A 115343-nucleotide genomic window follows, 5' to 3' on the forward strand; every position below is an offset into this window, starting at 1 on the left:
AAATGATCTTTTCTCCTTCTTCTATTTGAGAAATTTCTTGTATTTGCTTGATCTATTCACCTAATTCAGGCGTTTTTCGTAAGTCCTGTAATTTATTTTTTGGGGAAGTAGCTGCATTCGTAAGGATGTCATCCAGAGTCATGCCAATGACTATTGATTGCCCAAATATACGTTTAAACTCACGTTGATACGCTTCATTAAACATCATATAACGATAATCATTATCCAACGCAGCAATCATATCCGTGGCGCTTTCTAAAATACTTCTTAATTGGTTCTCAATATTTTTCCGGTTATGCTCGGCTTTGAGACTTCTTGATAATTCTTTATTTGCCAACACAAATGCGAGGATTAAACCGAAAAGACTAATTGTTTTCCCTATGATAATGGCAATATTGGTCGTTTCTGCACTATTGAGTACGGTTTTATTCCGTTCCTTTAATAAGACGAGCTCAACGGATTTTATTTCTTGAGCAACGTTCTTAATTTGATTCGAAGTATCTTGTTTTTGCAGAAAAAAATCTTTTTCCTCTGGAGTATTGAGTTTGTTATTTATTTTTAATTGAATGGCTTGATTTAATTGTTTGAGTCTTTGATTTGTTATGTCAAAAAAACGAGAGACTCGTTCCTTTTGCGATGAATTATCTTGAATTAAATGAAATAAATTATCAAAATCTTGTTTTAAGCTAAATTTCATTTTATCAATATTCATCAAAAACTGTTCATCATCGGAGAGAAGATAGGCTTCTAGCTCAGAATCAATATCGATAATTGTGATTAGTATATTATCAGTAGCTTGAATGACTTGATACGTATGAGCAACCCATTTGTTGGCATCCAACATTTTATTTACCTCATAATGAGATAAAATCCCAATGCCTGATACAAGCACAAGCGCTGGAATAAAAATAATATAAAGTAAAAACTTGTTAAATTTAGAAGATGAGATGCTATTGTTGTCCATAACAATTCGCTGAATCAGTTTTCCATTATATAGATTATACATCACTATGTAATAGAATCATCGAACAATGATGCTTTTATAGTAATTTTTGCGCTATTTACAATAACTTAGCCATTTTATTCTATGATAATACACAAAGTTATCCACAGAGCAATAATGCCTTAAAAAAAGACAAAATTAAAAATCACTTTTTTTTTCAAATAGTTATATGTGATATTGTGATCGCCATTGCAGGACCATACAAAGTTATTCACAATTAATAAAAGTGAGTTATCTAACATAATCAATCCTGTGTTAAAATCACTTTGCAATATAACATTGCGATGGTTAAATAGTGATATTAAATATAATGAACGCAAAAACAATGAATGATGTATCTGAACGAAAACTACTAGCCGAATTTACCGAAAAAGCTTATCTGGATTACTCCATGTACGTTATCTTAGATAGAGCTTTGCCCCATATTGCGGATGGATTAAAACCAGTGCAAAGACGTATTGTTTATGCAATGTCTGAATTAGGGCTAAAAGCTACAGCCAAATATAAAAAATCAGCGCGCACTGTTGGGGATGTGTTAGGTAAATTTCATCCACATGGAGATAGTGCATGTTATGAGGCCATGGTGCTTATGGCGCAGCCATTTTCCTATCGTTATCCTTTTGTGGATGGACAGGGAAATTGGGGTTCTCCAGATGATCCTAAGTCTTTTGCAGCAATGCGTTATACAGAAGCTCGACTATCGCGCTATGCTGAAGTTTTATTAGCAGAACTTTTGCAAGGAACTGTGGATTGGGTTGACAATTTTGATGGCACATTACAAGAGCCCTCGTTGTTGCCAGCACGGCTACCTAATATTTTATTAAATGGTGCAACAGGTATCGCCGTGGGTATGGCTGCCGATATTTTGCCTCATAATTTAACAGAGGTTGCCAATGCTTGCGTGCACTTATTAGACGATCCCCAGGCAGATTTAGCCGCGATTACTCAATATGTTAAAGGGCCGGATTTTCCTACTGAAGCTGAAATAATCACACCGCCTGAAGCAATTAGCGCCATGTATGAAACAGGAAATGGTTCTATAAAAATGAGGGCAGTATATAACCAGGAAAAACAAAATATAGTAATTACTGCATTGCCTTATCAGGTCTCAGGAGCCAAAGTATTAGAACAAATCGCGCTGCAGATGCAACAAAAAAAATTGCCCATGGTTGAGGATTTACGTGATGAATCAGATCATGAGCATCCAACACGCTTGGTCATTGTTCCTCGTTCCAATCGTGTTGATATTGAAGGGTTAATGTCTCATTTATTTGCTACTACCGACTTAGAACGAAGTTACCGTGTTAATTTCAATATGATAGGACTCGATGGTAAGCCAAGAGTAAAAGGGTTAGTTGAGATTTTATCTGAATGGTTAGTATATCGGATATCTGTAGTAAAAAGACGCTTGGAATATCGGTTGGCAAAAGTTTTAGATCGTATCCATGTGCTCGAAGGACTACTTATTGCTTATCTGAATATCGATGAAGTTATTGCCATTATTCGTGAGCATGAACAGCCCAAACAAGGATTAATAGCTCGCTTTAATATTAGTGATCGTCAGGCAGAAGCTATTTTAGAAATGAAGTTGCGTCATTTAGCAAAATTAGAAGAAATAAAATTACGGGGAGAGCTGGATGAGCTTTGTACTGAACGCGATAATTTGCAGGATACTTTAGCGTCAGAGCAACGGCTAAAAAAATTAGTGAAAGAAGAAATTATTAATGACAGAGATGAGTTTGGTGATGCTCGTCGCTCCCCCATTATTGTTCGCCAAGAATCTCAAGCATTAAAAGAAGAAGATATTTTACCTAATGAGCCTATTACAGTAGTACTTTCAAAAAAAGGATGGGTTAGAGCTGCAAAGGGGCATGATGTCAATGGGTGTGAATTAAGTTATAAAGCAGGCGATGATTTTAAAGCGCAAGCAATGGCGCGTTCAAATCAACAAATCCTCTTTTTTGATAGTGAAGGAAAAGTTTATTCTTTGCCTGGACATGTGTTGCCTTCGGCACGTGGACAAGGAGAGCCTTTAACCGGTAAACTTAATCCAGCTGAAGGAGTCTTGTTTGAGGCTGTAGTAGGTGGTGAAGCAGAACAATCCGTGCTATTAGCGAGTGATGCTGGGTATGGTTTTATTGCGAAAATCGGTGATCTGTACGTAAAAAATCGCAACGGCAAGGCCTGTATTAAGCTTCCTGGATCGAGTCATATTTTACTCCCTCGGATACTCCCTAAACATGAGGAGCTTTTCATTGCTTGTGCCACTAGTGTAGGTCGACTACTTATTTGTTCTACGAAAGAAATTCCAGAGTTATCGCGTGGAAAAGGAAATAAATTAATCAGTATTCCTACTGCTAAAGTAGCGTCACGTGAAGAATATGTGATTGACGTACAAGTTTTAACTGCTGGCGATACACTTACCGTTCATGCGGGTAAACGCCATTTTACCTTAAAGGGGGCTGATCTTGAGCATTATAGAGGTGAACGGGGACGTAGAGGGAATAGATTGCCGCGTGGCTTGCAAAATGTAACTCAATTACAAGTTATTACTTCTGATTCTAATTCTTAGAAAGGTGATTTTTTGATGGCTATATGGACGATTCAGCCGTTTGTTTAGCCCTATAGATTTAACTAACCTCGGTTTTGTGCGAAACAACGATCTTGGCAACAAATCCGGGGCTGAATTAGCCTCAAATCCTGTGCGGTTTTTTTTGCGAAATATGATAAGGATCTCAGCAAAAATAAAGAGTTACTTCCTAAAGGAGCTCCAATTTTTTACGCACAATTTTTGATTTTCCATCCTTTTTTTAATGTGATGCAATACGTATTAAAATATTGTCAAGATTTGGTCTATTAAATAGTTCTTAGTAATGATACAGTACGAAGACCTAATAACAGCTAATACCATTCCATGATGGGGAGCCGATTTCAGAGGGAAATATTAGCACACATGTTAAAGATTTTTACTCTTGCCGTTAGCCTGATGCTTAGTGCTTGTATGGTTGGTCCTAATTATAAAGAACCGATAAAGCCTGTCGCAGCGCATTGGCCGAAAAAAAATGCATCGGTTAAAGAAACTCCATATAAAGATACCCAATGGTGGCAAGTATTCCATGATCCGGTTCTTACTTCTTTAATTTATCAAGGTTATCATAACAATTTAACACTGCAGTCTGCTGGAGTGCGGGTTTTGCAAACGAGAGCATTATTAGCTCAATCCGTTGGCGGGCTTTATCCACAGCAACAAGCAGTGGTTAGCAATTTTACTTACTACCAAATTGGCGGTAGTGAATTGCAATCTCTTTTGCCTTCCTCTTTAGAGACATTATCATTGGGCTTTTCTGCGAATTGGGAAATTGATTTTTGGGGTAAATATCGACGAGCCATTCAGGCTAATGATGCTGTATTTTTATCCTCTCTTGCTGCTTATGATAATGCTTTAGTCACTCTTACTGCTGATGTGGCCACTACCTACATCCAAATTCGTATGTATGAAACAAAAATTAAGGTAACAAGGCAAAATATCGTAGTCCAAAGAGAGGGGTTAAATATAGCTCGTGCTCGTTATAATGCAGGACAAACCAATCTTATTGATGTAGAGCAAGCTCAGACGGAACTTTCACAAACACAGGCTTCACTTCCACCTTTAGAAAGCAGCCTTGAACAACAAAAAAATGCGCTTGCCCTTCTATTAGGCACTGTACCTAATGGGGTTGATAATCAGCTTAAGAAAAGTCGCGGAATTCCCATCGCTCCTTCAAGTGTGGCCGTAGGTATTCCTAAAGAAACATTAGCAAGGCGACCTGATATTTATCAAGCACGTTTAGAGGCAGTCTCTCAATCTGCCAAGATTGGTGAAATAAAAGCTAATCTTTTCCCAGCGCTTGCATTGAATGGGACCTTTTCTTTTTCTTCCAATAATATTGGTTCAAATTCTCTTTCTGATCTTTTTCAACCATCTAATCGGAACATAACTGCGGGTCCTAGTCTGACTTGGCCAATTTTGAACTATGGACAAATTACCAATGCTGTACGCGCACAGGATGCTGCCTACCAACAGGCTTTATTAAGTTATGTCAATTTGGTTTTAAAAGCCCAACAGGAAGTACAAAATAGTATTACCGCCTATATCGAGGCTAAAAAAGCTGAGCGTGCGCTAACCGTAGCAAATACTGCTGCAATTAAAACCTTAAAATTAGCAATAATACGGTATATGGAAGGGGAAACAGACTTTACTCCAGTACTAAATGCAGAGCAACAACAATTGAGTGTACAGACATCACTAGTTAGTGCTCAAGCAAACATTCCCGCAGCATTAGTATCTCTTTATCGTGCACTTGGTGGTGGTTGGGAAATTCGAGGTTGTAACGATGTTGTGCCGCAACAAATAAAGGCTGAAATGGCCGCACGAACTAATTGGGGTTCTTTACTCAAAGAGAAAAATCATATGGCCCCCCGAACTAAAAAAGAAAAAATAAAAGAACTTTATTTACCTAATTGGTAGATGCCACCAAAATGAAGACTAGCTTCTAGGTGTACGGATAAAAAACGATGACTTCCGGGGTATGCTTACCCAGGCTACATTAGAAAAATTAAACAAAAATGGTATTGAGCATGAACTTTAAAAAAGATTCAACATCAGTCAAAGTTGTAGCAATAATTGCGATTTTATTTTTTATTTATTTATTAGTGCATTTTTTTAGCAAAAGCAATGTGCCGGCTATCCCTTTACCAACGGTTGTTGTACAAAAACCAAAACTTGAAGAAATGGTTGAATATGTGACGCAAACAGGGACTATGGTAGCTTATAATTCAGTCAACTTGGTTGCGCGGGTCGAGGGTTATCTTGATTCAATTGAGTTTGTAGATGGAACATTCGTCAAAAAAGGAAAGGAATTATTTGTCATTCAGCCAGAACCTTATTTTGAACAATTAAGAGCAGCTAAAGCTACAGTCGCTGCGCAAAAAGCCGCACTTGCTTATGATAAATCAGAATATGCCCGACAGCAAAGAATGTATAAACAGCATGCTACCTCCTTAAATGAAGTAGAGAAGTGGTATGCTAAAACGTTGGAACTGACTGCAGAAGTTGATAAAGCAGAAGCTGATGAAATAAATGCAGCAATCACCTACAGCTATACGCATATTTTTGCACCATTTAATGGACGAATTGGCCGTCATTTGGTTGATGTTGGTAATTTGGTTGGGCATGGAGAAGCAACAAACCTTGCAACCATCGAGCAGATTGATCCCATCTATGTGTATTTTAATTTAAACGAGCTTGATTTAATTAAATTAAGAGCTGCAGCACGAGCTCGAGGATTTAAACCTAAAGATATTCATAAAGTTCCGGTTGAAGTGAGCTTGCAAAATGAAACAACCTTTAAATATAAAGCTACCTTGGATTTTGTGAATACGGGGCTTAATGCTTCTACTGGAACTATGGAGCTACGAGCCCTTTTGCAAAACAAAAATTATGTTTTTGTTCCTGGCCTCTTTGTAAAAGTAAGAGTGGCAATCTCAGAGCCTAAAAAACAATTAACTGTGCCTGATACAGCAGTACTTTATGACCAAATTGGCCCGTACTTATTGACAGTGGATAACAATAATGTAGTGGTATTAAAACATGTAACCTTGGGCAGTCAAGAAGCAGGAATGCGTGCTGTGATCAAGGGCCTGGACTCACAAGACAATGTTATTGTTGATGGTCTGCAAAACGCAACCCCTGAAAATAAAGTTCAGATACAACAACCAGCATCAAAGAATGTTAGTAGTGAAGCAAGCAATAATGCAGGCAAGTAAGAAAAATTTTGTTCAGTTAATTGATACAAAACGTGAGAAGAACGCAGAATGATTTCTAAATTTTTTATTGAGCGGCCTATTTTGGCAAACGTTATTGCACTACTTCTGGTTTTACTAGGATTGGTTGCTATAATTGTCTTACCCGTATCTCAATATCCAGCTATTGTTCCACCCACCATTCAGGTAACCACTACATATCCAGGTGCCGATGCAGAAACTTTAATTAAAACCGTAGCATTGCCTATTGAGCAGCAAGTCAACGGAGTGGAAAACATGCTCTACATGCAATCCACAAGTACCAATAATGGCACCTATACTTTAATTGTTACCTTTGCTATTGGAACAGATCTGAACTTTGCGCAAGTATTGGTACAAAACCGAGTGCAATCTGCAATGGCTCAATTGCCACAATCGGTGCAAAAACAAGGGGTTCTTGTACAGCAAAAGTCGACCAACATTTTACAGTTTATTACTTTAACATCTAAAAACAATGAATATGATGGTTTATTTTTGGATAATTATGCAGCAATTAACATGCAAGATGAGTTATCACGTTTACCTGGAGTGGGGAACGTAGTTATTTTTGGAACGGGTACCTATGCTATGCGTGTTTGGCTTGATCCCCAAAAAATGTTGGCTTATTCCTTAAACCCAAGTGATGTTCTTGAAGCCATCAGCCATCAAAACCAAGAGATTGCATCAGGACAAATTGGAGCCCCACCATCAGCAGGGAAACCCGCTTATCAATTTACAGTGAATGTTCCAGGGCAACTTGCTGATGTAGATCAATTCGCCAATATTATTGTTAAGACTATAGCTCAAAAGCCTAATCAATCTGCAACCAGTAACATGATCAATAATAGTGCTCAAATCGTACGTATACGTGATGTAGGTCGTGTTGAATTAGGTTCTAATAGTTATAACCAGCTTGCGAAATTAAACAATAAACCGGCAGCCGCTATTGGTATTTTCCAACTTCCTGGTGCTAATGCGTTAGAGGTTGCCTCTGAAGTGCGAAAAGCAGTGGAAAAAATGTCTAAAAAATTCCCCCCAGGGATGCAGTACACTGTGCCTTTTGACACCACTATTTTCGTAAAAGCCTCAATTGATGAAGTATATAAAACTTTATTTGAAGCAGGTATTCTCGTTTTAATCGTTATCCTTGTTTTTCTCCAAAACGCACGTGCGACTCTTGTTCCTACCACCACAGTGCCAGTAACCATTATTGGTGCTTTTTTTGCGATGCTTGCATTAAGTTATTCCATTAATTTATTAACCTTATTTGCTCTAGTATTGGCAATAGGTATTGTAGTAGATGATGCGATCGTAATCGTTGAAGGAGTGACCCAACATATCGAACGAGGAACACCTCCAAAGGAATCTGCTATTCATGCTATGGCTGAATTAATGGGCCCTGTAATTGGTATTACACTAGTTCTTATGGCTGTATTTGTACCGGCGGGTTTTATGCCTGGTTTAACGGGCGCTATGTATGCTCAATTCGCATTAGTTATTGCAGCTACAGCATTTATTAGTGCAATCAATGCGATGACGTTGAAACCAACTCAATGCGCTTTATGGCTTAAACCTATTGATCCACAAAAGAAGAAAAATGCTGCATTTCGTTTTTTCGATAGGATTTATTTGCCTATAGAAAATGCCTACATAGAATTCATTGATAAACTGGTTCATAGAAATAAAACAGTTTGTCTTATAGGCCTTGCATTAGTAGTAATCGCTATCCTAGGTTTAAGTCGTATTCCTACCGGCTTTATTCCCATTGAAGATCAAGGCTACGCCATGTTAAACGTGCAATTACCTGATGGTTCGAGTTTGGAGCGCACAGAGGCTTTGATGCATGATTTAAGTGAACAAGTATCTAAAATTGATGGGGTTGAAAACGTGATCACCATCGATGGTATTTCACTTCTGGATAATAGTGCTAGCCTTCCTAATGGTGCTGCACTGTATGTAATGTTTAAAGATTGGAGTGTGCGTGGTAAAAAAGAAGATTTACTGGAAATGTATAAAAAACTAAATGCCGTCGCACAGAAAAACTTAGGTGCTAAAATTTTAGTGATGATCCCGCCAGCTATTCAGGGTTTAGGAAATGCTGGGGGCTTCCAAATGCAAGTAGAATTGCAAGATGGTTCTTTTGATTATCGAAAATTACAAACAGCTACCGATGAGCTAATTCGTTATGCGATGCAGCAGCCCGAGCTACAGAGAATGATGACTTCATTCCGAGCTTCTGTGCCACAGCTTGCAGCGCCAATCAATAGAGTTAAGGCAGAATCTTTAGGTGTTTCTATAGGCGATGCATCCGATGCCTTACAAACTTATCTTGGTTCATCTTTTGTGAATCTCTTTACAAAATTTGGACAGGTATTTCAAGTCTATGTACAAGCGGATGCTCCTTGGCGAACGTCTATTGAAGATGTGCGCAATTATTATGTTAAAAATAAATCAGGTGAGATGGTTCCATTAGGAACACTAACGGATATGAGCTCTACGACAGGGCCTTCTATTATTTCTCTTTATAACCTTTATCCCTCAAGTAATATTTATGGCATGTCTGCACCAGGGTATAGTTCAGGTCAAGCAATGGAAGCTCTAGAAAGAGTAGCTCATCAGGTATTACCCGCGGGGATTTCTTTTGAATGGACGAGTACCGCTTATCAAGAAAAAATCGCTGGAAACCTGAGTTATTATATTTTTATGTTGTCGCTTGTATTAGTGTATCTCATTTTAGCAGGTCAGTATGAAAATTGGATTGCTCCGGCAGCAATCTTATTAAGCGTTCCATTAGCTTTGGTGGGTACCGTGTTGGCTTTATCCGCTTTAGGAATAGCCAACAATATGTACACGCAAATTGGGGTTTTATTGCTTATTGCTTTGGCAGCGAAAAATGCTATTTTGATTGTTGAAGTAGCACGAGAACAACATGAATTGCATAACAAATCCATAATGGAAGCCGCGGTGATTGGTGCAAAAACACGTTTTCGGCCCATTTTAATGACTTCTTTTGCCTTTATTCTTGGTGTGATGCCTTTAGTATTTGCTACGGGTGCTGGAGCTAATGCTCGCAAATCTATTGGCATTGCTGTTTGTAGTGGGATGTTGGCCTCGACATGCCTTGCAGTAGTTTTTGTGCCTGCCTTTTATGTGATGCTACAAAGCTGGCAGGAACGTAGAAAAGCGAAAAAGAATGCAAAATAGGGCGTGTTTCCAATTCACCCTAAGGCTAAGGAAGGAAAATAAAGCAGCCTATTCTCTACAATAACTCACGGTGTTACTGTTATTCTGCCCTGATGATTTGATTTTTTTGTTGTCACTTTGCTCGCTAATATATCATGCGGGCATTCATTATGTTAAACTTGTAAATGTTACTTTGTGTGAGAGTTTTATAATGACGACATTAAAACAACAGCAAGCTCAAAGAGAATATCTTGAAAAAATTACAGTCCTGGCGATTCAGCAAGCGACGCGAAAAAAACCATCCTCTTTGCTTTTTGATCCTCAAGGGCGAGTGTTGATTGATGTTAAAATATCTGAAGAGGCGCAGGGTTTATTCAAACAATGTTTCGGCAAAACTAGAAATCCTTCCCCAATAACCACGGTGAGTTTGGATATTACACAAATCAAAGAACTTAATGAAGAATACGAGCGTCGCTATGGTCTTGATAAGTTAAATAAAGAACAGTTAGATAAACTATCAACTGTTAGAGGCAGTATTATTCCCCTTCAACAAGAATTTCATTTTCATTTGGCACTTGCTGTACGTACTTACACAAAAGTTGACGATAGACGATTTCCTAAGGAACAAATGGAAATTGCACATCAAAAGGCGATGAGGCGCATACAACCATTAATTGAACAGGCATTTGCTGATGCATTAGAAAAAGCTAAGGAAGAAGGTGCGCTAAATGACGTTAAGCTTATTCAAGAATTAGATAAAGCACGGAAAAAGATTTCTGCAGAAGCACATAGTATTTTAATGGAAGAAGTGCTCAAAGAAACAGGACAACGTTTATCAACAGAAGATCTAAAAAAAATAGAGAAAAAGCATTTAGCTGAAAAAACAGCAGCCTCTCCTAATGACTTATTGCATATCGATCAATCATTAGAGCAAACAATCTGGATTTCTGGTTCCGAAAATACTGCTCATGAGCGTCTACCTCACCTGCCAGGAGCATATGCCCTTGCCGATAGACAAATTGTGACTCTTGCACTTAAAGAAGAAAATCAAAGGCAGGCGCGTTTACAAATTAGAATACCTTCGCTTGATGTGAAAAAAAATCTTTCTATGGACAGTGCGATTGATGATGTCAGTGTGAAACTCTTAAAACTTGCTGATAAATATTCAATCCAGGATTCTATCTCTGCAAATCCATTAGGACGCAAAGCATTTACTTATAATCTTCATACCGCAATTAATCATACATTAGATGATTGGTTTAAAGATAATAAACAATCATGGGGTGCACGGGCCATTTTAAATGGTGCTCACTTATATAATAAAGCGCAACTTAAAGCAAAAACCCCACAACCTTTTTGTTTGGTGCAAAATTTATCAGTTAATGGTTTTGGCGATAGTTTAGGATATGGATGGAATATTGGTTGGAATAAGCTGAGAAATGAAGCTACTTTAATGGCTGAAATGGCCATGCTGCAAAATCTGGTGGGACCAAAGGACTGCCTTGCTGAAATTCAGAAGGTATTTGAATATTATGAACAGTTTTTGACAGAGTGTAACGGTCATGGTGAGAACTATTTTTCTCGATCAGAACATGGTCAACTAGCTATTGAGCAAATTAAAAAAATAAAAGCGGGATGGACACAACAAAACGCAAGAATACACGACAAAGATGCTACTCCAGTTGAAAAAGCAAAAGATGCTTTAAAAACAATCATGGCAAATGATCTACATCATACACATGAATATGCCAAACTCGTTCAATCACTTTCTATATTTATTGAAGAAGCTTCCATCGCTGGATGTAAAAGTGGAAATGAACGTGCGCAAGCAATTAATGGCAGGGTAGCGATTTTAGATCATGAAGCCAGTAAACCCGACAGCACTATTTTTAAAGCCATGGATACTCTGGCTAGGGCAAGACCAAGCGATGTTAAAAGGCTTGCGTCTGACTTAAAACACAATTTAGATGATAAATATAATAATCACTTACAAACAGGCTTATCATTAATTAGCGATGTCGATCAAGGTGCCTCTGCTAAAGTTAATGCCAAGGCCCCATGGTATAAATTTTGGACGCGACTTAATCCAAATTACGCCGAGGAGTCTTCATTGACCCATCTATCGCAAAAAAAATCTGGAAACATGCAGGCACACAAAGGACTTACGGAAGCGATGGCTGCTGCTTCAGGGCATCCTAAGAGTTTTAGTTCATATCTCGGACTTGGCAAGTTGGGGATGGCATTGAGTATTATTGCCTTACCGATTAGCTTGCTGGTAGTTGCTGGGATTTATCAGTTCTCTTATAAACCTTATAAAGAGAAACTGATCGCTAAAGCTGAACCAAGAATAAAAGAATGTGAAAAAATTTATGCAAAACATATAGAACAGAACTCCCAAAAAATAGTTGCCAGCTATGAAAAGGCTAATCGTCAATTGCATGAGTCTAAAGTGGAAGGGGGCTTGTTTGTAAAGGAACAACCTTTAATGGAGTATGAGCAAGAAGGTGAGCATCATCATACTAAACTCTTCGCTACTCTTAATGAATCAACCGTTAAAGCAGAAGATGTTCATCAGCATATGGGCCAATTTCAAGGTGTTTTAACGCAAATAAAAACACGACAACAAAAAGAAGATTCAGAGGTTGATTATGAAGAGCCGCCACTTATTGTCAAACATTAATCCTAAGAGATTGAAAATTTTTGTACTTGGCTATGTACTTCAATGATGCTAAAGCTGTGAAATCTCATTTTAACTATTGAAAAAAAATTGACTAAACCACATGATACAAAATGAGGTTTTTTTTCTTAAAGCCCATTAAATACTCGATGTAGCATGTTTTTTAGCTAGAATGACTTTTAGTTCTTCTTTTATTTGTTCCGATAGTTGTGTTAAGGGAAGTGTATTTAATCCTGCTTCTTGATATAAATTCCTTATTTTATCGTTTTGTATTGTTTTTAAATGAAGTGAAATTGTTTCAATATCTCCTCTTGCCAAAGGTCCTGTGAGTGCTTCAGTGATATATTCTGTACGTTGTAAATTATCCAAATTTCCTTGCATTAATTTTACTATCATTTGTCGACTTTGTTGGGCGTTAATTCCAGCTTTAAGAAATAATTCCTCACTACATGCAGCCAATGTAATTAGATAATTTGAAGCCATGCAGGCCGCGGCATGGTATGTTGCTTTTGCTTCAGGCTTAATGGCAATAAGGTTGGCACCCAATTGAGTGAAAGAGCTTTTTAGCCACTCACAAACTTCATCATCCCCTTCTAAAACACAATCAACTTGTTCAAAGGCATTGGCCTCCAGGTAGTTTATTTTGAATGCTTTTAAAGGATGAAAACTGGCAATAAAACAACCTTTTTTTCTTAATGGAGCAAGTACGGCAGAGCTAAATACCCCACTACAATGAATAACAAAATTATTTGGTTTTAAGACAGTGCTTTGGGTTAACGTTTCTACAACAGATTGAATGGCATCATCATTACAACAAATCCAGGTGATTTCAGCTTCTGGTAATAGTTCAATTTTATCAATTGCCCTACCAGAACCGATTTCATGGCATGCGTTTTGAGTGCTAGCTAAGTTACGATTGCATATGGAAAACGATGAGACAAGCTGTGCTGTCGATAAAGCTAAGGCAATATTTTTGCCTAAGCGACCTGCACCTATGATATTGCATTTCATATTTTTTCCGTCCAAAAAAAGACATTATAAATGATGCTCTTATAAAAGGCACAAAAAATACATTTTTTGTAAAAATTTATCACCATTAGCACGAATTATTGGTTATAATACTCTCAATTTGCTATGTCGAGAAATGAATTATGCCTTATTTGGTAACAGGAAACGCACAACAAATTTTCCATGCCTTTGGACAAGATTGGGCCGTTGCTGAAGGAAAAGATGATATTGGAACAATTCACTTAGATTTTCCACGAACTCATTTTCTAGGTACCTCAGAAGATGCCATAAAACATTTTGACATATGGAATACTAAAGCTTCGGGGCGATATTATTTGCAAGGTAATATGTCTGCAGGGAATTTGCACTATTTACTCGGTCCTAATCCTCTTATGAAAGAAGAGGAAGATCCAGAGTCTTACAAAGCAAATGTGGTTCGTCAACATTTTGCATATGTGAATGATAAAGGAGAACCCTGTGGGCTTATGATGATGTATCGAAAAGATAACCCAAAACAATGGATTATGGGATTAGTAAAAAATGGTTATGCTGAGCCTAAAGATAGGGAGCTTATTTTTTTATCAAGCTTTGATCTGGCTCCATTTATTTCTGTACCTGATCAAAAAGAACCTACTTCTTCTGCTGCTACGCCTAAGCCAACAGTTACTGTTGCTCATGTCAATTTTTTGGACAATCCATTAATAGAGCAAATTGGCGCCGATTTACCACGTAGTTTATTAAAAAATAGTGTTAATGACGAAAATGGTGAAATAAATTTACGCGTACAACGTGTTGAATTAATGACACGTAAATTACGAGTGGAACAGGAAACAGCACGATTATCCGATCCTATTCTATATTCCGAACTCAACTTAGCTGCATTGTTTGCAGACAATCGTGCTCTGGATTTAATTATCCATTATAACTTTGCCAACTTATTTCCTTTATCCTCTACTTTACTGCATGATCTTTTGAAAGAACCTAGCTTATTGCGTCAAGAAATCGAGGCAATTAAATTAACTCAAGACGAAAATCGGAATAAAAATTTATTAAAAATGGTTCTTGTATTTTATAAGCATGGATTACTGGAAAAAAATCGGCATCTACTTAATGATCCGGTATTTGTGCAAACATTTGGCAGTTTCATGGGGGATGAAGCACAAATTAAACTAATTCCATTTTTAAAACAACGAAAATATCCTGATGGCTTAATTCGCCATATTTTATCTGAACCGGCCTATTTTAAAGCCATAGGGATGTTAGTGGATTTGGAACCGGCACTCACCCAAGATGTCCCACAATTTTTTAAAGACTCAAAAAAATTGGAGGATTTGAAATTTATTCACTCTTTATCTAATGATGATACTAAGAGGCTTTGCCTCCTTTTTTGGGTTTATAAAAACTTATCCGAAGATGGTTATCAACAAATTATTACGGCAACAAATCGTTATCCATTATTAGCCTCCACATTAGTTGCTTTAGAGCAAACAAAAACTGAAACAATTCATCAATTACAAGAGCTGGTTTTAAATCCCAAACAACATTTACGAGAATCAATTCTTCACCATTTTCGAGAAGAATTAAATACATTCCATGGTGTCTCAACAAATTTGCGCGAGCTTCCCCTTCCGGCTTTAGATGCAGCAAGTGAGTCCTTAATCTTGTTAAAAAAATCAAAAGTTACTGATCCTCAATCTTATCGTTTGGTATTAGATAAAGAAAGTAGGGGACATGCTTTGCGACTCCTTTTACCGCAATTAACAAAAATAAAGAATGAAGAGCATCGAAAATTATTAATTGAAATTCTTTTGGTTAGGGCAAAATTTAATGTTGAATCTCAAGACAAGAGATTGGCTGAGATAAAGGGGCCTGAAGAATTAAAAGATTTGGCTATCGACTACCTTGAATGTTTTAAGTGTATTACGCAATTACATGATTTTATGTGTGAAAAAGACGTCATTGAATTTGTGGCCCAAAAAGACTCTGAAGAAGCGAGACGTTTCCGTCAAGTCATTTTGTGTATTTTGGAGCAATGTAAAGTAGTTGATGCACGATTATCCGGATCACAATCTCATAGGAATATGTTTCTGCAATGGGAAGCAGAGCAAAAAAAATACCGAAAAGCATTATATCAAATCGCTTACGAGGGACTAACAAATCCTAACGCAAATATACGCCCTCAATTACAGGAGGTTGAAGATAAGATTTTGGCAATTGTCGATCCTGAAATTGAATCAGATTTTTATAAGGCACTCATTGTTTTCGCAAATATAATTATTACTGCTTTATCATTTGGTTTTGCAAATGCCATAAAATATAAAACTACCGGCAATTTTTGGTTTTTTAATCAAACTCGTTCAGGAGAGGAGCTACGCGCTCTTGATAGAGAGGTTTTTGAGCTTATTACGCCAGAAAAAAATGATGAGGTTAAAACCTGTGGGATACTCTCCCCATGTTGAAAATAATATGAGTTTGATATAACAACAAAAGGTTGACTTTTTTCTATGTTAACTCGATTATCTGAGCTATTCTTGAAATTTGTGAAAATCCCTCTCGAAGAAAAGAGCTTTATTGTTCAGGCAATAATCAAATAGTGGTTCACCATCAAAAAGATCAATAAATAATCTAATGGGTTAAATTTTAATCCGCTGTTTAGTTTCCTTGTTCTTTGTATGAAAATTATTCTTGAACTTCTTAAAAATTTCTGCTTAATATGAACTATTCTATATGGACGACTGTGAATTAACGGAATAAAAAATGGCAATACCAAAAAAAGCACTGAGGCATAGTCAATTCATCACGAAAACCCCTATTTCTGATGGCTCTCATAAAGTTTATTCTGTCTCCTTTGAAGAAGAAGGTATTACTAAAAAAGCCTTTTTTAAAGAACTGGAATCTCAAAGACATTACCCAGAATTATTAGCTAAAATTAGTGTAGCTACCTCTTCATTCAAAAGATCATTCCAGGGAAAAAGATCGGCTGAGGAACGCTTAGTCTTTGATGATGAAGATCGATTAATAGGGACTTTGTCTATTTGTGTTGATAATTTTAAACCTTTTCATTATGCGGAAGATGGCATTCCAGTAAATAGCACTTTAAGAGAGCAAGTTGCTCCAAGTGTGAAAACTTTAGTTGAAAAAAACTTTATAGAGCTGTTGTTTGGGAGATGGTTTCTGGATGATGACGATAGTCATCCACATAACTTGAGTTTGGATGCTGATATTGATTTTGATATGTTTTTTTATTGGTTTACTATTCATATGAAAGAACCAAGATCAGTCATAGGTATTCCTAAAAAGCACGTTTTTCTTTCAGTGCCAGATTATGAGGCATTTCCTAATGTCCAAGATTCTAAGCCTTATCATTGGGCGCCATACACGCATCCAGGCAAAGTGACTATTCCCGTGCTCTTGCCAGGGCAAGAACAGGTTTTACCTAAATTATTACCTAAAGCCTATGCCGATCCGGTACAATTTGCGCGTTTGGCTCAAGATTCTGTTGCGCAAGAACAAAAACTTGCAGCGGCTTTGAAAGTATTATTAACGTATCAACCTGAAGTACAACGTAAACGTTTAACTGAGCTTTTTGGTGATTTAACATTAAACTACACTTCTTTAGACGAAACCAATAAAGAGCTGCGTGCAAAATATGAAGAGCTTTACCCCGATCTTTGCAATGAAAAGACAAATGCAGAGCCTTTTGTTGATTTTATGATGAAGCTCTATCAGGAACATTATGATAACTTATATCGAGTTGTCGTCTTTTACATGGGGTGTGTTAATAATGGTTATGGTATCCCTTTGCCACCAACATGTTTGGCTCTTTATCAAAAACCTTCTTTTTATCGTAATATCGAAGAATGGGTCAAGAATGAAAATGATACAGCTTACGCGAAAGACGATGAACTTAAATACGATCTTGCTGAGTTACAAAAACGTTATCATCAAGTTTGGCGTGATGCGTTTGCTCCAACGTTAAAAGAACTTCTTCATAGTTCATACCGACTCACTAATACATTACTCCAGAAGACTACTAATCCACCCCATGTTCAGATCTCTGAGATTATCAGCAAAAAGGTTACCGATGATAGTTTAACCAACGCCTGGGAACTCTTTGGGAATATGCCTGAGCTCGCTGTTGAAGCCATTGAAGAAAAAATTAGTGTCGATAAAGACAGTAATCTGCGTGATGCTTTACTGGCGTTAGTTGCATTTACTAACGAGTTTCGCGCCATTACGAAAGAGTATTATATCCAAGAACGAAAAGACCTTACTGAAGAACATAACCTAGAGTTCTCAACCAAGCTTACTTTACTGCATCAGAAATACAACTTAGATATTCGCAAAGCCTTAGCGAATACAACACCTTGCGCCGTTGAGTTTCATAATCTTTCATCAAGTCTTAAATTAATTGCCGAACAGGTTAATTTCCCACTGCATTTAACTACTACAGATGAATTGATGGAAGAAGCATTACTTTCTGTTAAAAAAGACGTATTGCCTTTCACTCATGATGATGTGAAAAAACAATATCATGACTCTTTGTTTATTTGGGCAAAAAATTTGAGGCCAGAAGAGTTGGAGCGATATGTTACAGAGATTATCGATAAAAAATATGCTCCTTTATTGTCTACTTTTTCATTTCGCCAACGAACAGAACCGGTGAAAGAATATTTAAGAGATAGCATGAATGAGAGTGGTGATAATCGATTAGCTTATATTTTATGCGAAAAGCCCAATCAAGATGGAGCCTTAAATAAGCTCCTCATAGAAGGGCTAACTCCTTTAATGCTGCAAGAACATCCTATCCCCAGTATTGATGTTGCCATTAGGGATAAAAGCTTTGAACGAGGTATAGCCGATTTTACTCGTGATGTAGTATTTTTTGCAAAAAGGGATAAACGATTTACTCATCCCTTTAGTGATATGGGTATTTCATTAATCTATAAAGCTGTCTATGATTGGGTAGATAGTTTAACGGAAAAATCATTTCAAAGTCTCATTAAGTCTTCATTAAAACAATATGAATCAAAAACATGGGGGAGTTATTGGGGCTCCTCAAGACGCTCAGAGGTTGAGGGGTATCTTAAAGGGAATTGTAATGCAAGAGCATTGGCTATGATTTTTATGAATGGCTTCGATTCTTCAACATTAAACGAGTGTTTATTTACTAAAATAATCGACACAATTAAAAAGGAACTTGCAAGCGGAGAGTTCCCTGCAATGCAGCAAGATCCAAAATATCAATTAATTGCAAATTTTAATTTGGAAAAACATAAAGTATTTTATCTTGCGAACCTAAAACATCATAGTGAGACTATTGCCGCATCACATCGCCAACTCCAAATTACTTATAGTTTAACGCATTAGAAAAGATAGGCTATATTTATAAAGAACATAATGCGACAGGTAATGTTGTATTTGTTGTTTGCGCTTTTTGAGTTCACAAATCATAGTTTGTGACTCTTAAGCGTATAGGTTATGATTTCCTTTTTATAAGCAGTGAGAATTTTGCATGTCTTTAGATTTATTAAAAACATTGTCGCAATATATTATTCCAAAACAAAGTCTAACCTTGCTTGCTGGTTATTTAGCAGATGTGGAAAATATCAAAGTTAAGGATTACCTTATTCAACGCTTTATTCATGAATATCAAGTGAATATGAGCGAAGCTTTAATTGAAAATCCTGCGGTATATCGGTGTTTTAACGACTTTTTTATCCGTCGCTTAAAACCTGGGTGTAGACCTTTGGCACATGCAGGCATTATTTCTCCGGTAGATGGTTGTATTAGTGAAATAGGTTCAATAGAAGAAGACAAGCTGATTCAGGCAAAGGGACATTATTATACTGTCTCTGAGCTTCTTGCGTGCAATAAAGAAATCGCGTCTCGATTTATTAATGGGCGTTTTGCAACATTGTATTTATCGCCTAAAGATTATCATCGTGTACATATGCCTATAGATGCTGAAATTACTTCGATGACTTATATCCCTGGAGCCTTATTTTCAGTGCAACCGTCAACGGTTCGAGTGGTGCCCAAGTTATTTGCGCGTAATGAGCGTCTGGCCATCTTTTTTTCTACTTCAGTTGGCCCTATGGCTATAGTAATGGTTGGTGCAACTATAGTTGGTGCGATAGGAACAAGTTGGCATGGAGATATTAAACGAAGTAAAAATCGCGTTGATTTTGAATATCCGCAGACTAATAAAAGAATGGCCCAAGGCGATGAAATGGGTTACTTTAAGTTAGGCTCCACTGTTGTGCTGTTGTTTGCAGATGAGAGTAAAGTCCATTGGAACAAAGAATTAAAAGCAGGAAGTATGCTTCGTTTTGGCGAAGCTATGGGTGAAATTGAGTAGCCTAATACTTAAAAGGCTACCTGCATCGATTATAAAATAGATTTTGTGCAGTTATATCACCCAGAAGATAATGTTCATTGCTAAGTCAACTTTACTGCTTAGGTGCTAGCGATGAAGCAGGTGCTTCAGTATTTTGGGTTTGGGAAATATAGGCTGCGAAGAATCCTTGCGGATTGAGGGTAGTTCTTTCTCCTTGTTCTTCTGATGTTTGGAGTTTAGAGAAAAACTCTACCATTAAGCTTCCATGTTTAAATAAATGAGAAGTTATGGTTGACGTTAATAAAAAAGCATTATTAACTTGGCGAGTGAAGCTCAAATTGGTTGCAAAAGATGGACCGTATTTGCTCGATAAGTATTTTTTAAATGCTTGTTGTTGTTCCAGACTAATGTTTAAACTTTGTATGAGCTTAGTATCTTCCTCACTTAAATCTTCTCCTTCAATCCCTTTATCCCAGGCTTTTTTCAAGGCAAAGCGATTGCCAGGATTAATGGCTTTTTTGAAATTTTTGAAAAGAAACTCATTGATTTCGATTTGAATGACATCTACAGTGAGCACCTTTAGTAAGGGATGGCCGAGAACAGACTGAAAAAGCCGGCGTTTTACTCCTGAAAAGCAGCTGGGACGGTCTCCTTCGAGATCATCGTATTGTTCTTGTTGCCCATTGTTTTTGAGTCTACTTTTATCCCAGTTATGAGCTCGTCCTATATAAGCGAGTTCATCGATAAAATGCTCCAGGCGGGTTTCAAAGGTATGCTCATCGGCACACGGAGTTTTCTTATCAATAGCAGCCAGATAAAAAAGACTGATCAGTGATTGATATTCTTCAAATGTAGACCAACGCTCTGTACGCGCTTCATTGATGTTTACATAACTGGCATCTTGATGCATCCAAGGGTTAGGTTTAGAGAGATAGCGCCATGCGGTATGCGCTTTATTTTGATAATAGGCTTTAAATGCTTGTGCTTTTTGCCTTGGAAATAAATGGAGATTTTTGAAACTCTTCCATTCCAAGGGTAAAATTAGCTTTTTGTTGTGACCCTTTTTTTGAATAGAGATGGTAGCAGGATGCGCCTCATAGTGCACTTGTAGGGTGTTGCGTAAGTGGCTCATCACCTCATCAACTCCTGCTTGTTTTAAGAGTGGTTGATAACGCTTGGCCATTGCTTGCAACTGCTGTTGCTCACCCTGGGTTAAAGCTGTCATAGCTGATTCACGATCTGCTGCTAAAGTTCTTAAATTAAATCTTCCTTGTAGTTCTTGACGGTAATAATTAGATTGTTCTGCCAGATGTTGTACTGCAGGAATATTTAGCAGCACAGTTGTTGCCTCCTGATTGCCAACAGATAAAGCAAGGCGCAGTAGTTCGTTGGGCTGCTGATGGAGTGTCACTGCAGTATGAGCGAGTGCTTTGACAGCAGGAATGCCCAGCAAAAAGTGCAGATCATCGATTAAAATTGTATCATTTCTACGGATAAGATTTCGTGCTATATAAAACAACAGTTTGGCTTCTTCATCTGAGGCGACATCAAAAACTGTATCCAAGTTAGTTGCTTCTGCTTCCTGTTGTTGGGTGCGAAGGGTGCTTAGTTTTCGCATCATAAAATCCCAGACAGAACCATTGTATTCCCGTGTGTGGCTTTCCGCATAGGCAAAGGTGCTAGGATAACTCAATAAATATTGAATCACCTCTTCGCCATTATTGGCTGCGGCATATCGAAGCGCGTAGAACTCAGATGCTGCAAGCATTTCGTTTAATTTGTGAGGTATTTTTTCTGCTAGGAATTTCACTACTTGAAGTTTTTTTTGGGATGCTGCCTCTCGAAATGCACTAAAATTACTTGCTGTAGCCATTACTTCCAATTTTTCAGGTGCCTTCTCAGTCAGGTGTATAAGAATATCAAGATGACCATGATAAGCTGCCCAAAAAAAGCCATCGAAGTATTTATTTGCTTCAATCATTTGCTCTAGCTTTTTTGGTGCTTTTTGTTCCAAATATTTAAGAATATCGAGTTGGTTAGATTGTGCAGCTTGATTATAGTAATAAGAAAAGTGTGTTTCAATTATAGATTGTAGTTTATTCGGTACTTGTTTTTCTAGATATTGAAAAACATCAAGTGCTCCAAACCACGCTGCTTTTGAAACGATGTCATGTAGATCATCATTAGCAAGAGTTTCTAAATAATAGTTTAAAGAGTTAAGATGACTAAATTGAAGGGCGGTTTCCATTCGGTCAAAATGCGTATCGTCTTTCGCTGATGATCTTTTTTCAATAAGTCCATTAGTTCTAAAATTTTGGGGCTATCCCCTAACATGAATGTCAGGTCCAACATGGTCTCTGTGTGCACCCCCAATTGCCCACCTGCTTCAATAAGCTGCTGATTTTCCAAAGTAGGATGACTAAATGCGATAGCCAACCATGCTTTTTTTCGTTCAACATCTTCTTTATGTGTTAGCCAGTTACTCCCTATAAAAAATAGTTTTTCTTTTAATTCTTCATTGGGAATACTCATCCACGAGAGAATATAATCAGGAACTTCTTTATCTTTGAATAGCTTAGACCACACAAGTTCTGGAATGAATCGGGCTTGGAAGTGATTACGTCTATCTTCTTCGTTTGAAAACTTCATGAAACTATCTCTCTTATTGGTTGGCTATTGCTAAAAATTTGAGGTTTAATGAGGTAAAACCTAAATTTTTCTTCGGAATATTCACCCCTACATCGTTGTAATTTAATATTCTCTGCGGTTGATAGCTTATTATTTAGCCAAAATGGATTTTATTGGTCAAATTAATTGTAGTTATATGTGATATCAAATAATTTGATAAATTATTATTTTTAATAAGATAGGAAGTGATTAGTTAATGATATGGGGCGTTTTCTGCAGCTTGTGTGGAACTTCAGGGACAAGCTGCAGAACGTTGATAATTTTTACCTAGCTGATTTACTTGCAAAAATAGATGAGTATCAGGTAAGCTCAAAAAATGTACCTAGTTTTTTAGTGACTGCATTGTGGTAAACCACCGAAGCGACACTTAAATCTTGTATGGAAAGCCCTACTGATTTGAAAGCGGTGAGTTGGTTTTTGTAGTCTTGATTTTTATGAAGCAGCCAATCACCTATTTCAATAATTGACTCTTGCTTTAAATAATTTTGCTGTAACGCACTTATAATCTCGCCAGCTTCAGTTAATACTGCATGCAATTGATCGACAATCACTATCGCACGGCTTAGCAAGTCATTGTCGAGTTCTTTCATCTGCGCCGTATGAGAGCCTATGGCATTAATATGCGCATGGGGTTGTATGTCCTTAAAATGAAGTAGTGGCGCGGTACTTCCAGTTGCAGTACAAATAATGTCTGCATTTTTAACTGCTGCTGGAATATGATCATATACATTAATGGCATATTGATCCGCAAATTTTTCAGCAAATTGTTCGGCATTGCTTATATTTCTGGACCATACAGAGACTTGTTTGATAGCACGTACAGTTGCTACTGCTTGTAATTGCGTTTCTGCCTGAACTCCTGAGCCAATGATTGCAACATGAGTTGCATTATCTACCGCAAAATAGTTACTCGCTAAGCCTGAAACAGCGCCAGTTCTTAGTGCCGTTAGATACCCTCCGTCCATTAATGCTTGAGGCTCTCCAGTATTGGCATCAAGTAACAAAATACAACCGGTAATGGACGGTTTGTTTTTTGCATTATTTCTAGGAAAAATAGATACTACTTTTAATCCCAAGGCTTTATCTTGAGCAAGATAAGCGGGCATTGTTAAGGTCAAAGCATCCTCTTCCTTAATAGGTATTCCAGTTCTTAATGGTAATTGAACTTGTTGTTTTGCTAATTGAACAAATGCGTTTTCCATAGCGGTAATCGCTTGATCCATAGTAATGCATTGTTTGACTTCATCTCGAGATAATAAGCGAAGACCCATGATGACTTTCAACCTCCAAATTCCTTAGTTAAAGCAGCTAATAAAGTTGGGTATTTGAATTTAAATTGGTATTCAGCTAAACGCTGAGGCGCTACTGTTTGTCCTGATAATAACAACTCTTCGCCCATTTGGCCAAATAAAAGTCGAATACTCCAAGCAGGTAACCACAGAAATACTGGTTTTTTTAAAACTTGAGCTAATGTTTTAATGAATTTTTTTTGTGAGACGCATTCTGGTGCTACTAAATTTATAGGCCCTGTAATCTCTGGATGTGCTAACAAAAATAAAATGGCATGAACAAGATCGGTGCTATCAATCCAGGCTAAGGGTTGTTCTCCGTTGCCGATCACCGCCCCCATTCCATACTGAGTAGGAGTCTGCAATTTTTTTAACATCCCTTTCCCACGTTTTAAGACGACACCAAAGCGTATTAAGGTAATTGGCATACCCATTGTAAACCCTTTTTTCGCTGCCTCTTCCCATTGTGTAACCAGCTGTGTTGCAAAACTCTTTTCAGGAAAATGAATAGGCTCAGACGTTTCGGTAAATATAATGTTGTCTTGTGCTTGTTTTTTTTGTAATCCATAAATGCCAATGGCGCTTGCATTATATAAATGTGGTTTTTTATTCTTTGCAGTGATTCCCCATTCTACGAGTTGGTTTGTTGTTTTAAGACGACTGGAAAGCAGTTGCTCTTGAACTCGTGTATTCCAGCGATGGGCAGTAATGTCTTCTCCTGCTAAATTAATTATTGCAGCAAACTCGTCCGGATCTAAGGTATTAAGTCTATCCCAAGTTGTTGCATGGACTGTTTTTGAGAATATTTCTCTCACTTTTCCTTCATCTCGTCCTAGCACATGAATTTCATGTCCACATTGAAGGAGTTCGGGTATCAACGTTTGACCAACGAAGCCTGATCCTCCACTGACAATGATCTTCATACGAATCTCCTGGTTGTACTAAAAACTCAAAGCATGGCACCGTGAACAAAATTTATTAAAGTAATAACATTAACCTACGGTAAAAAGAGCAACTTATTGACAACAATGATTCTTAATGACATCGATAATCCACCGCAATCGCTTATCATTCTCTAGTCGTTTATGGTAATGGAGCATAATTCGGTATTCTTTGATAGGAAAGGGGAAGGGTTTAATTTCAAATTGGTACTTGCTTTGTAATGAAACAGCCAGTGAACGAGGCATCATTGCAATACAATTTGTTTGACCTATTACTTCGCAGACATTAATTAGGTTTGGTACAATTATTTTTGTCTTTCTCTTACCAAGCCCGGCCAATATTTTGAATAGCATATTGTCTTTACGTAGGTAACTGAATTGTACTTCAACATGATCGGCATTGAAGAAATCTTCGGTGGTGAGTTCCTGATTAACAAGAGGATTTGATGAGCCCATCACGCATACGACCTCATCAAAAAATAAGAGTTCGGCATTAGCGTTATTTCCAGTTTCAAGAAACGCAGGTCCCACTACAAAGTCAATTTCCGTCGCTAATAGATGTTCTAGGTTGACGTATTCTGACAATGACAGTGTTTTTAACGTAAAATTTGGGGCATTAGTGGATAAATAAGCACATAGCTTTGATAAAATAAGAAACTCTCCGTGAACTGATAAAATAGCTTTAAACGATAACTCTTCAGTAAATGGATCAAAAATTGTTTCTTGAAAAATATTTTTAGAGCTATCTAAAAACGCTTTAATTTTTGGTGCTAAATCTAAGGCTTTTTGGGTAGGTTGAAGTCCGTGTGCTTTCCTGATAAATAAAGGATCATCAAATAATTCACGTAATTCTTTTAAAATATAACTCATGGCTGTTTGTGTTAAAAACGTTTTCTCAGCAGCCTTTGAAACAGAGAGTTCGGTTATCAAAGTGTCAAAATGAATTAATAAATTTAAATTAATTCTTCTTATATCCATAAAATATATCCCGTAACAATCAGTTTTAATTAATAATTAGCTATAAGTATAGTTGAAAATGCAGAACACATTTAATTTTTTAATATCAATATATATTGAAATTAAAAAAATTAAAATGATTCAATAGATTTATATTTTGAAGAATCAACCAGGCAATTAAGAGACAGATTCTTCCTATTTTTCTGGGATAATGAGTCATGATAAATATCTTTTAAATACGTTATCTTTATATTAAAATCATGCAGGTAAGTATTAGTGAAGTTTCGAGGACATATTTATTAATTTTTAATGATAAATCAACAAGGCCTAATAGAAAGAACCTTGTTGAATCAGTTACTTAAATCCTCTCATAAAAATCCCTAATTTAACGTTTTGCAAAAGAAACATGTATCTCGTGCTAGGATGAATCCAGAACATTCAAATGAGGAATTATAATTTCTATTAATTAACGAGTAATTTTAAAGCTTTATCCGCATTCGATCATTAGCACAGACATCATCTGCCGCATAGCGAGTCTTAACCGAGCGAAAAAAAACATGAGTTCTTTTTAACTCTTGAGTTGATTGAAATTGAAGATCATCGACGGAGGTTTTAACATTATTATGCAGTGACTCTTTAAACCAGGGTGCTTTAAATGCAAATTTTGCCATTTTTTTGTGTTTAACTCTTAGCTCTTCAAAGTCAATTTGGTCAATAGAGTTATTATTTACTGCTACCGATGTAATCCCATTTATTTTAGTTTGTTCCGGGGGAACGGACACGGTATACAGATGAATATTATCTACTTGAACCCCAGATAAAAGTAAAAATTCCCATACTTTTTCCGGAGTATTTAAGGCATTATCGACTCTATAAATTCCCTCCGGATCGTATTCACTTTTATCTGGATTACGCGTTAGTGCCTCACATATTTTATAGAATCTTCCGTGATAGGCTTCGGCATCGGGAACCAACAAGCCAATATAAATTTTTGATTGAATCCCTTGTTGGCGCACTGCTTTTTGCCAAGTTACAAACTTATGCGGATTGGCAATGACCTGAGTAATAATATACATAGACATACCTCGCTGAGTAATAATTTTCTCTTTTTCTAAAAGAGAGTTCATACATTCCGCTTGGTTCATAAATTTACTGTACTCAGGATGACCGGCAATGCCTATTTCTTTTATCCCATATTCATTTAAATTGATGCATTTTAGGAATTCAGACGTATTATTAAAACGTTTATCTTCTAAGATACCTGTGCTAGATATACCTAACCAATGGGGTAACTCTCCTGTATCTGAACGAATGGCTTCGCCTTCTGTTGTTACTTTCATCCATTCAGGATAAGCATCGTTTATTTTTAGCTCTTCCAGCCATTGAGGGAATTTGCCTGTTTGATTATTAACAACTAACATTTCACCCGCACCAGGAAAATTGCCACCAGCTAAGATAACAACTTCATCAATATTTTGTGTTTTAAAGTAATTTAACAAGGATCGTGCTTCATTTTCAGTGTATTTTCTTACCGGTAAATAGGGGACTGGTTTTTTACCTCGCTCTTTCGCATTAACGATGGCTTTTTTAACATCTTTATCGAGTGACTTTTCAAAATTAGCAATATAAATTTTTGCTACATTATCAGGAGGTGTTTTATATTTTTCAAATTGTCTCAAAGAAAAAATCTCTAAAGAGCTAATATGGTCTGCAAGAGCAGGTGAATAATTAATGTGTTGTATTTCATAAGTTGATTTTAACCCTAAATATTCATTGGGGACCTTAACGGCAGAATATCCTTTTTCTTTAAATTTAAGGGATTGATCAGATTCATCTGTCGATTTAATTAAAATACATTCATTACCAAAATATAAGGGATCCATTTGATGAATGTCATCTATTTTTTTTACAATTACTTTGAAGTTTTTATCAAATAAATTTTTAACAAAATCAGTTGTTAATGAGATTTTATCACCTAAAAGATAAACAGGAATCGTTTTCCTGTATTCAAAATATTTATTCGATTTTTTCCACATAGGTACACCTTTTATAACTAAATTATGACGATATAGAAGCTATTAGCTTCGAGAATTAATGTTAACTTTTATATGATATTATCTACAATATAGATAAACCTTAACTAACTGTTTACCTCTAGGAAACAACGAATGAAAAAAGAGTATTCTCAGCTCATCATTTTTTATTATGTTGCTTTACTTAAGAGCTTCACTAAAGCTGCAGAACAGTTAAATTATTCAAAGGCCTATGTAAGCAAACAAGTGGCTGAATTGGAAGCACATATAGCCTTTCCACTGTTCCACCGAAGTACTCGATCTATTCAGTTGACTCCAGCTGGGGAGTCAATATTTGAGCATGCAGCTTTGATTGTTCAAGAATATCAAAATATTGAACATACTATTGCTGGGATTCGAAATAAGGCAGAGGGTTTATTACGCATTACTGCACCTCCGACTTATACGGATAATCTTCTAGCACCTAATATTTCGCATTTTATGAAGGAATATCCACAGATAAAACTTGAAATGAATATTTCAGGACAGCTACTAAATTTGGTCGATCAAAAAATAGATATAGCGATTCGTCTGACTCATGAGCCACCACTTGACCGAGTGGCAAAAAAAATGGGAATTTACCAAGAAATAATCTGTGCTTCTCCTGATTATTTACAACTAAATACAGAACCGCTTCATCCAAAAAATTTATTAAATCACGATTGCTTAACCTATGCCTATGCGGGCAATCCCACGAGCTGGCCTTTTTTAATTGAATCAGAAGTAAAGTCATTTAATATTAAATCGAAATTGGCAGTTAATAGTAGTAAAGTATTATTAGAATCAACTTTAAATGGATTGGGTATTGCTCGATTACCAAGCTACGCCGTCCATGAAGCAATTAAACAAAAGCGTTTGAAAAGTATTTTAGTAAGTTATTATCCTATCCCCATTCCCGTATATGCAATTTATGTTCAGAGCAGAGTTATACCTCAAAAAATACGCGCTTTTCTAAATTTCATACAGAAAATACACGAGAAATTACAAGAGGACTAAGATTTATGAAAATTCTATTCATACCAAATCAATAAAATCTTTTTTAAATAGTCCCCTCATAGAGGCTATAGGCTAAACAACGGAGGTGTCTTTAGTTACGCACACTTGCCGAAAGCAAGCAATTCTTTGAAATCTGAAGTGTCAATGTTCTGTACTTTTATATTATTTTTTGTTATTAAGATGGTGTAGGGAAGAACAATTTAATTATTTTTTATATTATCAAATTCGCAGTATTGAATGAGGTGGATTTATGTCTGTGGCTTCAATAAGAAAAGTTTATAATATCTATGCTTCTTTCTACGATTTTTTATTTGGATCTATTTTTAACCCTGGTCGTTCATTATGCACCAGTATTATTAATAAAGTCGCAAGACAAAATGCTTCCATTCTTGAAATTGGCATTGGCACTGGATTGTCATTACCTCTTTATCGTTCAGATTTACGGATTACGGGGATAGATATCTCAGAAAAAATGCTGGAAAAAGCACAAGAGCAGGTTGAAAAAAATCAGTTAGAAGATAGGGTACAATTAAAAGTTATGGATGCGGCTTATTTAGAGTTTCCTGATAATAGCTTTGATTTTATCGTTGCTATGTATGTTGCTTCAGTTGTTCCAGATGTTAATGCCTTTTTACAGGAGATCACTCGTGTTGCTAAACCTACAGCCGAAATTATATTTGTAAATCATTTTGCTTCAGAACACGCAGTAGTTCGTTTTTTTGAGAAAAAATTTGCTCTTGTGAATAAACTAGTAGGTTTTAAGTCGGATTTTTCAGTCCACTCTATCCTGGATTACAAGCAATTAAAGCTCTTGGACTCCCAAAAGATTAATTTATTTGGTTATTGGAAATTATTGCATTGTAAAATCAAAAAGAACGACGTTTCTTCATAATTGATATTAGAAATGGCTCTCCTATATAAAAGAGTATGGGAGAGATACTTTTTATGTGTCAATCCTCATACTCGTTTAAATCAAAAGCCTCTTGTAAATTCTCTAATTGTTCTGCAACTACATCCAATTTTTCAAAACTCGCAATATGGAACAATGCTTGTCCTGAGTGTACAAGGGGTAGTTTGCTTTCACCAATGATAATACCCGATATTGGAGATTTTAATTTATATTCTTCTGTACTTGTAGGGTTTGCTATAATTGCGATAACTTGACCTTTTGTGACTTTATTCCCAGATTTTTTGATGTGCCTCAAAATTCCACTGATAGGTGCTCTTAGCCAATAGCTGTTTCTTGAAACAGTAGGCGTACATTTTTTAACCCCATATCTACTGAGTTTAATCATTCCAAGTGCACCCATAACACTTAAAATTCCATTGATACCTGTTCTAATAGATAACTCATCAAATCTTAGCGATTCTCCTCCTTCATAGACTAGAATATGAATTCCCTGTTCATTTGCATACTCTCTCATTGAACCATCTCTAAAGGTTGAATGTAATATCACTGGAACGTTAAAAGCACGAGCTAAGTCTTCAACTCCTTGCATATCAAGATTTGCCCGGATCTGTGGTAAATTAAATCTATGGTTTGACCCAGTATGTAAGTCAATTGCATGTGTCGATTGGGATAAAATTTGCTTGCTAATGATTTCTGCAAGCATTGAGGCAAGTGAGCCTTTAGAGCTACCAGGGAAGGAGCGATTTAAGTCCCTTCTATCCATTAAGTAACGTTCTTGATATAAAAAACCATAGACGTTAACAATAGGAATCGCGATGACGTTCCCATTGATATGTTTTAATCCTTTTTTTTTCAACAGTCGTCGTATGATTTCAACGCCATTGATCTCATCGCCATGAATAGCTGCAGTAATACAGAGTGTGGGGCCTTCTTCTGGACCATTAATCACATGTATGGGCAGGCAGATAGGAGTCCAGTCATATAATTTTGGCATAGGCAATAAAATTGTTTTACGTTGTCCCGGTTTGATTTTTTCATCACCAATTATAATGGATGCTTTACTCATTTTTATCCTTAATTAATGACTCTATAAAAAAGTGTAGTCTGCATTTATGAGTATAGGTAAACTCATGCAGAATTGGCAAAGGAAGAACTGGGGTGGAATTTTTAGACGGAAAAATCTGTGTTGCGGTGTCTTGCCAACTTTCTTTAGCTTTTTGAAATAGAGTTCGATATCTGTTCGGCTTCTTTGTTAGTATCTTTACTCTCCGAGTAAATTAAATTCAGTGTAGCTCAAAGTTAAGTTGACGGTGCCCCCCATTTCTTGTCTCTCTCTTTTGGCAACAGGCAATTTGAGGCAGTTCAGGATTCGAAAAAATGAAGGTCCTTTTAATACATCGTTAATATTATTCCAGTATAATGTCTGTAAATTAGTCAATATGGACAGGTTGTGATTATTTTGTACGTTCCTTTTGAGGCGCATGAGCAAGGTGATTTAGTAATAGGTACTGAATTGTGGAGACAAGCTCACCAGTCGTCTTCCACCGAAGAAATCTATATTCATTATCATAAGCAACCGTTGGACAAATATACCTCTGGCATAAGTCGCGTTTATATTTGTGCGCATGGTTCTGAAAATGGAAATGATCTCTATAACAGAGCTGATGACAATACGCAAATAAAAAAAATTTCTATACCGGTTTTAGCGGAACGCTTTAATCATGATTTTCTTTTTTTGGCTCCAAAAATTCAACAAATTCATCTTTATTGTTGTGGTAATGAAGATAAGAACGAACGAATTGCAACACTTTTCCAATCTTACTTATTGCGCACGGAGTACAGTAGCATTCATTTTTACAAAGGTACCCTCGGGATCCCTAAGTCTCAGCCATCTTACCTCCATGAGTCTTCTAAAAAAATTAAGCCGGAATTTGTGATGATTGAAGAAGAGCAAAAATACTGTAAACAAGACACGGACCTTAGCTTTTTAAAAAAAGAAAGAGCTGCCGCTCAGATTTTACAGTACAAATATAGACGCGAAGAAATGATTAGTGCGAGGCGACTAAATTTTTTTAGCACTTCTATGGAAATAGCCAATGATCCTATGGAAATAACCAATGATCCCATGGAGCATCGTCAATATAACTTTTAGTGAAGTAAGGAGGAACTGAGGTGAAGTTTTAGACGGAATGAGGCATTTTTCTTTGCTTCGTGTGGGTTGATGGGCGTTTTCTACTCGGTTATTTAATTATAAATGCAAGACAAACTTAATTATCTGGCAATGAGCAAAGCTTATCATAAAGTATTGACTATATTATTTTCGTCTAGATGATATCATTAGGTTCTGTTGACAATTGGTTCCCACTCGCTATGCCAAGATAATACTTTTATTTTATTATTTAAATACGTTATTTTTTGATATTTTTGGTATTGATGAAGGAAGCCAAATGAAACGACTCTCGACTCTATTTTTTTCTCAAAAAGAAGAATCACTAAATCCTCATATAAAAAACGAAGGTAATGCACCAATTTATAAGAAATCTGTGGAAAAGACCGCACCTCGGCGAATTGTTGAAGAAGTTTATTTTCCGAGAATTTCATTTTTAGGTTGTCCCTTCATTTGGTATTATTATCCGATGCATGATTTGGCCATTTGGACAGGACATTTATATGGTACACCCGAAGAGAACCACAACTTAAAAACATTACTTACAAAACTACAAACTATCCCAGGAGTGCGTATTGAGGATGACGAGGCTGTAATCAGAAAGGCGGGTGATTTTTGTTTACAACATCAAATGAAATATATCTCATATGAAGAGCCTAATAACGTAGACTTTGCGTTAAAAAAAATATAAAAAAGATCCTTCCATTTCCTGCATAATTATCTTGTCATTCCTGAATTTAATTGAGCCATAAATTCATAAGGACTTACTTGGTGTGAGAAATAAAATCCTTGTCCATACTTACAACCATATTGTTGGAGTTGTTCTCTAATTTCTTGGTTTTCTACCCCATTGGCAAAAACATCTAATTCTAAAGTTTGTGCCATCTTAATAATGGCTTCAACAATTTTAGATTTTTTCTTATCTTTAATCATATTTAAAATAAGCGATTTTTCAATTTTTATTGTTTTGATAGGAAAATTAACTAGATAAATAAAAGAAGAATAACCACTGCAAAAATCATGTATTGCTATATTAACACCGAGATTGCTTAATTCATTTAACACGCTAATTGATTTTTCTTGATCAGATAAACACGCGCGTTCATCGAATTCTAATATTAAGTATTTAGGCGCAATTTTATTTTCGTTAAGTAAACTTTCTATAAAGACGGGTAGCTTTTTATCAATAGCATCTTGAATAGATAAGTTAACCGAAGCAAAAATTTTATGTCCTGCTTGATGCCAAAGTACTAATTGTTGGGTGACACTGGTTAACATAAATGAGGTTAATTGCTGGATTAAATTTGATCCTTCAATAAGCGAAATAAATTTTTCTGTGCCGATTAATCCATATTTTTCATGTACAAAACTACCTGTAGCCTCAGTTCCGATTATTTTACCTGTTGCTAGCTCAACTGTGGGTTGATAATAGATCTTAATGTCTTGGTTTTCTATGGATTTCTTTAGTCCATTCATCACAATTCGATTTGTCGTAAAATCTTCTTCCATATCTGAATTGTAAATTGCAAAGGGCTTGTCTTTCTTCCTTGCATGAAAAACGGCTGTGCGTGCATGATTTATTAATGAGACATCATCCTCTCCTGCATAAGGATAGACAGCGGCGCCTGCAGTAGTACTAATGGTTATATGAATTCCATCGACTATAAAATTAAGATTGGTCACATCTACAATAGCATTTAATAGCGCATTGAAATTAATATTTTTATTCAGCCTCGGTAGTAATAAAGCAAATTCATCACCCTCTACTCGGGCAATACTATTGATTCCCATGGTCGCCTGTAGCATAAAAGAGCTAATTAACATTTCTTTTAATTTTTTAACAAATTCAATCAAAACGCTATTGGAATTAAAATTACCAAAATTGCTATGAATAGCTTTGAAATCATTCAATTTTAATAGAATTACAGCCAATTCATTTGATTTTTCAATCTTATTAATGGCCTGTGTGATGTGTTCACCAAACAGAAGTGCATTAGGCAACTGAGTAAAAAAATCATGTTCACTTTCATATTTTAGTTTTGATTCGAGATCACCACTTTTATATCGTAGCTCCTCCGTTTTATTCGCAACAAATGATTCTGCCGTATTGACTAACCCATGACAAAACGACTGCCCCCAATAGGCAAAGAGAAAGGGAGTGAGATCAAGCATCCAAATAGCTGGATTGGTTGTTTGCGCTTTAATAAAGCCATCAAGATTAATAAAGCCTGTTATTTGATAGGACACAATAAGTGAAGCGATTAATATACTACTAATAGCAATGCTTAATCCTATATAAGCATACTTATTCACATATTCCTTTAAAATAATTGAACTTTTTGCAAGTTTGTAATTTATATCCATATGCCAATTGGAGTCACTTTAAACTATATCGATCTAATCGGCAGAAGAGATAATTACTTTAAAAAATTTTTATACCATTTAGTATCTTCTGAAAAATTATCTAAACTTGGTTTAGATAAAGAAAAAAACAAGGGTTATAAGGAGATAACAATGAAAAGAATCTTTTTGCTTTTAATGGGAATGAGCGTTTTTTATTATGTGTATGCAGCAGAGAATGACCTAGGTAATAGCACTAGCAATTCTAATATTAATACTACTCCCAGCTCAGGAATTAATTCTAATATGGATGCTAATCCTTCTTCAGGAGTTAATTCTAATATGGATGCTAATCCTTCCTCAGGAGTTAATCCAGGTCCAGGTATTAATCCTAATCCAGGCGCCACTCCTAGCCCAGGAACTAATTCTACTCCAGGAACTAATCCTACTCCGGGGACTAATCCTACTCCAGGAATTAATCCTTCCCCAGGGATTAATCCTACTCCAGGGACTAATCCTACTCCAGGGACTAATCCTGCTCCAGGGACTAATCCTGCTCCAGGGACTAATCCTGCTCCAGGGACTAATCCTGCTCCAGGGACTAATCCTACTCCAGGAGCCAATTCTAACCCAGGAACTACCCCTATTTTAAAAACTAATTCTAGCACGGGAACAAGTTATTAATAGATCTTACATGTAAGTTAGAATTTGGGGGATATAAGATGGCGAGTCATTACTCTGACATGTTAAATCCCCCCTCACCATCATTGAATCCTACGGACAAGACGTGCAAGTAATTACTTTTTAAATACGAATAGATTTGTTTTTATTTATACCATTCGCTCTTTATTTGATCTGATTTTGTCATAAAAAAATATCTTTACACTCAGATTTGTTTCTGTTAACAATAAATTGCTGCCTTTTAGCAAAGAGTTGTAATGGATTTACATTGTCTTTACTAAGGAGTTAAAATTATGCCCAAAGATAGAATGGATATCGATGAAAGTTCTATGGAAAAAGACCTCAAAAAGGAAAAAAAAGGTCAACAAGATACCGGTATTTCACCCTCCCACAATTCTGAAACTGACAAAAACAACAAAAAATTTACTGCGAATGATTTTTCTCATCTCACAAAAAATGAGCATTTTCGTTATGCACCAAATAGCAAAAAAATAGGACATGCAGTGATCACTAAAGAGGATGATCAAACTGTTGCACTACAATATGAACTTCCTTCTGTCAATGATGAAGAAACACCTACAGTTCGTCCTTTGGTTAATATTGAAGCGATTGAACCTTTCCGTGGGATGCATCGATTTCGAGCTCAAACACCTGATGGTCATACACCGATGTATGCAAAACGCTTTATTAATGGAAAAGTAGGGGAGAACGACGATGAAGAGCCCATTCAAATAGCTTGTTTTTCTCCCTCTCCTGAAGAAGGTAAGCAACCTTTTTGGGGGTCGATTAAAGAAACACCTTTATTTCGAGAGGATCTTCCTAAATCAGTGAAAAAAGATTTAAAGAAAGATTTGGCAGAAATGGAACGCGTCACTAAGGGCGGGGATGTTTTAACGGTTGAGCATGATTCTGTTCCGCAACGTGATCTTATTAAAACAAGAACTCCTGATCAAAATACAGTGATGGGAGAATCAGCTCGAGATGCCTATGAACATTTTTTTGATAAAATGACCGATGAACTTCATCCAGAGATGAAAAAACGGTTACAACGCGCCTTTAAAGCAGATATTAAAGATAATTTTTATAAAAATAGCTTTCGCCCCGAATGGTTGCATCTTAAAGGTTGGTCATTAATGCCAATGAGTATGAACCCACAAACTAAAGATAACCTAGGTTCTGCGCCAAAATGGGCCAATACCCAGATGATGATTTTAGAACGAATTATCAAATGGTTCGCCATAAATGCTCCAGACTCCTTATTAACAATTAAACCCAAATTTGAAATGTTGCTTGATTCTGAAGTGGTGAAGCATATTGATTTTGATGTGAAAATTAAAATAAAAGAACGATATGTAGAATTGATGCAATCCATAGATCCTTTTCTGGCTTATCCTTTATTTCCTAAAGCATCTGATTTAGCTCAGGGTGCTGGAGTAACTTATAATATTTTAAATAAGATCGATCCGGTGAGTAAACAAATAGTTAAAGGTGCCAAATCAAAAGGTGATGAACATGGTTCATCTAAAAAAGGTACATCTATTTTAACAAAAACCCAAGTAAACAAGACCGATGCAATAAAAACCTCAGTATCTCATCAAGAGGCTTCTTTAGACGAGATTCCCCTAAGTAGAAAAAGAAAGCGTGATAGGGATGTTGAAGAGGATTTTGAACGGAGTGCACCAAAATCCAAACGAGTTGCTCTAGAAAACCAAGTAGCGAGATCGCCACATGAGTCAACGAGTGATAAACCAAGCTCACTGAATCGAAAAAGAAGGCGAACAGAAGAAAGTGACGAAGAAGAGTTTTTCGAGCCGCCAGTTAGAAAACGAGTCAAGTTTCCTACTCAGAATCAACATGAGCGCTCAGTAGTACAAATTTATTCTGATTTTTTTGTTGCCGATTATGATAATCCCTGGCGAGGCCCAGAATCTTCTGCTTGTTCAGGTTCTGGTTTTATTGTGCAAGATCCTTCGGGAAAAAAATACGTTATGACTAATGCTCATGTAGCGGAAAACTCAACCTTTCTGCAAGTGCGATTAGCGAATAATCGCATTAAAAAATATGAAGCAAAGGTTAAATGTGTTTCATATCAATGTGATTTAGCTTTATTAGAGGTTGATGATCCTGAATTTGCTGAACTTATAGACCCAGTAGAAATGGGTGAGATGGTGAGTTTACGCGATAGAATCATGGTTGTTGGTTTCCCTATGGGCGGTACAGAAATATCTCTTTCAAAAGGTATTGTTTCACGTATTCAAGTAGATAGTTACTCCATGAGCGGCCAAAATTTGTTACAAGCTCAAGTTGATGCTGCAATTAATCCTGGGAATAGTGGTGGACCAGTATTTATAGGAAACAAAGTAGTTGGCGTTGCTTTTCAAGGATACGGTGGACATCAAGGATTAAACTATATTATCCCGGTTCCTATCATGGAGCATTTCTTAAGAGAAGCATTTAATGGCAAGAAATATCGTGGATTCCCAACCCTTCCTATTGTTACCGAACAAATCGAAAACTTTCATGAGCGTGAATTTTATAAGATGGGCAAACGCTCGGGAATTCGCATTTTAAAAGTAGATAATTTATCCGATGCATTTAATAAGTTAAACCCCGATGACATCATACTTGCTATTGATGGATTACCGATTTCAAACGAAGGTACAGTCGATATTCCAGAAATCGGCAATTGTATCGATTATTTTCATGTGACACAGTCTAAATTCATCGGTGATAAAGTCAGACTCAACATTTTACGCAAGAAAGTAAATGAAGAGGCAGTTGAGGAGTTAGAGATTGATGTTGTTTTGGATACGATCTTGGGAGATACCGAGAAAGTATCAGTCTCAGAGCACGATAAAATGCCAACTTATTACATCAACTCTGGAATTTGTTTTGTTCCGTTGACACGTAATTATATGGAAGGAAATGGCTGTGAATTTGAAGAGATGCATTTGGTTGAAGAGAACTGCTCCTTACCTGATGCCCCTAAAAAAAATCCTACTGATCAAGTTATTGTGATCAATACAATTCTTAATTGTAAGGAAACACAAGGTTACGAAAAGCACATTCGTAGCATTGTTAAAGAAATAAATGGTAAACCGATTAACAATATTCATGATGTTATTCGTGCCATGGAAGAGAATAAAGAGAAAAGACATCTAATTTCACTGGCTTCAAAATCAAAAATTGTTATTCCTAATATGCCTGCTGAAGAACACGCTAAGTTATTAAAACGTAATCATATAACTCAAGATAGATCTTCAGATTTAGATTTGATGCTTGTTGACTCCAGAGATTCTTCACCTATAAATGGTTCCAAAAGATCAGAATTGTATGTAGAAGAAATGGAATTAACCCAATCAGGAATGCATGCTCTTTTTACCCGCATGGGGTATCCAGAAATAATTAGTGGCTCTATCTATAATGGTAATCCAACACTTAATTTAGATGCACTGAATCGCCAAGGATTCATGCCTATATTAACTGATGTTGGTCAAAGAAATGTTTCTGGCCATTGGATTATGTTAATGCACGGCCATGGTAATCGATACTTCATTTTTGATCCTTTAGGGCCGACATCAGGTAAAAATTATGTAGATTGTCTAGTAAACCAATTACCTAAGGGAGCCAAACTTTCTGTTATTCCGAATGCCGAAGGATTAAACAGAGGATTATGTGGGTATTGGGTTGCATCAACAGGTTTGAGGACTTATGCTGCATTAAAACAAACTAACTCACCCAATTTAGAGAGAATGGGTCAAACGGTTACTGCGGAGATGCAGGCTGAGCTAGCCAATAATGGATTTATGAAAATTATCACTTGGTTGCAGTCTGTGGCTGAAAAATTTACAGGTACTCCAGCAGTAAATCCCATAGATGCGCGAGAATTAAGACAAACCAGCGAAGCAGAGCTACAGCGTCCTAAAATTATAAGCCCTATTCCTATAAAACCGCTCTCTATGGGGCTGTTTGGCCAACTTTCTGCAAATAGCGAACAGAAAGAGGCTAAGCCTAAACGAAGACGAATTATTGAATCAGATGAAGAGGAAATCGAGGAAGTTAAAAGTCCATCATCAGGTAAAGAAGGAGGAGAGTTAACAAGGGATATGTTGCCTGGTTTAAAACGCTGGCAACAAAAAATTGAAGAGATGGAGGAGCGTTATAAAGATCTTCCAGAGAATGAAGAAGATGATGAAGATTATGTTAATTCCTCTGAAGATTCAGAATATTCCGATGAGGAAGAAAGTGTATCTGATGGGAACAGTATGGATATAGAAGATTCAGAGTCAGAAGAGATAGTCGAGGTACAAGCAAAAAATAAATCCTCTAAAAATGCACGTCTTCATGGTCATGGATTTTTCAAACCAGCCTCTATGGATATTGACACTAATCCTGAACAGAATCAGAAACGATTCCAATACAAATAATCCATTTCTTTATTGCGCTGGGTGAGTCAGGCCCAGCGTTTTTTTATTGAATGATGTAGGGGATAACGATGTTTCAAAAAATTATGGAAATAAAAAATTTTCGAGAAGCCTTAAAAGACATTCATTTTAATACTTGGTTAGTGTTAGATCTCGATAATACGGTCATGACTCCTAGAATTGCGTTTGGAGGAGATGCATGGTTTGAAGGCTTATTTTCTCATGTCTCGCAGAAAAAAATTGAAAAGGCTATTGCTCAGCCTTCACTGATGTCGGTTTATAATTCAGCACAACATTTTGTGCGCACTTCTGCAGTAGAACCAAAGATAGTGAATATCATTAGAGCGTTGCAAGATATTGGTATTCCCGTCATTGGATTAACTGCACGCGGGTATTCGATTCGACATCAGACATTGAGGCAGCTCGCTGATATGGGTGTTGATTTTTCACGCAACAGTATTGTGCCTGATGATGACTTCTCGTGTGAGGGAGGTGTTATTTTTTGTGCAGGCGGTGATAAAGGAGAAAATTTAAATTCGTTTTTATCGCGATTAGGGCGTACTCCTCGCCATATTGTGATGCTTGATGATAAGAAAAAACACCTGGAACGAGTGATGATTGTTTTAAAACCGCTAGGAATTCATTTTAGTGGATTTCGTTATGGCTATCTTGATGAAGAAGTGCAACAGTTTAGTATGGAAACAGCGAACATTCAGTTGGCCCATTTATGGAAATGGTTATCAGCTACGGTACAGGAAGATGTAAAAAAATTAAAACTTATTTCTGAGGAGCTTATGGATACTCTAAGTCCATTGGTTTATTCAGAAAGTTTTTTTCATCCCGAACATCCCCTGCATCCCGTTTCATCACAAGCTCATGTGGATGAGCCTCCACAAGAAAAGCACTCCAAATTATTGAAGCGCTCGCTAAGTGCTTCTTCATTTTTTTCTAAGGGAAATCAATCTGAACTATTATCTACACAAGGGATGAAAATCGAGAGAGATGAATCAATCGATAAAAATCTAAACTTATTTACCTGAACGAGTAGAATAATCATGTTGACTGGATGATATTCATACCATCCAATCAACTTTTTATTAATTGAAAATCAAATGCTTAATGATTTTATTTGATTTTTAATTTGGCATGTAGGATCAATAACATCTTTAATTTGGTGTGTAAATTGTTTGACTACAGTCAATTCTTTACTGCTAATTGGTCTGCCGGTGTCAAAAGCTTAGCTGCTTCCGAAACGATAGCTTGACGTGCTTTATGAAATTGCCTCTGGTCCCAGACATTTTCTTGCTGAAACACATGATTATTCAACGCTTCATTATAGGCCACTAGTCCAATTAATAGATGAGGAAATTGGGCGATACTCTCAAGCAAAAGTAGCCCTATCTTGATTTGTACCGCATTGTCCGCAAGTTTTTATTTTCTTGACTTTAGGTATTTAATCTAGTTAATCTGTGGTTGATTTCTTATCATTTAAGAGTATCCATTATGCTAAAGGACTGGCAATTAAAATTTCCATACAGTTTTGCACAATTTCCAAATCTTCTTACTGAATTAGATGCTGAACAACAAGAGACTCTATCTCAATTATTGCATTTAATCGATCAAGCAGGTGTAGGATTGCTTGATGGCGATACCGTTTTTCATATACTAAACTATTCTTCTTATTTATCTGAATTAACCTATCTCATTATTTTAATTAATGATCTTAAATGCTTGAATAAATCCATGCTGAATCATTTATTCACAAATCACTATCTACCAGACTTGCAAGAGAGTATTGATGTTCTTTCTAATCACACGATGCTCTCCTCTGATGTAGTAACATTTTTATTTTCCATCAAAAATCCGCAGGATTGTGTGGGTTTTATGATGCGCGCTCTCTCAACAGGAGTAGAGTTAACCGTCATTCTGAATTACTTATCACAAAATGTCACACTGGAAGGGGTAAGTCGTGCGTTAACCCTTTTTGATCTTAGTAGTTATAGCTATAAGGCAGAACATTTTCCAAAATTTAGTGTCCTTGCTAAGGTCCTTGCAAATCCTTTATGCCAAACTATTTTTGATTCTCGGTGGCGTAGTTTTTCAGATTACTCAGTGATTTCAGAGCCCTTAAATTCTACTGATGCGGATGAAATTATGAAACAACTTCTTGGTTTGGTTGATGAAGAAACTAAAATACGCACCTTTTTTGATTTTTTTGTATCATTTCGCCCTTTTCCACCAAGTCAAAGATACATTGTGGATGTAAATATTGGTGATAAGGTTACGGCAGCATTGACGAACTATTGTAAATCAAAAATTGCAAGTGATGAAAATGCCTTACAGGTTCGAAAAATGATAGCAACCTTACGGAAGAAAGGTGGCAATAAGATTATTTTTGATACCATCAAATATGAAGTAGCAAGTGATATAGAATCAGAAGATTTATGCTCTATGCGCAAATATGAGGACCTCATGGATGAGATTTGGTCGACACTTAATCAACCTCAACTTCACTTAGAGACTTTTGAGGATAAATTTTATAAGAATAGGGAGTACCCAAGTTTTTTTGCCCAAGCATTAAGATATCAAACGGGTACATTCTCCCATGATATGATGGATATCGAACAAAAAGATAAAAAGGGTGATTTTTCAATATAATGTGTTAAAACTATGCTTCGATGTGCCCCTTTGGAGCATCGGTCTTGAAGAAACACGAAATGTTGTCTCGAAGCACAGATAAAATCTTTGAGACAGGGCATTTGCCTTGGGTATTGTGCTTTATCAATATGGGTCCTCGCTTGCGCGAGGACGACTACAAGGCCCTTACGTCTATGGCCATATTTCTCTGGCGAGCGGTTCTAAGTCGCGACTTACTTTTTTGATTTGCTAAAGAACTTGCGGATTTCATCCATGAAATCGTTATAATCTTGTTTTTTCTCCACTCTATTTTGCCATCGTTGGTTATTTCCTTCTGCAACTATTTTGGCGAGTTTAACCATTTGATTATTTTGAGTATCCAAAATGTATTCTTTGATTTTTTCTTTTAATACCTCTTCCCATGCTTCGTCGGCAAGCTCTAAAAAATAGTTTGCCTTGATTTCTTCTCCATGATGATGATCACAATGATCATGATGATGGCATTCTTCATGTTTAAAATGACATGGACAAGAACATTTTTCATCAGCACATCCATAGCTTCCCATATTTTCTCCTTGATTTTTCAAAATTTTGTCTCTTGAGCTTATATAGAATTACAAAAAATTACCTATAAATCAATTCATGAAGTCCTTAAAGATTGCATGCAATCGGTCTTTAAAAACTACTCACAGTAATCTACTTGCACCTATATTCTAACTTACTCTCAATGTAGGGTAGATCATCAATAATATAATTCGAATGAAAAAATGCGGAGTATTGTTTCGTAAGCATTTCTTGCTGATGCAATAATGACTGAGTGGATCTCTCATTATTTTTTAGCCTAAGTTTTTCTGGAAGGTACTCCATATGTTGGCGTTCTATTTGTGCGAATGCATTTAGAAAGTACTGTATGATTGATTTCATGTCTTTTTTAATAGAATTTATGAGCTGTTTGTCTTTCTTTTCCAAATAGCTCATTCCGCCTTTTTCTTCTTTTAGCACAGAAAATTTAATAATAGCCTCAATGATACTTTCTTCTCGTTTTATTGTATTTTTTGTTAAACATTTATAATATTTAAAAGTAATGGTCAATGCTTCTCTTAAATCATCTGGATCTGGTGCATTGGGTGACATAAAATCATTATTTAACATATAACTTACATAATTTATTGTTTCCCGTAATGCGGCAAATAAATTGATTCCTGCGTCTTCTTGATTATTTATATTGAAATAATCCCGAATAATTTTATTTCGATCCGGCAGTATATAAACTTGATGAAGATTATATCCTTTTCCACCTTTCTTGGTCGTATCTCCAGATTGTTTTGAGACTGTGAACAGTTGTCTCATTCCACCTACAGGTGTTGGCACTAACCAAACATTCAAACCCTGTTCTTCTTTTTGAGTTTCCAGAGCAATTTGTCTCATTATTGGTTTCGTAAAATCAATATTAGCACCGGTGTTTTCGGCTTCTTTTTCTAAATAAATTGGATTTTTAAGTCCATTCTTGCCATAGAGCAATCTTTTTTTTAAATAATAATGCATGGCTTCTGCTTCTGTAGTGGCAAAAATAGGCCCTGCTGTTACACCATGCCCTCCCTTTCCTGAAATGACAATGGGTATTGCAGCAATTATTTCTTCAGCGTTTTCTATATTATTTTTTATGAGCTTTTTCTTTAAAAGAAATAGTGTATAAACTAAATCATCAAGTTGAGATAAATCATTATTTCCGGGAATAAAGATGACATCTGGAGTATTTTTTGGATAATCATTAACAATGAAATCAATTGTATTTTCTATCACTAACTTTTTATAGTGATTCCCCTCTTCATTTTTAACCATTGCTAGAGATGGTGAAAGAAATTTTATTAATGTACTGGCATCTTTTAGAAATTCCTCTTCATTTATTTTGTTATTGAGTAGCGTAATAAAGCTCATTGCTTCTGGATATTTCTTGATGGGATAATATTTATTAAAGTTTCGCCAATCACTTATTGATTTATTTTCTAAAGAACATTTTTTAAAAAACATGACATCTCTTTATTTAGGTCTACCTGCAAATAACATTCATTCGGGAATACGATTCTACATTAAAGGTGTTTCATTATAGAAGTGCTCATTGTAAAAGCAGGTTACTTCATCGAACCCTTCTTTTTTTGAAGCAAATAAGCCTGTTTGTCCCAAGTTTGCGCTGTTTGTATTTTCTTTAATTGTCCATTCCTTGTTTTTTGTTCTGCAATAGCTTGTGTCCTAATCAACTTTATTTGTTCGTCAATCGAAGAAAGATTCTGTCTATAATCTTTGTTATTGTCCGTCATTGCGGCAACAAGTCTAGTTCGCAGATCATTTGCAATGAGTAATGTAAGTGTTTGTGAAGAAAGTAAGGTAGTTAGCGCATACAAGTGGCGTGGTCTATAATTAAACATTATAAGCTTTCTTAGGAGTGCTTTATGTTAAGCCCATCACTTAGAAAATATATAGATACTCATCATATTTCCTACAAAACCATCAGTCATCCTAGAGCTTATACGGCATTACAATGTGCCCAAGCAGCACATATTAAAGGAAACTATTTTGCTAAATCTTTGGTAGTCAAATTAGATGGAAAATTTGTACTTGTAGCAATTCCTGCCAACATGCGACTGGATTTAATGTCATTTAAAAATGAGACTCATGCAAAACAGGCAGAAATCGCTCATGAATTTGAGTTTCAAGATAAATTTAAAGACTGTGAAATTGGCGCAATTCCACTTTTTGGTGAACTTTATGGTATGGACGTTTATCTTGCAGAAAGCCTGGCACATCAAGAGTGGTTGGCCTTTAATGCAGGAAATCATAATGAAGTGCTGCAAATGAAAAGCAAGGACTTTTTAAACTTAGTGCATCCAAAAACGTTATCACAATGTTAAAGAACTATTTGATTGAAACAAAGTTGAGCCTATAACCGTGGTTTAGGCTCATTTTTTTTGTTGATGCACTACGCAGCCCCAAGTCGGCTCTTGTTTTAGTTTCAGTTAAAACTTATCTTATAGCCCAGCGAGAGTGCTTTAAGCACTACGACTTGAAGTAAATGCTAACAAGAGAAACATTTTAATAAAAACTAAAGGGATCAAATCATTATGTCTTGGAAACAAACAATTTCCCTCGATCAGCTGCAACAAAAAGGACGTCACTGTGAAACCATTGATGGTCATAAAATTTTGTTAATTTGGCACAATGACACAGTACATGCTGTTGCTTCTCAATGCCCACATTTTAAATTACCTTTGACTAAGGGTGTGATTACTGATGAAAACACCATCGTTTGTCCTTTTCACAAAAGTGCCTTTGATCTTACAACGGGACAATCTGAATGCTGGTCACCCTGGCCACCTGTTCTTGGTACGGTACTCGGTAAGCTGAGTAAACCTAAGAATTTGAAAATATATCCTGTCCGTATTGATAATGATAAGATTATTGTTGATGTTGCTTAATTAATTCATATTACCTCATATGAGCATGACTGACGAATAGATAAGCACTAAGAATGATCTTAAATGGCTTATTTTATAATGTTTCGTGTATTTGAGTTTAAAGCAATTGAATAACTGCATAGTACAGAAAAGGACTTCTTATGCAAACAATCATTGAACCATTTCGTATTAAGATGACGGAGGCAATGGTAATCACTGAGCATGATTATCGCATCAAGCAACTTGAAGCAGCACATTATAATATGTTTCTTCTTAACGCTCAGGATGTCACTATTGATCTCCTCACTGATAGTGGCACCGGAGCAATGTCAACACAGCAATGGGCTGCAATGATGCTTGGTGATGAGAGTTATGCTGGTAGTACCTCCTGGCAGCATTTTCAAAGCACGGTGCGTGAAATTACTGGATTCAAGCATATTTTTCCGACCCATCAGGGACGTGCTGCAGAGCGTATACTTTCCGTCACTCGTCTTAAGCCAGGTGATATTGTTCCAAGCAACAGTCATTTTGATACGACTCGTGCGAACATCGAATATGTTGGTGCAGTCACACAAGATCTACTCACTTCAGATGGAGAAAATTTATTTCTTGAAAAAAAGTTTAAGGGGAATATGGATCTTAATAAACTTGAGCAAGTCATTAAAGTAAATCAAGCAAAACGGGTCCCATTTTGTATGCTGACCATTACAAATAATGCAGGCGGAGGGCAACCCGTGTCGATGGAAAACATCGTAGAAGTGAAAAGTCTCCTACAGCGGTATAATATCCCTCTTATTCTTGACAGTTCTCGCTTTGCTGAAAATGCTTACTTTATTAAAGAATATGAACCAGAGTATAAAAATAAGACATTAATAGAAATTGCCAATATAATGTTTCAGCATGCGGATGCTACTACTATGAGTGCCAAAAAGGATGGTATGGCAAATATTGGTGGTTTTTTTGCTTGCAATAATGATGAGTGGGCCAATGATTTTCGTAATATGCTTATTCTTACGGAAGGCTTTCCTACATATGGAGGGTTGGCAGGTCGAGATCTGGATGCAATCGCTGTAGGCTTAAAGGAAGCGCTTGAATATGATTACCAACGTTATCGCCATGCAACGATTGAATATATGGCTACACGTTTAATCGATAGAGACATCCCTATAGTACGTCCTGCAGGTGGTCATGCAATTTTTCTTGATGCCGCAAGCTTTTGCCCTCATATACCCTTTTCTGGCTACCCAGGGATTGGGCTGGTAAATGAGATTTTTATTGAGGGCGGAATTCGTGGTGTGGAATTAGGCACAGTAATGTTTGGACGGATAAAAAACGAGGTAGAATATCCTGCTTTGCATGAATTGGTGCGTCTTGCGTTCCCGCGCAGAGTTTATACACAAAGCCATTTTGATTATATTATTGAAGTCATAGAACATGTTTGGAAAAACCGAAAGAACATTCCTGCCTATACCATAACCAAGCAGGCCCCATTCTTGCGCCATTTTACAGCACATTTTAAACCTATGGATTAAGACGCATAAAGCGTGACACGTACACAGTGGGAATCAATTGTCAACAGCTCCTAATCATTCCCCCAACATCGGGGAATGATTATTCGACCATTCGGGTATTGCTAGAATAGAAATAAAATCTAAGAGAGCACAGGATAAATGAGGGGCGTTTTGAGGTTTTCCTCGTCATTATTTTGCATCACGTTTCGTTCTTCTTTTATCTTTTGTATATTTTGGCTTGGTACTTGGGATGAGCTTAATACGGTTGCATTGTTTTGTGAAAACATTCCAAGCGAGAAGACCGATCCTCTTCTTTTATTGGAGATTGGTTTTTGCTCCTCTTGTTGTGATGGATTTGTTTCTATTTGTTTCTTTGAACCAAGGAGTTTATTAATGCCTGCCTCTAGTTGCTTATTTTTCTGTGGGTCACTTTCATAGAGATAATTTTGTAAATGAGATTGAACAAATTTGGGTAATTTATCCAATCGATTTTTTGCATTCTTTAGTTCTTGCTCGATGTAGTCTCCTTTCCCCTCACCAACAGATATTAATAAATTTTGAATAGCTATTACATTATCATGAGATTGTTTATCTAATGCATCCATTCTTACCTTAACTTGTTCTTTTTTTGGCATATGAGTGCTTATCTTCTCTTCAGCATCCCTTATTCTGACTAGCTCCTCAAATAATCTAGTGCCATTTTCTAATTTAGCGATGTGCTCCATTTTATCCTTAATGGCGTTATTAGTTTTTAAAGCTTCTTTCTCAGAGTGTCCTAATAATTCTTTTTTATGAGTCACTGAATTATCCAAAAAATTAATTAATTTTTGCATGGATGAAGCTTCTTTTAGAAAAGATCTTGCACGTGTAGAGGTAGCTAAAACCGCTGTTGTTATTGCTAATCCCAGCAGTGATATACCTACAATTGCTGGTAATGAAAAGGGCGCAGTCAATAGAATAGCTGCTATAGCGGCTCCTCCAGTAAGGACCGCTATAGCACCCACAGCAATATTGATTTTTGCATTTCTTGTTGTATGATTTTTTACTCCCGTTAAATGAGATTGGTAGCTTTCTTTAAAGGAGTTTAGCTCCCTTATTATGTTTTCTTTTGCTTGGTTGTAGTCTTTAGATTCATTTGCAAATTTTTTTTCACCTCTTTTTCTTCTTTCTGAATGTTTATCTAAAGCGAGTTCTTCTATCCTTAATGGGGGCGTCAATGATGTTTTTAATGATTGAAGAAAATGTATTGCTCCATTTAAGTGATTGTTTCTTGTCTCTTCTGGATAATCCACGTAAATATTGGCAAATAACTGTTTGTCTTTATCTGCAAGTTTTTTATCATTGATATTTTTATAAATATAATCCAGTTTCTGTTGAGAAGTGTATTTATTTAAATCACCAAAATTGGTGATTCCGACTTTATAAGCCGCATAATTTAGGATAGCGCTTATCGACGGTGCAGTGGGAAATAGGGTATCTGGATTATTTCCCCATGCTGTTCCAATATTAAAATTTTTGGCGGTTGACGCTTTAAGAAAAACATCTTGTTCGATATCTGCTGTGTTTACTTCTAAAGTTTCTTTTAATAAATCAGGATAAGATTCTAACCATTCTTTGATAGTTACTCTTAATTGTTCTTTATCTCCCTCATCCACTAAGTTAATGAGTTCAGAGCGCATTGAATATTTTAGATGTTCACGTTTTTCGATTTTTAATTGAGTAATTTCTTCATTAGGATAAACATTGTATTTAAAACCATTACTGGTTTTAATTTTTTCCACGTAGTTAAAAACTTCTTCCAGTTGTAGGGAAATATCTTCTTTTGATGTTATTTTTACACGACAGACATTATAGTCATTTTTTTCATAGATAATGCCACAACCTTGAATGTTTAATCGATTAAATCTTTGCTGAAACTTATCTAAGTTATATTGGCTTGCAAATGGAAATTCTTGAAAATGATTATTTTTAAGGGCGAGATGTGCAGGAACTTTTATATTCTCTATAGGAGTTCCTTGAGCTCCAATAATTTCCGGGTTGACTATTTGCGGTGCTGTGTCTATTCGTTTGCCATTTTTATAGGTGGTAAAAAATGCCCCATCCGTATAGTCTACTCGATATACGTCATCAAAATATGTTGCATTTTGAGGAGGCACAGTTGCGGTGTTTACACCTATGTATTTAAATTCATCGTCCGTAGGTGGGTGGCAACAATTAGTGTCACCGGTAAGGCATACGTCATAATCGGGTAAAGTATGGTTATTCTCTTTTTTAATAATATCTTCAATATTGCTTTTTATAGGCTCAGGCAGTTCTAAAAGCTTTTTAAGCGTGTTTTCTCCATCTTGAGCCTTATCAAAATGATATCCATGGATGTTTTGCATGACAAGATATTGAACCTTGCCGGTGGCAGGGTCTATTTTTTTGAATGCCTGCCCAATTATTCTTGTATTCTCCTCTCTATAAAATGGAGCACCGATAGGAGTAAGTTCTTGGCTGTTGTAAATAATAGCTAAATTATGTTGAAGTCGATCCGGGCTATTATTAAATGAGAAAGAAAGTGCTTTATAGTGTCCTGAATTTACTCGATTTAATTTATCTAATGTTTCCTGAACAAATACCGCGGAGGTTTCTTGGAGATTGAAAAGAGATATTCCATTATTGGCTGCGGCGATAATTTTTGCTTGTTCGCGTTTTATTCTTTGTTGATGCCATTTTCCCGCATCTTTTATGCCTAAAACTTCTGTTAATCTTGAATTAAAATCACTATGATGATCATAAGGGTCTGAATTTTGCATGCAAAAAGGACCAGTAATGGCGACATTATAGCTAGCATGTCTGATTGGACCATTAAAGGCTTGAAACTCATGATCACTGGTAAGTGTATTTTGTTCTGCTTCTTGACGCACATCTACAAAGACATTCATCTGTTTAGCGATTTCTTTTTCTAATTGATATTCTTTGAAGGCAGCTAAAAAAGTATTATTAAGTTCATTACCAGAAAAATAGCCATATTTTGCATTGCTCGCGACGCGATTCACTTCTTCCAACGCTTTTTTAGGATTATTAAAAATTTGTCTTGGAGTAGAAAAACCGGTTTTTGAGGGGTGAACTTCTTCGCGTTTACTTGCAATTTGATTGGCTATGATTAGCATCGCTGTAGATGTCTTAGAATAGTCACTATCTAAATGACCAGTCCCCTTAATAGCGGGTAAAGAATCTGCTTTTCCTCCTATAGTTGCATTCCAGGCATCTAACTCGCTAAATTTATCTTCATTAATCTTTATTTCAATAGCATTTTTCACTTCATTTGAAATTTTTTGTTCAAGTTTCAAAGTAATATTTCTAGGAATTAAGTTTTGATTTTGACTGTAGAATTGATGTAATAGTTCTAATATTATTTTTTGATCATCTTTAAAAACGAACTCAATTTCTTCATTTGGATGTAAGAATGCAAAATGATGCATTTGTGCATATAAGGTTGATATTTTTGACTCATCTGTTTTATTTTCAGGTAGATTTTTAATATCTTTTATATCATCTAGAGTCGGGATCCTTTTGTCTGTTATATAGGATATCTTTTGATATTTATTAAAATTAGTGCCCGGAACTTCGCCTTGCTGAGCATCTATTGTTAAAAAGCCATCAAATTTAATATTGTTTTTATTTGCATTATCTTCAATTTTTGTTTTAATTTTTTCTACTAGAGCTGGATAAGCAGTAAAAACAGAAACACAGCCAGATTTTCTAGAGTTATAATGATCCTTATGAATCCCTTGTCTATTAGAGCCAACACAAATAGTAACTTCATTTCCTGCATTAATACGATCAGTAATTTCCTCTATTAACTCAGCGTTTGCCTCGATCATCTCTTTGAGAGTCTTTTCTGCCATGCACCCATCATAATCAAGTGAATAAACATATAACTTGGTCATTTTAATCCTCTTTATAGATTATTGTTTATAGAAGTATTTAATCACTGTGTTCATATTTAATCCAATTGATTGTATTTATAAGTGATATCAATTCGGCAAATATATTGAGAGTTCACAAGAGGGTACGTCGTTATAAAATAGGCTTACAGATGCAAAGGTCTGGAGTGAGGATCACTGCCATTAGTGATAGATAAGCGAGCGGTTCATTATCTCGAAATCGTAGGTTGGCTTTCGGTCCAACCTACGAACTCTAGGTCATAATGTCATGCAATGCAGCAATGATTGTTAAGAGAAATAGTTTAATTAAACCTTATTAATCACTACTCTTAATGCCTGTAACTTTAAAGTGGCGCTATGCATCAACTGCTCACTCTCTACGAGTTGATTTTTTAAATAAGTAATTTCTTCATCGCGTATAGAGGGGGTTATCTTTTTTAGTGCCTCAAGCCGATTTACCTCATGATTAATGCAATGCTTCATCTGCACAACCGCTTGCTCAAGAATTTCTTGAAGCTGAATTTCAGCAACTTTTTTACTTTGGGTTAATATCGTTTCCAGATCTTGGTGAACCTGCTGAATAATGGGATAACATAAGTGACGTTTAACAGGCTCACACAATTGATTTAATTGATTATAACCCAATACCTTAGAAAGATTTTTTCCTGAAGCATCCATGAACACACGAATCGGTTCTAGGGATAAAAAGCGATCCAGTTGTAGGCTTTTTGGCGCTGCACAATTTACCGTATAAAAGGATTCCAAAAATAAAGTTCCAGGTTTAATGCTTTTAATGGATATTGTCGCTAAAGTTGCGTTTCCTAACTCAGATTCTAAAGTCATTTCCATACATTCACTGACCATAGGGTGTTCCCAGCTTAGAAATTCAACATCCTCGCGTATCAGGGCTTTAGGTCGTGAATAAGTTACAGTAACACCATCTTCTTTTAAACCTGGAAAATGGCTTGTTTTCATATGATCCGTGGGGCGTAGGATTTCAGTATTTTCTGAATGATATTCATGATCAATACCGTACTCTTGAAATACTTGAGCCATGTAATTTTCCAATTCCAAACAATTTTCTTCTGCTTCGATTGCAGTAATTAATTCCTGGGCTTGTAAGGCGTTACACGAATTTAGTTCCAGCAAACGATCACGCCCATCATGTAATGCTTGATTGATTTCTTCTGCACGTATTTTGGTATGGTCAATTAATGTTTGGAGCTCTTCTTCACCTGTTTCTACTCGATCTAGAATAGGCAAAAGCTCATTTTCAAATTCTTCATAAAGAGAAAAACCAACAGAACAGCTTTGGGTAAATAAGTTAATTCCTTCATGATACCAACGAAATAATTTTTCTTGCACTGAATTCAATAGGTACGGAACATGAATTTCAATCGTATGTCGTTGTCCTATACGATCGAGGCGTCCAATACGTTGTTCCACCAAATCAGGATTTAAAGGTAAATCAAACAAAACAAGATGATGTGCAAATTGAAAGTTCCGACCTTCACTTCCTATTTCAGAGCAAATAAGTGCCTGTGCTCCATTTTCTTGTTCTGCAAAATAAGCTGCAGCACGATCACGTTCAATAATAGACAATCCTTCATGGAAAGAAGTGCAGCGAATTCCCATTTTTAATTTTAAATACTGATCCAAAGCAATAGCAGTATTCGCTTTAGCACAAATAATCAGTACTTTCTTGGGGTAAAGTTCTTTAATCTTATCGGTTAACCATTTCACGCGGGGATCATTTTCAAGCCAAATTTCTTTACCTACAAGTTGTTCTGGATAAAGTTTTCTTTGGCCTTTTTGCTCCTCTAATGATGAATAAATGACAGGGCACTCTAATGAGTAAGCATGCACTTGTCGTTCAGGAAATCCTTGAATGGCTGCACGAGTATTGCGAAATAAAACTCGCCCTGTGCCATGTCTGTCTAACAAATCCTTAATCACTTGATCAATGCTAGCTCCTATTGCTTCTCCCAAATAAACTTCAAGTTGTGATCTTAATTCCATGCTTAAATCATCAAGAGATGCTTCTTCACCATAAGCCATAAGTGTTTGCACGAGTTTATTGATTTCTTGATATCCTTCTTCTTCTTTTTTAAATGCAGAAAAATCATAAAATCGTGAAGAGTCAAGTAATCGTAATCGTGCAAAATGACTGGCGATTCCTGCTTGCTCAGGAGTTGCCGTCAACAACAGCAAGCCTTTACTGTGTGCGGACAATTCTTCAATACATTCATATTCAGGACTCTTCTCTTCTTCAGACCAATGTAAATGATGGGCTTCATCGACGACAAGTAAGTCCCATTTGCTTGCTAGTGCTTGTTGACGTGCTTTTTCATTGTCCATCAGAAAATCCAAGCTGCATAAAATCAATTGTTCATTTTCAAAAAGATTTTCTTGCGTTGTTCCGATTTGAATTCCTTCTTCTTCGTCGAGCTCGTAGACCAGTTCATAGCGATTGGCATCAATGATTGAAAAGTTCAAGTTAAAACGGCGGATCATTTCTACCAGCCATTGATGAATCAATGTTTGCGGGACCACGATTAACACCCGATTGGCACGTCCCGTATAGAGTTGATAATGCAAAATCATGCCCGCTTCAATGGTTTTCCCAAGGCCTACCTCATCGGCAAGTAGGACGCGTGGGGCATAACGTTGAGCAACTTCATGAGCGATATAAACCTGATGTTTTAGATGACTGGTTCGTGAGCCTAATAATCCTCTGACTTGAGATTGTTGTAATCTGCTCGCATGATTTAGAGTATCTATTCTTAATTTGAAAGTACTTAATTTATCCAATAATCCACTAAACAATCGTTGCTCAGGGGTATTTAAGTTGATAAAACAATCTAAATTAAGTTCACTGATATGAAGCTCATTACCTGCATCATCCTCGCCAATATAAAAATACAGCCCTTGTCGCTCCTCAACATGAGTAATACTCATTTTTTGGTGGTTGGAAGTCATTACTTCTTCACCTTCTTTATAAATGATGCGACTCAGCGGCGCATTATCCGTAGAGTAAATGCGCTCTTCTCCAGCAGCAGGAAAACTCAAACTTACCTGTCTGCCACTTACATCAACAATAATACCCAGACCGAGTTTTGATTCGGTATTGCTTATCCAGCGTTGTCCAATAGTGAATGTCATAAGAAACCATGTTTTTTTAAGTATGATTAAAATAATAAAAAACTTAAAGAAACTCAACTTGACACGTAGCTTTTTTTTGAAATAGAATGGCGCAATTTTAATCAAAAGAGGACGTTAGACTATGCAAGCGAAAAGAGAGACCTTTCCTGAGTTGAGTTTTAAGGAACTAATCGCGTTAAGTGGCGTTGCTGCATTTTCAGAAAATGAGATCGAGAAAAAGGACGCACAAAGACTTTTAGCTGCATATGCTGCTGAGAAGAAAAAAGATGCTCCAGGATTTTTTACTCCTTATAGAAGCTTAAAAGATTTTGGTGGTAATTTAGTTGCTCCCATTGTTACTCCTGTAGCTTTAGGTCTTATTGCTGGTGTTACAGCAATTGGTGCGGCATTAGCAACGATTACTATTGCTGGAAGCTTATTATTTGCAGCTGGGGCTGGCGTCGCTGGTCTTTTCAATAGAAATGCAAAAGAAACTGCAAAAGATGCACTTATGGTCGCTGCTTTGTCAGGTGTTGTCGCTGTTGCTTGTACTGTTATTACTGCTGCATTGGCTGTAATTGCTGCTGTTTCAACGCCATTATTAATTGCTAGTATTTTTACTCGCGGCGGTGCTAGCATTGTTTCTGCTGTTTCTGATTGCTTCTCTCGTTGCTTCCCTAAATCAGAAGCTCCAAAACACGATGAAGTTGATGAGATACTTGTTGAAGATCAACCTGTTTTTAACATGAATTAATAAACAGTATTTCAGCTAGGCTTTATAGCCTAGCTTTTCCTCCGATTTAATAGTGTAGCAATCCTTTTATCTGCCTTTAAAAAGAACATCCTTTGTTAAATTAAAACTACACTAACGCTAAAAATTAATTTTTACTTGTTTTTTTCAGCTATCCTGGTTAAAAATAGTTGGCACAGGATGAATATTTAACAGAAAGGGAACTTCACATGGCTACCAACACAGTAGAGCTTCAGGCTCTTGTCACTATAGATACAGAAAATGACCTCAAAGAAGTAACAGAAACTACGCCACTCCAAACAAACTTAGAGGAAGAAATCCAAGCTAAGTTAAAAACTCTTAGTGATACTGAAGAAAATAAATTCAAAAAAATGACAATTACTAAAGAGATATTTGAACAAATTAGAAAAAGTTTGGAAGATACTGTTAAAAGCTTGGAGAAAAACCCAAGCCTTTTCTCTCGTGCTGCAGATTTTTGGGGTGAATTACCCCTGTGGCAAAAGATTCTGGGAGGAGTTGCGCTTACCTTACCTACTTTAATTATTGGCATTGCTGCCAATGTTGGTTTTCTTTTGGCAATCTGTGGCGTAACAGCGGTTACCTATACTGCAGGTGGACTTATTCTTGATGATCATCACAAATGCAGCACAAGTGTGGTGGAAAGTTTGCAAAAAGGGATTTTAGGTTTGGCAGATTTACTTGAATTAACGATTAATGCCTTAAATGTAATTCGCGAACAATTAGAGATCGAAGTTTCAAAGTTCGTACAAGAGAATCAAAGGCTTGCAGAAAATATTAATCTTTTAAGTCATCAAATCGACGCGGTTGATAAACAAGTACGAGCCACCTCTAAAATAAATGAAACACTTACTATCACCAAAGAAGGGTTACAAAGTGTCGCCAACACGTTAACCGAGGGTGTAAACCAACAAACAGATTTATTGCAACGAGCTCAAGAAAAGTTGCACTATATTAATGAAGCTTATGGTACTAGCCAGAAAGAGTTGGGAGAGAAAATTTTAGAGATTGAAAAGGTAAGAACAGAATTAGGGGAAGATCTAAATAAAGCCAAATTAATGATAGATAGTTTGGGGGCAGCAATTTTTGAATTTTCATCCACAATCGGCAATGAAGAAAAGCAACGAGTTTTTCAAGAGAAATTGGATGATTTTCTTAAAAATAAAGAAGCGAGCTTTCTGCAAATAGCTGAGCGCGTTTGCGAGGCGGAAAAAAAGCTCGTACTCGTACAAAAAGAATTAGAAAATACTAATGCTGCTTATCGGGAGCTCCTTGAAAGACAAGGAAAACAAGTGGATAGACTTGAAGGCTTGGATTTCAAGGGCTTGTCTAAAAAATTGTCTAAAGCACAAAGCACCAAAGAGGCCTTCCTTGGAGAGTCTCTAAGCAAAAATGGGCTTTATGCCACATCTAAGAAGGACAAAGAGTCTACAGAAACACACGAATCTCAATTGACTCAGACCACTCTTCAATGTAATTAAATTTACCGGCGATTACCTCTTTTTCCTCTCTCTCATATTCTCCCTAACCGAGAGAGGGGATATGCTCCGTTGTTTCCTCAGTATCATTTTCGCCTAATCTGCATTCAAATCCAGCCTTTCACCAAGAGGCATATATACCTTTTCTGCGGCTGTACTTTCGCTAAGGCTGAGATCTAGTTTATGTAAGCGGCATTCGTTCAGCTAAATCTTACCTTTTAAGGATAACTTATAGGCCTTTAATGCAGCTTGCACTGCAGTACGTTCACCTAGACGTTGATACCATGCAAGCAGATGAGCAAATCTTTGCATATCTATAGTTTGTTCGTAAATTACTTGGAAACAATAAATCCAGGGCCAAATAGCCATATCTGCAATTGTATAGTCATCTCCACCAATAAACGAGCAATTGGTTAATTGTTTCTCCATAACACACAATAAACGATCGCATTCATCTGCATAACGTTTTAGCGCATACGGAATCTGTTCGGGAGCTGCGCGATGAAAGTGACCCAATTGACCAAACATTGGGCCAATATGTGCTGCTTGAAAATAACACCACTGCAAAATTGTGTATTTAGCTTGTGGAGTACTAGGTAAAAATTTTTCATGCTTTTCTGCAAGATATTGCAAAATTGCAACACTCTCAAACAAATAAAAATCTTCTTGAGAATCATACAAAACTGGGATCTTATTATTCGGTGAAATTTTTAAAAATTCTGGATTAAATTGCTCGCCTTTGGAAATATCAATTAATTTGATCGTATACGGTTGAGATAGCTCTTCCAGCATAAGGGTTGGTTTAATACCATTGGGAGTACCAAATGAGTAAAGTGTATACATGTGAACCTCCTTGTTTTCATTTCTAAAAATAAAAAATAGAGTCTGGATCTTTCAGTAAAATCGGACTCATGCCAAGATAAGCTATAATTGAAAAGTTATTCAACCATATCAAAAGATTATATAATGTCAAAACATAAAATACCTCCCGCCTATCCTATTTCGAATCATTACAATGGAACTCATTTTTTTAACCCAGGAATACGTGTTAAAAAAAGAATGAAAGACGTATTCCAAATGCTCAAAGAGAGAAAAGATAAAAATGCTTGGCCTGATTTTATTGAAAACAAAGCAACACCGGTACTTGCCCCCAAACATACCACTGATCGCGCATACATTACGTATGTTAATCATGCAAGCCATCTAATTCAGTTACAAAACATCAATGTTTTGACCGATCCTATTTTTTCAACACGAGCAGGACCTTTTTCATTATTAGGACCAAAACGTGTTCGTAAGCCTGGAATTGCATTAAAAGAATTACCTCACATTGATATCGTTTTGATCAGTCATAATCATTACGATCATATGGATTTGCCTTCACTTAAAAAATTAGAGCGTCGATTTAATCCCTTATTTATTGTTCCATTAGGTAATCAAAAATATTTAAAGGTTAAAAAAATTATTGAATTAGATTGGTGGCAAACTCATTTGTTCCACCCGGAGCAAACCATTACTTTAGTTCCTGCACAACATTGGTCTAAACGTACGTTAAATGATACCAATACTGCACTTTGGGGGGGATTTTGGATTCAGTTTGGGACAATTAAAATTTATTTTTCTGGTGATTCTGGTTATGGCGATCATTTCAAATTAATTTATGAAAAATTAGGAGCTCCTAATATCAGTATTTTACCTATAGGCGCTTATGAGCCGCGTTGGTTCATGAAAGAGCAGCATATGAATCCTAAAGAGGCTGTTTTAGCAAGCATTGATCTCAACAGCCAGTTTAGTTTAGCTAATCATCATCAGACTTTTCGTCTTTCTTTAGAGCACATCGATGATCCGTTCATAGATTTGCAACACAGTATTTTAACACACGGTCTCAAAGAGAAGGCGTTTATTGCCCCAGAAACAGGCGAAACTGTTATTTTTTGTGAATCCAATCAAACTTTAACGCGCTCTTATTAAAAATAGTTTCTTACAGGACCGCCCAGCATCAAGCTATAGCACATAGGAAGAAGTTTCATTATACTGGGTACAAAAATTTATGACACGGAAACACGTTATGTATGTGCTCATTGCTGCACTTTTTAATCTCTTTTGCTTATTTTTTCTCCTTAGAACATTTTTCTTAATGAAATACACTATAAATTTGCAGAAAGAGTAACTCTATGGATATACGCTCTTTATTTTCAACTTTTCATGATCCTGATAAAAAGCAGTTTCCTCGTACCAAAATATTGCGAATTATTATTCTTCTACTAATGCTTTTGGTTATTATTCTTCTGATTAAGAGCTGCTTGATGCTTATGATCAGCAAGCCTAAAAAAGCAGTTACTCCAATGCTTATTCGCAAAGATCATCATATTTTTGTCCCAGAAAACTCCCCTTTGCGTGCTCAACTCATTGTACGTCCCGTTAAAACATCGAAAGAACCTCATCGCGTTTTTTTACCTGGAGTAGTTGAAGCGGATCCAGTGCGTACCGTGAATATTCTTCCTCCGCTGACAGGACATTTAACTGAACTGAATATCAAGCTCGGTGATGAAGTCAAACGCAATCAAATTTTAGCAACGTTACAATCAGCGGGTTTAGCACAAGCATATTCTGATATGACTCAGGCAATGAGTATATTGAAGCAGGCTCAAGAAACATTAAATCGTACCCAAAAAGTCAATCGCGCGGGCGCCAACTCTGTCAAAGATATTGAACAAGCACAAAGTAACTACACCCAAGCTCTTGCCGAAGTACAACGTGCTCAAGCGGCATTAAAATCATTAGGCAATAATGAACCTGGTAAGTTACGAATTCAAGCGCCTATCGAGGGCAAAGTAATTGCAATCAATTATGGTATAGGCTCATATATTAATGATCCAACAATACCTATGTTGACGTTATCTAATATTCAGTCAGTATGGATTGCTGCTTGTGTACCAGAACATTTAATTGCTTTAGTCGAGAAAGGACTTAAAACGTCAATTTCATTAATTGCTTACCCTCATCAAGTTTGGGAGGGCAAAGTGGCATTTGTTAATAATTTAATTGATCCTGATACCCGATGTAATAAAACGCGCATTGCTTTTACCAATTCAAATCACAAACTACAACCTAATATGTTTGCGACAGTACAAATGGAATTGCCACAAGACGAACAAGTCATTGTGCCGCTATCTGCAATTCTCATGAATGATGACACCACCTCCGTTTATGTTGAAACAGCCCCATGGACTTTTGAATCACGTGCCGTAGTGCTTGGTCCTGAAGATAAAAATGTTGTACGGATTAGCTCCGGATTAAAACATGGTGATCGTGTTGTTGTTTCCGGAGGAATACTGGTCAATGATTGATAAACTAATCGCTGCATGTTTTCGTCGTCGCCATATTGCATGGGGAGCCGCTATTCTGATTGGCATTTATGGCTATATTTCAAGCACCCAAATGATGGTTGAGGCTTATCCTGAACTTAATGATGTAAGTGTTTCTGTGACCACCCAGGTACCTGGATTAGCTGCAGAAGAAATAGAACAACAAATTACTATCCCCTTAGAGCGGGCGCTGGTGGGTGTACCCAACATATCTGTTCTACGTTCCAGTAGCACTTTTGCCTTATCATTAATTACGTTGGTTTTTAAGGATGGAACAGACGAATACTTTCCCCGAGCGCGTGTTCAAGAAATTTTAAGCCAAACTTCATTACCACAGGGCATTTTTCCTTCTTTGGATCCTCTAGTTGGATCAAGCAGTGAAATCTATCGCTACACACTTACATCCAATACTAAAACTCTAATGGAATTATCAGAAATTCAACGTTGGTTGATTATTCCCAAACTCAAACAAGTCCCAGGGATTTCGGATGTGGTTAATTTTGGAGGGCTGACCAAAGAGTTTCAACTTACCCTCGATCCACTTAAAATGCGAATTTATAACCTTTCTTTAAATGACATTAGTAATGCAATAAACAATAATACTACCTTCGCTGGTGGAGGTCGTGTCACTCGAGGTGAACAAAGTTACATTATTCGCGGCAAAGGCCAGGTACATACCTTAGACGAGTTGGGCGCTATAGTTGTCAAACAACAAAATGGAGTCCCCGTGCTTATCCGTGATCTTGGCAAACTTGAGTTTGGCCATAAAGAGCGTGAAGGGATATTAGGGAAAAATCATAATTCCGATACCATTGAAGGAATCGTTCTTATGCGTAAGGGTGAAAATGCGGGAAAAATATTAGACGGAGTACATGCCAAATTAGATGTATTGCAGGAGCAACTTAAGACCATGGGGGTGACTATTGTTCCTTGTCTTGATCGTGATAAATTGGTAAACCTTACCCTAGACAAAATAAAGCATACTGTAATTGAAGGAATCGTCTTTGTTTCACTTGTATTGATGCTCTTTCTTGGGAGTTGGCGTAGTGCGTTGGTCGTCACTGTTGCGATCCCTGCAGCGTTAGTAACTGTATTTATTTTCATGAACTTAACTCAAATGCCTGCGAATCTTTTTTCCTTAGGCTCTATTGATTTTGGCGTTATTGTTGATGGGGCAATCGTTGTAATGGAAGCAATTTTACGTCAGAGGGAAGAAAATCCTGGAGCAATGTTGACCGTAGAAGACGCATTAAAAGTAACCAACTATGTTGCTCGACCTATATTTTTCGCAACCTTAATTATCATTTCTGCGTATTTACCCTTATTTGCGTTTGAACATGCTGAAGGTAAATTGTTTACGCCAATGGCCTATACAGTAAGTTATGCCCTTTTAGGTGCTTTAATCTGCTCTTTGGTACTTATTCCGGGATTAGCCTATACAGCATTACGTAAACCCCAAAAAATATTTCATAATTATCCTCTGATTTGGTTAACCAAACGCTATCAATCGGTTCTCCGTCAATTACTGAAACGTTCTTATATTGCTTATATATTAGGAATAATTACATTAATCTTAGTGTTATTTTTAGGAGTTACAGCAGGGCGTGAGTTTTTACCGGAACTGGATGAAGGCTCACTTTGGTTACAAGTCGATTTGCCACCAGGTTTGTCCTTGGAAAAAGCCAATCAAATGGCAGGTTCCTTACGTGATACACTCCTCGAATATCCTGAGGTCTCTTATGTGATCACGCAAGTAGGGCGCAATGATGAAGGAACTGATCCGTGGACTCCTTCTCATATGGAGGTTCCTGTCGGTTTAACGCCTTATGCACAATGGCCAAATCATGAAACCAAAGCCCAGTTTATTGCCAAACTAACACAACGGTTTGCCAGGATGCCGGGATATACCATAGGAATAAGTCAACCTATTATTGACAATGTGAATGATATGATAGCAGGGGCCCATAGTCCGCTTGCTTTACGAATTTATGGTGATGATTTACGCGAATGCCGTCGTATAGCTAATCAAATTGTTGCCATATTAAAAACTATTCCTGGCACTGCCTCTGCGTCCGTATTCCAAGAGCCCCCCATTCCTCAAATAACAATTCAAGCCGATAGAGAAAAAATAGCTCGCTATGGTATTAATGTTGCTGATATTACTAATTTAATTCAAACGGGTCTTAGTGGCTCCCCAATAGCTTCCATCTATGTTGGCAGTCGCATTTACAATGCTACTGTACGCTTTCCTAAAACAGATAAAAACAGCATTGAATCCTTAGGGAATTTATTTTTAACCAGTTCAGATGGCGCTAAAATACCTTTATCCGAATTAGCTCGCATCAAATATAAAACTGGTGAAAGCACTATTGCTCATGAAATGGGGGAGCGAGAAGTTACGGTACGGATGGATAATCGTGGTCGAGATCTTACTTCTTATCTCAATGAAGCCAAACGTCGCATCGCCCATGAAGTAAAATTTGATGCACAACAAATTCGTCTGGAATGGGCTGGTCAATTTGAAAGTCAGGAGCGTGCAGAAAAACGATTAATCTATATCTTAGGTCTGATGTTTGTCCTTATGGGACTTATCTTATTCTTTGAGTTCCAAAAATTACACCTCGTTTTTCTCATTTTGGGTGTAGTTCCAATGGCAACTCTAGGTGGGCTGATCACACTTCATGTGACAGGAGAAACATTCAATGTTGCTACCGCCGTTGGTTTTATAGCCCTCTTTGGAGTTTCCATCCAAAACGCGATTATTATGATTGCAAACATTAGAAGGGTGCGTAAAACGAATAAATCCTTAAGTCGTGCTGTAGTATGTGGCGCAGCCGAACGTTTGCGCCCTATACTCATGACAGCAACAGTTGCTTCATTTGGTATGCTTCCTGCTGCATTAGCAACTGGGGTAGGAACAGATGTACAACGCGGTTTAGCTACAGTAATTGTTGGTGGTCTGGCGGTATCCACCTTATTGACTTTATTTATTCTCCCTACCTATTACTATACTTTGGAACACTTCATTGAGCACGGCAGAGGCAGCATGCGTCGATGGAGGTGGAGGCGGTGAGTGAGCATAAAAAAGATAATTGGCATTTTGGACTTTATAATAAGCTTTTTAACCCATGCTTTAAACGAGTTTCGAGTATGGGGGCTTTGCTTGTATTTCTTTTCTTAAGCAATTGCACGGTTGGTCCCGATTATAAAAGGCCAACACAAATGCTACCTCAGTCCTATACGAAAAAATCATTAGGAAAAAAAACACCTGCAACTGCTACAACAATGGGAGGAACTCAATATTTTGCCCCAAACAAAGAGCTTCCGAAACAATGGTGGCAATTATTTCATTCCAAAGATCTCGATGATGTGGTTTTGGCGAGTTTACAACATAATCCCACAGTAACTGCAGCTCAAGAATCATTATCCACTGCTCTTGAAAACGCCTATGCTGGAAAAGGCGCGCTACTTCCTTTTGTAGGTAGTTCTTTTTCACCTACATACCAACAAACGGCAAAAATTCTTACAAGTGTTTTGGCAAGCAATCAATATTTATATTCCTTATTCACCGGTCAGCTTTATGTTTCTTATACACCTGATATTTTTGGAGGTACAAGACGTCAGATAGAATCATTAGTTGCCCAAGTAGAGGTTCAACACTTTCGGTTAGAGGCAACGTATTTGACCCTAACCACAAATGTGGTTAATGCCGTTATCCAAGAAGCTGCCTTGCGCGAACAAATTACGGTAACCCAGCACATGATTGCCAATCAAAAAAAACTTTTGGCAATTATGACGCAACAGTTAAAATTGGGTGATACCGCGTTATCCAATGTTGCTACTCAACAAGCAACATTAGCAGCGTCAGAAGCAATGCTTCCTCCGCTGGAAAAGCAACTTGCGATTCAGCGTGATTTGCTTAATGCTTTAACTGGACGATTTCCAGATGATCAGCATACGCCTCAATTTCGCTTAAGTTCCTTACATCTTCCAAGAGAGCTTCCTCTTTCTGTGCCTGCAAAACTACTCGAAAATCGACCTGATATCCGGGCTGCTGAGGCACAAATGCATGCAGCAAATGCATTGATTGGTGTTGCTATTGCAAATCGATTGCCGAATGTGACTATTAATAGTAGTGGTACTAATCTAGGAAGCGCAGCAACTACTATAGGCACTTTATTGCAATCTAATACCCAATTCTGGGCAATGGCGGGAATTATCACTCAGCCCATTTTTGATGCAGGGACTTTGCGCCATAAACAACGTGCTGCGGAAGCCAGCTACAGGCAAGCTGCAGCAGAATATCGTGCGACAGTCGTTAATGCGTTCCAAAATGTGGCTGATACCCTAAAAGCGATTAAATCGGATGTTCTTTCCCTACAAACGGCAAGCAACGCAGAACGCGCAGCCTTAACAAGCCTGAACATTGCGCAACGCCAATTTACATTGGGTGATAGCAGTACTGTAGGATTAATTCTCAATGAGTTAACTTATCAACAAGCCAAATTAAATTTAATTCAAGCACAAGCCAATCGGTTATCAGATACTGTCGCTCTTTTTCAAGCGCTAGGAGGAGGATGGCAGGCCTCTGCAGATAGCAAAAATTTTAATGCATCAAAATAATAAAGCAGGAGTGATGTACTATGCCGCAATTTGAAGTGGGTGGCAAAGAATGGCTTATTGCCCACCCATATTTAGATAATGCCAGTTTGAAACAAACGAAAGCTGGGCATGCTTTTGTAAAAAAAGTGGTTCAGAGTAAATCGTCAATACATCCTATAGTTTATTTTTCATTATTTTGTAAGGACTGTAAATAGATGCTTATTTCAGCAGCACGATCAGTAAAAATCCAATTGAGTCTTCGATTTAATTCTCTATATAAGCTGTACTTAGAATCGATCAAACCAACACCCACAATTTTTTGGGTGGTCCTTAATTGATTGATTGCTTTTTGATGAATCAAAAGATAATGACCTAATACCCCCCCATAATTTTCTTTAATGCATAAATTACAAAATTCTTGCACATTATTATGTGCAGCTACTAATAATAAAGATTTTTTTGGGATTTGTGTTAATGAAGAAAAAATTGATGAGTTTAGAGTTAATAGATGGTAGTTCTCTCCAGCGGATAATTCTTGTAACTGATTTACTAAGATTTCTTCGTCATGAATAGGTGTTTTTAATTCAATAAATAAATGCATGCTTTTGCCATATGTAGCAATTACTTCTGCAAGCGTAGGGATGTTAGGAGCAAGCGCACGCAATTCATTAAAGTTAATTTTAGCGATTTCTTGATTATGCCCCCAAAGACGTTTCAGCGTCGCATCATGGTTAACCACCAAAATATTATCTGCTGTACTGCGTACATCAAACTCGATTCCCCAACATCCTAAATCCTTGGCTAAGGCGAAAGCGGAAAGTGTATTTTCAATAAGTCCTTGGGCATAATTATGTGCTCCTCTATGCGCAATTAAACGAACTGGCTGCATTAGCTCAAGCGAAGGTTTATTTCTAGGGATAAACGAAAAATAGCCATCTACAGTTTTTCCTAATAAACTAAGTAACACGACATGATTCCTCAACACTATTTATATTTAATTCTATGCGGGTACTATTGAAAAGGCAAAAGTAGCTGCTTTCTCCTGCAAATTGTGTAAAAATAACAAATTTTCAATTCATGCTTTGTATATGCCTTTAATCACTACCAATATTGATCGAGCAATTCACGATTTGCAACACGGAAAACCTGTTGCTATACCTACAGAAACTGTCTATGGCCTAGCAGCTCCTATCAATAATGAGAAGGCAATTAAAGCGGTTTTTGCAATAAAAAACAGACCATTAAATCATCCTTTAATTATACATGTGGCTCAAAATTGGGCGCTTGATCTGTTGGTTAAAGACATTCCAATTTACGCGCAACAATTAATTAAAAAATTCTGGCCGGGCCCTTTAACGCTTGTTTTTCATTGCAAACAGAATCAAATTACCCCTTTAATAACTGGTGGTCAAACGACAGTAGCAATCAGATGTCCTGCTCATCCCATTGCTCAGGAGTTATTAACAAAATTGGGCGTTCCGCTCGTTGCTCCCTCAGCAAATCCATTTGGGAAAGTCAGTCCTACTACAGCAGAGCATGTAAGTGAGTCATTTCCTAATCAAGAATTAACTATTTTAGATGGTGGCCGTTGTACTGTAGGGATAGAATCAACCATCATTGATGCAACTGATGCTAAGAATTATCAAATTTTACGACATGGAATTATTGATGAAAAAGCCATAGCAGAAGTAACCGCGCTTCCATCTTTGCGGGGCGAAAATACCTTGCGTGTTCCAGGGAAATTAGACAGTCATTATCAACCCCAAAAAAAGCTATATTATTTTGACAGCTATGACATGCTGACCCATTTTTGTAAAACACATGGAGATAACATTTACGTCATAGCAAGCAAACAACCAATTGGTATTAGTGAAGGACATTTTCATCTGCTTGAAGATAACCCTGGAAAAGTAGCGTTTGATTTATACTATCAATTAAGAAAGGCGGATGCGTCTAATGCCGATGTTATTGTCATAGAACTTCCTCCTGCCACAGGGGCATGGCAAGGAGTAAGGGAGCGTATACTTAAAGCAGGCGCTCCTTACACTGATTAAAATAGTGTTAATCATTAATTATTGTAGGTGTGCCGATAAACGTTCCTTTACATTTAGGTGTGCTCCATACCACCCAAGTTTTACCTTGATCCTGCTCACTTAACGTTTGTTGATACATCTTGATAGGCGTAGACCATTCTCCATTTGAGTCTTTTCCGCTGATTGTCGCATTAACTATGTTAAATAATAGCCCATCTCTTTTGGTACTCTTGTAACTGTTATAGTTTACACGCAATCCGTTTAAAGCCTTTATCCCTTCTTTACTCAAGACTTGATCTACTGTAGTGACCATTACCGTTGGTGTATGCTCCATACAATATTGTAATGTAACATCTTCTGACCTAGGAGTTATATTATCAAATACCGCCGTCCAAATGATGGACTTGGACGCACTTACAATAGAGCTATAAAATAGGATACTTGCAGCAATAAACATTTTTTTCATGATTAATGAGCCAATTTGAAAATGTATTCGTAAATGACATAAATCTTTATTTATCACATCATTGTGCTGCAGTACAAGGAATCCGTGCATTCTTCATTGATTAAAAGAAGCGGTGCAGAATCAAAAATAACACCGCAATTAAGTAAAAGATGTCGGTTATCCTATTGACAGATCTATAAAATATGAGTACTTTAGCCTCAGAATGCCGAGGTGGTGAAATTGGTAGACACGCTAGCTTCAGGTGCTAGTGGGGGTAACTCCGTGGAGGTTCGAGTCCTCTTCTCGGCACCATTGCGGGATTTTAAAACAATTCATAATAGTTCATAAGCGTGCATAATTCATTGAGTATTAATGAGATAATGCTGATTTTAGTCCAACTCAGGGCAACGATTTTTTCAGATAGGTTCTTAATTTTCACTAAGGTAAAACTGCATTACTAATAATGCAGTCGAGTGAGCAGACAAGGTTTTTATCTAGTACAACATGTCCGGCCTGAGTGACTTTCACAAAAAGTAACATAATGGGTTTTATGTTTCCCATAATAGGTATTCCATACCTCTTACCATTATTCCAAATCTACCTGATATAAGTCTGAATGGTACCACCAGTGATTTTCTTCTACGCCATGAGCAAAAAAACTAGAAAAATAGACTTGTTTGAAAGTGATTGAGTCAAAAAATTATCCCGTTGCATTTGATTACAGATATTGGCAGTGTTAAGAGAAAGCGATGTTTCAAAGATTTTAACAAGATCTTAGGTAAGTTTCATAAATCGCTACTTTTTGTAAATTACGAATTCTGGTATCGAGGATTTATTTTAGTTTGGCTAGTTTACTCTCTATTTGTTCTATATTTTTTAAAATATTCTGAATTCTTTCTTCAAGAGTTTCCTGAGAATTGCTTTTTAAGTGCTCTTCGTTTGGTTTTCTATCATGGTTTAGGTGTTGTTTTAAATAAGGAATCTCGTTACCTAAAAATTTGTTTAATTGTTCCTTAACTTTTTCTAGTTGATTTTTTTGACTTACTTCTTCCCTTACAACGCCATTAAAATTTTTTAAAGCAGACATCATTTACTACCAAGTTGGATTGCCTATAATTTAATCATATACGATCCATATTAAGACAGGATGATATTTTAATTCCATTTTTTTATGAGGTATTCTTTTTGGTGGCAAGAATTGTTTTAAAGTGACAATTAAAACGTTAAACGAGGGGATTATAAGGTGAAGATAGCGACGAGCTAATCACTATTAATCATTTATTAAATGTTAATATCAATTCCCCCAGTAATTCCGTATTGATTTTTCACTTGCGTTCCATAGAGATTTTGTACTATTGGGATATTAACACCAAGGTAACCGGAATAATTGGTATGAATATTGACTCTAATACCAGGCAAGAAAGAAATAAAATTCCCACCGCTATTTGGGTCAAGCGTTCCTGCGATATTGTCCTTTGTAGCATATTCACCATTGAGTTCTATAATGCCATCAATGTCCAATTTTAATTGTTCATTCCTATAAAGCTCTAAAACAGTTGCAAAATTATAGTCAAATACAGATCCTAGAGTCGTATGTTGCACCCCCTCCATTCCTTGGGTATAAATTAAATTTGAACTTAATGAAAAATTGTTAAATTGTTTCGAAATAAGAATCCCTGCAAATGGAGTCCATGCTCCACTCCCTGGCTGATCAGAGGCGGAAAATACAGTACCGGTATTATCTCTAGCTGTTGTTTTACCTGTTGGAGCATTAACACCAGAAATTAAACTTAGTGAGATGACGTACTTATCTTCTTCGAGAAATTGCGATAAAGCAAAGATATTGGTATCACCTATCCCATAGGCGCTCCCTAAATTCAGAGTGCTTTCAACATGTGTTATTTCATTAAAGCCAGCAGCAGCAAAGGAAATATTATCAACATATGGAAGGCTTGCACCAATGGATAAATTATCTAGCAACCCATAAGAAATCAGCAAATAGCCGTATAAACTCGCATTTAGGTTTTCGGCTAAGGGATGTTGCAATAGTACTGCATCAGAAAGGGGGATATTAGAATAATATTCTACTCGTTGGCTAATACCTATTTTGCCTTTCTCTAAAGCATCGGCAGTTGAGGTCACAATTGGCTGACCTATTCCTACAGAATAATTAATTGTTTTTTGGTGAAACGTAGCTGCATAAAGATTGAAGAAAAAACAGCAATAGAAACATATTACGATTAATAGCCATTTACGCATGGTATTCGCTAAGAAATATTGAATTGAGTAGAAGTATATTATGCCAATATACTTCGAATTTCATCAGAGCAGTTTAAAGTTAGTGGTTCATTGGTTTTCTGAGCCTCTTTTTTAATCCCAGTGAATAGGGGTTCTTCATATCCTCCTGGAACTCCATGTTTTGAAAAAACAATTTGCCACAATTGCGTGTCACGCGAACGAAAAGTACCGGCACATGCCAATAAATAATAACGCCACATACGATAAAAACGATGATCATATCGTTCTTGTAACTGCGCCCAGTTTTTTTCAAAACGCTCATGCCATGCCATTAATGTATGATCATAATATGCACCAAAATTAACCCAATTTTCCATAATAAATAATCCCTCTGAAGCTTTACTAAGTTGCTCCATGGAGGGAAGCATGCCATTAGGGAAAATATATTTGTTAATCCAAGGATCTCCTGCAGTTTGAGTGAGGGTGCTGCCAATAGTATGTAATAAAAAAAGACCATTACCTTTGAGGCATTCTCTAACTTTTTGCATATAAGTACGATAATTTTTATAACCTACATGCTCAAACATCCCTAATGAAACCACACGATCAAATTTTTCATGAATATCACGGTAATCTTGGAAACGAATTTCAATGGGTAAACCAGAGCAATTTTGTTTTGCGTAATTACACTGTTCTTTGGAGATCGTAATTCCCACAACACTGACTCCATAATTCTCTGCAGCATATTTTGCAAAAGCACCAAATCCACATCCTATATCTAACACATGCATGCCTGGTTCAAGTTTCAGTTTTTGACAACTTAATTCCAATTTATTGATTTGTGCTGTATCTAAATCACTGGCATTTTTCCAATAACCGCAAGTATAATTCATCCGGGTATCTAACATCGATTCAAATAATTCATTACCAAGATCGTAATGTAATCTTCCTACCTCTAAGGCACGTTTTTTAGATTGATAGTTAATCAGTTTGAGGAGAAGCAATTTAGGCCATAGCCATTTGTTGGCGCGAATTTTTTGGTCAAGATGGGCCTGGAGAATTTGAGTAAAAAATTGATCGAGACTTTTACAATCCCACCATCCTTCCATATAGGTTTCACCAAGTCCTAAAGCACCATGATGAAAAACGCGTTGATAAAATTCTTCATTATGGATTTGAATATCCCAAGGATTAGGTCCATTGGGTGAAATTCCTGCTGAATGCAAAAGGTCTAATGCAATTTTTTTAATCATTCCCTGATTCATAAGTAAACTCATCCTTGTGTGTGGCAAAATTCAAGAACGATTAAGCGATACTCAGCTTATCCTGTAAAAAATAAATAGTACAATTGAAGTACCAATACACTATATTTTCCATAAGTTACAATCTGATGCAATAAAAATTTGTTTTTATGTTTGGCATGAATTAAACAAAAAAGCAAGTGGAGGATAGCCATGATATTATAAGCCAGCCCCAGAAGTTTCTGAGTTAAATCTAAAAATATTTTTCTTGCTGTTGTTCAAATGCAAGATTTCACGAGTATATTCGGTAAAGTTATTCTCACTATACTGTTTAATAGTCGACCGCCAGAAACGATAAGCGCCTTCGTTGCCAGGCAGGACCATCACCTCCCATTCACCAGGAAATTTTTTAAAACATTGCTCTGCAACATAACGACCAATACCTTTATTTTTGAATTTTCGTGCAATAAAAAATTGTGCCATATTAAACTCAACGTCAGCGTCACTTCCCTTTTTATCCACTATAGCAAAGCCAGCCAGTTCATTTTTATAACGAATAACAAATGGAAAAGAGTTTTGATCTTCCCAATATTTTTTAAAATCAATACACTCATACAAGCCATCTTCTGGAATTTCCCATCCTTTCTCCCCTCCGATGTATTCACTCATATCGTAAACATAAAATCGGCCTAAATTTTGAATGGCCGGATAATCTTCCAAGGTAGCGGGGAGGAGCTCAATTTTATCGTAAGCTATGGATAAATTAGAAATAGAATACCAGGCTACCTCATTATTTCCATATCTTCCTATCCCGGCATAGCTCATGCCGGCTTTTTCCAATACGCGACGCGAACGTTCATTTTTCAAATGAATAACGGCGATTAGTTTATCTATGGATAGGTTTTGAAATCCCCAGGTAATAAGCGCTTTTGCGAGTTCAAGACCATATCCTTTATTCCAAGCCGTTTTATGCAATGCATATGCAACTTCAATATCAGGTTGACTGTCATTGTAAGCGACATAGATTAATCCAGCGCGACCCACAAATTGGGCACTTTCTTTTTCAAAGACGCAACCAAGACTAAAGCCATATTTTTCATAGTGGGCAATGGCTTTTTCTAATCCAGCCATTATTTCAGCTTCAGTACGAATTCCTTGGCCAATATATTTCATGACATCACTATCAGTTTGTAAGGCATATAAGTTATCAAAATCCGCCAATACAGGTGCTGTAATAATTAAATTTTTAGTTTCTAAGAAAAGACTCATAATGCTTGCTCAGTAAAAAAGTTATTCATGGTTATAATTAACGCTCTGTTAACATGTTTACTGAAGATAATAGTTCATTCCATAGAAGACAAGCTTTGTGTTCTTGACTAGTACAGCGGCTTGTCCCTGCTTTAATCCAATTTTTATGAACTCATTGAACGATATGATACAAGATACAATAGCACCACATGCATGTTTGGCTTTGCACTTGCTTGCTCTCAGCCCAGATCGTTAACCAAAAATTTGCTCCTGAGTTGTGATTAAAACTTATATTTTTTGATTACTTCTTTTTCTTTTGTTTCTTTTTTGGTACAATAGCATCCATGAGAATTAAGGTATGCGAAAAAAAAGGGAGAAGATAGACTCCGGGATTTACTCAAACATATTAAAAAGTTTTTATGAATGATTAAAAAACAATATTTTCTTTTTATTGAGATACTCAGTGCTGTAAATCAGCTTGTAAAAATATCAAATTAGAAAACAATTAAATCCTAATTTATGGTCTGCTTCATCTGATGTGCTGGAAAAAAGTCATATCTATATTCTGCAAATGTTAAATTATTGGAGAAAATATAATGGCAGTTCTATTGCGAGAAGAAGTAGATATTTATGTTAAACCGGAAATTCATGACACTGAATTAGATGGAACATTAGCAGAAGTTACTGTCGGTGATCTCCATGGAAATATGATAAAGCTATTACATTTTTTAGTTAGGTATGGTATCGCAGATATCAGTCCAGATGACTATGAGAAGTTGGTGAAAATTTATCAAACGCCTCTTGAGAATATAGATAAAGAGTGCCTTGTTCAATTTAATACAATTTTAGAGAATATTACTTTCCAACGAGGAAGGATGATAAGACTTCTCGGAGATGAGTTAGCTGATCGAGGAGCGAACGATTACTTCACATTAAAGTTGTTAGAAAAACTGCAACTTAATAAAGTCCCAGTCGAAATATTACTGTCAAATCATAGTGTTGAATTTATTGAATCTTATGAAAAAGAAGATCGTTTTCATACAACGATGGTACCCTATGAGGGAATTTGTCATTCAATAGAAAGTTTACAAAGATTGGTTGATAAAGGAGTTATATCAAGGGAGGAGGTCCTTGAATTAGCAAATGTGGGTTATAAGCCAGCACTACGAGCGATCTCATACTCGCTTAATGAAGATCTGTCTGAAATTACGATCTACAGCCATGCCGGCATTGGGTTAGAAACTATTGAAAGCCTTGCCAAAAAATTAGATGTACCTTATTTAGATAGTTCTGCTAAAGAGTTAGCTAAAACCATCGATAATATTAATCGGGTATTTCAAGGTTACGTGGGTACAAATACAGTAAACACACTATATTCACGTGAGACAATGACGGCTGCCTATAAGTGTAATAATGAATTTGTTATTGAGTCACCGATTGAGTTTATAATGATGAACCGAAACTATGGTGCTCTGAATAGACCCGTTACTCATTCTGGCTATCGCATTAACTTTGTTCATGGGCATGAGATAAGTGATCTGACGAAAGAAAATATTTATAATCTTGATGATGATCTTGGTAAAAGTTCCGATCCGATTTATGCACCTAAAAATCGTGGGGTATATTCGGCGGTTATGCATGTTGTTCTACCCTCTATGGCACCCACAAAATTATTGTTTGATGTACGCCAATCGCTACAAGAAAAATCCTTTGAGGATGTAGATAAACTTTATGAACCTACTTTTAACCCTAGACTTTCTCTATTTAAGCCTAAACCAATTCTGGTAGCAAAAGAGGGGGAGTTGCTTTCTTTGGAAAGACCCTTTGATAATGTAGATAAACTGTATGAGCCTATTTTAAATCCTGGACATTCTCTATTTAAGCCTAAATCAATTCTGGCAGCAGAGGAAGAGTTACCTACTTGGGAAAAACTTTTCTCCAATTGAACAAGGGTACATTTCACATACTGAGATTAAGTAAACGTAGGTTGGGGCCTTGGCCCGACCTACGTTAGTATTATTAAGTAATACTCGCATAGTTAAGATTAGCGTTAAAATTTAATGATGAGCTATCCAAGAATGTAAATAAGCCATTGCCGGTGTTATGGTAGCAGCAGAGTGTCCAGATCTGTCTTTATAGAGACATACCCAACTGTCTTGACCTTCAATATCAATACCTATTGGGCCTCTTTCAAAAATTAAAGAATCTACAGCATGCAATGCTTGTTGTTTTGCATCATTTTCATTAGTTGCTCTGAAAGCTCCGATAGCAAAAGTCCATTGATCATTAGTATCATAACTGTTGGATCTCACGGCTCCATACCAAAGACCGTTTTCTTTTATGACCTCAGAAATACCTACGGCTTGCAATCCAGATACTGACGGACAACTATTGGGTTTCTCGGGGGGCGTAGCAAAACTAAATTGGGATAGTGATAAGAATAAAATTGTATTTATAACTTTTAATTTCATGATTTTCCTTTGAAAAATTTTAAAAAATATTTCCATAATTACTCAGTTCGCATCGAAAATTTTTCCGATGGGCGCTAAGTAAGTAGAGAATATACCTTAATCCGATCATTTAAATCCAACAGTAAATATATAATTTTTTGTAAATTTCTGATGCGATTATAGAGTAAAATGTATTCAGATTTTGCACTCATCCGTAAGAAATGAAAAAACACTTGACCTTGCCGTTGCGTCAACCTTTATCGTGTACTTTGTCGGTTAGAGGAGTGCAATAGTGGTATACACGATAAACCAATTAGCGAAGCTTTCAGGTGTCAGTACACGCACATTGCGATTTTATGACGAAATTGGTTTGCTAGCGCCTGCTTTTTATGGCGAGAATCAGTATCGTTATTATAAAGAAGAGCAGTTACTTCTGCTTCAGCAAATTCTATTTTTTCGTGAGCTTGGGCTCTCTCTAAATGACATTCAACGGATTTTAAGCAGTAATGATTTCGATAAAATTAAATCATTAAACGCTCATAAATCCATGTTGCGATCAGGGCTTAAGCGAACAGCAACGCTAATAAAGACTATTGATAAAACCATTTCACATTTAAGAGGCAAAATAATCATGCGTGATGCAGAAATGTATGATGGATTTGATCCAATCAAACAACAAGAGCACGAAAAATATATGCTCGATACAGGTATCATGTCACAAAAACAGATTGATGATAGTTGGCAGCGTGTTTCTCATTGGAGGAAACATGATTGGGAACAATTTAAAGAAGCAGGTGAAAAACTTCATGTGGCAATTGTGGATGCACTCGAACAAGGTCAGAAGGTAGAGTCAGATAGTGTTCAAAAACTTATTCAACAGCATTACGATTGGGTTAATAATTTTTGGACACCAAACAAAGAAACTTATTTAGGGCTTGGACAAATGTACCTTGACCATCCTGATTTTCATTCATTTTACACTCAGTTGCACCCAGATTTGGTAGAGTATTTAGTTGCCGCTATGAAAGTGTTTGCAGAGTGTGCATTATCTTAACGCCGGCAAGCTATCAAACTGAGCGTGTGGCTTTGTTTGCTGGAGCACAGCGTAATCAAGGATTTATTCCAAACCCAATAGAGGGAATTGCAGGAGTTAGCACTTTCCCTCTGTTACCTATGATATCATTTGTGAAAATAAATAATCACTCTATTCTGGTCAAGCCATAGAAGGCTTATTTGCATGAAAAATAATGTATCTCCACTACTCAAATTAATATTCCCTCTTGTGCTGACAGGTTTGGTGCAATCTGCTGTTTGGTTTTTCGAAACACTTTTTCTTTCGCATTTAAGCCCAGAGATTTTAGCTGCCGGCTCATTAGTTAGTTGGTCATTTGGTACTGTTGTTGTGATACTTTTTGGAACCTTAAGCTCTATCAATATATTAGTAGCACATAAATATGGTGCTCAAGATGAGCATGGCATTTTACTTGTAGTGCGTGATGGATTTTGGCTTGCTATTTTATTTGCTATACCCATTTTTTTATTATTTTGGAATATGTCTCCACTCTTTTTGCTATTGGGACAAAGCCCTGCTATTGTGCTGCTTGCCAAAACCTATTTACATGCTATGGCGTGGGGTATTTTGCCCAACGTGATTATGATAGCTTTGCTCGAGGTATTTATGGGGTTGGGGCATGCGCGCCTTATTTTAATATTCAATATATTTTCTGTTTCATTAACTATTTTTTTTAGTTTTTCTCTTATTTTCGGTAAATTTGGGCTGCCTATGCTCGGTATTGCTGGCGCTGGTTGGGGGCTTACTATTAGCAATTGGATTGTAGGTCTTTCCATAGGAGGATATGCTTTAACGAATAGAAACTATAAACACTATTTTAGCTTTATATTCGATTTCACCAGACCTTCTCATTTAATTGAACTGTTGCATGTTGGTGCTCCCATGGGGCTAATGTATTGTGTTGAAGTTGCTTTTTTCTTTGCATTGACTTTAGTAATGGGTTCATTTGGTAGTTTAGTTATGGCTGCAAATCAAGTTGCTTTACAATATCTTGGAACATTGATGTCTGTAATTTTTTCTACTGCACAAGCTGTAACGGTGCGTATGGGGCATTTATTAGGCGCGGGCAATAAAGTTGCAGCAGAAAAGTCCGCCTATATCGGTGTGTTTATTTCAATGCTATTTATGCTGCTTGTTGCTATTTGTTATTGGTGTTTTCCCTCTCAGTTAATTTCAATCGATTTTAATGTTAATAAACCTGAAAATATAGAAATAGTCCATTTTGCAACTCAGTTCTTAATGGTGAGCGCCTTCTTTCAGATTTTTGACGCCATCAGGATTTCTTTATTTGGTGCATTACGCGCTTTAAAAGATACGCATTTCACCTTATTCATTTCCACCTTTAGCTTTTGGGGCATTGCATTACCTATAGGCTATTTTATGGCGACTCGCTTAGCATTGGACGGCGTTGGTCTTTGGTGGGGAATGGTTTTAGCTGCCAGCTTTAGTGTTCTATTATTGCTTTGGCGCTTTAAATCTAAAATTAAGTATTATTAAATTTAATAATAAGTGGCGTGTATTAGCACAAGTATAATACGGGATTTTTGCCACATCCCATTTCTCATCAATTATTCCCTGTTTAATAAATCGATGAATACTCGAATTTCTGTTTGCCTCGTTGTTATGCTACAAATAAACAATAGAAATAGGTAAAAAATTCAATTACGAATTTTTAATTCGATAGAGTACTTGTTTTGATAAATGATGCTCTATAACAAAAGAAGATTTCACCAACATTTAATAGCTCACTCCTAATTTTTGACTTAAATTGAATTACTGATGGCTTAATCAAGAACTTTGCTAAAGCTTCCTGGGGAAGCTCTTTATATGGTCGCATTAGTGGCTAAAAGATACAACAAAGGCCTAACTACTTTTGTTACCAGGATTGAGAACAATGAAAAAACTCTGTGATGCCCAAATTAGCTCATATCATCTTTGGAGTTTTAAAAAGAGAACTGCCTTTTAATGAAAATTTATCTTGCATTTAAAGACAGTATCTACGCAGGCAATGACTACTTACGAAATAATTTACCTATTAATTTCAGGTTTAACAACGAGTAGGTTGGGTCAAGACCCAACTTAGAATCTCACTTAAAAGCAAATACTTATGTTGGGTCGCGACCCAACCTACTTGCTGTTAGATTTCTACGTTATTTTATTAACTTCTGTAATTGTAGCTTCCTACTGAGGGATTAATCTCATTATATCTACTTCGTAAACGCTCTAAAGTAATAGAGCATGGGGTTAAATCTGAACGAAAATTCCTATCAAAAAATATTTCCATAAAAGGTGCTATTCTTTCAGCTATAGCGGAGTTTCCAGTAGTAAAATGAGCAAGTACAAATTGATCTATAACGCGATCCTCCAACTCCGGAAATTCCCCTAAGTTACCTCTAATCTTGCCCAAATCGTTAACAAAACCTTTATAACTCGCATTTGAACCATCAGGCTCTCCCGATCGGTAATTTGGATTTGAGCCAAAACTCCTACATAATTCTCTAAAAAATAATTTGCGTATTTCTATACAATCGTCTTTAAGAGGTAAAAGTCCTTTTGTATTTAAAATTAAATTTTCATTAGGAAAAGCACCAATCAAATTCCTTAGTTCCCATACTTGGCTGTTTCCCTCTAGAATTCTCTTTATTACTGCTTTTAATATTGCGCTTATTTCATTTTTATCATTCCGTTGAAACAGCAAAGCTTTTAATTCAGGTATTGATTTCTTATGCAAGGTATTAGGATCCATTTTAACTTCTCTCTTGAAAATGGTTGATTATATTATCAAAAAAATAAAAAGCCTCCGGATTTGGGAGGACACTCAGTATATAAGTACGCGATCATGTCACAGATAGTGAAATATGCTAACTGTTATTAAATTACAGGTGGTTTGAAAATTACAGATTGTATTAGAGTTCTCTGCTGGTGATTAAATCTGCTCTCGTAATTGGGCTCTCACTCAATATGACTATACCTACCTTCCTTAATTTTTTTCTAGCAAGAGATTGAAAGGAACGTTTAGAGGAACATTTTTTTAAATTGATATGGATTGGTTATCGAATTAAGATGCCAAAACCCAGGCTGGGATTGGCTACAATAATTACAAAATGAGGTTTTACGAGATTACCTTTAACGGGATTACGCCGTCAGGAAGCAGCCACGTTACGCTGGGATCAAGTTGATTTAAACGCCAAAACATTAACCGTACTTGATACTAAATCATGAATCTCATACCCTGCCCCTTTCTACCTACCTCTATGAACTGTTATTATCACGCAGCCAAAAGAGGATTAATGATTATGTTTTTCTCGGTACGAGAGCAGCAGGTCATATTATTGAGCCGCGTAAGCAAATGACCAAGGTGACCAAGCTCTCAGGTATTCATTTTATGGTTCATCTAAGACGAACGTTTATTACTATTGCCGAGGGTCTGGATATCTCGGCTTATGCTTTAAAGCGTTTGATGAATCATAAAATGAACGGTGATATCGCTGCCTGGTATATCGTGACCGATGTTGAACGGCTTAGAAAGCCAATGCAGCAGATAACTGATTTTTTTTGAAGTGTATGGGTATTTACCCCTTCTGCAACGCTGTTAGAAAGACAACTGCAACAAGATGTAGTGTATGAAAATTCATGATGATTCATTGCGTCTTAATTAAGAAGAGTTGGGGCGGATATTATTCGCTCCTTAAAATCCTTCATGCCTGTGAAGATTGGCTGGGCAATCTTTTCTGGGAAGTAGTTTGGTAATTGTGTTGATACCTCATCGATAGCAGAATCAATACGGTCAATCACTTGTTCAAAAATCTGAGCTGCTTTAATTTTAGAATATTGAACGTATTTTGCTGTTTCAATAAAGTGTCTTTTTTGAATACCGTCAATCTTATAATGACTATTTTTACCATATAAAGCCATTGCCATTTTCAATTTCTTAAACTGTAACTGTTTTTGTTCGACTAAAGGATAGGCTGAAATGATGTCGTATAAGGGGGTGAGCTGGTAACCGCCTTGTGGTTGTATACTTATACTGAAATTTTTGGCATGCGCATCAATAGCGCCAAGGCACCAGTAAACAACCTGAGCTCTAAAAAAATCATCTCTGTCTTTTTGAGGCTGTTGCGAACCATTAAGCAGCTGCATAACGTCTTTAATACCCGGCCCACCATCTGACTGATATTTTAAATTTGGTGAATAACCCAATGCTTGGCATAGGTCTTCTTGCGGTAACCTGAGTATGTAACGGCTATCGCGACTCCATTTTCTATCAAATCTTTCGACAACCAGCACTTTTTCATCTTCGAATTGTAAGATTTTTGATTTTGCAACATCTAAACCAAATTTGCTGGCTAGTAGTAAACAGAGATGTTCATTTTCACAACTCTCACTTAAATCAATTCCTTGATGTGGTAAATATCCAATAGGTAATTTGAATATGTGAGTTGTTGGTGTAGGTCCAAATGGTTTATGCCATTCATTTTGGTAATATAGAAAAGCTGTTTTTTCCTGAGCACCGGCTATTGAGATTCTAAATTCATCATCCTCTTTATCCATTCCTAGTGGTGAGGTTTGGTAAGAACGTAAAGTACGAGCTATCTCAGCCTCACTGACAACGTGACTGTCAATGCTTAGACGCTGTGTTTGAGGAATACGATCAACAATTTGTATTGCACCAACACAATCACTGCCAATTAACGCCAATAAATCAAACGGTCGCGATGATTTTGGCTCTACCCCAAATGTCTGTCTCTTGATCACATCTCCATCAATTTGGTAGCTATCCTAAGTCCTTCAACTCGCTCTTGTAAACGGAACCATCCTTTCCAGATAGTAGACCAAGCTGCTTTTCCAGTTCTTTTGGAATCAGTCCAACCACCCAACTGGGCTATTGCTTTATAAGCCCAAGCAGCAGTAGGTATTTTTTCAGGTAATGATTTTCTTTCAACACTATTCCATAAGACTTTCCATTCAGCGTCAGTGAGTAACTCATCACAAGAAGTACTGTTATCGTTGATATCTAATGTTGGGTATTCAAAATACTCTTTTAATTGAAGTAATCGAATGGCTACAAATGAGAGGATTACAATCATTTTTTCTAAATTATCAATTGATTGCATACGCTGCTCTTCAGCACCGACACCCGATTTCCACGCTTTGTGGAAATCCTCAATGCGCCATCTCATCTCATAATATCGAGTTATTTTTCGAGTGCACTCTAAGGTTGTTGTGGCTTCTGTGGTTAATAGAATCCATTCAAGACTCTCACTTTCAGATGGATTTTTCTCTTTTGCGATGACTACATTTAAAGTGATTGGTTTTAACTCACGTTCTTTGGCTCTTCGTTCAGATGGTGAGAAAGTAACAGATGTAGTTTTTAACTCAAGAGTCACTTGGCGTTTCTTTCTATTTGCTTTTTGAGCTATTTCAATTGTATAAGTACCTAAGATTGTTGCAGAAGGTAACATTTGAAATAAATAACAGTTACTTCCTTCCAGTTTTCGATTATGGCTCGCTCTAACAATAAAACGTTGATGATGATCTAACTTATACTGAATGTATTCAAAAATATCTGCTTCCCTATCGCAAACAGAAATCACATCAGACATTTTAGAACCCAGGCGGTTCTCTAACTCTCGGGTGTTCTTTTCCCATTTATAACTTTCTTTCTCTGTATATAACCTGACTCGTCGATGATTTTTTTTGCCTCGTTCTTTGATATCTCGACACCAACGTTCTTGCGCGATTAATCCTAGGGTTTTCTCTTGTTCTGCATCCATGAGCATAGTGGTGTGAACATGAAAACCTCGATTGCTTTTTTCTTTAGGGCCGCCTAAATCACCTAATGATTCTTTTACTTGATGGGTATAGGATAGCGTTGTTGTGTCTTCAATGGCTAAAAGCGTTGGGATTGACTGAGATAACCAACTGGTTACTTGATAACCCCCCTCCGCAATTTGATTCGCAGTGACTCGTTTGTTTCGTAAAAAACGATAACTACCTTCTATGAGCGCATCCTGACCTTCACAACTTTCTGCAAGAGAACCACCAGGTATGGATGATAATTGTTTACCTATTTTAATTAATCGACGAGTGAGTCGTTTGTCCCCTAAAGCAACTGAACCAAAAATAGCTTCCGACCATGCTGTAGTATCTTCAATTGCTAAATCCATACATCACCTTAAAAGAGGTGATTTGATCATGTTTCTTTGGGATAAACAAGATGTGTAGAAGATTCAGCCTATTTAAGGGGGCGGCTATGATCACCCGCAGAGCCAATTATTTACGATTTGGGAGCAATAAATCCAATGTATCTAACAAAGTTAGAAAAGCTTTACAGTCAAAATTTCGTAAAATCCAAAATGGCTTTTTAATAATCACTTAATATACTGATGATACAATTTATATATTAAGATTAAAAACCGAGGGTTACCATGAGAGATTTAACTTATTCTGAACGTGTTAAATTGACTAAGCTCATTCAAGAAATAGCGTCAAAAAAATACGAAGGGGAAGCGCTAGATAAACTACATGTTGAAGCGATTAAGCTTGTTCATGGTAATTCCGGCGAAATTGACCTTTGGTATAAAGAGAAAACGTATGAAAATATCAGAAAACTTAATAGGGTTGTGGATGATTTAAATCGATACGTTAATAATCAACTTAAAGCAGAGAAAATGATTATCTCTGCAGCAAGTAAATTACTTTCTGATTTTGAAGGCGCTGAAGCGGATGCCAAACAAGCAATTCGCCTTGCCAGTGGCGATCCTAAAAAGTACGACACTTATGAAAAAGAAGTAAAGGAGTACTTTGAGTCCGAACTAAGCAAAGAGATTAATCTGCGTAAAAAATCCGGTGAAAAAGTCGATCATCCTAAAGAAATTTTAGACAAACAACAATTTATCAAGGACGCAAAAAATATTGTAAATACAATAGCGAATACCTTAATGGTGACATCACCAGAATTTAGAGAAAACCGTGTTGCTTATATTAAACATAGTCTAGAAAATTCAAAGTATAATGCCAAATTTATTGACCGTGATGGTCAAATGCAATTTAGAACCATTCGTCCAGAGGGTGATTATGGAAAACCAGAAGTGGCTTTTAAAGAAGGATTAGCTCCTCAATTTGTCAGCATGTGGGCTTTCCAGTCAGGCGTCATTAGTAAACCTTATGTCAATGACGTATTTGAAACAGAAGGCGAAAAAATTGGTTGGTCTGGTGGTATCACGTCAACTTCTGCCAACTTAAAATTTTGTGCCGCGTTCGATTTTGCTGCTAGTTATGGTATGCAGGATGGCTATATCTACGTATATGCCTGTGATGAAGCAGCATCAGTGGGCCGTCATATTAGCTTTGGTGTAGGCTATGATGGAAAAGTTGATAAAGGAATGGGCATAGAACGAAGTAATGCTGAGGCTGCAATGGAATATATGCTACCTTTTTTATCCCCTGAGCGAATAATAGGTGCTAGAGAAATTAAAAAAGATGGTTCGCTGGGCGAATTTTTCCCAAATCCAAATGTGAAACAAAGTGCCTATGGTGATACTGAATTTCTAAAATTGGTACTTTGTGAAAATGTTAATGAAATTAAGCTCATCGAATATTTAGAAAGACGAAGCGTCGAAATTTTACATAAAGATAATGATCTAGAGTATACCAATAAAATGGTTAAGCTCTTTAGCGAACTTGCTCCTGAACGACAAGCGGTCGTATTAAAAATAGCTCACGCTTCTCATATAGCATTAACGCATCAACTTACAGAAAATTTAGACCCAACACTTAAAGAAACGGATCCATTGAAATGGGATATGTTACATGGATTAAAATTAAGCAAAGATCCTGAACACCCTATTGAAGTATTGCCTGAAGTGATGAAGCTAGCGTTATCTCACGAACAACAATCAACATTAGATACGCATTTGGAAAAACATTCTAAATTACAAGTAAAATCACACTTTGGATTTGAATTTGAAAGGGACAAACGTACAACGAAAGACAAATCATCTACAGAGAAGGTTCATTATCCTCAACCACGGTTCTTTAGACAACAACAAGAGCAACCTACAACTCAAGATACTTTGGAAGAGATAAGTAAAATTACGCCACAAAATCCTCATGGCTCTAAATAATATGTTGGGTTCGATATAAAAAGCATGGTGCTTTTTATATCGACAGAATTAAGAGAGGATTATCATTTTATTGGTATTTAAGATTATATTCGTTTACAATTGCTTCAAGTTTTATCAATTTTTGGTATCTTTATGCAAAGGAAAGTAGAATTAACAAATAACATTTTCTCAAGATTATTTCAGCCTTACGACAAGTATTATGACCAAAAAATATTTTCTCCTGCTTTTGAATCGATCATCCTTAATCTCCAAACCATTTGCACCGTCTACGGGAATATTCCAAAAACGTGTATTCAATTGTTAAATCAGCTTAAATTACCTTTTGATGATCGTGAATATCTGCAAAAAGTCTCAAATCCTATTCGATTTTTTGGTGTAAGAGACCGAAATGAGTCCTTTTTCACTCTAGCCCAAAGTCTGGAAAACTTAAGAACATTACTCAGTCAAGATGAACAAAAACTCAAAGATCTGTTCGCAAAAGATATCGAACTAATGCCTGGCGATGATAAAATTAAAACCTTCGCGCGGATCGTAAGTGAAGCATGTACTAAGGCAATTGATATGACTATTGCGGATATACAAGTCCAAATGAGTTGCTCATTTGAAGAACATAATTCTACTTCATCAACGATAGGGATGCGTGTCTAAGTACTCAATACTAAGATAGAAATAAAAGCAAAAATACAAGAATCATGCTCCCTGTAAGGGGGCAGTTTTTTCACATAACTTTAATAACACAGATCAAAAACCTATTATATCTGCTACTTATATCATTTATATTAGGGTGTTTTGACAATTCATCCCCTCTGTCCTATTTTCGAGTCAAATGCTCCCCAAAAAAATTCTTATTCGGTTAAAAAAATCTTGTACAAGATGATAGTCCGTTCCCTCTTTAAAAAGAGCAATATAGCGGTCAGGCCTAATTAAACATAAACAAGGTTTAGTTACATTATAGCGATGATGAATATCAAGCGTATAATCATCAATTGCACAAGAAAAATCAGATTTTTGGGCAGCAATTATATGAGGCTTAATAAGCTCTTTAGCATGCGCATTAATCCACTGATAAGTCAAATTAATATTATTTAATGTTGCAGCGTTTGGTGATAATCCAGTAAATATCAATAAATTATGTTGCGTATTACGCAACGAATCAAATAAAGTAGTATCCGTTTGTAATTGTACATTTGGTGCTAAATCACCAGGTTTGGGTAAACATGAACGACCTTTTGTGTCTTTATCAACAATTGGGCTATTACGAAAATTCCAAGCCAGCTGAACTACGTATTTCGTTAACTTATCTTGAAATATCTTTGATCTACCACCAACATTTTTCATCATGAAATCACGAATAGCAATCACAAATCGATTAGTTGTCAATGCTAAAAAAGAGAGTTTATGCGTAACACCTACAACATATTTCATGATGCGATAACGCTCATCTTGATAACTGTCCAATAGACTTGGATCCGCCTTCTTTTGAATAACCAATGCTAATTTCCATGCTAGATTATAAATATCTTGCAGCCCAGTATTCATGCCTTGCGCACCAGCTGGTGAATGTACATGAGCCGCATCTCCCGCAATAAAAGCGCGTCCTTGATGCAATCGTTCCGCTATTTTGCTGTGAATCCAAAATGGAGAAGACCAAAGAACCTCAGTTACAGTACATTGCTTTGCCGTATGATTGTAAACTAATTCTTTAATTTCCTGATCATTAAATAATTTCTTTATCCCGGGTAGGTTTGTATTAGCGACAATACGGTATTTATCATTTCCTTTTTCATCACCGGCAAGCGGAAAAAGTCCTAAAACCGTACCTTTAGTAAAATACATTATGACAGCATTAGGTATAGCATTGGTTTGCACTCGAACATCTGCCACAAAAAATTCTTTATCGATATCTGCGCCCGCCATTGGAATTTGAGACTGCTCACGAACAATACTGTGATAACCATCACAACCGATAATCCAATCACTCTCAATGGTTTCTATGCTCCCATCGCTATGCTTTATAGTAGAAATAATACCGTTATTTTCTTGTTTTATCCCTATAACTTCGCGTTCACGTTCCACATGATGTCCTAACTCTTCTAAACGTTCATTCAGAAATAGTTCCGTGAACGATTGAGGTAACATCAATATATATTTAAATAAAGAACTGTCTGTTTGTAGCGATATTTGTGCTAATTTATTTTGCCCTGAATAAAGAACCATGAGATCACTTTTTAAACCTGCTGCGACAAATTTATCTACAAGCCCAATATGATCCAATAATTCAAGAGTTCGAGTGTGAATCCCTGCGGCATTAGTTGTTTTGGTCGGCTCAGACTTTTTTTCAACAATTCGAAAGGAAATTCCGTATCTTGCCATTTCACAAGCAGCCATTAAACCAGTTGGACCTGCCCCCACAATTAAAACGCTACATTTATCCATAACTTATAGCCCTCGCTACCATTAAATCATTAGATCTAATTTTTGGAATAAGCCCTGTGCATAAGAAAAGTGTTCATCCTTTAATCTAACGAATTAGGTTTGCATGATCTTCATAAATAAAGATAGTATGTTCTTTCACTATTCTCGAATACTTAAATGAAGCTGGTATAAAAATTTTCCCCAGCTTCATTTAATAATAATTACTCTTGTATTTCACAAGTAATTTTAGTGCAATCACGACAATTTTTGGCAGCAAAGGCGAAAGATTGGGCCGCTGAACCTTGCGTATTTGCCATCTTGTCATCTGCAGCTTTATCTCCTGCTACATCACTGCTACTTGCATTAGTAGTGCAAATCCATTTAGCGTTTAAATCTGTGTTTGTTGCAGAAAAGCCTACAGAAGAAGCTATAATAAAAAAACCTATAATTAACTTTTTCATAACGTCTCCTTGTTCAAATATCCATTTAATTTGGTTTCCTCTAGGAGGTCCTTGACGACTTTTTCAGTCTCATCTGAGTAATCGGATTGTTAATAGTGAAAACTCTCAATGACTTTAAAGTCATCATTAGTAACTTACCCAAATTTTTGCTGTTCTTTTATGGGTTAACTATTAAACTATAGGATATTGTGCAAAAAAACACCAATTTAAAATGACCTATAAGAAAGATGCCTAGCCATGTTGTTTTATTATTCATATTACAACACTTAGCTGGATAACTTTTTTTGAACTCCTTTTCCACACGCTTTTTTATGCATTTTATTTTTCTTGTTTATTTCTCCGTAAATTTATCTCCCTGAATCATTTAGGTCCTCTACCATGATCTCAGATTAAATAAGGCGACTCTTATCAACATTATCCCGCGGGATTAAAATTACCTTCCTTCTCTATAGAAACTGCTTCTTGCCTATTTTCTTTTGTTTGTTCTTTGATTTTGATTAAAAAGGGGATAAAAAGCAAAGCAAATACAACAGAAAGTTGGTATAAGCCAATCCACCCAATATTCATTTGAATCGCAGCTGCCACTGGACCCGAGATAATGCGAGGTAATGTAGATAATGCCACAAGTAACGAAAATTGGGTTCCGGTATACTGTTTATCTACCAGACGCATAAATAAAGCAACTAACGCTGTAGAACCCATACCCGCTGCAAAATTATCAAAGAATACTGCTATTGCTAGTAAAACGACATTTTTTCCTGTTATTGCTAAAATAACAAATAAAATATTAGTTAATGCTTGCAGCAAACCAAAAAAAAGAAGCGAACGGTATAATGAATAATACACCAGCAAAAATCCAGCACATAATCCACCTAGCAATATAGAGCCAACACCGAGTATTTTATTGATATATCCAATAGTATCTAAAGAAAAACCAAGCCCTTGAATAAGAAAAGGCATCACGATACCACTAGTAGTTGTTGTAAAAGCCTCACCTAATTTATAACAAAAAATAAAACATAAAAGAGGAATTACTCCTTGGCGTGATAAAAATTCTTTAATAGGTGCTATAAATGATAATGCAAAACTACTTTTTTCTTTGACGACTGCACTGGGCTCTTGGCTACCAAAGACTGCAAACATCCCTACAATCATGAGACAACCCATAAAGCGATAAGTAAAAGCCCAGCCTAATTTCTGTGCCATAACCAAGGCAAAACCACCAGACAATAACAGAGCAATGCGATAACCTAATACTGCTAAAGAAGCACCTAAAGCATGCTCATTCATGGGTAAATACTCGGCTCGATGCGCATCAATTGCAATGTCTTGTGTTGCAGAAAAACAAGCTAAGGCTAATGCGAGTAAGGCTATTAACTTAGGGTGTTGTTCTGGGATAAACCACGCCATCAAGTTAAATCCTAAAAGCAATAAACATTGCATTGCCAAGATCCAACTTCGTCTCTTACCCAGGTTAAATAATGAGTAACGATCAAGAATTGGTCCCCAAAAAATACGATAAGCATAAGGTAAACTGATTAAACTTAACGTTCCTGTAACAAAAACAGACATCCCGCTGTAAGCAAACCATGCTTGCAAGGTACTACTGATTAATGCCATAGGCAAGCCAGAAGAAAAACCTAAAATGAAAACAATAAAGAGGCGCTTGTTCATCATTAAGATCACTCAAAACGGTGAGGATTTACAACTTAAGAAGAGCTCGCTCCCAAAAATGGGAGCGAGTATGATGAGAAAGAAAATCTTCTCACGAGATTAGGCTGCTTTTTTTACAGAAATCAAATGAATTTTGAAAATCAAAGTTTCATTTGGACCTATAGGACCACCTACACTACGTGAACCATAGGCTAAATCTGCAGGAACATAAACTTCCCATGTAGAACCAGAAGGCATTAATTGTAATGCTTCTGTCCAACCAGGGATTACTTGTGATACTTGAAATGTAGCTGGCTTGCCTGCTTTTTCAGTGCTATCAAAGACAGTACCATCAATTAAAGTACCAGTATATTCAACAGTTACAGTATCTGATTTACCTGGTTTTGAACCAGTACCGGCATCAATAATTTTATACTGCAAACCACTTGGTAACACCACTATTCCAGGCTTTGACTTATTAGCAGATAAGAAAGCATCACCTTTTGCTTTGTTTTCTTCTGCTTTTTTATTAAATTCAGCACTACGCTTAGCCATCAGATCTTTTTGAAATTTACTCAGAACGTCTTTCATTTGCTCTTCAGTCAAAATCAATTGAGCGCCAGACATACCATCTTGCATTCCTTTAGCTAATGCTTCTGGATTAATGTCAATACCTTGATTTTTGAAATTTTTTCCTAAATCAGCACCAATACTATAAGATAATTTATCTTTGTCCGTAGTAAGCGATGTAGCATCAGTTGCAGCCATTGCCGTAGACATTGCTAGCCCCATAATGGCCGCAGTGACCAATTTCATCTTCATAAAGAATCCCCTTGTAGTCTTCTATTGTGCCTATCATCCTATTTTTTGAATAGTAAATAGGAAATTATAAAAATATCCCTATAATTCTGCCTAAATTCGCATGAAATTACTAGACCTTAAATCAGATTAATTGTAATTATATTATAAAGAGTCTCAAATTTAAGTCTAGAATCTGCTTTTTATCTCTATTCTGAAGATATCTGCAACATCATAATACCCACGAAGTTCGCTATAATTAAAATAGACAAATAAAGAAGATCGCTCTACACTTTGCACTAATTATAATTAGAGATTTAAACCCCATGAACATCAGTGTATTTGATTTATTTTCGATTGGAATTGGTCCTTCAAGCTCTCATACTGTGGGCCCTATGCTTGCTGCTAATGCCTTCTTGAGATTGCTTGAAGACAAACAACTTATGAGCCAATCCCAACGAATTAAAATTGAACTTTATGGTTCCCTTGCTTTAACAGGTAAAGGTCATGGCACTGACAAAGCTATTGTAAATGGATTAGAAAATAAAACTCCTGAAACAGTAGCTCCGGAATCCATGATACCGCGCATGCATGAAATTCTTAATTCACATACACTTCATTTGGCAGGTAAAAAAAACATTCCCTTTAATGAAAAAACCGACTTTCTTTTTTTGCAAAAAGAACTGTTACCAAAGCATACTAATGGTATGCGCTTTTCTGCTTTTGATGAACTAGATAACTTATTAATAGCACAAGTTTATTATTCTATTGGTGGTGGCTTTATTACTACAGAAGAAGAGTTTTCTAAATCTACGGAAGATACAAATCCCCCTCCATACCCATTTTCAACAGCATCTCAACTCCTACAGCTTTGTCATGAACATAATTTGACTATAGCTGAATTAATGATGGTTAACGAAAAAACTTGGCGTAGTACTGAAGAGATTCACCAAAGTATTTTAGACATTGCTAAAGTAATGGATGATTGCATTAGCAACGGATGTAAACATGATGGTATCTTACCTGGTGGTTTAAATTTAAAAAGACGTGCTCCAGATTTATATAATAAGTTGATGAACCAAAAAGGAGTAAAGAGTGTCTTCGAGCAATCAGACATTATGAATTGGTTAAATCTTTACGCTATGGCAGTTAATGAAGAAAATGCTGCTGGAGGACGTATTGTTACTGCTCCAACGAATGGAGCTGCAGGAATTATTCCTGCTGTACTTAAATATTGTCAACAAGCACATGATAAGATGAGCAGTAAAGACATTTATACTTATTTTCTCACCGCAGCTGCTATTGGTATCCTCTATAAAAAAGGGGCTTCTATTTCTGGTGCCGAGGTAGGCTGCCAAGGCGAAGTTGGTGTCGCCTCTTCTATGGCGGCAGCAGGGCTTACCGCAGTTCTTGGAGGAACTGTAGCCCAAGTTGAAAATGCAGCTGAAATCGCAATGGAACATCATTTAGGAATGACTTGTGATCCAGTTTTAGGTTTAGTACAAATACCCTGCATTGAACGGAATGCAATGGGGGCTGTAAAAGCAGTAAATGCAACGCGAATGGCGCTCATAGGGGATGGCCAACACAAAATTTCCTTGGATAAAGTAATTAAAACCATGAAACAAACAGGAATGGACATGCAGAGTATTTATAAAGAAACCTCCATGGGAGGTTTGGCTGTTAATTTACCCGAGTGTTGAAAAAGTATAATCATCATGTTTAGAATGTTTTTCCACTAATGCCACTAGTCCCGACAGTCGATGTTTCTCTACCGCTTCATTAAATGGTTTAATATCCTTTTCAGAATTGAGAGAAGAGGATATTGCGTTTATTTTTTCGCCTAACTTTTCCATTTTTTTATTCACTCTCATATTCCTGTGCTGTAGAAGTCCTGTTCGGTCCTCAACAAAAAACAAGTGTTTTTCAATGGATTTCCATGCTCGCTCTCCTTTACTATTTACAACTTCAGCACTAAGCTCCGTTGAATCACGTACTTCTTTTTCTAAAGAAGAGACAGCTTGTTTGGTGCGTAAAAGTCTAACGGGTAATGCGCTTACTACCAGATTAAAATCATACATGTTTTCAAGATCTTCCTTGGTGTAACACATAGCCACGGCATCGCGATAGGTTTCTAAAGTATATTTTGCTTCGCTTTGTTTTTCTTTCTGCTGATGAGCGCACATATAATCATAAACTGGGCAGTATTTATCTTGATTTGATAACATCGCGATACTATCAGTCGTAAAATAAGCACACCCACGACCAGCATTTTGTAAAATATCTGTAGGTACATAAACGCGGAGATTACATATTTTACTTAAACGACCAAACTCCATCTGATTGGTTAATAAATTGGTTAATACTAACGATTGTACAAAGCCCAATGGATCACAGATTAAAACATCCAACGAAGAGAACTCTTTTGCTTTGAAATTAAACTCTAAAAAGGACCAGTGATTTAAATGAGCACTCCCATCCCATTTTGAAATAGCAATTTGAAACCGTAAATCCTCAGCGCAATTTTCTATCATTTGCTCAATGATATAAGCTAACTCATCAAGTTCATCACTACTCATTGCAAACGCATTAAAGCCATCTCCTCCTTTTGCAAAGCGTATGCTTTGTTTCATATGTAAAAAAAATGCCATAAGGTCTTCTGAAATAGTACCTGGTTTATCAACCTGAGCTAAAAGCTCTTTAATCTCTGCAATATTTTTCATAATAAAAATTAATTAGCATATAAATTGGGTTTATTATAAAAAACTAAATAAATTTAATCAAAATAAATACGATTAGATGTATAGAAATCAACTTTGAGTAATTTTGTTGGCGCGAACAGTGGAATAAATTTCTATGTTGGCAGTTGTTTAAAAATCCAAGCATTAGATGAATCTTGAGTAAAAAATAAATCACTCATTGCATAACCTACAATCACAGCCAAAGTATTATCAAAATAAACGAGAGGGACTCTCTCTCTTAACCAGGGAGGTATCCCCCATTCCTGAAAGAGTTTTTTTAAACGTTTAGTCTGGCCGTGCCAAAAAAAATCTTCTCCCCCCTGCCTAAATCGAATAAATATTGCCGCATTTTGCGGAATGATTAAACCTTGACTAGCCTTTTGGGCCATTAATTTAATTTCCGAATGACCTAAATTTAATGGCAACGGAAACTCAGTCCATTCAACACAAGAGGGTAAACCACACCTACTTTTCTTATCCAAATAAAGATGATTTTGATAACGGCGAACCGAAATATTTCCCCAACTTACTACGGGAACAGCATCTTGACTGGAAAAAACTACTTCATGAATCAAACGATGAAATGTAATCGTTGAAGGTAATTGAATTTGATTTTTTTTTAACCATACCCTTAGAATATTCGCTATTCGATCGAAATTTAAACTCTTAAGTGACTCAATAGTTAGCGCTTTACCTGTTAAGGTATTTTGACTCTTATCTCGCTCATTACTATTAGACTCTATTCCAATGCCTATTGAGAGACCGTATTCAGAAAAAGGTCTATTTTTTATTTCTTGCAAAGATAGATCACTTATTGCCAACGCATCTAAATTTCTTTTGGCTTGCTGACAATGACTTGCTGTTCGTGCGATATTTCCCACTACTCTAGGCCATTTATTCTTCAACAACGGTATAATTTCTTGACGCAAATAATTACGAGAATAAGTAATGTCACAATTACTTTCATCCTCAACCCAATTTAATTGATGCAACAATGCGTAATGCTCTAATTGCTCACGATAATAGTGTAAAAAAGGTCTCACAAGCTGTCCAAATCCAAATTGGGTAAACTCAGACATAGCTGCCAAACCATCAACGCCCGCTCCTCTAAATAATTGCAAAAGAAAGGTCTCAGCTTGATCATCCAAATGATGACCTAAAATCAAGCAGTCTTGTTCTTTGACTAAAGAGGAAAAAACGGCGTACCGTGCAATTCGAGCACCTTCTTCAATATTAGCTGAGCGATCGAATTGTACGGATTGAGTCCTAAAAAAAACACCCAATTTCTGGCAAAACTGTTCGCAGTGCTCTTGCCAAAAATGAGCATTTGCATTGATACCATGATTTACATGTACTGCAACTAACTTTTTTAATAAGAGCGGCTGGGCAGCAAGGGCATGCAAAAGCACAGTCGAATCGAGCCCCCCGCTAAACCCTACAATTAATTGATTAAACTGGCTGAGGCGCAAAATCCATTCTGAGCTTAATAATGCTTTAATCACATGCCCCCATAGTCATAAATTTTTGATATCTACTTTCAACTAGTTGATCTAAAGGCATTTTTCTTAAGGTATGTAACTCATTAACCAAAATATTTTTCAACCGAGTAGCCATTTCATCAACATTGCGATGAGCACCCCCTAATGGTTCAGGCACTACTATATCAATTAACTTATTTTCTAAAATTTTATCTGCAGTAATTCTCATTGCACGGGCAGCTTCACTGGCTTTAGATGCATCTTTCCATAGAATCGAAGCGCAACCCTCAGGCGAAATTACTGAATAGATTCCAAATTGCAGCATTAATATCCGATCACCAACACCAATTGCTAATGCACCTCCAGAACCAGCCTCTCCAGTTACCACGCAGATAATGGGTGTTTTAAGTCGTGACATTACAAAAAGATTACGAGCGATTGCTTCAGACTGATTTCGCTCTTCAGCACCTATTCCAGGATAGGCACCAGCTGTATCAATAAAAGTAAAAATAGGCAATTTAAATTTCTCAGCCATATTCATCAAGCGCAAAGCTTTTCGATATTCTTCTGGGCGGGCCATTCCAAAATTACGATATACTTTTTCTTTGGTGCGTTTCCCTTTTTGATGGCCAAGCACCATTACTGGCTCACCATTTAAACGTGCTAAGCCTCCAATAATTGCTGGAGCTGAAGAGCAGCTTCTATCACCATGTAACTCTTGAAAATCAGTAAAAATACGTTCGATATAATCGGTAGTCTGTGGCCTAAGTGGATGTCTTGCCATTTGAGCAACTTGCCATGGTTCTAAATTAGAGAAAACTTGCGCAGTTAGCTCAGAGCATTTTGTTTGAAGTCGAACTATTTCATCACTTAAATTTACTTCGTTATCATTACCAACCATTCGAAGTGCTTCAATTTTCTGATTTAACTCTTCAATGGGTTGCTCAAAATCCAAAAATTGTCGGCTCATTCAATACCTTTTGGTGAATTAAATATCATGGTATATGATAACCCTAACCGTTAATTGATGCCAGATTTTAACAAAATATGATCATCACAGAATTTAATCCTTTAAACACAGAAAATTGTATTTTAAATGAAGCTCGTATTGATCTTTGGCAATTTTCATTAGCAAATGAATTAAAAAATACATATCAACTGCTCAACTCCGAGGAGCAAGCCCGTGCTGATCGATTTTACTTCAGCAGGCACAAACGACGTTTCTCTACAGCTCGAGCAGTAATGAGAATCATTTTAGCGCGATACATAAATGTTTATCCAGAACACATTGAGTTTACTTATAATGCACATGGAAAACCAGAGGTTATCAATTCAGCAAAGCTGCAATTTAATCTTAGTCATAGTGGAGATCTGGCTCTTTTAGCTGTAGGAAAAGGCTTTCCCATGGGAGTGGACATAGAAAAATACTCTGCTCGACCTTATAAGGGTATAGCAAAAAGTTTATTTTCCGAACAAGAGTATGAGGAGTTCATTAAAGTGCCTCAAGCTTTAAAACCTGCTGTTTTTTTTCATGTTTGGTCACAAAAAGAGGCTTTCATTAAAGCATGTGGATTAGGGCTTTCATACCCCACAAAGGAGTTTAGTGTCCCTACTTCAATGCCTACAAAACAATTAGTCGATGACCCATTGCATCATGTAACTTGGCAATTACGCTCTTTTATGCCTGAAATAGCATGCAGTGGCGCCTTATGCCACCATCCTACAGTACGGGAAATCAGACATGGATTTATTCAGTTGCAACAAAATGATTCCTTGATATTTTAGGTATAGAATCTTATGCATTTTACTTCATCACAACTTACTTTATTACAGTTACTTGGAGATGGTTCCTGTCATAGCGGCTCGGAGTTAGGAACTGTTTTGGGTATTACCCGATCAGCCATATGGAAACAAATAAATCAGTTAATCGAATCAGGGATCCCTATAAAACGACTTCCCAATCAAGGTTATCAACTGCTTAATCCATTAATTCTTTTAGACAAAGAACAAATTAACGAGTATTTTTTATTAGAAAAATTAGTAACTCCATTTAATTTGCATCTATTTACATCTATTGATTCGACAAATCGTTATTTGAAAGAGTTACCTATCTCAAATACGGTGGACATTTGTTGTGCCGAAATTCAAACTCATGGTAGAGGCCGATTTGGTAGGCAATGGCATTCTCCTTTTGGAGAAAATATTTACTGTTCCAGTCGTTGGAATCTAAACTACGATCTCACGAAACTTTCCGGACTAAGCCTAGTAACAAGTCTGGCTGTTTTAGCCACTTTAAATGAACTCAAATTATCCACTAATATCAAAATTAAATGGCCGAATGATATTTTATGGAATGATAAAAAATTATGTGGCAGCTTGATTGAAATCATTACAGAATCCAACAGTACTATTCAAGTCATCATTGGTATTGGCTTGAATGTTAATACAGATACACAAAAACACCCTCTTCCTGACAGACCTTGGTGTTCTTTATATGAAATCGCCCAGCAACATTTTGATCGCAATTTCTTAATTGCAAAGCTTATTACTCATTTAGAGCGCTATTTAATTCAATTCTTTCATAATGATTTGAGTAGTTTTATACATGAATGGAACAAATCAGATTATTTGTTTGGAAAAACCATTCAAGTGACACAGTCCTTAAATACACTCACCGGCATCGCTTGTGGCATTAATCAACTAGGTCAATTAATATTGCAAGATGAATCCGGTCAAAAACATTTCCTCTCATCGGGAGATACATCGCTGCATAAACAATACTCTCCGTAAATATTCTGGTATAAATTGTACTTAGGGAGTTTATCGATTTCATGAATTCCATTTTCCAAAAGACTCTTACTGTTTGATAAGTTATTGAACGCTTTTAAAAGAATAATGACTATCGAACATAAACAAATTTATGCATCAATGCAGGATAGAAGGTACCAAAATTAAGGTTTGTCCCAAGTCTATTTATGAACTCGGGACCGGATGAGCTGCGAGGAAATCGATTTATACTGTTTCTTCAGATTCATCTGATTGCTTTTCTTGTTGTATACGCAAATAAATTTCTTCACGGTGAACAGACACATCTTTTGGTGCATTGATACCTAAGCGAACTTGATTACCTTTTACGCCGAGCACAGTGATATTTACATCATCCCCGATAATTAAGGTTTCACCTATACGCCGAGTCAAAATTAACATAGAAAATCTCCCTAACAAAGCAGCTACCTATCCCTCCACAGAACTTCCATGGTATTCTTGATAGCTACGAAACTACTAAGAAACAAAGCAATACTTGTCGTACGAATTTAATTTTACACTGTGATTCTTAACAGAGTATTAAGAAACCTTTTTAAATCTTTATTTTTTTGTTCTAATTTGAAATTTATTCAAATACATTCATGAAGAAACAGAAGAATACATAGGCAATCTTTTTTCAATTAAAGAATAAAGAAGAAGCATAAAGCCTAATTGTAATACTATTAAACTAAAATGAGCAATGTGCATTTGTATGCATAAAACCAGAATTAAAAAAGAAACATTTATTAACAATTGGCCTAATAAAATTGTTGAAACTTTGACACCTGATTGTCTTAATCTTTGATAAGCATGCGTTCGATGAGGAAGAGACCAATTTTCCTTATGAAGTATTCTCCGTATCAAAGTAACACTCGCATCAAAAAGAAACAATCCATTTAGCATAAACCAATATAAAATAGATATATGGAACTTTTGTTGTGCAATTAGTGCGATACAAAAAGTAATCAATCCTAAAGTGGCACTTCCAATATCACCCATAAATAAACGTGCAGGTGGAAAATTGAAAAATAAAAACCCAATAAGACTCAAGATGAGAATAAAACAGAAATCTTGATAAAATGAGGCATCACCCATCCCAAAAAAAACTGCATAGGCACTTAATAAAAAAATGGCTTGTGCTGCACAAAAACCATCAATTCCATCCATAAAATTAAAATGATTAATGGCCCAAATAACTGCAAAAAAGATAAAGGGAATAATGAAAAAAGAATAATCAACCATAATCCCCAAGTCTAATTGTACAGGCCTCATAAAAATGGCAACTAATAAAGCAATACCACATTGAGTAAAAAATCTTATCTTTACTGATAAATGGTAAAGATCATCCAAAAAGCTTACTGTAGCAAGAAAAAAGATACAGAGCAGAAAAATGAATTGTTCCTCAAAAACAGTCTGCGTTATGTAACTAAGAATAGGCAACGAAATTAATGTTAACCCAATAAAAATGAGTCCCCCTCCTCTGACTGTAGGCACGGAATGCATGGAACGGTTATTTGGTTTGTCCATAAGAAGCGTATCTTGTGCAACAATACAATATAACTTGGTCAATGCTATTGAAAATACTAAAAAAACGAAACTAAGAGTTAAATTCACTTTGATACCATGCAACAGTTTTTTTTAATCCTTCGACAGAACTCACAGGAGGGTTCCAACCCAATTGTAATTTTATCTTATTACTGTTTATTTCTAAAGATGAAAACAAACGTGTATTAAGATTTTGCATACCCAAAAGTTGAAAAATACATCTCATAAAAGGAACAGGAAAAGGGATTAACCACACCCTTGTGTTCATCTCTTTAGCAATAAGGCGCATCAAATGCGGCATAGAAAATGAATTATCATCTGCTACTAAATAGGTTTGGTTCGCAGCGGCAGGATGAGTTACTACTAGACACAAAGCAGAGACTAAGTTCTCTATATAGATAAAATGACGCTTATTTTGGACACTCGCAAAAGGTAACGGTATTCCTTTTCTGACAAGCTGCAACATTTTCAAAAAATTGGCTTTAACCCCAGGACCATAAATTAAAGGTGGTCTAACAATAACTACTTGCATGGATGAATTTTGACTAATTTCCTGTAGATGTTGTTCTGCATATAACTTACTTTGTCCATAAGGATCCTCGGGAGCAGCCTTAGTTTCTTCAGAAAAAGGTGCTCCTTCTAAAGTTAGCTCTCCATTGACTTTAATAGAGCTTAAAAATATAAACCGCTTAACCTGATGCTTAGCTGCTTGCTCAGCAAGATTTTTTGTAGCAATAGTATTGATTTTGTAATACTCATCGAGTGCTGATTTTGACTTTTCCTTCATGATATGAACTCTTGCTGCCAAATGAATGACAACGTCAACTCCTATAAGAGCCTGACTCCAGTCTGTTTCGAGTTCTAATCGCTTCATGATGACTTGTTCGGCATTAAGCCAATCTACCTTTTTAGATACAACACATCGCACCTTATGACCTAATTGGATAAGTGCGGGAACTAATTTTTTTCCTACAAATCCAGTTGCACCAGTAATTAATATTTTTGACATAATTCAACCTGAAAACTAATTTAAGGCTATGATAACAAAGATTTACAACAAATTAAGAGAAATTTCCTAAATCATCTGTCGCCAATTTCCCTAATTTAGAGATATACTAACCAAACCCTTTTTTAAATTGGAATTTTGCATGTCCTTAAAGGCCATGTATAACGACATCGCTGAAAACTACGTAATAGCCAATCGCTTTGGAGCGATTAGCCAGAGCCATCAAACAGCCATAGAACAAATGAAGCATTTTTGTTTGGGGGTAAAACCTCATTATAAAGTTCTTGATTTAGGTGTTGGTGATGGTACATTTCTCAAAAAACTCCAACTAATTATGCCTCGAGCAGAATTTACAGGAATTGATGTTTCTTCGGAAATGTTAAAGCGTGCTCAAGAGGCATTATCGTTGATCACAATTGAAGGCAGCGCTGCACAAGCAAACAAGTTTTTGCCACCCCACAGCCAAGACTTGATTCTAGCGCATTTTATTAATGCTTATATTCCAATTAAAGTATTATTTAATGAAGCCAAATTACTAACTCGGGCTAATGGTCATTTTTCAATGATCACAACTACTTATGATTCATTCCCCGTCGCTCAACAATGTCTGGCAGAGTTTATTAGTAAGGGCTCCATTTTAAGTAGTGTTGTTGGACACTATTACAAATCTATTGTAAAAAATACAACCGTTGCAGCAAATAATGATGAATTAATGCTTGCATTCCGACAGAATCAATTCGAAGTGATTGCCCATCAGCGTCTGGAAATACCTATAACTCTAAATACAATTGATGAATTAGCACATTTTGGTATCGAAGGAACATGGTTTCTCAATACATTATCCATTCGTATGCTGCCAAAAACATTTTTAATTCAACGACTTAAACGACTATTTAGTAAAATTTTTACTTTTCCCTATCATGATACTCATATAATTGATGTTGTTCTTGCCAGAAAATGATAACCTGATAATTATCTTTTATAGGATGAGGTTCGAGCAATGATTTCTCAAGAGGTGAAAAATTACTTGCCTGAATTGGCCCTGCGACAAAAACAAACTAATAACATCATATTTATTACCTTTTGGAGTCAGTTTTCTGTATACGCCCTTAATACCATATTAGTCCTATTTTTAACCCGCCCAGTGTGGTCCCAAGGTTTGGGTTACAGCCAAGCCAAAGCCTATGCTTTTATCGGTGTAGCTCATGCAATGGGTTATTTGATGCCTATGTTGGGTGGATATATGGCAGATACCGTGATTGGAATTAGGCGGTCTATTCTACTTGGTAGCATCATGTTGGCCACAGCCTATCTACTCGTTATGCTTAGTGGATATACTGTAAGTTCTCTTGGAGATACCTTTTTTATTGCTGCATATGCCTTTATACCTGCTACTAATTCACTCTTAATGGGGACCGCTTCCAGTATGGTTTCTCATATTTATTCAGATGATGCGATTAAAGCAAAATCAGCGATGACCTATTATTACATTGCGATTAATGTGGGGGCATTATTAGCTACTTTAATTGCCCCACTGCTTCTTGAAAGTCGTTATGGACCTCTTTCAATCCTTACTATAGCATTTATAGGTAAATCAATTGCTGCTCTAAATTTTGCCAATCGTTACTCTATTTATAAAAATGTTATTTGGGGTAAAGATCAATCTAAATTCTCAAGAAAAGGCATATTGCATTTAACAGCCTATATAGTCGCTATATATTTGCTGACGTTGTATGCCTACTCACATGTCTATTTAGCAAGTGCCATCATTGGATTTGGCTGTGTTCTCGGGATTGCATGGTTTTTAAAAAAAACATTATCACTCAAGGGAGTTGTACGTCATAAGCAATTAATTGCCCTCTTACTGATTGTGGAGGCAGTAGTATTTTTTGTCATTTATAACCAAATGAATAGTACTCTAATTTTATTTGCTGCAAACAATTCAGATCATAATCTGTTTGGTTTAACTGTTTCTCCTGCCCATTATCAAATACTTAACCCTTTGCTTATTTTGGCAATTGGTAGCCAACTTCCTCGCTTTTATAAGCTATTTCCGCGCTTCACGATTTCGTACCAATTTGCATCAGGGACTTTGCTTTCAGGTATTGCGCTTTTAGTGATGGCTTTTGCTGCTTATGAGTCACATACCGGAATCATTAATGGCAATTACATTGCACTCACTTATATTCTTATCTCCATAGCAGAGCTATGGGTCAGTGCTATTGGATTAAGCATGGTAGGTTTATATTGTGATCAAAACTCCATCGCTTTTGCTATGGGAGTTTGGTATCTTGCGAGTTCTTTAGCCCATACTATATCAGGTAGAATCGCTGCTTGGGTTGCAATTCCCAACACCGTTCACTCCGCTCTAGAAAGCCTACCCTATTATAAAAACTATTATTTAGTTTTAGGCATTAGCGCAATGGGATTAGGAGCAATAATGTATTTTTGCGCCTATTTTTTACAAAAGAAAATGAGAAAAAGAGGCATTATTTTAAGTTAATCTCCATTAATTATCCAAACCTAAATTATCTTGCTTAAATATTCTATCAGCACGATAACTTGAGCGAACTAAAGGACCAGAAGCTACTTCGAAAAAACCTTTCTGTAAGCCAATCTGTCTTAACTCCGCAAAAAGTTCAGGAGTTACATAACGAGCAATGGGTAAATGATTTTTTGTGGGTTGTAAATATTGTCCTAGAGTAAGAATATCTACATGATGCGCACGTAAATCATCCATTGCTTGTACAATTTCTTCATCGCTTTCACCCAAGCCTAACATCAAACTCGTTTTAGTTAATACATCAGGTCGATAACGTTTGGCAAATGAAAGCACATTCAATGTTTGCATATAACCGGCTCTATTATCGCGCACAGGATGAGTCAAGCGCTCTACTGTTTCTACATTTTGTGCAAATACATCAACACCACTATCCAATAATAAAGCAATATCTTGTTCCACTCCTTGAAAATCTGGGGTCAACGCCTCCACTTTAGTTTTTGGAGAACGTTTTTTTATAGCGCGTATTGTTTGCGCGTAATGATTAGCACCACCATCAGGTAAATCATCTCGATTTACTGAAGTTAAAACTACATAGTCAAGATTCATTAAAGCAACGGTATTTGCCGTATTTTCAGGCTCATGTGGATCTAACCAACCATGTGGGTTTCCGGTATCTACAGAGCAAAAACGACATGCGCGAGTACATACAGCCCCCATTAACATAATTGTTGCAGTTCCATGCGACCAACACTCAGCTATATTGGGACATTTGGCTTCCTCACAAACAGTAGCCAAACGGTGTTTTTGGACCTGATCTTTTACTTGGTTATAAGCAGGAGTAATTTGATTCACTACACGTAACCATTTGGGCTTAGGTAAACGCTCATAAGCTTGTCCAGTAGATTTTACACCATCCTTAATTGCTGTTACGCCATGAGGTGTTTGATATTTTTGTCCACTTTCAACAACAACGGGAATATTAATGGGCTTACTCATGCTTTCACCTAAAAATAAAAGTGTTATTTAACACAATTTCACCTAACTACATCAGATGCATTAATCTGCATACGAATATGACTTGTCCTAAGATTTTAAACTGTGGCAAATACGTACAAAACAAAGAATGTTGATAATCCCAAATCATCAAAATAAGATCAAGTCAAATTTATAAAGAAGCCACAAACAGCTAAAATAAACAAAGTCAATAAAGAGAGTGTGAAATTAGACAATATGAAAGGATATACAATGAAACACACGGCAATGGCAATCAAAAACAATAAACCCACGCTGGCTAATTTAGTCTTTAATAAAGCAAAATGTTTTATCTTTAATAAAGACAAATAGATGCATAAAATTACTATTAAAGGAAGTATGTACATCCCATGATAAAGCAATTGATATAAATTGATTTGCCAATTAGAAAAATGTTGATTATTTAACCATTGTTCAAAAATAGTAGCCCAGTTCATAATACAAGTTTGTTGATATGTCGTAATTATTAGGCCTACAAAAAACGCCAATAAAAAATACAAGGCATTATTTGATTGTTTTTTGTAATGCTGTATTACAAAATAAATCGTCACTAACCCTAATAATATGGTAGGAATACGTAACCATGGTAGTAACGCAAAATAAGCACCGGTATATGCTTGTTGAAAATAATGAACAAGCATTACTGAAGAAATAAATAATAAACTGGCAATAATTTTTTTCTTTCGCTGTTCAACGATTAAAAGAAAAGCAAGAAATCCTGAAATGCCAAAAAAAGCACAAGGATTAAAGGAGTCCATAAAAGCTATTGTAAGAGTGTAACGTAATGCTGATGGCTTTTCTATCATTCCACTAGTAAATTGATTCGCATTGGCCCAATGTCTCAATGTATTTACTGTTGCTTTTGTTAAACTTCCTTTATTTTCAATCTGGTGTTTGCAATATTGAATCGCATCAAGTAAATCTTTTCCGGTAGTTTTAGCGGAATCAAAACCTACCCAACGCGAATCGCAAAAATAGATTGAAGGAACCGAAAAATCATCCATTTGTTGTGCATTTAATAATTGACCAAAACGAATGAGTGCATTTTTATCCTGATTAATAAAGTTACGTTGAATATGGAGATCAGGAGAGCTCTTTTCCAATTCACGGAAAAATGCATCTGCTTTTTGACAATGAGGGCAAGTAGATGAGAGAAACATTTCTACATTTATAACAACCTTGTTATCAGCACTCTTAGAATACCACGAAGGTGATAAATCAGCTGCCGAAACATGAGCACAAATTATAAAGAAAGCGAACAACAATCTAAATAATATTTTCATAAAGGTTGCATGCAATAAAAATAAAAGTACTATAGCATTCTTAAATAAACTCTGCTAATAGGTATGAATATAATTTTCGAGTTGTTCTATAACTCTAGCCTTATCTTCTAATAAATGATAAAGCAAATCCCCAATTGATAAAATAGCAATAAATTCATTATTTTCATCGCGAATTAACACATGTCTTCTTTTTGTTGCAGTTATAACTTGCATCGCTTTTTCTATATGATCGTTAGGACTTAGAATCGCTACTTCCTTATATACTACATCCGCAACTTTTGCTGTTTCCAAATTAATACATCTATGCAAACAAGATCGGACTATGTCTCGCTCACCCACGATGCCAATGAGTTGATTTTCATTATCAACCACAACCAAGGCTCCTATATCCATCTCTGACATTAAATTAATACATTTTTTTATAGAGTCTTCAGGATGAATATAAATAATCTTACGTCTTGGTGTAGGCAAGGCATTATGAATTAGGTCAGCCATTTTATTCTCCATTTGAATATACTTAACCTTTTTTAAATATAGTACAAATGGAGCGCATAAAATCTTATGGACGAATAATAATATTATTTTCTACAGCACGAACACCAGGAACTTGGCGAGCAATCTGTTCTGCTACATCGCTTTGGCGAATTTTTTTAACATAGCCCGATAAAACAACAACATCTTGTCGTGTTTGGACATGTACGCGCGCAATTGCAGGATCATCACTACGCATTAAAGCCTCTTGTACTGTTTGAGCCAAATTAGCACTTGGGGTAACTAAAGGTGCCAAAGGACTAAACAGGTTATCAGTAGCTCGATTGGACTGACAACCAGCTAATAAAAATAGAAAAAAAACTACGAGTACATTTAGTAAATATTTATACATCATCTCTCCAACTCTATATGAATTCAAGCAGCTAAAAGAGCCACTTTCTCTAACCTATATCCTAAACGAATAGTATGTACTTTAACTGATTAATATACAAATAAAAATCGTATCACTGCTATACTATTTTTAAAAATAATAGGGTAAGACTAAAAGCCATGAAAAAAACAACGCAACCTATTTCTTCAAAAAATAAATCAAAATTAAAAATTGGCAATGCCCCCAAAAAAACAACAATACATCCGTATAAAAAAGATCCTCGAAAGAATGATATTTTTGATTTCATCAATAAATATTACCAAGCGAATTTAGGCAAATTTACCGCGAGCATTAGTCCTGCTTCTACGGCTACTTCTTATTTTTCATGGGGAGCACAACTAGCGCAAGCTCCAGGTACACTTTTGAAACTTAGCCTCTACCCTCTTCTGCATTTTTCTGATCTAATCAATAATCTTTCTAATTATGATACCCCTGGAAATGGCAAAGACGTTCGATTTCATACAGAAAATTGGAGCATGTATCCTTGGCGGTTGTGGGCAGAGCTATTCCTGCAAATGGAGGATTGGAGTTTAAAATCGGCTAACGAAATTCCTGGGTTAAATGCCCCCAATAAACGTATTGTTTCATTTAGAACTAAACAGTTTCTCGATGCATTATCACCCTCAAATTTTATTTTGACGAATCCTGATCTGTTCCAAGAAACAGTAAATTCAAATGGAAAAAACTTAATTCGTGGGACACAGTTGGCTGTCCAGGATATTATTGAAAAATTAACGGGAACTCCTCCGAAAGGAGTTGAAAACTTCATCCCAGGTAAACAAGTTGCAATCACTAAAGGTAAGGTGATTTATAAAAATCATTTAATCGAACTGATTCAATACGAAGCACAAACAAAAAAAGTGTATAAAGAGCCCTTGTTAATATTACCCGCATGGATCATGAAATATTACATTCTTGATCTTCTTCCCGAAAACTCTTTAGTGAATTGGTTAACGCAGCAAGGGCACACTGTGTTTATTATTTCCTGGTTAAATCCAAACTCTGAAGATAGAGACATTGGAATTGATGACTACTACAGACTTGGATCTATGGTTGCAATCAATAAAATATCTACTCTATTTCCTAAAACAAAAATTCATTTAATGGGATATTGCCTAGGTGGTACTTTAGCAATGATTACAGCAGCCGCAATGGCAAGTGATAATGATGACCGCCTTAAAAGCCTTACCCTTCTTGCTGCTCAAGGGGATTTTGTTGATGCAGGAGAGCTATTACTTTTCATTAATAATAGCCAAGTCTCATTTCTAGAAAATGTAATGTGGGAAAAAGGATATTTAGATACTAAACAAATGGCTGGCAGCTTTCAAATGCTCCGCTCTTACGATCTCATTTGGTCTAAGATGGTACAAGATTACATGCATGGCACACAAAGAGGAATGATTCCATTGCTCGCTTGGAATGCTGACGCAACACGCATGCCCTATAAAATGCATAGCGAATATCTCGAAAAACTATTTCTTAATAATGACTTTGCCGAAGGACGATTTACTGTTGAGGAAAAAAATATAGCTGCTGAAAGTATTAACCTCCCTTCTTTTGCAGTCAGTACCGAAAAAGATCATGTGAGTCCTTGGGAGTCAGTGTATAAAATCCATTTGATGATCAAAGGAGATATCACTTTCGTACTCACTAATGGAGGACATAATGCTGGGATTATTAGTGAACCTGGACATAAAGGACGTAGTTATTTTATTCGGGAACAGAAAAAGGAAGAACCCTATATGTCTTCTAAAAATTGGCTGCAAGTAGCAGAAAACAAAACCGGTTCATGGTGGTTAGAGTGGCACCGGTGGTTAGTAAAACACTCACACTCAGCCCAAGTTAAGCCTCCTAAGCTTGATAAGAAACTACCAGATGCTCCTGGGACGTATGTGTTACAAAAATAGGATTATTACATAACGATTTCCTATAGTATCTGCTAGAATGGACATTGGTAAGTTTTACAATTTCGGCACGTTGAGTGACTCAACAATGCCCATATGAGAAGACAAAACATGGACAAGGATTATTACAAAATAATGGGGGTTAACGAAGATGCCTCAGAAAAGGACATCAAAATGGCATATCGAAAACTTGCCCGTAAATACCATCCAGATATAAGTAAAGAACCCGATGCTGAAGAACATTTTAAAGAAATGGGCGAAGCGTATGAAGTACTAAAAGATCCTGCAAAAAGATCAGAATACGATAAGTACCGAAAGAATAAAGACTTTAATCAAAACGCACAATATACTCATTGGCGACCTGAGGAATCGGAGCAATTTTACAGCAGTCATATAAACGAGGATTTATTCGAATCATTATTTGGTCATTCTCGCTATCGCCAACAACCTATGACAGGCCAAGACTATCACGGAAAAATCACCCTTAGTCTCGAAGAAGCATTTACGGGAACAATAAAAAACATACAGATCCCCACGGAACACAATTCACAAACCAATATGCAATCTCTAAAAGTTAAAATTCCTGCTGGAGTAAAATCGGGCCAACAGATCCGATTAGCAGGACAAGGTGCACCAGGAGTACATGGAGGACCTCGTGGCGACATCTACCTATCTGTGTACGTTGAAAAACACTCTCTTTTTGATGTAATAGATAGCGACATCTACCTCACACTTCCAATTACTCCTTGGGAAGCTGCTTTAGGAACAACAGTAGTAGTTCCAACACTAGGAGGAAAAATTGACTTAAAAATTCCACCTGGATCACAAGGAGGACAAAAGTTAAGACTCAAAAATCGTGGTTTACCAGGCACAACACCTGGACACCAATACGTACTTTTAAAAATTATTACTCCGCCAGCAACCACGGAAGCAGCAACTGAATTTTACAAAAAAATGGCTGAAGTGATGCCTTTTAATCCACGAGCGAAGATGGGAGTATAAGCATGAAGCAAAGTAATACTGTAGTAGGTGTGCTTATTGAAGAAACAACCAATATTTCATTTAATGAAGTCTGTATCAAGTATCAGATCCCTAAAGAATTATTACTTGAAATGGTTGAATATGGTATATTTTCAAGCTCCCCCCACGCATCAGAACAACTTCAATTAAATCAAAAAGATTTACGAAAAATTGAATCTGCGTTTCGTCTCCATCATGATTTAGGGGTTAATCTACCCGGAGTGGCTGTTGTGTTAGAATTATTAGAAAAAATAGATCTATTAACTGATGAACTCAATGTTTTACGCAAACACATTTAATTTCATTATTTTCACAAAATTGCTTACAAGTCCTCAAGATTAATCTCTGAGGACCATTTTTTATAGTGAGTAAAGTTAATAAATTCCTTCAAGCAGATATTGCTCCACATTGCAATATAGTAATACAATAAGTAAAGGATACTATTAATTAAGCGAAACTTATGCGCCCACTGTTTATTATTTTGATTGTTTCGTTGGTTATTTTACAGCACAAATTATGGCTGGGCGATGGTAATTTGATTCAGTGGCGTGATCTTCAAAAAAAGCTTGCTGTTCATGAACAAGAAAACAATAAATTAGCAACACGTAATCGCTCGCTTGAAGCAGACATAAAGGAACTTAAAAACGGCGATCAAGCTCTAGAAGAGCAAGCACGCTATGAGCTAGGGATGATCAAAGAAAATGAGGTTTATTATCATTTTATTGATTAAGAGTGGTTTTCCACATTATCACGTAAAAAAGAAAATAAATATCCTTTTTGATTTTGCATATTAAGTACCGAGCAATTCCAGAAAGTCAGGTGGTTGTTTATCCCAAAGACTCAGTACATATCCTCCTCCTCCTGAGCCTGTGGGTTTTACAGCTGATGCACCCTCTGCTATTAATCGATTCATATGTTGCCGTAGGCTCTCACTTACTAATCCCCATTGAAAAAAACAATCCCCTGCTTTTTCAATCGCTTTAGTTAATGAAAGCATCGCATCTACTTCACTATTTTCTAAAGCATTTTTAGCTTCCTCTACTGCCTCAACCATTTGTTGATCAATTTGTTCTGCTAATTTGGCGTTTTTATCCCATAAACTTTGTACCTGGTTAATACAGTGAGAAGTAATTCCAATTTGTTTACATGATGATAAAAAAAACTTGGGGTAAATTTTTTGTTGGACAGGCACTGCATTACCTGCTTTAAAATAAATTCCTCCCTCCGCAGCAACACCTGCAATATCTAATCCACTGCTTTTCCCATGAAATAAATGCTCTAATTCTTTAGCAAAAACATTGCATTGGCTTAAATCTAACATTTTCTGCGCACAAAACCAACGACTCATCGCAACACAAAGAGCAGCAGAAGCCCCCATTCCTGTACCAACAGGAATAGTACTATCTAAATGGAAATATCCTCCTAGTTGATTTATGGAGCGCCCTAATAATTGCACTCCATGTTCCAAAACACTCCAGAATAAAAGATGCATATCAGCACCACTACTACCGTCATAATCCGCACTTAAAGTTAGGGCTGAAGCAGAATATCTTAAAGTTAATTTTTTTTCCTTAATCGGAAATACCAGTGCGGGATGCCCCCTCACTACAGCATGTTCACCCGCCAAAATCCATTTGCCATATGTTGTAGTTTCAAAATCAAAAAACATCATAATTACCTACTAGATAATCACGTTTGAACTCGCGTGCTAAATCTTGTTGCTCTGGCCGATACAATAGGTGTATATTTGGTCCCGCATCCATTGTCACTATAGGACCATCACCTTTTTTATCCCAAAAATCTTCCAAATGATGCAATAAATCTACGCTATTTTCCGTCATATAAGAGAAGGGCTCTTCACAAGTATGAAATAAACGATGCATGTTTTGAAATTCATGCCAGCATATTTGATAAGCAGAAGCCCAGTCTTTGGATATCAAGGCACTTAATAAAAGTTTTAAATTTTCTTCAGCCTCTTGTGCGCGGGTTGCATAGAACGAACTCGTTTTTACTCGTTTGTGTGCCTCACTAGAGGGTACTTCCTTCTTTTTATTACTTACTACAATACCTTGATAAATTAACTGCTGATAAGGTAACTCCACAGCCTCCACTTTATTCTCTTGCCATAGAGCCCAGGGTGAATAAAAAGATCTACAAGAAGATCCTGATCCTAACCGACTTAATTGGGCTTGCTCATCTACAGACGGTATAGTCTTTTGGGTGAGCTCACTTAAAGCAATTGAAGCGCAACGGGTCAATGCTGCAAAACTTGAAGCAGAACTTGCCATACCACTGCTATGTGGAAAATTATTACATGACTGCACTAAAAAACCACCTTCATAATTAAAATGTGCCTTTATCCGTGCCAAATGATCAAGGAATCTTTTTTGTCCCTCAGCAGATATAACTAACTCTCCAATACCTCCAGGCACAATCAGAGGCTCCCAAAGGTCTTTTTTTGAACTTAATTTTTCAAGTCTTACAGTACTGATAAGATCATTCAAAGTATAAGACAATGATGAATTAGCTGGGACATTTGAACTGTCATCTTTTTTTCCCATGTATTTGATTAAAGCAATATTAGCTGAAGCATGAGCAAGCCAATACATAATATTTCTCCTTGGGTATTAGGGTCTGTTGACAATTGGCTTCTACCGTCGAGGTGTTGCGCTTTATGCCCCTATTTGAGGGAAGCAGAATGAATTGTTAACGCGCCTACATAAACATAGATAAGCTACCGCTTCTTTATTTTCCTTATTCACTGACCTAAACATAGCTTTTCAATCAACATGCAAGCCTTATTCAAAAATATAATCTTTCGATGGCACAAAAGGGTTTAGGCTAAAACGGTATCCCTTTTCACATAATCCAGGCTGCATTTCAAACTAAAAATTAAATTTCTTTATGTTCATATCGTACGTAATTTTGAGCTCGCTAGTTGGGCTGTAGGTGTATTAGGATAAGCTCTAACTACTTGTTGCAGGAATTTTTTTGCTTCTTGCTTATTACCTTGTTCCGCATAGGCATATCCAACCTTTAACATACTTGCGGCAGACTTACTTGAGGTAGGAAATTGTTGTAAAACTGTATTAAAATGCGCAATGGATTTTGAATAATCTTTTTTAACCAAATAAAGTTCCCCCAGCCAATATTGAGCATTAGCAGTATAACCCCCTTTGGGATATTTTTGTACAAAAGAATTCATTGCAGTTATAGCATCATCATAACGTTTATTTTTTATTAATTCATAAGCAGCTAAATAACTAATTTGTTCGTCAGCTGGATTTGCACGAGAAATAGGCACAGAGACTGGTGTTGTCGCCATTGTATTCGTTTCGGTTTTTGCTGCAGGTGTATTAGTCTTGGAAATAGTTTCCTTAGAGCCTACATCAAGATCTATTGGTGGCTTACCCGATGCCAGCTTAGAGGAACTATTTCCACTTAAGCGTGCATCTAAATCTTTATAAAAAGCCACTTGTTGTTGCTGTAATAACTTTAAATCATGGGCTTGCACTTCCAATTGACCTCTCAACTCTTGTATTTCTTGTTGCAAGATTTGAATCTTATCAATTAGTTTTGCATTATCAGTAAGATTATTTTCTGAATCATTTGGATGATCATCCTTAGCAAGTGCAGGTCCATCATAATCTTGAGAATTATCAATAGAGTAATTTTCATTCTGTGCTAAATCAAATTGTCCACTTTCAATTTGGGGATCATCATATTTTGAACCAACAACAGGCGCTTCTTGCGCCTGTTGTCCTTCAATAATCGCAAAATTTTCACTATCATCAACCACAGGCGCCTCTGACCAACCAGTCAAAGGAAGCATAAACATAAAGCCTGCAGCGATAATGTGTCTTTTGCAATAAATCATCTTGTTGCCTCATAAGTAAATTCTACGCGTCGGTTTTGTGCATGTGACGCATCATCATGTCCTAAATTAATTGGACGCTCTTTACCATAACTCACAACACGTATTTGTTGTCGGTTAACACCTGCCATACGTAAAATATCAGCCACTGTATTTGCACGACGCTCACCAAGAGCTACGTTATATTCACGACTTCCACGCTCATCGGTATGTCCTGCCAATAATACACGAGCACCAGGATGTGTCTTCAAGTATTCAGCTTGAGCATTAACTGATGGTAAATATTTTGGAGCCAAATTACTATCATCGTAAGAGAATAAATACAATTGATTATGAGGTGCTTGAGTAGTGTAAGACTCTCCTGGTTCTTGGCCAGCAAAATGGGTAAATTGCCCTAGGCCTTGAGCAGATGCCTCGCCTTCAGCCAAAGCAGCCCCATCAGCACTGCCTGGTGCTTTAGAACAAGCAGCTACTAAAACAACGCTCGCTACAAGCAGACCTAATTTACATAATGATCTGGCTTTCATCCTCAATCTCCTCTTTTCTTTTTATTATTAGTTAGATTCCCATAAAGGGCTCATGGAGGCACATTGTACAATCCTTTTGATTTTTTGGCTACAGTAATTCCCTGCACTTTATGCTGATTCATCCTTCTTAATGCGCTATATGAGACACCACAAAATGAGCCAGTTCCGCCGTAAATTGTTGTGTTGCTTTATTAGCTGCAATTACACCACCATAGGGTGTATCACTTGGACATGGAACTCTTAAGTTAATAATGTGTGAACCTAATATTTTATTATCATTAACATGGGTTAAAACAACCTTCACCGAGAACTCAATAACACTAGGCTTTTTGAGAAAGTTTTGATTTAAAAAAAGCAGTTGGGTATCTAATCGATAATCTGCACCTAAAGCATATGCATTAGAAGTGACTGCTTCAAAAAGATTTGTCTTTTGTAGGCTTTGCAAGATTAAAGGATAGAGCATATCAGCAGGAGGATTTACCCATGCATTTTTTGCAAAAGCTTCAAGCTCGTAAGGTTTTTTTATGTAGAGCATCTGTTCCGTTTGATAGCCCCCAGCAGCGTCAGGAGCAGTAACCAATAAAGTAATGGGTATAGGTTTTTTAGCCAATTGCTTTGCACTAAAGGCACTTAATTGGTATTGATCTTTTACAGAAATTTTAACAGGTGAGCATGCACTAAGTATTACGACACTTAAACCCATAAGACAAACAGCCAGTTTTTTCATTATTTATTCTCCAGGCCCGGGATGTGGAGGTTTACTTCCACGAATTACTACCGCAGGATTTTGCCTCATTTCACTACTCACTTTTTCGAGGTTTGCCGAAATTACATTCAATCGACGCAGTAAAATGGTTGCTGGTGGAAGTGATTCCTGGGAGATTTTATCGAGTGTATTTTTTCCTGATTTCATTGTGTTTGATACGCTATTTCCAGCTTTACTCAAACTTTCTGCCATAAGATTAAACTTGGATATCCCCACTTTTAACTCTTCAAGCACGTGTGGAAAATCGCGGCTAGTTTTTGCGAGATTATCCATAAAAACATTTACATTTTTACCATTATTTGCAATATCTTTAGAAAAACTATCAATATTCGAAAGTATATGTTTTATATGTTTTGCATTTTCTTCATTAAATATACGTTGTGCTTCGGTAGTCACAATACCCATATCTTCGGATACCTTTTTTAAAATACTATCCAATTGATTAAAAACAGATGGTTTTGAAGGAATAACTGGATACGGTTCACCAGGCATTTTTCGTATAGGAGTCAAATTAGAAGTACTTGCGCTCAAACCAATATAAGTTACTCCAGTAATCCCCTGAGAATTAAGAGTGGCAAATGTGCTTGTGGTAACAGGAGTTCCTTCTTCTATATCCAACAAAATTTCAACTTGCCTGGGATCATTTTGATTTAATCTTATTTCTTTAACATAGCCTACCTGGACCCCGTTATATTTAACTGAAGCATCCTGAGTAAGGCCTGAAGCAGCCTCATGCATATAAACTGTATAAGTAGTATATTTTTTTTGATTAAAACCAATGGATAACCACAACATTGTAGTTATAAGTCCCACAAGCAATATAAGTACGACCACGCCCACTATGGTATAATTGGTTTTCGTTTCCAAATATATTATCTCCAGTTACACTTTACTAAAATAATCTGCAATTATTTTATGCTTATTTTTCATTAATTCTTTAATGGGTTCAATACTTAAAACTTTTCCATCACCAATAAAAGCTACGCGATCTGTAGTTCTTTTTAAGGATTCTATATCATGGCTCACCATAACTATAGTAAGCTTTAATGAGTCTCTTAAAAAAACAATTAAATCATCAAAACGTCTTGCACTCAGCGGATCTAAACCCGTGGTGGGTTCATCCAGAAATAATAACTCTGGATCCATAGCGATAGCGCGTGCCGCAGCGGCTCTTCTTTGCATTCCCCCGCTCAATTCTGAGGGTAATTTTCCCGCTGCCTCTTGAGGAAGCCCAACTAAAGCAATTTTTAATAAAGCCAATTCATGCATAAATTCATGTTCAAGATTAGTAAACTCTTGCATAGGAAACATCACATTTTCCAGTACGGTCATTGATGAAAATAAAGCACTATGTTGAAAAAGCATACCCCAGCGACGACGAAGAGAAAGTGCTTCTTGAGCATCAAGATGGCTAATATCTTGACCAAATACTTTAATGTCACCAGCTGTCGGCTTCATTAACATCAACACGCTACGTAATATTGTTGTTTTTCCACTGCCAGAACCGCCAATAATAGCTAAGATTTCTCCTTTCTGCACAGTCAAATCAACACCAGAGTGTACCCATTGACCACCTAAGTAGTTCTTCAGCCCTTTAATTTCAATAATGGATTCACTCATTTACCAATGCATCCGGCTATAAATAACTGAATATATTGCATCAGCAATAATAATCAGAAATAGTGCTTGTACTACACTTTTAGTTGTTTGGCTTCCAATATTTTTTTCTGTCCCTGCTTCAACTTTAAACCCCTGAAAACATCCTACCAAAGCAATTAATAATGCAAAAGCAGGTGCTTTATAAAGTCCTAAATTCAACTGTGAAAGCCCAACGGAATCTCTTAGTCGTTGCAAAAAATCAATAAAATTAATGCCTAACATATTATTGGACATGATCATTGCTCCTAAAATACTAAAAAGATCAGACCAAAAAATCAATAAAGGAAATGCAATCAATAATCCAATAACCTTAGGTAGCACTAATAGCTCTGTAGGGGAAAGTCCCATAGTGAGTAGAGCATCCACTTCTTCATTTAATTTCATACTGCCAATTTGAGCTGTAAAAGCAGAGCTAGTTCTTCCAGCAACAATAATTGCCGTAATTAGCGGAGCAAATTCACGAAAAATAGCCATACCTGATAGATAAGCAATGAAACTGTTAGCCCCATATGTTTGTAACTGTAGGCCCATTTGATATGCTAAAACAACTCCAATTAAAAAGGAAAGCAGAGCAAGGATAGGTAAAGCAGTTACTCCGGTAGTATAGACATTTGAAATGATACTCGGTAACTGAAACCGCCGCCAATTACCAAATGCTTCTATTATTTTCGTAGTTAAATCACCCACTAAAACAAGAAGACCATCTACTTGACGAAATTTATTTTCTGATTCTTTACCTAATTGGTAAAATACGTTTTCTTTGGGGGCTGAAGGAATATGATAATCTAAAACGTCTTTTTTTGATTTAATGAGATCCAAAAGTTGTTGTTGTCTTTCGGTAAAATCGGTTAATTCAACTTGGTTTTCTCGTTGCTCCAGCTTATCGATACACTTCATTAGGGCCAAAGCACCGGCACTATCAAAATGACTAATCCCTTCCCCACTGATTGTTACTTTCTCAGTTTTAGGTAATTCACCCGCACTAAATCGCTTCACCAAACCGTCAATTTGCAAAACAGCCCAAACACCAGTACAGTGAAATCTGATATGTTTTTTATCAAAAGTAATTTGCGCGCTATTTTGTACCATAATTATCTATTTTGAAAAATAATCCCAAGAATAATACGAATATTCCAGAAGAGCAAAAGCTATGGCTTATAGTATCACAATGCTTGGTTATTCTGATAGTTTATAGCGTTATACCATGCTATAAATCTAGCTTCACCTACAAACTACATTGCTGTAGAGCCAGGCGAAGTAAATTTTTAAGCTGAGTCTTTTAAGCAGTCACAGCAATTGTATTAATTGATGTATAGAGATCCTCAACCTTTTTACCAGCGTCAGTCGCAGGCTTAAGCCATGAAAGTTGTCCTTTATAGAGAGAATATCCGGCTTGAGCAAGTCCAGCAGTACAAACAAGCGCAAGCAAATTAGTTAAGAACAATTTCCAACCTCGGTGTTCCTGTAATATTTTTACATTATCATTGTCTTCTGCTAGCATGCTTTGACTATTGCTTTTAAAAGCATCTAAATTCCCATCGTTGATGTATTGTTCTGCTAAACGAGAAATTTCGCCATAAATATTTTTCGCAGCCTTAGACGCTTTTTGATATTTGTCAGCCTGCTCTTGCTTTCCTTTATCAAGCTTTTCTTGATACGTAGCCTCAAGTTCTTCTTGTTTCAACTTAAGGGCTCTTAACTGAGCTTTAACT

90 protein-coding genes, 1 tRNA gene and 1 pseudogene (1 of these 92 running past the window's edge) are annotated in these 115343 nt (G+C 36.4%); 42 read left to right on the forward strand and 50 right to left on the reverse strand.

Features of this window, described 5'->3' with window-relative positions; all coding sequences use genetic code 11:
• Positions 1-52: 52 nt before the first annotated feature.
• Positions 53-964, reverse strand: a complete 912-nt coding sequence (locus tag Lsan_RS13500) for a CHASE3 domain-containing protein (protein ID WP_237762138.1) — start codon at positions 962-964, stop codon at positions 53-55.
• 349 nt (positions 965-1313) lie between these two features.
• On the opposite strand from Lsan_RS13500, the gene parC reads away from it, so the two are divergent.
• The 5 genes from parC (at position 1314) to Lsan_RS13525 (ending at position 12686) form a co-directional block, all read left to right on the forward strand.
• On the forward strand, positions 1314-3575 hold the full coding sequence (gene parC, locus Lsan_RS13505) for a DNA topoisomerase IV subunit A (RefSeq protein WP_058514742.1): 2262 nt from the start codon (positions 1314-1316) through the stop codon (positions 3573-3575).
• Between the two features lie 381 nt (positions 3576-3956).
• Entirely contained in the window at positions 3957-5510 is a 1554-nt protein-coding gene (locus Lsan_RS13510; RefSeq protein WP_058514743.1) for an efflux transporter outer membrane subunit, read from the forward strand.
• Positions 5511-5608: 98 nt separating this feature from the next.
• Positions 5609-6808 carry an efflux RND transporter periplasmic adaptor subunit gene (locus tag Lsan_RS13515; RefSeq protein WP_058514744.1) on the forward strand — a complete coding sequence of 400 codons (1200 nt, stop codon included), beginning with the start codon at positions 5609-5611 and terminating at the stop codon, positions 6806-6808.
• Positions 6809-6856: 48 nt separating this feature from the next.
• Positions 6857-10027 carry an efflux RND transporter permease subunit gene (locus Lsan_RS13520; protein ID WP_058514745.1) on the forward strand — a complete coding sequence of 1057 codons (3171 nt, stop codon included), beginning with the start codon at positions 6857-6859 and terminating at the stop codon, positions 10025-10027.
• Positions 10028-10217: 190 nt separating this feature from the next.
• On the forward strand, positions 10218-12686 hold the full coding sequence (locus Lsan_RS13525) for a hypothetical protein (protein WP_058514746.1): 2469 nt from the start codon (positions 10218-10220) through the stop codon (positions 12684-12686).
• Between the two features lie 135 nt (positions 12687-12821).
• Here Lsan_RS13525 and Lsan_RS13530 read toward each other — a convergent pair whose 3' ends face one another.
• A complete protein-coding gene (locus Lsan_RS13530) occupies positions 12822-13694 on the reverse strand; it encodes a Rossmann-like and DUF2520 domain-containing protein (protein ID WP_058514747.1) in 873 nt (290 codons plus the stop codon).
• Between the two features lie 140 nt (positions 13695-13834).
• Between Lsan_RS13530 and Lsan_RS13535 the strand changes: the two genes are divergently transcribed.
• From Lsan_RS13535 to asd, 3 genes are all read left to right on the forward strand, one after another.
• Positions 13835-16150: a hypothetical protein gene (locus Lsan_RS13535; protein ID WP_058514748.1), complete on the forward strand. Its 2316-nt coding sequence runs from the start codon at positions 13835-13837 to the stop codon at positions 16148-16150.
• Between the two features lie 298 nt (positions 16151-16448).
• The gene (locus tag Lsan_RS13540) at positions 16449-19061 is read left to right on the forward strand and encodes a hypothetical protein (RefSeq protein ID WP_058514749.1); all 2613 of its coding nucleotides are present in this window, start codon (positions 16449-16451) and stop codon (positions 19059-19061) included.
• 145 nt (positions 19062-19206) lie between these two features.
• On the forward strand, positions 19207-20052 hold the full coding sequence (gene asd, locus Lsan_RS13545; RefSeq protein ID WP_058514750.1) for an archaetidylserine decarboxylase: 846 nt from the start codon (positions 19207-19209) through the stop codon (positions 20050-20052).
• A 91-nt stretch (positions 20053-20143) separates the two neighbouring features.
• On the opposite strand, the gene Lsan_RS13550 is transcribed toward asd, so the two are convergent.
• The 6 genes from Lsan_RS13550 to Lsan_RS13570 form a co-directional block, all read right to left on the reverse strand.
• The gene (locus Lsan_RS13550) at positions 20144-22279 is read right to left on the reverse strand and encodes an ankyrin repeat domain-containing protein (protein WP_065236311.1); all 2136 of its coding nucleotides are present in this window, start codon (positions 22277-22279) and stop codon (positions 20144-20146) included.
• On the reverse strand, positions 22240-22680 hold the full coding sequence (locus tag Lsan_RS21275) for a hypothetical protein (protein ID WP_065236312.1): 441 nt from the start codon (positions 22678-22680) through the stop codon (positions 22240-22242). Before Lsan_RS21275 ends, Lsan_RS13550 begins: the two co-directional genes overlap by 40 nt.
• Positions 22681-23018: 338 nt before the next feature.
• Positions 23019-23990, reverse strand: a complete 972-nt coding sequence (locus tag Lsan_RS13555; RefSeq protein ID WP_058514939.1) for an ornithine cyclodeaminase family protein — start codon at positions 23988-23990, stop codon at positions 23019-23021.
• A gap of 8 nt (positions 23991-23998) precedes the next feature.
• Positions 23999-24931, reverse strand: a complete 933-nt coding sequence (locus Lsan_RS13560; protein WP_058514751.1) for a TIGR01777 family oxidoreductase — start codon at positions 24929-24931, stop codon at positions 23999-24001.
• 93 nt (positions 24932-25024) lie between these two features.
• Complete coding sequence (locus tag Lsan_RS13565; RefSeq protein ID WP_058514752.1) at positions 25025-25927, reverse strand: LysR family transcriptional regulator; 903 nt, start codon at positions 25925-25927, stop codon at positions 25025-25027.
• A 458-nt stretch (positions 25928-26385) separates the two neighbouring features.
• The gene (locus tag Lsan_RS13570; protein WP_058514753.1) at positions 26386-27942 is read right to left on the reverse strand and encodes a methylenetetrahydrofolate reductase; all 1557 of its coding nucleotides are present in this window, start codon (positions 27940-27942) and stop codon (positions 26386-26388) included.
• 132 nt (positions 27943-28074) lie between these two features.
• Between Lsan_RS13570 and Lsan_RS13575 the strand changes: the two genes are divergently transcribed.
• The gene (locus Lsan_RS13575) at positions 28075-28974 is read left to right on the forward strand and encodes a LysR family transcriptional regulator (RefSeq protein ID WP_058514754.1); all 900 of its coding nucleotides are present in this window, start codon (positions 28075-28077) and stop codon (positions 28972-28974) included.
• Positions 28975-29224: 250 nt separating this feature from the next.
• Positions 29225-29866, forward strand: coding sequence for a phospholipid N-methyltransferase PmtA (gene pmtA / locus Lsan_RS13580; protein ID WP_058514755.1), 642 nt, complete (start codon positions 29225-29227; stop codon positions 29864-29866).
• 58 nt (positions 29867-29924) lie between these two features.
• Here pmtA and Lsan_RS13585 read toward each other — a convergent pair whose 3' ends face one another.
• A complete protein-coding gene (locus tag Lsan_RS13585) occupies positions 29925-30950 on the reverse strand; it encodes a succinylglutamate desuccinylase/aspartoacylase family protein (RefSeq protein ID WP_058514756.1) in 1026 nt (341 codons plus the stop codon).
• 384 nt (positions 30951-31334) lie between these two features.
• On the opposite strand from Lsan_RS13585, the gene Lsan_RS13590 reads away from it, so the two are divergent.
• Both Lsan_RS13590 and Lsan_RS13595 read left to right on the forward strand, forming a co-directional pair.
• Positions 31335-32036, forward strand: a complete 702-nt coding sequence (locus tag Lsan_RS13590) for a hypothetical protein (protein ID WP_058514757.1) — start codon at positions 31335-31337, stop codon at positions 32034-32036.
• A 295-nt stretch (positions 32037-32331) separates the two neighbouring features.
• A complete protein-coding gene (locus Lsan_RS13595) occupies positions 32332-32742 on the forward strand; it encodes a hypothetical protein (protein WP_237762140.1) in 411 nt (136 codons plus the stop codon).
• Positions 32743-32768: 26 nt separating this feature from the next.
• Here the strand turns inward: Lsan_RS13595 and Lsan_RS13600 are convergent, their stop codons facing one another.
• Both Lsan_RS13600 and Lsan_RS23070 read right to left on the reverse strand, forming a co-directional pair.
• Positions 32769-34415: a putative bifunctional diguanylate cyclase/phosphodiesterase gene (locus Lsan_RS13600; RefSeq protein ID WP_058514759.1), complete on the reverse strand. Its 1647-nt coding sequence runs from the start codon at positions 34413-34415 to the stop codon at positions 32769-32771.
• Between the two features lie 194 nt (positions 34416-34609).
• The gene (locus Lsan_RS23070; protein WP_133134282.1) at positions 34610-35059 is read right to left on the reverse strand and encodes a hypothetical protein; all 450 of its coding nucleotides are present in this window, start codon (positions 35057-35059) and stop codon (positions 34610-34612) included.
• Between the two features lie 306 nt (positions 35060-35365).
• Here Lsan_RS23070 and Lsan_RS23375 point away from each other — a divergent pair, with 306 nt between their 5' ends.
• The 3 genes from Lsan_RS23375 (at position 35366) to Lsan_RS13625 (ending at position 42154) form a co-directional block, all read left to right on the forward strand.
• Positions 35366-39499 (forward strand): PDZ domain-containing protein, encoded by a 4134-nt coding sequence (locus Lsan_RS23375; RefSeq protein ID WP_058514761.1) that lies wholly within the window; start codon positions 35366-35368, stop codon positions 39497-39499.
• Between the two features lie 68 nt (positions 39500-39567).
• Entirely contained in the window at positions 39568-40536 is a 969-nt protein-coding gene (locus Lsan_RS13615) for a DUF2608 domain-containing protein (protein WP_058514762.1), read from the forward strand.
• Between the two features lie 463 nt (positions 40537-40999).
• Positions 41000-42154, forward strand: a complete 1155-nt coding sequence (locus Lsan_RS13625) for a hypothetical protein (protein WP_058514764.1) — start codon at positions 41000-41002, stop codon at positions 42152-42154.
• Between the two features lie 212 nt (positions 42155-42366).
• Here Lsan_RS13625 and Lsan_RS13630 read toward each other — a convergent pair whose 3' ends face one another.
• The 3 genes from Lsan_RS13630 to Lsan_RS13640 form a co-directional block, all read right to left on the reverse strand.
• Positions 42367-42699: a hypothetical protein gene (locus tag Lsan_RS13630; protein ID WP_058514765.1), complete on the reverse strand. Its 333-nt coding sequence runs from the start codon at positions 42697-42699 to the stop codon at positions 42367-42369.
• A gap of 130 nt (positions 42700-42829) precedes the next feature.
• Positions 42830-44164, reverse strand: coding sequence for a YdcF family protein (locus Lsan_RS13635; protein WP_058514766.1), 1335 nt, complete (start codon positions 44162-44164; stop codon positions 42830-42832).
• 101 nt (positions 44165-44265) lie between these two features.
• Positions 44266-44559, reverse strand: coding sequence for a hypothetical protein (locus Lsan_RS13640; RefSeq protein WP_058514767.1), 294 nt, complete (start codon positions 44557-44559; stop codon positions 44266-44268).
• Between the two features lie 24 nt (positions 44560-44583).
• Here Lsan_RS13640 and Lsan_RS13645 point away from each other — a divergent pair, with 24 nt between their 5' ends.
• The 3 genes from Lsan_RS13645 (at position 44584) to Lsan_RS13655 (ending at position 47117) form a co-directional block, all read left to right on the forward strand.
• On the forward strand, positions 44584-45042 hold the full coding sequence (locus tag Lsan_RS13645; protein WP_058514768.1) for an aminoacyl-tRNA deacylase: 459 nt from the start codon (positions 44584-44586) through the stop codon (positions 45040-45042).
• Between the two features lie 210 nt (positions 45043-45252).
• Positions 45253-45606: a Rieske (2Fe-2S) protein gene (locus Lsan_RS13650; protein ID WP_058514769.1), complete on the forward strand. Its 354-nt coding sequence runs from the start codon at positions 45253-45255 to the stop codon at positions 45604-45606.
• Between the two features lie 140 nt (positions 45607-45746).
• Complete coding sequence (locus Lsan_RS13655; protein WP_058514770.1) at positions 45747-47117, forward strand: tryptophanase; 1371 nt, start codon at positions 45747-45749, stop codon at positions 47115-47117.
• A 119-nt stretch (positions 47118-47236) separates the two neighbouring features.
• Here Lsan_RS13655 and Lsan_RS23085 read toward each other — a convergent pair whose 3' ends face one another.
• Both Lsan_RS23085 and rapA read right to left on the reverse strand, forming a co-directional pair.
• Positions 47237-51031, reverse strand: a complete 3795-nt coding sequence (locus Lsan_RS23085; protein WP_058514771.1) for a hypothetical protein — start codon at positions 51029-51031, stop codon at positions 47237-47239.
• Between the two features lie 303 nt (positions 51032-51334).
• Positions 51335-54190 (reverse strand): RNA polymerase-associated protein RapA, encoded by a 2856-nt coding sequence (gene rapA, locus Lsan_RS13665; protein WP_058514772.1) that lies wholly within the window; start codon positions 54188-54190, stop codon positions 51335-51337.
• 121 nt (positions 54191-54311) lie between these two features.
• Between rapA and Lsan_RS13670 the strand changes: the two genes are divergently transcribed.
• The gene (locus Lsan_RS13670; RefSeq protein ID WP_058514773.1) at positions 54312-54923 is read left to right on the forward strand and encodes an SLC5/6 family protein; all 612 of its coding nucleotides are present in this window, start codon (positions 54312-54314) and stop codon (positions 54921-54923) included.
• Between the two features lie 206 nt (positions 54924-55129).
• Positions 55130-56419 carry a LegC2/C7 family Dot/Icm T4SS effector gene (locus Lsan_RS13675; RefSeq protein WP_058514774.1) on the forward strand — a complete coding sequence of 430 codons (1290 nt, stop codon included), beginning with the start codon at positions 55130-55132 and terminating at the stop codon, positions 56417-56419.
• Positions 56420-56620: 201 nt separating this feature from the next.
• Here Lsan_RS13675 and Lsan_RS13680 read toward each other — a convergent pair whose 3' ends face one another.
• On the reverse strand, positions 56621-57259 hold the full coding sequence (locus tag Lsan_RS13680) for a glutathione S-transferase family protein (protein ID WP_058514775.1): 639 nt from the start codon (positions 57257-57259) through the stop codon (positions 56621-56623).
• A gap of 123 nt (positions 57260-57382) precedes the next feature.
• Between Lsan_RS13680 and Lsan_RS13685 the strand changes: the two genes are divergently transcribed.
• The 5 genes from Lsan_RS13685 to Lsan_RS22190 all read left to right on the forward strand — a co-directional run bounded on the left by Lsan_RS13685 (position 57383) and on the right by Lsan_RS22190 (position 64601).
• Positions 57383-58387 (forward strand): MBL fold metallo-hydrolase, encoded by a 1005-nt coding sequence (locus tag Lsan_RS13685; RefSeq protein ID WP_058514776.1) that lies wholly within the window; start codon positions 57383-57385, stop codon positions 58385-58387.
• A 203-nt stretch (positions 58388-58590) separates the two neighbouring features.
• Positions 58591-59766, forward strand: coding sequence for an efflux RND transporter periplasmic adaptor subunit (locus Lsan_RS13690; RefSeq protein WP_058514777.1), 1176 nt, complete (start codon positions 58591-58593; stop codon positions 59764-59766).
• The gene (locus Lsan_RS13695) at positions 59759-62857 is read left to right on the forward strand and encodes an efflux RND transporter permease subunit (protein WP_058514778.1); all 3099 of its coding nucleotides are present in this window, start codon (positions 59759-59761) and stop codon (positions 62855-62857) included. The genes Lsan_RS13690 and Lsan_RS13695 overlap by 8 nt, the downstream gene beginning before the upstream one ends.
• Positions 62854-64407 carry an efflux transporter outer membrane subunit gene (locus Lsan_RS13700; RefSeq protein WP_237762141.1) on the forward strand — a complete coding sequence of 518 codons (1554 nt, stop codon included), beginning with the start codon at positions 62854-62856 and terminating at the stop codon, positions 64405-64407. The genes Lsan_RS13695 and Lsan_RS13700 overlap by 4 nt, the downstream gene beginning before the upstream one ends.
• Positions 64408-64427: 20 nt before the next feature.
• A complete protein-coding gene (locus Lsan_RS22190; protein WP_157068312.1) occupies positions 64428-64601 on the forward strand; it encodes a hypothetical protein in 174 nt (57 codons plus the stop codon).
• Here the strand turns inward: Lsan_RS22190 and Lsan_RS13705 are convergent.
• Positions 64568-65353: a glycerophosphodiester phosphodiesterase gene (locus Lsan_RS13705; RefSeq protein ID WP_058514780.1), complete on the reverse strand. Its 786-nt coding sequence runs from the start codon at positions 65351-65353 to the stop codon at positions 64568-64570. The two genes, Lsan_RS22190 and Lsan_RS13705, sit on opposite strands and share 34 nt — an antisense overlap.
• 121 nt (positions 65354-65474) lie before the next feature.
• On the opposite strand from Lsan_RS13705, the gene Lsan_RS13710 reads away from it, so the two are divergent.
• Entirely contained in the window at positions 65475-66440 is a 966-nt protein-coding gene (locus tag Lsan_RS13710; protein WP_058514781.1) for an L-threonylcarbamoyladenylate synthase, read from the forward strand.
• A 7-nt stretch (positions 66441-66447) separates the two neighbouring features.
• Here Lsan_RS13710 and Lsan_RS13715 read toward each other — a convergent pair whose 3' ends face one another.
• Positions 66448-66975 (reverse strand): hypothetical protein, encoded by a 528-nt coding sequence (locus Lsan_RS13715; protein ID WP_237762142.1) that lies wholly within the window; start codon positions 66973-66975, stop codon positions 66448-66450.
• 114 nt (positions 66976-67089) lie between these two features.
• Between Lsan_RS13715 and Lsan_RS13720 the strand changes: the two genes are divergently transcribed.
• Positions 67090-67176: transfer RNA gene (locus tag Lsan_RS13720), tRNA-Leu, on the forward strand.
• Between the two features lie 520 nt (positions 67177-67696).
• On the opposite strand, the gene Lsan_RS13725 is transcribed toward Lsan_RS13720, so the two are convergent.
• From Lsan_RS13725 to Lsan_RS13740, 4 genes are all read right to left on the reverse strand, one after another.
• Complete coding sequence (locus Lsan_RS13725; protein ID WP_058514782.1) at positions 67697-67951, reverse strand: hypothetical protein; 255 nt, start codon at positions 67949-67951, stop codon at positions 67697-67699.
• A gap of 194 nt (positions 67952-68145) precedes the next feature.
• Complete coding sequence (locus Lsan_RS13730; protein ID WP_083505148.1) at positions 68146-69123, reverse strand: hypothetical protein; 978 nt, start codon at positions 69121-69123, stop codon at positions 68146-68148.
• Between the two features lie 38 nt (positions 69124-69161).
• Positions 69162-70367, reverse strand: coding sequence for a cyclopropane fatty acyl phospholipid synthase (cfa, locus tag Lsan_RS13735; protein WP_058514783.1), 1206 nt, complete (start codon positions 70365-70367; stop codon positions 69162-69164).
• A gap of 195 nt (positions 70368-70562) precedes the next feature.
• Positions 70563-71612, reverse strand: a complete 1050-nt coding sequence (locus tag Lsan_RS13740; RefSeq protein ID WP_058514784.1) for a GNAT family N-acetyltransferase — start codon at positions 71610-71612, stop codon at positions 70563-70565.
• Between the two features lie 575 nt (positions 71613-72187).
• On the opposite strand from Lsan_RS13740, the gene wip reads away from it, so the two are divergent.
• Positions 72188-73537, forward strand: a complete 1350-nt coding sequence (gene wip / locus Lsan_RS13745; RefSeq protein ID WP_058514785.1) for a Dot/Icm T4SS effector Wip — start codon at positions 72188-72190, stop codon at positions 73535-73537.
• A gap of 111 nt (positions 73538-73648) precedes the next feature.
• Here wip and Lsan_RS13750 read toward each other — a convergent pair whose 3' ends face one another.
• Complete coding sequence (locus tag Lsan_RS13750; RefSeq protein ID WP_058514942.1) at positions 73649-74062, reverse strand: DUF4949 domain-containing protein; 414 nt, start codon at positions 74060-74062, stop codon at positions 73649-73651.
• A 271-nt stretch (positions 74063-74333) separates the two neighbouring features.
• Here Lsan_RS13750 and Lsan_RS13755 point away from each other — a divergent pair, with 271 nt between their 5' ends.
• The gene (locus tag Lsan_RS13755) at positions 74334-75095 is read left to right on the forward strand and encodes a MerR family transcriptional regulator (protein WP_058514786.1); all 762 of its coding nucleotides are present in this window, start codon (positions 74334-74336) and stop codon (positions 75093-75095) included.
• Between the two features lie 183 nt (positions 75096-75278).
• Positions 75279-76610 carry an MATE family efflux transporter gene (locus Lsan_RS13765; RefSeq protein WP_058514788.1) on the forward strand — a complete coding sequence of 444 codons (1332 nt, stop codon included), beginning with the start codon at positions 75279-75281 and terminating at the stop codon, positions 76608-76610.
• A gap of 661 nt (positions 76611-77271) precedes the next feature.
• Here Lsan_RS13765 and Lsan_RS13770 read toward each other — a convergent pair.
• Positions 77272-77859, reverse strand: coding sequence for a hypothetical protein (locus tag Lsan_RS13770; protein WP_058514789.1), 588 nt, complete (start codon positions 77857-77859; stop codon positions 77272-77274).
• Between the two features lie 351 nt (positions 77860-78210).
• On the opposite strand from Lsan_RS13770, the pseudogene Lsan_RS21705 reads away from it, so the two are divergent.
• Positions 78211-78750, forward strand: a pseudogene (locus Lsan_RS21705) (tyrosine-type recombinase/integrase); the annotation flags it as partial.
• 14 nt (positions 78751-78764) lie between these two features.
• On the opposite strand, the gene Lsan_RS13780 reads toward Lsan_RS21705, so the two are convergent.
• Positions 78765-79811 carry a HipA domain-containing protein gene (locus Lsan_RS13780; protein ID WP_237762143.1) on the reverse strand — a complete coding sequence of 349 codons (1047 nt, stop codon included), beginning with the start codon at positions 79809-79811 and terminating at the stop codon, positions 78765-78767.
• Between the two features lie 53 nt (positions 79812-79864).
• On the reverse strand, positions 79865-81280 hold the full coding sequence (locus tag Lsan_RS13785; protein WP_058514790.1) for an IS4 family transposase: 1416 nt from the start codon (positions 81278-81280) through the stop codon (positions 79865-79867).
• A 261-nt stretch (positions 81281-81541) separates the two neighbouring features.
• Between Lsan_RS13785 and Lsan_RS13790 the strand changes: the two genes are divergently transcribed.
• Together Lsan_RS13790 and Lsan_RS13795 are read left to right on the forward strand one after the other, a co-directional pair.
• Positions 81542-83239: a hypothetical protein gene (locus Lsan_RS13790; RefSeq protein ID WP_058514791.1), complete on the forward strand. Its 1698-nt coding sequence runs from the start codon at positions 81542-81544 to the stop codon at positions 83237-83239.
• 132 nt (positions 83240-83371) lie between these two features.
• Entirely contained in the window at positions 83372-83887 is a 516-nt protein-coding gene (locus Lsan_RS13795; protein WP_058514792.1) for a hypothetical protein, read from the forward strand.
• Between the two features lie 174 nt (positions 83888-84061).
• Here the strand turns inward: Lsan_RS13795 and Lsan_RS13800 are convergent, their stop codons facing one another.
• The 4 genes from Lsan_RS13800 to Lsan_RS13815 form a co-directional block, all read right to left on the reverse strand.
• Positions 84062-85675 carry an FAD-dependent monooxygenase gene (locus tag Lsan_RS13800; RefSeq protein WP_058514793.1) on the reverse strand — a complete coding sequence of 538 codons (1614 nt, stop codon included), beginning with the start codon at positions 85673-85675 and terminating at the stop codon, positions 84062-84064.
• Between the two features lie 200 nt (positions 85676-85875).
• Positions 85876-86115, reverse strand: a complete 240-nt coding sequence (locus tag Lsan_RS13805; RefSeq protein WP_058514794.1) for a hypothetical protein — start codon at positions 86113-86115, stop codon at positions 85876-85878.
• A gap of 414 nt (positions 86116-86529) precedes the next feature.
• Complete coding sequence (locus tag Lsan_RS13810; protein ID WP_058514943.1) at positions 86530-87789, reverse strand: AmpG family muropeptide MFS transporter; 1260 nt, start codon at positions 87787-87789, stop codon at positions 86530-86532.
• A gap of 99 nt (positions 87790-87888) precedes the next feature.
• The gene (locus tag Lsan_RS13815) at positions 87889-88590 is read right to left on the reverse strand and encodes a BamJ family beta-barrel-assembly machinery protein (protein ID WP_058514795.1); all 702 of its coding nucleotides are present in this window, start codon (positions 88588-88590) and stop codon (positions 87889-87891) included.
• Positions 88591-88892: 302 nt separating this feature from the next.
• Between Lsan_RS13815 and Lsan_RS13820 the strand changes: the two genes are divergently transcribed.
• Entirely contained in the window at positions 88893-90269 is a 1377-nt protein-coding gene (locus Lsan_RS13820; RefSeq protein ID WP_058514796.1) for an L-serine ammonia-lyase, read from the forward strand.
• Here the strand turns inward: Lsan_RS13820 and Lsan_RS13825 are convergent.
• From Lsan_RS13825 to Lsan_RS13835, 3 genes are all read right to left on the reverse strand, one after another.
• Positions 90255-91289 carry a hypothetical protein gene (locus Lsan_RS13825; protein ID WP_058514797.1) on the reverse strand — a complete coding sequence of 345 codons (1035 nt, stop codon included), beginning with the start codon at positions 91287-91289 and terminating at the stop codon, positions 90255-90257. The two genes, Lsan_RS13820 and Lsan_RS13825, sit on opposite strands and share 15 nt — an antisense overlap.
• A gap of 131 nt (positions 91290-91420) precedes the next feature.
• A complete protein-coding gene (gene tilS / locus Lsan_RS13830) occupies positions 91421-92809 on the reverse strand; it encodes a tRNA lysidine(34) synthetase TilS (RefSeq protein ID WP_058514798.1) in 1389 nt (462 codons plus the stop codon).
• Positions 92802-93755: an acetyl-CoA carboxylase carboxyltransferase subunit alpha gene (locus Lsan_RS13835; protein ID WP_058514799.1), complete on the reverse strand. Its 954-nt coding sequence runs from the start codon at positions 93753-93755 to the stop codon at positions 92802-92804. The genes tilS and Lsan_RS13835 overlap by 8 nt, the downstream gene beginning before the upstream one ends.
• A gap of 77 nt (positions 93756-93832) precedes the next feature.
• On the opposite strand from Lsan_RS13835, the gene Lsan_RS13840 reads away from it, so the two are divergent.
• Together Lsan_RS13840 and Lsan_RS13845 are read left to right on the forward strand one after the other, a co-directional pair.
• Positions 93833-94570 carry a 4'-phosphopantetheinyl transferase family protein gene (locus Lsan_RS13840; protein ID WP_058514800.1) on the forward strand — a complete coding sequence of 246 codons (738 nt, stop codon included), beginning with the start codon at positions 93833-93835 and terminating at the stop codon, positions 94568-94570.
• A 12-nt stretch (positions 94571-94582) separates the two neighbouring features.
• The gene (locus tag Lsan_RS13845; protein WP_058514801.1) at positions 94583-95575 is read left to right on the forward strand and encodes a biotin--[acetyl-CoA-carboxylase] ligase; all 993 of its coding nucleotides are present in this window, start codon (positions 94583-94585) and stop codon (positions 95573-95575) included.
• 222 nt (positions 95576-95797) lie between these two features.
• Here Lsan_RS13845 and csrA read toward each other — a convergent pair whose 3' ends face one another.
• From csrA to Lsan_RS13860, 3 genes are all read right to left on the reverse strand, one after another.
• Entirely contained in the window at positions 95798-95992 is a 195-nt protein-coding gene (csrA, locus tag Lsan_RS13850) for a carbon storage regulator CsrA (RefSeq protein ID WP_003636647.1), read from the reverse strand.
• A gap of 198 nt (positions 95993-96190) precedes the next feature.
• A complete protein-coding gene (locus Lsan_RS13855; protein WP_133134246.1) occupies positions 96191-97204 on the reverse strand; it encodes an MraY family glycosyltransferase in 1014 nt (337 codons plus the stop codon).
• Positions 97188-98144, reverse strand: a complete 957-nt coding sequence (locus Lsan_RS13860; protein ID WP_058514802.1) for a UDP-glucose 4-epimerase family protein — start codon at positions 98142-98144, stop codon at positions 97188-97190. Before Lsan_RS13860 ends, Lsan_RS13855 begins: the two co-directional genes overlap by 17 nt.
• A gap of 139 nt (positions 98145-98283) precedes the next feature.
• Between Lsan_RS13860 and Lsan_RS13865 the strand changes: the two genes are divergently transcribed.
• Both Lsan_RS13865 and Lsan_RS13870 read left to right on the forward strand, forming a co-directional pair.
• A complete protein-coding gene (locus Lsan_RS13865; protein ID WP_058514803.1) occupies positions 98284-99102 on the forward strand; it encodes a class I SAM-dependent methyltransferase in 819 nt (272 codons plus the stop codon).
• 39 nt (positions 99103-99141) lie between these two features.
• A complete protein-coding gene (locus Lsan_RS13870) occupies positions 99142-100644 on the forward strand; it encodes a peptide MFS transporter (protein ID WP_058514804.1) in 1503 nt (500 codons plus the stop codon).
• A gap of 6 nt (positions 100645-100650) precedes the next feature.
• On the opposite strand, the gene lipA is transcribed toward Lsan_RS13870, so the two are convergent.
• The 4 genes from lipA to Lsan_RS13890 form a co-directional block, all read right to left on the reverse strand.
• Positions 100651-101640, reverse strand: a complete 990-nt coding sequence (gene lipA / locus Lsan_RS13875; RefSeq protein ID WP_058514805.1) for a lipoyl synthase — start codon at positions 101638-101640, stop codon at positions 100651-100653.
• 158 nt (positions 101641-101798) lie between these two features.
• Positions 101799-102959, reverse strand: coding sequence for a thioredoxin domain-containing protein (locus Lsan_RS13880; protein ID WP_058514806.1), 1161 nt, complete (start codon positions 102957-102959; stop codon positions 101799-101801).
• 54 nt (positions 102960-103013) lie between these two features.
• Positions 103014-103454, reverse strand: a complete 441-nt coding sequence (locus Lsan_RS13885; protein ID WP_058514807.1) for a CBS domain-containing protein — start codon at positions 103452-103454, stop codon at positions 103014-103016.
• Between the two features lie 64 nt (positions 103455-103518).
• A complete protein-coding gene (locus tag Lsan_RS13890) occupies positions 103519-103842 on the reverse strand; it encodes a BON domain-containing protein (protein ID WP_058514808.1) in 324 nt (107 codons plus the stop codon).
• Positions 103843-104000: 158 nt separating this feature from the next.
• On the opposite strand from Lsan_RS13890, the gene Lsan_RS13895 reads away from it, so the two are divergent.
• The 4 genes from Lsan_RS13895 to ftsB all read left to right on the forward strand — a co-directional run bounded on the left by Lsan_RS13895 (position 104001) and on the right by ftsB (position 107535).
• Positions 104001-105788 carry a PHA/PHB synthase family protein gene (locus tag Lsan_RS13895; RefSeq protein WP_058514809.1) on the forward strand — a complete coding sequence of 596 codons (1788 nt, stop codon included), beginning with the start codon at positions 104001-104003 and terminating at the stop codon, positions 105786-105788.
• Between the two features lie 108 nt (positions 105789-105896).
• Positions 105897-106787, forward strand: coding sequence for a DnaJ C-terminal domain-containing protein (locus Lsan_RS13900; RefSeq protein WP_058514810.1), 891 nt, complete (start codon positions 105897-105899; stop codon positions 106785-106787).
• Positions 106788-106789: 2 nt separating this feature from the next.
• The gene (locus Lsan_RS13905) at positions 106790-107104 is read left to right on the forward strand and encodes a chaperone modulator CbpM (RefSeq protein WP_058514811.1); all 315 of its coding nucleotides are present in this window, start codon (positions 106790-106792) and stop codon (positions 107102-107104) included.
• Positions 107105-107265: 161 nt separating this feature from the next.
• Positions 107266-107535 carry a cell division protein FtsB gene (gene ftsB / locus Lsan_RS13910; RefSeq protein WP_058514812.1) on the forward strand — a complete coding sequence of 90 codons (270 nt, stop codon included), beginning with the start codon at positions 107266-107268 and terminating at the stop codon, positions 107533-107535.
• Between the two features lie 60 nt (positions 107536-107595).
• Here ftsB and Lsan_RS13915 read toward each other — a convergent pair whose 3' ends face one another.
• The 9 genes from Lsan_RS13915 to Lsan_RS13955 form a co-directional block, all read right to left on the reverse strand.
• Entirely contained in the window at positions 107596-108474 is an 879-nt protein-coding gene (locus Lsan_RS13915) for a mevalonate kinase family protein (RefSeq protein ID WP_058514813.1), read from the reverse strand.
• Positions 108464-109414, reverse strand: a complete 951-nt coding sequence (locus tag Lsan_RS13920; protein WP_058514814.1) for a diphosphomevalonate decarboxylase — start codon at positions 109412-109414, stop codon at positions 108464-108466. The genes Lsan_RS13915 and Lsan_RS13920 overlap by 11 nt, the downstream gene beginning before the upstream one ends.
• 299 nt (positions 109415-109713) lie before the next feature.
• A complete protein-coding gene (ybgF, locus tag Lsan_RS13925) occupies positions 109714-110682 on the reverse strand; it encodes a tol-pal system protein YbgF (RefSeq protein WP_058514815.1) in 969 nt (322 codons plus the stop codon).
• Positions 110679-111206 carry a peptidoglycan-associated lipoprotein Pal gene (gene pal, locus Lsan_RS13930; RefSeq protein ID WP_058514816.1) on the reverse strand — a complete coding sequence of 176 codons (528 nt, stop codon included), beginning with the start codon at positions 111204-111206 and terminating at the stop codon, positions 110679-110681. Before pal ends, ybgF begins: the two co-directional genes overlap by 4 nt.
• A gap of 127 nt (positions 111207-111333) precedes the next feature.
• On the reverse strand, positions 111334-111933 hold the full coding sequence (locus tag Lsan_RS13935; RefSeq protein ID WP_058514817.1) for an ABC-type transport auxiliary lipoprotein family protein: 600 nt from the start codon (positions 111931-111933) through the stop codon (positions 111334-111336).
• A 3-nt stretch (positions 111934-111936) separates the two neighbouring features.
• Positions 111937-112839, reverse strand: coding sequence for an MlaD family protein (locus Lsan_RS13940; protein ID WP_193392719.1), 903 nt, complete (start codon positions 112837-112839; stop codon positions 111937-111939).
• Between the two features lie 15 nt (positions 112840-112854).
• The gene (locus Lsan_RS13945; RefSeq protein WP_058514818.1) at positions 112855-113592 is read right to left on the reverse strand and encodes an ABC transporter ATP-binding protein; all 738 of its coding nucleotides are present in this window, start codon (positions 113590-113592) and stop codon (positions 112855-112857) included.
• Positions 113593-114720, reverse strand: coding sequence for an MlaE family ABC transporter permease (locus Lsan_RS13950; protein ID WP_058514819.1), 1128 nt, complete (start codon positions 114718-114720; stop codon positions 113593-113595).
• A gap of 190 nt (positions 114721-114910) precedes the next feature.
• Positions 114911-115343 carry the final stretch of a hypothetical protein gene (locus Lsan_RS13955; RefSeq protein WP_058514820.1) on the reverse strand. 560 nt of this gene lie beyond the right edge of the window, so 433 of the gene's 993 nt are visible here — the last part of the coding sequence; its start codon lies beyond the right edge, outside the window; the stop codon is at positions 114911-114913.

The sequence above is a fragment of the Legionella santicrucis genome (assembly GCF_001468135.1).
GTDB classification, from domain to species: Bacteria; Pseudomonadota; Gammaproteobacteria; order Legionellales; family Legionellaceae; genus Legionella; species Legionella santicrucis.

Coding starts and splice junctions, on each gene's coding strand:
- Lsan_RS13920 (WP_058514814.1), bottom strand. CDS start 109,414: ATGTATTGGCTTGCTCATGCTTCAGCTAATATTGCTTTAATCAAATAC.
- csrA (WP_003636647.1), bottom strand. CDS start 95,992: ATGTTAATTTTGACTCGGCGTATAGGTGAAACCTTAATTATCGGGGAT.
- Lsan_RS13790 (WP_058514791.1), top strand. CDS start 81,542: ATGAGAGATTTAACTTATTCTGAACGTGTTAAATTGACTAAGCTCATT.
- Lsan_RS13575 (WP_058514754.1), top strand. CDS start 28,075: ATGAAAAAAGAGTATTCTCAGCTCATCATTTTTTATTATGTTGCTTTA.
- Lsan_RS13630 (WP_058514765.1), bottom strand. CDS start 42,699: ATGGGAAGCTATGGATGTGCTGATGAAAAATGTTCTTGTCCATGTCAT.
- ybgF (WP_058514815.1), bottom strand. CDS start 110,682: ATGATTTATTGCAAAAGACACATTATCGCTGCAGGCTTTATGTTTATG.
- Lsan_RS13530 (WP_058514747.1), bottom strand. CDS start 13,694: ATGAAATGCAATATCATAGGTGCAGGTCGCTTAGGCAAAAATATTGCC.
- Lsan_RS13750 (WP_058514942.1), bottom strand. CDS start 74,062: ATGAAATTAAAAGTTATAAATACAATTTTATTCTTATCACTATCCCAA.
- Lsan_RS13570 (WP_058514753.1), bottom strand. CDS start 27,942: ATGTGGAAAAAATCGAATAAATATTTTGAATACAGGAAAACGATTCCT.
- Lsan_RS13695 (WP_058514778.1), top strand. CDS start 59,759: ATGATTGATAAACTAATCGCTGCATGTTTTCGTCGTCGCCATATTGCA.
- Lsan_RS13650 (WP_058514769.1), top strand. CDS start 45,253: ATGTCTTGGAAACAAACAATTTCCCTCGATCAGCTGCAACAAAAAGGA.
- Lsan_RS13645 (WP_058514768.1), top strand. CDS start 44,584: ATGTTAAGCCCATCACTTAGAAAATATATAGATACTCATCATATTTCC.
- Lsan_RS13795 (WP_058514792.1), top strand. CDS start 83,372: ATGCAAAGGAAAGTAGAATTAACAAATAACATTTTCTCAAGATTATTT.
- Lsan_RS13860 (WP_058514802.1), bottom strand. CDS start 98,144: ATGTCAAAAATATTAATTACTGGTGCAACTGGATTTGTAGGAAAAAAA.
- Lsan_RS13770 (WP_058514789.1), bottom strand. CDS start 77,859: ATGGATCCTAATACCTTGCATAAGAAATCAATACCTGAATTAAAAGCT.
- Lsan_RS13540 (WP_058514749.1), top strand. CDS start 16,449: ATGGCAATACCAAAAAAAGCACTGAGGCATAGTCAATTCATCACGAAA.
- Lsan_RS23085 (WP_058514771.1), bottom strand. CDS start 51,031: ATGACCAAGTTATATGTTTATTCACTTGATTATGATGGGTGCATGGCA.
- Lsan_RS13535 (WP_058514748.1), top strand. CDS start 13,835: ATGCCTTATTTGGTAACAGGAAACGCACAACAAATTTTCCATGCCTTT.
- Lsan_RS13950 (WP_058514819.1), bottom strand. CDS start 114,720: ATGGTACAAAATAGCGCGCAAATTACTTTTGATAAAAAACATATCAGA.
- Lsan_RS13680 (WP_058514775.1), bottom strand. CDS start 57,259: ATGTATACACTTTACTCATTTGGTACTCCCAATGGTATTAAACCAACC.
- Lsan_RS13900 (WP_058514810.1), top strand. CDS start 105,897: ATGGACAAGGATTATTACAAAATAATGGGGGTTAACGAAGATGCCTCA.
- cfa (WP_058514783.1), bottom strand. CDS start 70,367: ATGAATCAGGGAATGATTAAAAAAATTGCATTAGACCTTTTGCATTCA.
- Lsan_RS13690 (WP_058514777.1), top strand. CDS start 58,591: ATGGATATACGCTCTTTATTTTCAACTTTTCATGATCCTGATAAAAAG.
- Lsan_RS13815 (WP_058514795.1), bottom strand. CDS start 88,590: ATGAAGATGAAATTGGTCACTGCGGCCATTATGGGGCTAGCAATGTCT.
- lipA (WP_058514805.1), bottom strand. CDS start 101,640: ATGAGTAAGCCCATTAATATTCCCGTTGTTGTTGAAAGTGGACAAAAA.
- Lsan_RS13710 (WP_058514781.1), top strand. CDS start 65,475: ATGCCTTTAATCACTACCAATATTGATCGAGCAATTCACGATTTGCAA.
- Lsan_RS13585 (WP_058514756.1), bottom strand. CDS start 30,950: ATGAGTAAAGCATCCATTATAATTGGTGATGAAAAAATCAAACCGGGA.
- Lsan_RS13655 (WP_058514770.1), top strand. CDS start 45,747: ATGCAAACAATCATTGAACCATTTCGTATTAAGATGACGGAGGCAATG.
- Lsan_RS13785 (WP_058514790.1), bottom strand. CDS start 81,280: ATGGATTTAGCAATTGAAGATACTACAGCATGGTCGGAAGCTATTTTT.
- Lsan_RS13840 (WP_058514800.1), top strand. CDS start 93,833: ATGATCATCACAGAATTTAATCCTTTAAACACAGAAAATTGTATTTTA.
- Lsan_RS13595 (WP_237762140.1), top strand. CDS start 32,332: ATGAAACGACTCTCGACTCTATTTTTTTCTCAAAAAGAAGAATCACTA.
- Lsan_RS13890 (WP_058514808.1), bottom strand. CDS start 103,842: ATGTATAAATATTTACTAAATGTACTCGTAGTTTTTTTTCTATTTTTA.
- Lsan_RS13880 (WP_058514806.1), bottom strand. CDS start 102,959: ATGAAAATATTATTTAGATTGTTGTTCGCTTTCTTTATAATTTGTGCT.
- Lsan_RS13725 (WP_058514782.1), bottom strand. CDS start 67,951: ATGTCTGCTTTAAAAAATTTTAATGGCGTTGTAAGGGAAGAAGTAAGT.
- pmtA (WP_058514755.1), top strand. CDS start 29,225: ATGTCTGTGGCTTCAATAAGAAAAGTTTATAATATCTATGCTTCTTTC.
- Lsan_RS13945 (WP_058514818.1), bottom strand. CDS start 113,592: ATGAGTGAATCCATTATTGAAATTAAAGGGCTGAAGAACTACTTAGGT.
- asd (WP_058514750.1), top strand. CDS start 19,207: ATGTCTTTAGATTTATTAAAAACATTGTCGCAATATATTATTCCAAAA.
- Lsan_RS13835 (WP_058514799.1), bottom strand. CDS start 93,755: ATGAGCCGACAATTTTTGGATTTTGAGCAACCCATTGAAGAGTTAAAT.
- pal (WP_058514816.1), bottom strand. CDS start 111,206: ATGAAAGCCAGATCATTATGTAAATTAGGTCTGCTTGTAGCGAGCGTT.
- Lsan_RS13560 (WP_058514751.1), bottom strand. CDS start 24,931: ATGAAGATCATTGTCAGTGGAGGATCAGGCTTCGTTGGTCAAACGTTG.
- Lsan_RS13885 (WP_058514807.1), bottom strand. CDS start 103,454: ATGGCTGACCTAATTCATAATGCCTTGCCTACACCAAGACGTAAGATT.
- Lsan_RS13510 (WP_058514743.1), top strand. CDS start 3,957: ATGTTAAAGATTTTTACTCTTGCCGTTAGCCTGATGCTTAGTGCTTGT.
- Lsan_RS13825 (WP_058514797.1), bottom strand. CDS start 91,289: ATGAAAAATATTGCAGAGATTAAAGAGCTTTTAGCTCAGGTTGATAAA.
- Lsan_RS13525 (WP_058514746.1), top strand. CDS start 10,218: ATGACGACATTAAAACAACAGCAAGCTCAAAGAGAATATCTTGAAAAA.
- Lsan_RS13870 (WP_058514804.1), top strand. CDS start 99,142: ATGATTTCTCAAGAGGTGAAAAATTACTTGCCTGAATTGGCCCTGCGA.
- Lsan_RS13765 (WP_058514788.1), top strand. CDS start 75,279: ATGAAAAATAATGTATCTCCACTACTCAAATTAATATTCCCTCTTGTG.
- Lsan_RS13555 (WP_058514939.1), bottom strand. CDS start 23,990: ATGGGTCTTCGCTTATTATCTCGAGATGAAGTCAAACAATGCATTACT.
- Lsan_RS13685 (WP_058514776.1), top strand. CDS start 57,383: ATGTCAAAACATAAAATACCTCCCGCCTATCCTATTTCGAATCATTAC.
- Lsan_RS13740 (WP_058514784.1), bottom strand. CDS start 71,612: ATGAGTCTTTTCTTAGAAACTAAAAATTTAATTATTACAGCACCTGTA.
- Lsan_RS13500 (WP_237762138.1), bottom strand. CDS start 964: ATGGACAACAATAGCATCTCATCTTCTAAATTTAACAAGTTTTTACTT.
- ftsB (WP_058514812.1), top strand. CDS start 107,266: ATGCGCCCACTGTTTATTATTTTGATTGTTTCGTTGGTTATTTTACAG.
- Lsan_RS13715 (WP_237762142.1), bottom strand. CDS start 66,975: ATGCACGGATTCCTTGTACTGCAGCACAATGATGTGATAAATAAAGAT.
- Lsan_RS13625 (WP_058514764.1), top strand. CDS start 41,000: ATGCTAAAGGACTGGCAATTAAAATTTCCATACAGTTTTGCACAATTT.
- Lsan_RS13515 (WP_058514744.1), top strand. CDS start 5,609: ATGGTATTGAGCATGAACTTTAAAAAAGATTCAACATCAGTCAAAGTT.
- Lsan_RS13635 (WP_058514766.1), bottom strand. CDS start 44,164: ATGTTTTTTAAAAAATGTTCTTTAGAAAATAAATCAATAAGTGATTGG.
- Lsan_RS13670 (WP_058514773.1), top strand. CDS start 54,312: ATGCAAGCGAAAAGAGAGACCTTTCCTGAGTTGAGTTTTAAGGAACTA.
- rapA (WP_058514772.1), bottom strand. CDS start 54,190: ATGACATTCACTATTGGACAACGCTGGATAAGCAATACCGAATCAAAA.
- Lsan_RS13550 (WP_065236311.1), bottom strand. CDS start 22,279: ATGGAAACCGCCCTTCAATTTAGTCATCTTAACTCTTTAAACTATTAT.
- Lsan_RS13675 (WP_058514774.1), top strand. CDS start 55,130: ATGGCTACCAACACAGTAGAGCTTCAGGCTCTTGTCACTATAGATACA.
- Lsan_RS21275 (WP_065236312.1), bottom strand. CDS start 22,680: ATGAAGTTTTCAAACGAAGAAGATAGACGTAATCACTTCCAAGCCCGA.
- Lsan_RS13865 (WP_058514803.1), top strand. CDS start 98,284: ATGTCCTTAAAGGCCATGTATAACGACATCGCTGAAAACTACGTAATA.
- Lsan_RS13640 (WP_058514767.1), bottom strand. CDS start 44,559: ATGTTTAATTATAGACCACGCCACTTGTATGCGCTAACTACCTTACTT.
- Lsan_RS13820 (WP_058514796.1), top strand. CDS start 88,893: ATGAACATCAGTGTATTTGATTTATTTTCGATTGGAATTGGTCCTTCA.
- Lsan_RS13935 (WP_058514817.1), bottom strand. CDS start 111,933: ATGAAAAAACTGGCTGTTTGTCTTATGGGTTTAAGTGTCGTAATACTT.
- Lsan_RS22190 (WP_157068312.1), top strand. CDS start 64,428: ATGCCGCAATTTGAAGTGGGTGGCAAAGAATGGCTTATTGCCCACCCA.
- Lsan_RS13730 (WP_083505148.1), bottom strand. CDS start 69,123: ATGCGTAAATGGCTATTAATCGTAATATGTTTCTATTGCTGTTTTTTC.
- Lsan_RS13615 (WP_058514762.1), top strand. CDS start 39,568: ATGTTTCAAAAAATTATGGAAATAAAAAATTTTCGAGAAGCCTTAAAA.
- Lsan_RS13915 (WP_058514813.1), bottom strand. CDS start 108,474: ATGTTTTTTGATTTTGAAACTACAACATATGGCAAATGGATTTTGGCG.
- wip (WP_058514785.1), top strand. CDS start 72,188: ATGGCAGTTCTATTGCGAGAAGAAGTAGATATTTATGTTAAACCGGAA.
- Lsan_RS13805 (WP_058514794.1), bottom strand. CDS start 86,115: ATGAAAAAGTTAATTATAGGTTTTTTTATTATAGCTTCTTCTGTAGGC.
- Lsan_RS13565 (WP_058514752.1), bottom strand. CDS start 25,927: ATGGATATAAGAAGAATTAATTTAAATTTATTAATTCATTTTGACACT.
- Lsan_RS13845 (WP_058514801.1), top strand. CDS start 94,583: ATGCATTTTACTTCATCACAACTTACTTTATTACAGTTACTTGGAGAT.
- Lsan_RS13520 (WP_058514745.1), top strand. CDS start 6,857: ATGATTTCTAAATTTTTTATTGAGCGGCCTATTTTGGCAAACGTTATT.
- parC (WP_058514742.1), top strand. CDS start 1,314: ATGAACGCAAAAACAATGAATGATGTATCTGAACGAAAACTACTAGCC.
- Lsan_RS13905 (WP_058514811.1), top strand. CDS start 106,790: ATGAAGCAAAGTAATACTGTAGTAGGTGTGCTTATTGAAGAAACAACC.
- Lsan_RS13800 (WP_058514793.1), bottom strand. CDS start 85,675: ATGGATAAATGTAGCGTTTTAATTGTGGGGGCAGGTCCAACTGGTTTA.
- Lsan_RS13600 (WP_058514759.1), bottom strand. CDS start 34,415: ATGGATATAAATTACAAACTTGCAAAAAGTTCAATTATTTTAAAGGAA.
- Lsan_RS23375 (WP_058514761.1), top strand. CDS start 35,366: ATGCCCAAAGATAGAATGGATATCGATGAAAGTTCTATGGAAAAAGAC.
- Lsan_RS13895 (WP_058514809.1), top strand. CDS start 104,001: ATGAAAAAAACAACGCAACCTATTTCTTCAAAAAATAAATCAAAATTA.
- Lsan_RS13810 (WP_058514943.1), bottom strand. CDS start 87,789: ATGAACAAGCGCCTCTTTATTGTTTTCATTTTAGGTTTTTCTTCTGGC.